This is a genomic window from Alloyangia pacifica (assembly GCF_900116195.1).
Taxonomy (GTDB): domain Bacteria; phylum Pseudomonadota; class Alphaproteobacteria; order Rhodobacterales; family Rhodobacteraceae; genus Salipiger; species Salipiger pacificus.
Genome location: NZ_FOZW01000001.1, coordinates 1 through 112,031 on the forward strand (window position 1 = coordinate 1; position 112,031 = coordinate 112,031).

The window sequence follows — 112,031 nt, forward strand, 5'->3', positions numbered from 1 at the left end:
GCGGTTGGCCAGCGCGTCCGGCGAGAAGCCGGCGAAGACGATGGAATGGATGGCGCCGATGCGCGCGCAGGCGAGCATGGCATAGGCCGCCTCGGGGATCATCGGCAGGTAGATCACCACGCGGTCGCCGCGCATGACGCCCTGGCTGAGCAGGACGTTGGCCATGCGGTTCACCTTGTCGTAGAGCTCGGCATAGGTGATGTGCTGGGCGGGATCCTCGGGGTTGTCGGGCTCGAAGATGATCGCGGTCTGGTTTGCGCGGGCGGGCAGGTGGCGGTCGATGCAGTTGTGGGCGACATTGAGCACGCCGTCCTCGAACCACTTGATCGAGACATTGCCGAAGTCGAAGTTGGTATCCTTGATCTTCGTCGGCCGCGCCATCCAGTCGAGCCGCTGCGCCTGCTCGCCCCAGAAACCGTCGGGGTCGGCGACCGAGCGCGCGTACATCTCCTCGTAGCGCGCCGCGTCTACAAGCGCCTTGGCCACAAAATCCTCGGACGGGGGGTGAAGGACGGGTTGCGTCATGATGTCTCCTCCTGTGTTGCGGAGCAGGATGCGTCCACACGCGGCGAATGCAAGAGCACATCGCGGGAAAACTGGTCACGGACGCGCGCGGGGGCGGGCGGAGAGCGCAATGCGCGGAACCGGGGGCGTGACGCGTACTGGCGCGCGGACCGCTCCCCAATGCGGCCCGCGCGCGTCCTGGCGGGGGTCCCCGACCCACCGGGAATTCCAAGGGGGAGTTCGGGTGCGGGTCAGATCGCGAGGTATTCCGCGCGCAGCTCCTCGTTCCCCAGAACCTCGGCTGCGGTGCCGTCGAAGACGATGGAGCCGGTGTCGAGGATGATCGCCCGGTCCGCCAGTTGCAGCGCGCGCACGGCGTTCTGCTCGACGAGGATGGTGGTCATCCCCTGTTCCTTGATGTGGCGCAGGGTCTTCTCGATCTCGTCGACGATGACCGGCGCCAGCCCCTCGTAGGGTTCGTCGAGCAGCAGCACCTTGATGTCGCGCGCCAGCGCCCGGGCGATGGCCAGCATCTGCTGCTCGCCGCCCGAAAGGGTCACCCCCTCCTGCTTTCGCCGCTCGCCGAGGCGTGGGAAGAGATCGTAGAGCCGTTCGATCGACCAGCCGATCGGCGGGGCGATCTGCGCCAGCTGCAGGTTCTCCTCGACCGTGAGGCCGGGAATGATCCGCCGGTCCTCGGGCACGAGGCCGAGCCCCGCCGTCGCCGCCTCGTAGGAGGACATCGTGTGCAGCGGCTTGTGGTCGAGCCAGATCTCGCCGCGCTGGACCTGTGGCGAATTCAGCCGGGCGATGGAGCGTAGCGTGGTTGTCTTGCCCGCGCCATTGCGACCGAGCAGGGCGACGATCTCGCCCTCATGGACGTTGAAGTTGATGCCCTGCACGATGTAGCTCTCGCCGTAGTAGGAGTGCATGTCCCACACCGACAGGAAAGCCGGGGCCGTTTCGGCCATATTTGCGTTCTTGGAAAAATCCGGTCTGACGTTCATCTGGTTCTCTCCTTACGCCGCTTCGCCGAGGTAGGCTTCGCGCACCTTGGGGTGGCCCTTGATGTTTTCGGGGCTGTCCTCGACCAGCGGCGTGCCCTGGGCGAGCACGGTGATCCGGTCCGCGAGGCTGAAGACCACGTGCATGTCGTGCTCGATGATCGCCATGGTGATGTCGCGCTTCTCCTTGATCTCCTTGAGCAGGTCGATCGTGTTGTTGGTGTCGGCGCGGGCCATGCCGGCGGTGGGCTCGTCGAGCAGCAAGAGGCGCGGATCCTGCACCAGGCACATGGCCATCTCGAGCCGCCGCTTGTCGCCGCGCGACATGGAGGCCGAATGCATGTGCCGTTTGTCGAGCATCTTCACGTCCTCGAGCATGGCCTCGGCGCGGCTGCGCAGTTCCCCCTCGCTTTCGACGGAGCGGAAGGCGTGCAGCCGGTAGGCCCCGTCGCGGCGGGCGAAGAGCGGGATCATCATGTTCTCCATCACCGTCAGGTCGCCGAAGATCTCGGGGGTCTGGAACACTCGCGAAATGCCCATCTGGTTGATCTCGAAGGGCTTGCGGCCGAGCACCGACTGGCCGTCAAACAGCACCGATCCGGTGTCGGGGATCAGCTTGCCGACGAGGCAGTTGAGCAGGGTCGACTTGCCCGCACCATTGGGGCCGATGATCGCATGCACGGTGTTCTCGGCGACGCTGAGGTTCACCTCCGACAGGGCCTTGAGCCCGCCGAAGCGCTTGTTGACGTCTTTCACTTCAAGAATGCCCATCTGCGCCTCCTCATTCCGCAGGTTCATGGCTGGCCTTGTTGGCCGCGCCGTTGTCTTCGGACTTGCCGCGCCGCAGCGCCCTGGCGATGCGCTGGCCGCCTTCGACCAGTCCGCCGGGCAGGAAGATCACCACCAGCATGAACATCAGGCCCAGCGTCAGGTGCCAGCCCTTGCCGACGAAGGGGTGGACAAGCGTGACGATGAAGTTCTCGAGCCCGTCGGGCAGGAAGGCGAACCAGCTATGCAGCACGCCATCGTTGATCTTCGAGAAGATGTTCTCGAAGTACTTGATGAAGCCCGCGCCGAGCACCGGGCCGATCAGCGTGCCGGCACCGCCGAGGATGGTCATCAGCACCACCTCGCCGCTCGCGGTCCACTGCATCCGTTCGGGGCCCGCCAGCGGGTCCATCGACGCCAGAAGCCCGCCTGCGAGACCCGCGTACATGCCCGAGATCACGAAGACGGCGAGCGTGTAGGGGCGGGCGTTGAGGCCGGTGTAATAGAGCCGCTGCTGGTTCGACTTGATCGCCCGCAGCATCATGCCGAAGGGCGAGCGGAAGATGCGCACCGCCACGTAGAAGGCGAGGATCATGATCGCGGCGCAGAGGTAGTAGCCGACCGAGAAGTTGAAGCTCCAGGCGCCGATGTCGACGGTGGTGAAGTGGCGCATCTCCAGCCCGAAGAGGTTGGTCACCGGGATGCCGCCGTCGGCGGTGGCCGAGCTGCCGAGGATGCGCGGATCGTCGAGGGTGATCTGCAGCCCGGTCTCGCCGTTGGTGATCGGGGTGAGCACCGAGTAGGCGAGGTTGTAGCTCATCTGTGCGAAGGCCAGCGTCAGGATCGAGAAGTAGATGCCCGAGCGGCGCAGGCTGACGTAGCCGATCACCACGGCAAAGAGCCCGGCCACGATCATCGACAGCAGGATCGCCGGAATGACGTTCATGCTCAGCAGCTTGAACATCCAGACCGCGGCGTAGCTGCCGGCTCCCAGAAAGGCCGCGTGGCCGAAGCTCAGGTAGCCGGTCAGGCCGAACAGCAGGTTGAAGCCGATGGCGAAGATGCCGAAGATCACGAAGCGCTGCATCAGGTCGGGATAGCCCGCGTTGAACTGCGCCAGCGAGCTGTTGCCGGGGAAGGGGTTGAGGATGAACGGCGCGCAGAGCGCCAGGATGATCACGACCACGAAGACGGTGGTATCTTTCTTGCCAAGTCCGAACATGGTCTTAGTCCTCCATCACGCCCTTGCGGCCCATGAGGCCCCTCGGACGGGTCAGCAGAATGATGATGGCGACGAGGTAGATGATGATCTGGTCGATGCCGGGAAGGATGGTCTTGATCTCGTTCATCGACGCGAAGCTCTCGAGCACGCCCAGAACGAAGCCCGCCAGAACCGCGCCTGGCAGCGAGCCCATTCCGCCGACGACGACCACCACGAAGCTTAGCACGAGGAAGTCCATTCCCATGTGGTAGTTCGGCGAATTGATCGGTGCGTACATCACGCCCGCCAAACCTGCCACCGCGGCGGCGAGGCCGAACATGATGGTGAAGCGGCGGTCGATATTGATGCCCAGCAGGCCCACGGTCTCGCGGTCGGCCATGCCCGCGCGCACCACCATGCCGAAGGTGGTGAACTGCAGGAAGGCGAAGACGGCACCGACGATCAGTGCGGCGAAGGCGAAGTAGACGAGGCGCCAGTAGGGGTAGATGATCACGTTGGGATCGAAGCCCAGCAGCACGCCGAAATCGAAGGAGCCGCGGAACACGTCGGGCGCGGGCGTCGGGATCGGGTTGGCGCCGTAGAAATACTTGATGATCTCCTGCAGCACGATGGCGAGGCCGAAGGTCACGAGGATCTGGTCGGCGTGCGGGCGGCGGTAGAAATGCTTGATCAGCCCGCGCTCCATGATCACGCCGATGGCGATCATCACCGGGATCGAGAAGAGGATCGCCAGCGGCACCGACCAGTCGATGATCGTGGCGCCCGCAGCCTCTCCGAACCAGTCGTTCACGTAGGGCACGTCGACCTTCAGCGGGTTGCCGAGAAAGTCCTTGCGGCTCTCGTCGACCACCTGGTGCGACAGGGTCAGGATGCGGTTGAGCGTGACGGCGCAGAAGGCGCCGATCATGAACAGCGCGCCATGGGCGAAGTTGACCACCCCGAGCGTGCCGAAGATGAGGGTGAGCCCCAGCGCGATCAGCGCATAGGCCGAGCCCTTGTCGAGCCCGTTCAGGATTTGAAGAATGATTGCGTCCATGTCCCGGCCTTCAGGTCAAAGCAAGTGCGGACGTTCCCGGCACGGGGCCGGGAACGCGGGGATGCGGCCAGGCAAACGCGACCTGGCCGGCTCCGGTGAAGGGCTCAGGCGCCCGGGTTGCAGGACCCGAGGTTGCCGCCCGAGAACATCGGGTGATCCGGGGCATATTCCACCTGCGCACGCGGGGTGACCTCGACCACTTCCAGCAGGTCGAACTCGGATTCCGGGTTCTCCTTGCCGCGCACCACCAGCACGTCCTTGAAGCACTGGTGATCGTCGGCGCGGTAGAGCGTCGGGCCGTTGCCCAGGCCGTCGAACTCGAAGCCCTCGAGCGCGGCGCCCACCTCGCAGGGGTTGAAGCTGCCGGCGCGCTGCACGGCGTCTGCATAGAGCAGGGTCTGCACGTAGCAGGTGTGCGCGGCCTGGCTCGGCGGGAAGCCGTACTTGGTGCCGAAGCTCTTCACGAAGGCCTTGGATCCCTCGTCCTGCAGCGACCAGTGCCAGTTGGTCGAGCCGAAGATGCCCTTGACGTTCTCACCGGCGCCGCGCGCCATCAGGCGCGAGTAGAGCGGCACGACGATCTCGAAGTTCTTGCCGTTCACCTGCTTGTCGCGCAGGCCGAACTGCACGGCGTTGGTGAGCGAGTTCACCATGTTCCCGCCGTAGTGGTTGAGCACCAGAACGTCGGCGCCGGAATTCAGCACCGGCGCGATGTAGGACGAGAAATCGGTCTGGGCGAGCGGCGTCAGAACGTTGTTGACGGTCTCCCAGCCAAGCGCCTCGGTGGCGGCCTGGATCGACTCCTGCTGGGTCCAGCCCCAGGTGTAGTCGGCGGTCAGGTGATAGGCCTTGCGGTCGTTGCCATACATCTTCGACAGCACCGGGGCGAGCGCCGCGGCGGACATGTAGGCGTTGAAGAAGTGACGGAAACCGTTCGCCTTCTTGTCCTTGCCGGTGGTGTCGTTGGAGTGCGTCAGGCCGGCCATGAAGATCACGCCCGCCTCCTGGCAGAGGCCCTGCACGGCCACGGCGACGCCCGAGGACGAGCCGCCGGAAATCATCACCGCGCCGTCCTTCTCGATCATCGACTTGGCGCTGGCGCGGGCGGCGTCGGACTTGGTCTGCGTGTCGCCGGTGACATATTCGACCTTCTTGCCGAGGATGCCGGTGCCATCCAGCGTCTTCGAGCTGAAGGTGTTGATCATGCCGCCATCGCCGCCACCGTTCAGGTGCTCGACCGCCAGCTCGAAGGCGCGCAGCTCGTCGGCGCCCTCGTCGGCGTAGGGGCCGGTCTGCGGCACGTTGAAGCCGAGGGTCACTGTGCCGCCGGTGGGTTCGTTGGTGAAGGCGGATGCGGCCGAGCTGGTGAAGATCGTCGGCAGGGCGACGCCGGCTCCCGCGACGGCACCCGTTCTCAGCACGCCGCGGCGTGTCAGAGTCGATTTGGACATTGATTTCCTCCCGTTTGAAATTTGCACCGCCGGGCTCCTCTTCCCGAGAGTGCAAAAACACGTTTCCGTGCAAAATCAGTATCGGACCACGAAAGAAAATCACGCAACAACTGCTTTTAGGTTAACAATTTTTTTGTCAACAAATGCACAAAGCAATAGGCTAAGCTGTAAAGAAATTTATCTTGCGCCGCAGAAAGGCCTTGAAAGGGTTCAAAAACCATCATGCCCCGCGATACGCTCACCGGTAGCCGGATCCGCGAAAGACGCACGATTCTAGGGCTTAAGCAGGCCGACCTTGCACGGCAGGCGGGAATATCCGCATCCTACCTCAACCTGATAGAGCACAATCGCCGCAGAATCGGTGGCAAATTGCTGCTCGATCTCGCCGGAATTCTCAAGGTCGAACCGTCAATGCTGACGGAGGGGGCCGAGGCGGCGCTGATTGCCTCGCTTCGCGAAGCGGCGAGCACAACCCGCGGCAGCACCGCGGAATTGGACCGGGTCGATGAATTCGCCGGCAGATTTCCCGGATGGGCGCGGCTACTGGCCGAGGCGCGGCTGCGGATCGAGACGCTGGAGCGCAGCGTCGAGACGCTCAGCGACCGGCTGGCGCATGACCCGCAACTGGCCGAGGCGCTGCACGAGATGCTATCGACCGTCACCGCGATCCGATCTGCCGCATCGATCCTCAACGAGCCCGAGGAGATCGATCCCGACTGGCAACGCCGCTTCCACCGCAACATCCACGAGGACAGCGCCCGGCTCGCCGAAAGTAGCCGCAGCCTTGTCAGCTACCTCGAGGCCGAGGGCAAGGCGGCGAGTGAGAGCGGCACCCCGCAGGAGGAAGTGACGGCGATCTTCGAGGGCGAGGGCTATCATTTCCCCGCGCTCGAAGCCGGGCAGGCCCCGGAGGCGCTCGCGGCAGATCTGGACACCGACCTTTCCGACAGCGCGCGGGCGCTGCTGGCGCGTGCCCTTCGCACCTACGCCGAGGACGCGGCCATGCTGCCGCTGGAACCGCTGCTGGCCGCGGTCTCCGAGGTTGGCGCCGACCCGCTGGCGCTGGTGCGCCGCTTCGGGTGCGATCCGGCCCGCGCCATGCGGCGGCTGGCGGCGCTTCCGGCGGGGGCACCCTGCGGGCCGGTGGGGCTGGCGATCTGCGACGCCTCGGGCGCGCTGACCTTCCGCAAGCCGCTGCCCGAGTTCCCGATCCCGCGCTTCGGCGCCGACTGCCCGCTCTGGCCGCTGTTCCCGGCGCTCAGCCGTCCCATGGCCGTGCTGTCGCGCCGTGTGCAGTTCGCCGGTCGGCAGGGCGGTGCGGTGCGGGCCTTTGCCGTGGCGCAACCCGCCAGCCTGCCGGAGCCCAACCGCGACCCGATCTTCGAGGCGCACATGATGTTCACCCCGGAGGGTCCGGGGCAGGGCGGCGAGGACACCGAGCTGGTCGGCGTCACCTGCCGCATCTGCGCGCGCCGGGGCTGCCCGGCGCGGCGCGAGCCGTCGCTGCTGGGTGACGCGGCGGAGCAGGGCGTCTGACGGTGGTCTTATTTTGACAGGACGGTAAACATTGGCGATAACGGAAAAACACGGGGGAGTTAGCCTCGGCACCGGAAAGGGGAGAGTCCGGGGCCTTGGGGAGAGGGGTGCATGTCCAAACACGTGCTGCTGATCGAGGATGAGCCGAATATCATCGAGGCGATCAGCTTCATCCTGTCGCGCGAAGGGCTGTCGGTGGAAACCCACTCCGACGGCACCACGGCCAATGACAAGCTGCGCGGTGCCAATCCCGATCTGCTGATCCTCGACGTCATGTTGCCCGGCAAGAGCGGCTACGACATCCTGCGGGAGCTGCGTGCCGATCCGCTGACCGCCGAGCTGCCGGTGCTGATGCTGACCGCCCGCGGCCAGACCCGCGACCGCGAGATGGCCGAGCGCGAGGGAGTCAGCGCCTTCATGTCGAAACCCTTCGCCAACAGCGAGATGCTGGACATGGTGCGGAGCCTGCTGAACGGCGCGCCGAAAGAGGCATGAGCGAGGACGCCCCCCGCCGCGGCACGCCGCCGCTGTTCCTCGAACGCCAGTCCTACCGGCGTCGGCGGGTGATGGACGGCGCGCGGGTGCTGCCCTTTCTCGGTGCGCTGCTCTGGCTGGTGCCGCTGCTCTGGCAGGAGGACCCGGCCGAGGGGGTGCGCAGCTCGGCGGTGATCGTCTACCTCTTCGGGGTCTGGCTGCTGCTGGTCCTGCTGGCGGGTTTCATCGCCTGGGCGCTGGGGCGGCCCGCGCCGGGAGAACGGCTCGGCGACGGGGGCGAGTGAGATGCTCAACACGCTGGTCGCCGTCTGTATCGCCTACGCGCTGTTCCTCTTTGCCATCGCCTTCGCTGCCGAACGCATCGCTGCCCATGGACAGGCGCGCTGGCTGCGTTCGCCGGCGGTCTACACCTTGTCGCTGTCGATCTACTGTACCGCCTGGACCTTCTACGGCGCGGTCGGCTCGGCGGTGCGCACCGGCTTCGAGTACCTGGCGATATACCTCGGCCCTTCGCTGGTGCTGATCGGCTGGTGGTGGATCCTGCGCAAGCTGGTGCGCATCGGCCGCTCGCAGCGCATCACATCGGTCGCCGATCTCGTCTCGTCGCGTTATGGCAAGTCCAACCTGCTGGCGGTGGGGGTGACCATCCTCGCGGTGATCGGCACCACCCCCTATATCGCGCTGCAACTGCAGTCGGTGACGCTGAGCTTCGAGGCCTTCTCGGCCGGGCAGGTGATCCTCGGCGAGGAAAAGGGCCACACCGCGCTCTGGGTCGCTGCCGGTCTGGCGCTCTTCACGGTGATCTTCGGCACCCGCAACCTCGACGCCAATGAACGGCACAACGGCGTTGTCATGGCGATCGCGGTCGAGGCGGTGGTGAAGCTCTTCGCGCTGCTCGCCGTCGGGGTCTTCGTGGTCTGGGGGCTGGGCGGAGGACTGAGCGAGACGCTGGCGCGGATCGACGCCTCGGACCTCGGGCACTGGCGCATCGACGGCGGCCGCTGGGCCGGGGTGATGCTGCTCTCGGCGGCCGCCTTCCTCTGCCTGCCGCGCATCTTCCAGGTGCTGGTGGTGGAGAACGACAACGAGACCCACCTGCGCACCGCCAGCTGGGCTTTCCCGCTTTATCTCGGCCTGATGAGCCTCTTCGTGGTGCCGATCGCGGTGATCGGCCTCGACCTGCTGCCTGCGGGGTCGAACCCCGACCTTTTCGTGCTGACGCTGCCGCTGTCGCAGGGGCAGGGCGAACTGGCGGTGCTGTCCTTCCTCGGTGGCTTCAGCTCGGCGACCTCGATGGTCATCGTCGCGGCCATTGCGCTCTCGACCATGGTGTCGAACCACGTGGTGATGCCGCTCTGGCTGCGCTTCGCCGAGCCCGGCGCGACCGTCTCGGGCGACGTGCGCGGCGTGGTGCTGCTGGCCCGCCGCCTGTCGATCATCGGCGTGGTGATGCTGGGCTATCTCTACTACCGCCTTTCGGGCGGCGGCGAGGCGCTGGCGACCATCGGCTTCGTCTCATTCGCTGGCGTGGCGCAGGTGCTGCCGGCGATGCTGGGCGGCATTTTCTGGCGCGGTGCGTCCAAGGCGGGCGCCTTCACCGGGCTGATCCTCGGCTTCGTCGTCTGGAATTACACGCTCTTTCTGCCGTCCTTCGGGCCGGGCGTGCTGATGCCCGAGAGCTGGTTCCTGGGCGGCCCGCTCGGCATCGGCTTCCTGCGGCCGCAGGCGATGTTCGGCCTGACGGACATGGACCCGCTGCTGCACGCCTTCTTCTGGTCGATGAGCGTCAACACCGGCGGCTTCATCATCGTCTCCCTTCTCAGTTTCCCGCAGCCGCTGGAGCGCCTGCAGGGCGCGCAGTTCGTCAATGTCTTCGAGCATTCCACCGGCCCGCGCAGCTGGACCGGCAACGTGGCGCAATCCGAGGACCTGATGATCATGGCGCAGCGCATCCTCGGGGCGCGCGACGCGCAGGACCTATTCGAGCGCGAGGCCGAGAGGCAGGGCGGGCGCGGCCCGCTGCCCGATGTGACGCCGCAGTTCCTCGAGACGCTGGAGCGCGAGCTGGCGGGCTCTGTCGGCGCGGCCACTGCGCATGCCATGGTCGGGCAGATCGTCGGCGGCATGTCGGTCTCGGTCGAGGACCTGATGGCCGTGGCCGACGAGACCGCGCAGATGATGGAATACTCGGCCCGGCTCGAGGCGCAGTCGCAGGAACTGGCGCGCACCGCGGCGCAGCTGCGCGAGGCCAATACCAAGCTGACCCGCCTGTCGGTGCAGAAGGACGCCTTCCTCAGCCAGATCAGCCACGAGCTGCGCACGCCGATGACCTCGATCCGGGCCTTTTCCGAGATCCTCCGCGACACCGCGGGGTTGAGCGCCGAGGAAAAGACCAAATACGCCTCGATCATCCATGACGAGGCGATCCGCCTGACCCGGCTGCTCGATGATCTGCTGGATCTGTCGGTGCTGGAGAACGGGCAAGTGAACCTCAATCTGCGGCAGGGGCTGCTGTCGGACGTGCTCGACCGCGCCGTGGCGGCGGCGGCGGCGGACGAGGCCGGGCGTCGGCTCGACATCCGTCGCGACCGGGCGGCAGAGCAGATCGTGCTGCATACCGATCTCGACCGGCTCAGCCAGGTGTTCATCAACCTCATCGCCAATGCCCGCAAGTATTGCGACGCGCCGCAGCCGCGGCTGGAGATCCGCGTGCGTGCTGGCACCCGGCTGGCCATCGATTTCACCGACAACGGCTCTGGTGTCGCGGCGGAGGCGCAGGATGTGATCTTCGAGAAATTCAGCCGCGTCAGCGACCAGAAGGCCGGGGGGGCGGGGCTCGGTCTGGCGATCTGCCGACAGATCGTCACCCGGCTCGGCGGCGACATCACCTACGTGCCGGGGCGCGGCGGGGCCTCCTTCCGGGTGAGCCTGCCCGCCGAACTGGCCATCGCCGCACAATAAGTCCACGGTGATCGGCTCATTCTAAAGTTGATGGTAACCAAATCTCGGCAAGGATCGTCAGCGCCACTCTTCGGAAGATTGGGCCGACAGGGACGATGCCAGAAGCAGCCGGACAAAGTATGAGACAGGCAGCCGCACAGGCCGCCGGACAGAGCGCCAGGCAGGATGTGCTGAGCCGCAAGGCCGACGCCGCGCGCCGCGTGTTCGAGGCGCGTGCCATGTCGCCGGCCAAGGCGCTGCGCCGGGCACTGTCGCGCAGCGCCGACGTGCTGTGGGATCTGGCGCTGGTGGCCAAGGCAGTCGATCAGGAACACCTCGATCAGGATGGCGTGGTGGCGCAGCTTCCGCCCGAGGCGCTGCTGCTGCTGCTCGACGGACCCGAGGGGGTGGTGGGTTTCGTGACGCTAGAGCGCGACCTCGTCGTGGGGCTGACCGAGGTGCAGACCATGCTGCAAGTCACCCAGATGCCCGCCGATCCGCGCCCGTTCACCGCAACCGACGCGGCCATGGCGGCGCCGCTGCTCGACGCCACGCTCGAACGCTTCGCCCGCTTTCTCGAGGACCATCCGCTTCGCGCGCAGATCGAGGGGTTCCGCTTCGGCGCCATGCTCGAGGATGCGCGCGCCGCGGGGATGCTGCTCGATGCACCGGGTTACATGATGTTCCGCACCACGCTCGACCTCGCGCTGGGCCGCCGCCGGGGCGAGCTGCGGCTGTTCCTGCCTGAGCGGCCCGGCGCGCGCCGGGCCGCGCCGCCGGGGCAACCCGGCGCGCACGAACAGAAGATGGAGCTGCTGCCGGCGCAGATGCAGGCGGTGCTGGGCGCGCTGCGCCTGCCGCTCGGCAGGGTCCAGGCGCTGCAGCCGGGCGATCTGTTGCCGCTGGCGCCCGAAGTGCTGGAGCGCGTGACATTCTACACTGGCCCCGGCACGCCGGTCGCTGGCGGACGGCTCGGGCAGATGAACGGCATGCGCGCGGTGCGCCTCACCTGGCCACGCGGCGCGGGCAGCGGCGAAGGGCGTGGCCCGGTGGGTACGCTGCGGCCCTCGCCCGCCGAACCGCGCGCCGTCACCGACGCGATGGCTGAGCCGCAGGAGGTCGAATTCGATGAGATGGCCTCAGGCCTTCCGGATCTCCCTGACCTGCCAGATCCCGGCTCCGGCGATTTCGATTTCAGCACGCAGTTCGGCGGCACCACCGAGGGGGAGGCCGGCTCCGAGGACGCGGAGGGGGCCATGGCGGACTTCGACTTCGATTTCTCCGCCGCGCCTCTCGATAACGAGCAATAGCAGGACGCCGGAGGCCGTGCTCCGGCGCGCGCTGTCCGCCTGATGCGCGCCCTTGTCTTTTTCGCTGTCATGTCGTGTTACTCTGGCCAGAAATCACGCTGCCTGTTCAGCTGCCGGAGCTGCCCCCATGTCCCTTCCGACCGACCGCAAGACCCGCGTCACCACCAGCCACTGGGGGGCCTTCGAGGTCACCACCGAGGGCGGGCGCATTACTGGCACCGCGCCTTTTGCCGAAGATCCCGATCCCTCGGCGATCCCCGAGATCCTGCCGCAGGCGGTGCATCATCGCAGCCGGGTCGCGCGCCCCTCGATCCGCCGCGGCTGGCTCGAACGCCGTGACCGCAGCGGGCGGGGCAGCGACGACTTTGTCGAGCTGCCCTGGGACGAGGCACTGGACATCGCCGCCGCCGAGATCGACCGCATCCGCAAGGCGCACGGCAACGCGGCCATCTTCGGCGGCTCCTACGGTTGGTCCTCCGCCGGGCGCTTCCACCACGCGCAGAGCCAGGTGCACCGCTTTCTCAACAGCATCGGCGGTTATGTCGCCTCCTTCGGCAGCTATTCCACCGGCTGCGCGCAGGCGATCATGCCGCATGTCTTTGGCGTGACCTTCCTGCGCTACCTCTACAACGAACAGGACAGCTGGCAGACCATCGCCGAGAACACCGAGACACTGGTGATGTTCGGCGGCATCAACAAGAAGAACGCGCAGGTTAGCATGGGCGGCATCACCCGCCACGACACCGGCAGCTGGTTCGACCGCTTCCAGGCCAAGGGCATGCGCTGCGTCAACATCGGCCCGCAGCGCCGCGATGCCCCCGAGGGATGTGAGTGGCTGCCGGTCCGTCCCGGCTCGGACACCGCGCTGATGCTGGCGCTGGCTTTCGTGCTGGAACAGGAGGGGCTGACGGATCACGCCTTCCTCGACCGCTATACCGTCGGTTTTGAGCGCTTCCGCCCCTACCTCATGGGCGAAAGCGACGGGATGCCCAAGACCCCGGAATGGGCCAGCCCGATCTGCGGCGTCGATCCCGACACCATCCGCGCGCTGGCCCGCCGCATGGCGAGCACCCGCACGCTGATCACAGTCGCCTGGTCGCTGCAGCGCGCCGAGCATGGTGAGCAGCCCTACTGGATGTCGGCGGTGCTGGCGGCGATGCTCGGGCAGATCGGCCTGCCGGGCGGCGGCGTCGGCTACGGATACGGCGCGATCGGCGGCATCGGCAAGTCGATGAAATCGCTGCGTGGCATGACCCTCGACCAGTTGCAGAACCCGGTCGGCACCTTCATCCCCGTCGCGCGCATCGCCGACATGCTGGCCCACCCTGGCGAACTTTATGACTTCAACGGCCGCCGCGAGCCTTACCCGGACATTCGCCTCGTCTACTGGGCGGGCGGCAACCCCTTCCACCACCATCAGGACCTCAATCGGCTCTCCGAGGCGTGGAAATGCCCCGAGACGGTGATCGTCAACGAGCCGTGGTGGACCGCCACCGCCAAACGCGCCGACATCGTCTTCCCGGCCACCACCAGCTACGAGCGCGAGGACATCGGCCGCACCGACCTCGACGAGTATCTGTTCAACATGCCCGCGATGATCGAGCCGGTGGGCGAGGCGCGCGACGACTATGATATTTTCGCCGGGCTCGCCGAGCGCATGGGAGACGGGGCACGCTTCACCGAGGGGCGGAGCAGCGGGGAGTGGTTGCGGCATCTCTACGACGGCTACCGTGAAAGCGGCGCGGCCGCGGGTATCGAGGTGCCCTCCTTCGACGAGTTGCGCGAGAAGAACTGGGTCAAGCTGCCCATCGTGCAGGAACCGCCGCTGCCGTCCTTCCTCGCCCGCTTCCGCGCCGATCCCGAGGGCAAGGCGCTGAACACGCCGTCCGGGCGGATCGAGATCTTTTCCGAGACGATCGACAGCTTCGGCTATGCCGACTGCCCCGGCCATCCGGCCTGGCTCGAGCCGAGCGAATGGCTCGGCAAGGCCACGGCGCAGACGCCGCTGCACATGGTTTCGCCGCAGCCCGGCGACAAGCTGCACAGCCAGCTCGAGAGCGCGCTGGCCGATCAGCCCGACGCCCGGCCCGAGCGGCTGCTGATCCATCCCGAGGACGCCCGCCCGCGCGGTATCGCCTCGGGCGATCTGGTGCTGGTGCGCAACGCCCGCGGCGCGGCCCGGGCGCGGGCCGTGGTGACCGAGGACATCCGGCTCGGCGTCGTCGCTTTGCCCACCGGCGCCTGGTATGGCGATGCGTCCGAGAACATCGACCCGCATGGCAACCCCAACGTGCTGACGCGCGACAAAGGCACCTCGTCGCTGGGGCAGGGGTCGTCGGCGCATACCACGCTGGTCGAGGTCGGCCCGCTGGGCTGACCGGGGCCGGGTTAGTTCGGCATCGCCGATTTGCGAAAGTGCCGCTTCGGGTTACCTTTCTGTCCAACGCCCCGCAGGCCGGGGCGGCAGACAGGGAGGACCCGATGCGCGCGATTATCCTGACCAACCTCTTCGCTGCGGTGCTTGCCGCGCCGCTCATGGCGCAGCAGGCCGCCGACGCCGTCGCTCCGGAGGCCGCGACCGGGGCCGAAGCCTTCGCCGGGCTCTCCGAAGCCGCGCAGGCGGCGCGTGATGCCAAGAGCGCCGGCGTGCCCACCGAGGCGCAGGACTGGATGGTCGCCGCGGCCAACCCGCTGGCGGTGGAAGCGGGCGCACGGGTGCTGCGCGAGGGCGGCAGCGCCGCCGACGCGATGGTGGCGGTGCAGGCGGTGCTGGGTCTGGTCGAGCCGCAGAGTTCGGGCCTCGGGGGCGGGGCCTTTCTCGTCTGGTTCGACGCAAAGACCCAGGCGCTGACCACGCTCGACGGCCGCGAAACCGCGCCGCTGGACGCGAAACCCACATATTTCCAGGACGAGAACGGCGAGCCGCTCGGCTTCTTCGATGCGGTGGTCGGCGGGCTGTCGGTCGGCACCCCCGGCACGCCGCGCCTGATGGAAGAGGCGCACCGGCGCTGGGGGAGCTCCAACTGGGCCGGGCTTTTCGACGAGGCCATCGCGCTGGCCGAGCAGGGCTTCACCGTCTCGCCGCGCCTTGCCGAACTGGTTGCGGGCGATGACGAGCGGCTGCGGCGCTTCGCGGAGACCGAGAGCTATTTCTACCCCGGCGGCACCGCATTGCAGGCGGGAGATATCGTCCAGAACCAGCCCTATGCCGACACGCTGCGGGCCATCGCCGCGGAGGGCAGCCGCGCCTTCTACACCGGCGAGATCGCCGAGGACATCGTGCGCACGGTGCGCGAGGCCGAGGGCAACCCGGGCCTGCTGAGCACCGCCGACCTCGCGCTTTACGACGTGATCGAGCGCGCGCCGGTCTGCGTCGCGTATCGTGCGCATGATGTCTGCGGCATGGGGCCGCCCTCGTCCGGCGCGCTGACCGTCGGGCAGATCCTCGGCACGCTGGAGCCCTATGATCTCGCCGCGCTCGGCCCGGACAGTGCCGAGGCCTGGCGGCTGATCGGCGACGCCTCGCGGCTCGCCTTCGCCGACCGCGGCCGCTACATGGCCGACAGCGATTTCGTCCCCATGCCGACCGAGGGGCTGGTCGATCCGACCTACCTGCAGGGCCGCGCAGAGCTGCTCGGCGGCGAGACGGCACTGACCGAGGTGGCCCCGGGCGATCCCGAATGGGATCACGCGCAGCTCTGGGCGGATGATGCCTCGATCGAGTTCCCCTCGACCTCGCATATCTCCATCGTCGATGCGCAGGGCAACGCCCTGTCGATGACCACCACGATCGAGAACGGCTTCGGCTCGCGGCTCTTCGTGCGGGGCTTCCTGCTCAACAACGAGCTGACCGATTTCAGCTTCAAGACCCATGACGGCGGCGCGCCCATCGCCAACCGGATCGAGCCCGGCAAGCGCCCGCGCTCGTCGATGGCACCGACCATCGTGATGAAGGATGGCGCCCCGGCGATGGTGGTCGGCTCGCCCGGCGGCAGCCGGATCATCGGCTACGTGGCGCAGGCGGTGATCGCGCATCTGGACTGGGGCCTGGACGTGCAGCAGGCGGTGGGGCTGCCGCATGTGCTCAACCGTTTCGGGACCATGGACCTCGAGGCGGGCACCGAGGCCGAGGCGCTGGCCGGTCCGCTGGCGGAGATCGGCTTCGAGACCGAGATCCGCGATCTCAACTCGGGGCTGCATGCCATCGCGGTGGGCGAGACGCTTACGGGCGGCGCGGACCCCCGCCGTGAGGGCATCGCGCTGGGAGAGTAGGGGCCGCCCGGATTGATCCTGCGCAAGGACGATTTATCCCGCGCGGGGTAATGAAACTTGCGTGACCCGGGGAACTTCGCGCAGAGTTTCCGGGTTGGTCGCCAAAGGCAATCGCAGACGGAGGACGTCATCATGGCCCAGACTGCAACCAAATCGAACGACGCGGCGAAAGCTCCGCTGCCCAGCGACAGCGAAGCGCTGAGCGATCAGATCAAGACCCTGCGCGCCGACGTTGCCTCGCTCGCCGAACTGGTGGGCGACATCGGCAAGCGCCGCGGCGCCGAATACAAGGCTGCCGGCGAAGCCAAGGCACATGAGATGCGCGACCGCGGCGAGCAGGCGATGCGTGATGCAGGCGCCCGCGTGGCCGAACTGGAAGAAAATGCCCGCGGCCAGATCCAGGCCAATCCCTTCCAGGCCATTGGTCTCGCGGCGGCCGTCGGCTTTCTCATCGGATATGTCGGCAGCCGGAGGTAAGTACGCTTGTTCGCCCTGTTCGAGGCAAGACTGAGAGCCGGCCTGACACGGGTCGGCCGCACCATCGCCGGGGCGGTCTGCATGACCGTCGCGGCGATCTTTTTTACCATTGCCGGATGGATCGCTCTGGTCGAGGCACAGGGCGAACTTGTCGCCGCGCTGATCGTTGGCGGGGTCTATTTCGTGCTCGCACTGCTGCTCTTCTACCTGCCCGTGCGCCCGCGTCTGCCTGCCACTCCGGCGACCACGGCGGCGCCGGTGACCTCGCTTGTCGAGGCCTTCCTGGCGGGGCGCGCAGCCGGGCAGGCCATGCGCAAGGACTGAGCCAGCCGGGAGCCGATCACGTTGTCGAGGGTCGGATTTTCGCGAAAATCCGTCAAAAACATGTTGATTTCGAAGCGCCCGCGCCACAGTCTGGTGCGGGTTTATTCTTTTGTAGACAGCCGGACATTGCCCCGGGACGACAACTGTGCCAGAAGTTTTTGTAAGGATATCTGAACGGAAGTGTTTAGCGGATGACCGATTTCGTCACCCTCCGCCGTATGATGGTTGATACGCAGGTCCGTCCCTCGGACGTGACCAAGTTCCCTATCATCGATGCCATGCTGCGGGTCCCGCGCGAGGTTTTCGTGCCGGACGAAGCCGCCGACGCCGCCTATGCCGGGCGCAATATCGACCTTGGTGATGGGCGTGTGGTGCTCGACCCGCGCACCTTTGCCAAGATGCTCGATGCGCTCAACGTCGATGGCGACGATCTTGTTCTCGATATCGGCTCGGGCCTCGGCTACAGCGCCGCGGTCATCGCCCGCATCGCCGAAGCGGTGGTCGCGGTCGAGGATGACGCGGAGCGCGCCGATGAAGCGCAGCCGCTGCTGATGGAGCATGCGGACAACGTGATCCAGCACACCGGCCCGCTGGCCGAGGGCGCGCCGCAGCACGGCCCCTATGACGCGATCGTCATCGAGGGTGGAATTGAAGAGCTTCCCGAGACGATTGCCGGGCAGCTCAAGGACGGTGGGCGGATCGCCTGCATTTTCATGGATGGGGCGTTGGGAACGGTGAAGGTCGGCTGGAAGATCGACGGCACCATCACCTGGCGTTTTTCTTTCAACGCCACCGCGCCGGTGCTTACCGGCTTCGAAAAAGAGGTGGCCTTCGCGCTTTGACCCACAACGGGCGGGTGCGTAGTCAATGGAACGAGAGGGCAGGAAGATGGCGCGTAAAACGCTGACAAGATGGATGACGGGTGTCTGCCTCGCGGCAGGGCTCGCAATGCCTGCGGCGGCGGAAACGCTGGCCGACGCTCTGGCCGGAGCCTACAACACCAGCGGTCTGCTCGAGCAGAACCGCGCGGTGCTGCGGGCAGCCGACGAAGACGTGGCGCAGGCGGTTGCAGCGCTGCGCCCCGTGCTGAGCTGGAGCGGGGACATTTCGCGCAACTACGGTGAAACCCGCAGCGCGATCACCGGCAACTACACCGGCTCCGCGACCGACACCGCCTCGATCGGCCTCGTCGCCTCGCTGGTGCTGTTCGACGGTGGCAACAACCGTCTGTCGATCGACGCCGCCAAGGAAGCCGTGCTCGCCACGCGTTCGGGTCTCGTTTCGGTCGAGCAGGACGTGCTGCTGCGCGGCGTCTCGGCCTTCATGGAGGTCCGTCGCGCCATCGAGACCCTCGCCCTGCGCCAGAACAACGTTCGCGTGATCGGCGAGGAACTCCGCGCCGCGGAGGATCGCTTCGAGGTGGGTGAAGTCACCCGCACCGACGTCGCCTCCGCCGAGGCTCGCCTTGCTGCCGCCCGCTCGCTGCTTGCCGCGGCCGAAGGGGCGCTGGCCCAGGCCCGCGAGGAATACCGTGCCTCCGTCGGCCGCCTGCCGGGCAGCCTCCAGTCGCCGAGCAGCCTGCCGCGCATTCCGGCCACCGCCGACCAGGCCAAGGCCATCGCGCTGCGCGACCACCCGGACATCATCCAGGTGCAGCACCAGGTGGCCGCTGCCGAGATCGGCATCGCCATCGCCCAGACCAACATGAGCCCGACCGTGTCGCTTCGGGGCACTTACGGCTATGACGAGAGCTTCGACAGCGAAGCGGGCACCCGTGGCGGCACCGTCGGTCTGAACTTCTCGGGGCCGATCTACCAGGGCGGCCAGCTCAGCTCGATCAAGCGTCAGGCCCACGCGAGCCGTGACCAGAGCCGCGCCGCGCTGCTGCAGCTGACCAAGTCGATCCCGCAGGCGGTGGGCAACGCCTACGCCAACCTGCGCGTGGCGCAGGCGGCCCGCGCCGCCTCGGACGAGCAGGTCCGCGCCGCAACCGTGGCCTTCCGCGGCACTCGCGAAGAGGCGACGCTTGGCGCGCGTACCACTCTGGACGTGCTTGACGCCGAGCAGGAACTGCTCGACGCGCGCAACACCCAGATCTCGGCAGTGGTGGACGAGACCATCGCGGCTTACAGCGTGCTCTACACCATGGGCCAGCTGACCACCGAGGACCTGGCGCTCAACGTGCCGCGCTACGATCCGGCGGAGTACTACAACCTGGTGAAGTCCGCTCCGGTCCAGTCCCGTCAGGGCGAAGATCTGAACCGCATCCTGAAGGCAATGGGGAAGCAGTAAGCTTCCCCTAGTCCTTGTTGTCTGACGGCCCCCGAGACGCTACACTCGGGGGACAGGCAAGAGTGGTACATAAATGTCCGATCCCGTGACCAATGTGGAAATCGAGGACGTTCTCTCCTCTATCCGGAGGTTGGTCTCCGAAGATTCCCGTGAAGACCCCGCGTCGGATGCGCGCGAGGCAGCACGTTCCGCGCCGACCGGGCGACTGGTTCTGACCCCGGCGCTGCGCGTGCAGGATGCCGCGCCGCGGAGCCAGGAACCGGCGACCCCGGAGCATGACGCACCCGCAGCGCATGCCGCGCCCTTCCCGACGCGCCTCGTGCCGTCCGAGGAAGAGCGTGCCGAGGCCGAGCGCAATCATCCGGCTGCCGGGCGTGCCGCGGAGGTCGAAGAGGTCGAAGAGGCGCCCTTCATCGAGGTCGATGACAGCGCCGAGGAGCAGGTCACCGAGGCGACGATCGCCGACTTCTTCTCCCTCAAGCTGCGCGAGGTGCCTCCGGCCTCTCCGCCGACCGCCCGCAACGCGCAGGACGAGTCCGAGCCCAAAGAGGGCAGCCTGGCGCAGAAGATCGCCGAGCTCGAGGAAATGATCGCGCGCAGCACGCATGAGTTCGAGTCGGAAACCGGCGAGGAGGCCCCCGCCGCGATCTTCCGTCACCAGCCCATCGCGAAGGACGCCGAGGACCTCGACGTGCCTGCAGCAGATGCCAGTGGCGCAGAGCCCGCCGCCGCAGAGGCCCCGGTCACTGTGACTTCAGCCCCTGCGCCGGCTGACGAGGCTGCGCTCGACGAAGCTCCGAGCGCCGCGACGCCTGTGGTATTGCCTGAGGACGAGGATCCCGAGCTTGCGGGCCGTCCGATGCCGGAGCCTGAACTCGTCGACGAACCCTTCATCTTCGGGTCCTCCCCGGACCGGGTGCAGGATGAGGTCGCGGCGGAAACAGACGCAAGTGCGCCGCTTGCCGACCTGAACGAGCCTGAGGCTGCCGCCCAGGAGACTCTGGAAGCGGTCGATCCCGAGCCTGCGCCTGCGCGACGCCCGGTCAAGATCCTGCGCAACCCGGTCTGGCAGCGTAGCCAGAGCAACCTGCGCAACGATACGCCCGAGGAGCGGCGGCCCTTGCGCGACGCGCCCGTCGCTGACGAACAGGCGCCGAATGACGCGGTGTTGGGTGATGCGCTGCCGACGGGTCTCGACGAGGCGCGGCTGCGCCAGCTGGTCGCAGAGGTCGTGCGCGAGGAACTTCAGGGTGCGCTCGGTGAGCGGGTGACCCGTAACGTTCGCAAGCTGGTGCGGCGCGAGCTTCAGCGCATTCTGGCGAGCGAAGAGCTGGACTGACCCCAACTTTCCGAGAGTTTTGACCCGAGCCCCGGTGCCCCAGGTATCCGGGGTTTGGTTTCTTTGGGGGGGTGTTTTAGGGGTGGCTGTTTTTGGCTCAACCCTTCGCGTTTCGGCGGAAATCAGCCTGCCGGGCCGCGGAAACGCCGAAGGCGCGCCCTGTGTGGGGCGCGCCTTCGACTGTCTGGGGTTGGCCCCCCGATACCGGGATCAAGCGGCTTCGGCTTGTTCCGCGGCTGCAGCTGCGTGACGACGCTCGCTCTCTTCGCGCGACAGCGCGACAGAGGTGCGGACACCTTTCGACACGAATTCCATCAGACCGGAGACAACCCGCTCGTTCGGGTCGATACCGGCACAGCTCAGAACTTCACGGCCGTCGCGCGAGCGTGCCCAGCGGGCGATCTGCTCGGGACCATTGCCGTATTTCTTGTCATCGGCGATTGCATCGTCGAGCGCAGCCAGAACAACAGCGGCGAAAAGTTTCCGCGCGCGGTTGCCTTGTTCAGCATGGTAGGCTGTGCTGTCCACGAAATCCTTCATCTTTCGACCTTTTTGATTATTGCTCTTGTGTTTTCTGGCGTGTGCGGCGTTATGGACCATTCCGTTCGATTCGGATACGGCACAAACGCATAACGTCGTTGCATCTGGTGCATATCTCCGCTTGTACGGAACGCGAGATATCGTTGTCTTGCACGGGGCGAACCGGCCATATATAGGAGGCCGGAAAATCCCTTCAACCTTACTGTGAAGTTTTCTGACCATGCCCAAGATCAACGGTAACGAGATCCGCCCCGGCAACGTGCTCGAGCATGAAGGCGGCCTGTGGGCGGCGGTTAAGGTCGACCACGTGAAGCCCGGCAAGGGCGGTGCCTTTGCCCAGGTCGAGATGAAGAACCTGCGCAACGGCTCCAAGCTGAACGAGCGCTTCCGCTCGGCGGACAAGGTTGAGCGCGTGCGTCTCGAGCAGAAGGACATGCAGTTCCTCTACGAAGACGCCGGCCAGCTGATCTTCATGGACACCGAGACCTACGAGCAGGTGCAGCTCGACGCCGACATCCTCGGCGAGCGTCGCCCCTTCCTGCAGGACGGCATGACCATCGTGGTCGAATTCCACGAGGAAGAGGCGCTGAACGCGACCCTGCCGCAGAAGGTCACCTGCAAGGTCGTCGAGACCGAGCCGGTCGTCAAAGGCCAGACCGCGGCCAACAGCTTCAAGCCCGCCGTTCTGGACAATGGTGTGCGCGTTCTGGTTCCGCCCTTCGTCGGACAGGACGAGGCGATCATCGTGAACACTGAAACCATGGAATATTCGGAACGCGCATAACCCGCGCGCCGACCACTTACGTCCCCGTGCGATCCGGGGGCGCAGAGTGACAGACAGCAAGAGGGCCTCCGGCGCCAAGCCAAGGAGGCCCTTTTCATGTTTACCCCCTGCGATACCGATGACATTCCCGCGCTGGCCACGATGCTGCGCGGGCTTAACGCGCTTCACGTCGCGCATGTGCCGCACCGTTTCCACGGCGAGGCGGGCGCGCCGGAGCTGGAGGCCTTCTTCGCCGAGGCCATGGCCGGTGGCGCACAGCTGCGGGCCTACCGCCTGCAGGGCGTGCCGCGCGGCTACCTGATGTGGCGCTGGCGGCACGGCGAGGGCACGGCGCTGGAACATCCGCAGCGGCGGGCCATGCTCGAGCACATCTGGGTAGAGCCATCATGGCGGCGGCGCGGCGTGGCACGGCGACTGATCGCGGGCTTCGAGGCGGAGATCGCGGGGCAGGGGGCGAGCGGCTGGACCACCATGGTGCACGCCTTCAACGCACCGTCCCGGGCACTGATGACGGGTGCCGGGGCCGTCGGGGCGGTGGAGGTGCTGGAGAAACGCTTTCAGACGTCGGCCTGAGCGAGAAGCCCGCTGACCATCCCGGCATAGCCGCCGCCGAAGAGCCGCAGATGCACCAGAGCGGGGAAGAGCTGGTAGACGGGCCGCCTTGCTGCTCGCCCCGGCTCCTGCCTGCCATAGCCTTGCCAGAAGGCCTCGGGCGGGCTGCCGAAGAGCTCCAGCATGGCAAGGTCCACCTCGGCGTGGCCGTGGTAACAGGCCGGGTCGATGAGCGCAGCCCCGCCGCGCATGAAGAGCGCGTTGCCGGTCCAGAGGTCGCCGTGCAGCAGCGCTGCGGGCGGGGTTTCAGGCAGCGACTCGTGCAGGCGGAGACAGAGGGTCTCGACGCGCCCCGCGAGGTTCCTTGGAAGGTGGGGAAGAAAAGGTCGCAGCCGTGCCTCGGCCCAGAAGGTGGGCCAGTCCGGGCGCGGCGCATTGTCGAGATCGAGCGGGCCGAAGCCGTATGTCTCGCTCCAGCCGTAGCCGCGCCCGGTACTTTCATGCACTCTGCGCAACGCTTTTCCCAGCGCCTGCCAGCCGTCCGGGCTGGCGGCGGTCTCCGGCAGAGCCTCGAGCGCCAGCCAGTCGCCGGCCTGCGCCAGCACCTGCGGCGCGCGGGCGCCGCTGGCGGCGACGGCTAGCAGCATCCGCGCTTCGGTTGCGACGCGGGCTCCGCGCTTGAGGACCACCTCGCGGCCATCGTCCAGCGTCGCGAGCATGACCTCCGACAGATCGCCGCCGTGCAGCGCCCGGCTGGCAATGATGCGCGCGCCGAGCGCTGTCTCCAGCGCGGCCCGGCTCAAGACGTCCGGCGCAGCCTGGCCTCGCCGGCGGTCATCTCGCCCTCCGCCCGGTCGAAGCGCAGGAAGGCAAGGCCGCGTCCGCCCGACTGGGTGTAGAGCGTGCCCGCGGGCTTGCCGCCGGTCTCGACAGGGGTGCCGACGGGGGCGCTGCCGGTCACTTCCACGGGCACCAACCCCTTGCGCAGCTCGGTCTTGTGCTTCATCCGCGCGACCACTTCCTGGCCGATGAAACAACCTTTCCGGAAGTCGACGCCGTTGAGGCGGTCGAAGCCGGCCTCGAGGATGAAGGTGTCGGGGGTCAGCTCGATGCCGGTCTCGGGCACGCAGGCGGCGACGCGCAGGGCGTCCCAGTCCGCCTCGTCCCCCGGCTGGCCGTCATAGCCGCGCCAGCCCAGCGAAGCATCGCGCGGATCGACAAAGGCGCCCTCGGGGGCCGGGCCGGTGCCGCGGGTGACGGTGATCTCGGTCGGCTCGAGCTCGACCTTGGCGCGCAGCTTGTAGAGCGTCAGCGCGCGGGTCAGGTCGGCGGCCAGCGGTTCGGCAACGTCGATCAGGATCGAGCCGTCCGCCCGCGGCACGAGAAAGAAGTCGGCCCGGTACTTGCCCTGCGGGGTCAGCAGCGCGGCATAGACCAGCCCGTCCTTCAGCTTGCCCAGGTCATTGGTGACGAGGTTCTGCAGGAAGTCGCTGGCCTCGGGGCCGCTGACCCGCAGCACGCTGCGCGGGGTGGCTGTGGTGGCGGTCATGGTGACTCCGTCCGTTGTGCGTTGCCCGGAGTATAGGCCCGCCGCGAGGCGGGTTACAGGGGGGTGCGGCTCAGACGGTCTGTTCATCCTCGAACTGCATGGCATGCAGCCGCGCATAGGCCCCGCCAAGCGCGATCAGCTCGTCATGCGTACCTTCCTCGACCACGTGGCCGGCATCCATCACGACGATCTTGTCGGCGTTTCGGATGGTCGACAGGCGGTGCGCGATGACCAGCGTGGTCCGGCCGACCGAGAGCTTGTCGAGCGCCGCCTGCACCACCTGTTCGGAGGCAGCGTCGAGCGCCGAGGTGGCCTCGTCGAGCAGCAGGATCGGCGTGTCGCGCAGCAGCGCACGGGCGATGGCGACGCGCTGGCGCTGTCCGCCCGAGAGGTTGCTGCCCCGGCTGCCGGCGCGGCTGTCGAGCCCGTCGGGAAGGCGCGGCACGAAGTCCGACACATGCGCCGCCTCGAGCACCTCGTCGAGCCGTTCGTCAGGCACGTCCTCGCGCCCCAGCAGGATGTTCTCGCGCAGGCTGTCCTCGAACAGCAGCGCGTCCTGGCTGACCACCGAGAAGAGTCCGCGCAGGTCGGCAAGGCGCATGGCATCGGTGCGCACGCCGCCGATGGTGACCTCGCCGGCATCCGGATCGACCAGCCGGGTGAGCACGTTGAACACCGTGGATTTGCCCGCGCCGGAGGCCCCGACCAGCGCCGTGGTCTTGCCGGCCTCGGCGGTGAAGCTGGTGCCGCGCAGCACGGCGGACTCGGAGTAGTTCAGTTCGACGTCCCTGAGCACGATCTCGGGGCAGCCCTTCGGTGCCGGGACCGGATGCGGCGGATCGCGCAGTTCCGGCTCCAGTTCGAGCAGTTCCTTGATCCGCTCGATGGAGGCCGCGGCGATCTGCCAGGTGCCGCTGACCGCGCCGAGCCGGCGCAGCGGCTCGAAGGCGAGTCCGATGGCGGTGAAGAAGGCCATGAAGTCGCCGACACTTTTTTCGCCGGAGATGATCTGGCCGCCGCCGAGCAGCAGCACGGCGAGGATGCCGATGCCGGACATCACGTCGATCAGCCCGGGGATGGCCGACTGGCCGAGGCTCGAGGCCACCGAGGTGCGGATGCGTTCCTTGGTCAGGGCCTTGTAGCGGTTGGCCTCGTATATCTCGAGCCGGTTGAGCTTGATCGGCACGATGCCATGGAAAACCTCGTTGAGACGAGTCGAGAGCCCGGCGGAAATATCGCGCGCGCGGCGGGCATATTTCCGGACGTAGCGCTGCAGCAGCACCGTCGGCGCGATCATCAGCGGCACGCCGACCAGCGCGAGCAGGGTCCAGCGCCAGTCCATGCCGATCGCGACGCCAAAGAGCGAGACCAGCGCGATCACGTCGCGCCCGGTGCCGGTGATCAGGATGCTCCACACCTTGCTGACGGCGCCGACGTCGCCCTCGATGCGCTGCATCAGGTAGCCGGGGCCGTGCTTCTGGTGAAAGCTGCCGTCGAGCTGCATCAGGTGGGCCAGCAGGTCGTTGCGGATGTCGGCCACGGTCTTCTGCGACACCCGCGTCAGCACCACCTTCTGGATGATGCTGGACAGGGCGCGGATCATGAAGATGGTGAAGATCGCCATGCCGACCCAGGTCAGCGCGGCGCGACTGCCGCCAACCAGCACGTCGTCGAACATCGGCTTCATCATGTAGCTCAGGAAGCCGAACATCGACCCTTCGAGCATCATGAAGATGAAGGCAATCACGATCTGCCAGCGATAGCGCCAGAGATACCGGCGGCCGAGCCAGAAGAGCAGACTGCCTTCCTGCTTCATGCCAGAGCTCATGCCACCTCTTCTACCGGGCGTTTGGCGTCGAACCCGGCCTGCAGGGTCTTCGAGTCGTACTCGTCGCGCACCCAGTCCTCGAAGGCAATCGGTGCACGGCGATTGCGCGCCGCATAGGTGTCGAGGATGTAGCCCTGGATGCCGGTCTTGGTGAATTCGAGGTGGGCGTATTTCAGGCCCATCTGCTTGCGCGCCTTTTCGACCGGCACGCCCTCGAATACCATCAGGTAGACAGCGGAGGCAAAGCCGGCGCGGTCGGCACCCGACTTGCAGTGGAACATCATCGGCTTCTCGGCCGCGCGCATCGTGTCGATGAGATGCGTGATGCGCTCGGCACTCGGTGCCATGCGCGCCCAGAGCTTGGCGTGCTCCAGCGTCAGGCCGAGCTGTTCGCAGCTCTCCTTCTCGAAGAGATAGTGCGAGTATTTCTCTTCGCCGCGCAGGGTGATCACCGTCTTGATGCCCATCTTGGCATATTTCTCGAACCGCGCGTGGGTCGGCTGGTTCGAGCGCCAGACGCCGGGGGCGATCTGCCAGAAGTTGTGCCAGAAGAGTCGCAGGAAGGCGTGGTCGAAGACATTGTAATGCAGCTTCGACAGCATCCGGGTGCCGGGCGTCGAGATGTCCTTGCCGAAGGATCGGCGGAACCGCCGCTCCGCGGTCTCGATCTTGTCCCAGAGCTTGATCAGCATGCGTCACTTCCTGTGCCTGTCGCGCGGCGGTTTACGGGCTGTGGCGCGTGCTGGCAAGCGCCGTGCCCTCCGCGCGTCAAAGACCGGCCCTGCACGCATGGCATGGCCCGCCGCTGGCCGAGGGAGATTGACCTCGACGCAACCGCGGTTAGGTTGGCCCTCGCCCCGGAATTTCAAGGGGTGCTTTCGGAGTTTTCGCATGTCTCTCGCCCATGGTCGCCCCTATTTGGCCATTCCCGGTCCTTCCGTCATGCCCGACGCGGTGCTGCGTGCCATGCACCGCGCCTCGCCCAATATCTACGAAGGGGCGATCGTCGAGATGGTGGCCGGGCTGATCCCCGACCTGCGCTACGTGGCGCAGACGGCGGCGGCCAAGGTGGCGATCTACATCGCCAACGGGCATGGCGCATGGGAGGCGGCACTGGTCAACGTGGTGGGCGAGGGCGACAAGGTGCTGGTGCCGGCGACCGGGCGTTTCGCGCATGGCTGGGCCGAGATGGCGCGGGGTCTCGGTGCCGAGGTCGAGCTGATCGAGTTCGGCACGAAATCCACCTACGATCCGGCGCTGGTGGCCGAGGCGCTGCGCAACGACAAGGACCGCAAGATCAAGGCGGTTCTGGCCAGCCACGTCGACACTGCCACCTCGATCCGCAACGATCTCGCGAGCCTGCGCGCCGCCATGGACAGCACCGGCCACCCGGCGCTGCTGATGGCCGATTGCGTCGCCTCGCTGGGCGTCGAGGAATTCCGCATGGACGACTGGGGCGTGGACATCATGGTGACCGGCTCGCAGAAGGGCCTGATGGTGCCGCCGGGGCTGGGCTTCGTCTTCTTCAACGAGAAGGCCGAGGCGCGCCGCGCCGAGATGACCCGCGTCTCGCGCTACTGGGACTGGGTGCCGCGCGGCAAGCCCGACTTCTTCTACGAGTACTTCGGCGGCACCGCCCCGACGCATCACCTCTACGGGCTGCGCGCCGCGCTCGACATGATCCGCGAAGAAGGCATCGAGCAGATCTGGCACCGCCACGCGGTGCTTGCCCGCACCATCTGGGCCGCTGCCGAGGCCTGGGGGCAGGGCGGTCCGCTGACGCTCAACGTCGCCGACCGCGGCCTGCGCAGCCACGCGGTGACCGCGCTGCGGCTCGGCGCACCCTATGGCGCGCAGCTGCGCAAGTGGTGCGAGACCGAGGCGGGCGTGACGCTCGGCATCGGGCTCGGGATGGCCGAACCGGACGATCCCATGGGCACCGGCTTCTTCCGCATCGGACACATGGGCCACGTGAACACCCATATGATCCTCGGCCTGCTCGGCGTGCTCGAAGCCGGCTTCCTGTCGCTGGGCATCCCGCATGGTCAGGGTGCGCTCAGCGCCGCGGCGGCGGAGATCGCCAAGGGCTGAACTTCCTGCAGTCCAGTGCCCGGCCACGCGCCGGGCGCTTGCCGCGGGTCAGCCCCGTGGCGGGCTTTCGCGCGGACCGTTGCGGCGATGGTCGATGACGGTGATCACGTGGTTGATCGCCACCGCGGCGATCACCACCGGACCGAGCCCGTAGCCGATCCAGAGCAGCAGGAAGACGAAGAAGATCACCACGAAAAGCAGCACGAGATTGGCGCTGAAGAAATCCGGCCGTGGCGGTTCGGAAGGGTATGCCATGATGCGATCCTCAGACGGGCTGAAAGACGGACTGAAACAGACGGCGGGCTCAGTGGGCAAGCTCACTGGGTAAGCTCAGTGGGCAAGCGCCGCCATGGGTCTTGAAATGACTCAAGGATAGCGCTCCCCGGCCCGGGGTCACGCATCAGGCTGATCAAAACTGATTTCCAAAACCTTTCCCGCCGGTCTACCTGCGCAGGCCCGCGGAAAATTTGTGCATCTGACCGAAGCGCGGGCTCAACCGGCGTTTTCGCGGGCCTCTGCCAGCGCTCCGGGCAGCGCCTCTTCCAGCGCGTCGAGATCGGCCTCGGTGCCCGCGCCGATGCGGATGCAGCGGTTCTGCGGCGCCACGAAGGGCATGCGCACGAAGACGCCGCGCTTGCTCAGCCCCTCCAGCACCGCCTTGGCCAGCGCACCGTCGCCGCCGCAGTCCACCGCGACGAAATTGGTCGCCGAGGGCAGGGCGGAAAGTCCGTTCGCCTGCGCGATGGCGGCGATGCGGCCCCGCGCGGCGGCAACCTTCTCGATGGTCTGCTCGAGCCACTCGCGATCCTGCAGCCCGGCCAAGGCCCCGGCCTGCGCCGTGCGGTTCATGCCGAAATGGTTGCGGATCTTGTCGAACGCGCGAATGAGCGGCGCCGCGGCCAGCGCGTAGCCGACGCGCGCGCCTGCCATGCCATAGGCCTTCGAGAAGGTGCGGAAGCGGATCACCCGCGGATCCTCGATGTCGATCTCCGACCCGATTTCCGGCGCAGTGCCGTCGGGGGCAAACTCCACATAGGCCTCGTCGAGCACCAGCAGCGTGCCCTCGGGCACGTTGTCGAGCTGCGCCGCGATCTCGGCGCCCTGCTTCCACGAGCCCATCGGGTTGTCGGGATTGGCGAAATAGACGAGCTTGGCATCCACTTCGGCGGCCTTGGCCAGCAGCGCGGGCAAATCCTCGGCATCCTGCGCGTAAGGCACCTTGTGCAGCACCCCGCCGAAACCCGCGACGTGGTAGTTGAAGGTGGGGTAGGCGCCGTCGGAGGTCACCACCGCATCGCCCTGCGCCACGACAAGCCGCACCAGATAGCCCAGCAGCCCGTCAATGCCTTCGCCGACCATCACGTTCTCGGGCGAGATGCCGTGATGCGCGGCAATGGCGTTGCGCAGGTCGTAGCTGGTCGAGTCGCCGTATTTCCAGATCTCGGCGGCCTCGCGCTGCATGGCCTCGATCGCGCGGGGCGAGGGGCCGAAGACATTCTCGTTGGCGCCGATGCGGGCGCGGAAGGGCGCGCCACGCTCGCGCTCCTGCGTCTCCGGGCCGACGAAGGGCACGGTCTCGGGGAGGGAGGCGACAAGCGGGGTGTAACGAGGTCCAGTCATGGCGGAGATATGCCGCAGCGGTAAAGCTCTGGCAATAGGGCGATAGCAGCAGCGAGGCGACGTCGGTCGAGGGGTCGGTCCCGCCGTTTCGCGCCCTATTGACGCTGGGGCAACGGCGCGATCACGCGGCTCTGTCACAAGGGGGCACCCCGCAGCCCAGCTGCAGCATCATCAGCCCCGGAGGACATCATGCCCCGCCCGATTGCCATGCGAAGCCCCCTGTCCCTGCGCCCGCCGCGCCTGCCGTTCTGGCGCTGGCTCAAGGACTTCCTGATCCGCGAGGACCGCAAGTACCGCGAGGCGCGCCGCTACGACGCGCTCGACGCCGCCGCGCGCCGCGACATGGGGCTGCCGCCCCGGGTCGAGCCGCCGCGCCTGCCGGGAGCCCGGTGGTGAGCCTCGGTCATGCATGGGTGGTCGCGTGGCGGGTCGGGCAGTTCGGACGCCCTGCGGCCCCGCCGCGCCCCGAGCGGCGGCGCGGTAACAGCCCCGTAGGGCAGGGCGGCGAGGGATTGACCCCGCCGGGGCTTGCGGTCAGGTTCGCGCGCGACAAGCTGACCCGGAAAGAGTGCCCATGGCCCGTACCCCGCCACCTTTTGCCCCCTTCGAATGGATGATCGCCTGGCGCTACCTGCGCGCCCGGCGCGCGGAGGGCGGCGTCAGCGTGATGACCTGGATCAGCCTCATCGGCATCACCCTCGCGGTCTTCGCGCTGATCGCCACGCTGTCGGTGCGCTCGGGCTTCCGGGCCGAGTTTGTCGATACCATTCTAGGCTCAAACGCCCATGTGACCGTCTATTCCTCCGCCCGCGTCGATGAGCAGGGGCGCACCCAGCGCACCTTCGAGGATTACACCGAGCGCGCGCAGGCGGTGGCAGAGCTGCCCGGCGTCGAGCGCGCCGCGCCGCTGGTCAAGGGTCAGGTCATGGCCAACGCCAACGGCCGCAATGCCGGGGTCGAGGTCTTCGGCATCTCGGCAGAAGACCTGCAGGGCATCCGTCGCGTCGTCGACCCCGAAACCGGTTACGGCGATCTGGCGCGCTTCGGCGAGGGCATCGCGCTCGGCTCGGGCGTGGCGCGCGAGCTGGGGGTCGACGTTGGCGATCAGGTGAAACTCATCTCTCCCGACGGGGTGAAGACCGCCTTCGGCGTCTCGCCGCGGGTCAAGGCCTACGAGGTGGTCTGGGTGTTCACCGCCGGGCGCTACGACATCGACCGCACCCGCGCCTACATGCCCTTCGACGAAGCGCAGCTCTACTTCAACCGCGAGGGCGCGGCGGACGAGCTGGAGGTGATGGTGGACGACCCCGAAACCGTCGACGCCATGGCCCCCGCCATCCAGCAGGCCGCCGGGCAGGGCGCGCTGGTCTGGACCTGGCAGGATGCGTCGGGCGGCTTCCTGCGCGCGCTCGAGGTCGAGGACAACGTGATGTTCGTGATCCTCTCGGTGCTGGTGCTGATCGCTACGATGAACATCGTCTCGGGGCTCATCATGCTGGTCAAGAACAAGGGCCGCGACATCGGCATCCTGCGCACCATGGGGCTCACCGAGGGTTCGGTACTGCGGGTCTTCTTCATCTGCGGCGCCTTCACCGGGGTGATCGGCACGCTGCTCGGGGTGATCCTCGGCTGCCTCTTCGCCATCTACATCGACCCGATCTTCTCCTTCGTGAACTACGTCGCCGGCGGCGGCGTCTGGGACCCGGCGGTGCGCGGCATCTACGCGCTGCCCGCCAAGCTGCAATGGGGCGACGTCTTTGCCGCCATGGCCCTGTCGCTCGGCCTCAGCTTTATCGTGACCATCTTCCCCGCGCGCCGCGCCGCGCGCATGAACCCCGTGGAGGCGCTGCGCTATGAGTGACCCCGTCCTGCGCCTGTCGGGCATCGAGAAATTCTACAACCGCGGCAAGCCGAACGAGGTGCAGGTGCTGCGCGGCGCCGAGCTGGACGTGAAGCGCGGCGAGGTGGTGGCACTGGTCGCCCCCTCGGGCGCGGGCAAGTCCACGCTGCTGCACATCGCCGGGCTGCTCGACACCGCCGATGCGGGCGAGGTGGCGATCGCCGGCGAAGTGCTGGGCGGCAAGTCCGACCGCCGCCGCACCATCGTGCGCCGGCAGGAGGTGGGCTTTGTCTACCAGTTCCACCACCTGCTGCCCGAGTTCACCGCGCTCGAGAACATCACCTTGCCGCAGCTCGCCAACGGCGTGCCGCCGAAAGAGGCCACGGCACGGGCGCGCGATCTGCTTGCCTCTGTCGAGCTCGAGGGGCGCGCGGCGCACCGTCCGGCGGCCATGTCCGGCGGCGAGCAGCAACGCGTCGCCTTCTGCCGCGCCATGGCCAATGCGCCGAAGCTGCTGCTGGCGGATGAACCCACGGGTAACCTCGACCCGACGACCTCCGACCGGGTGTTCGGCGCGCTGATGACGCTGGTGCGCGAGACCGGGCTCTCGGCGCTCATTGCCACGCACAACCTCGAACTGGCGGGTCGCATGGACCGGCAGGTGGAACTGCGCGAGGGACAGCTGGTTCCGCTCTGAGCGGGGCTTCCTCAATGCGAGGGCAAGACCCCGGCGGGGTCGCGCCCTTGCCCGATTTTCGTCAAACTCCGGGGGCAGGGTCCGGCTGAACCACCCGCCGACCCTCCCTCCCGGAGCCTTCCATGCCGCTCGAACTTCTCGTCGCCCTGACGGCGCTCCTGCCCTTTGCCGTGGCCGCCTTTCCCTTCGACAGGGGCGCCGGCGATGACGAGGCAGACGACGGGGAGGGGCATGAGGACGAGGAGACGGGTGGCAGCGAGGACGTGATCCTGCCGGTGGAGGGCAGGGGCCCGGATGAGGGCACCATTGGCACCGGAGAGGATACAACCGCCGGCACCGATGGCGATGACACGATCACCGGCAGCGAGATCGGAGACACGCTCGTCGGCGGCGCCGGCGATGACGTGCTCTCGGGGCTCGGCGAGTCCGACAGAATCGAGGGCGGCTCCGGCGCGGATTACGCCGAGGGCGGCAGCGGCAACGACACGATCACCGGCGGCAGCGGCGAGGACACGCTGATGGGCGGCTCCGGGAACGACCTGCTCTGGGGCTCCGACGAGACCGGCGACGATGGCGAGAGCGATCTTCTGGTCGGCGGCACCGGCGACGACACGCTGATGCTGGGGCACGGCGATCTGGGGCTTGGCGGCGAGGGGGCGGACCGCTTCGTTCTCGCCGATGGCGCGGTGATCGAGGATTTCGACGAGGCCGAGGACATGGTCGTCTTTACTTACGGCGGCGAGGTGCCGCCGGAGATCGCCTCGCAGGTGGCCGGCCCCTCCGGCCTCGTGGTGACGCTGGACAATGGCGCCTCGGTCACGCTGGTCGGGCGCAGCGATCCGATCACCTCGTCCAGCTACGCCTTCGTTCGCGACTCCGCCACCTGAGGCGTCGCAGCTGACCCGCGGGCCGGCCCATCGGCTCAGCGCTGCGCGAGGAAGACGCCCGCCGCCATCATCGCGAGGCCCAGCCCGCGCTGCGCGCTGATTGGCGCGGCGCGCACACCGAACAGCCCGAAGTGGTCGATCGCCGCGGCGCTGATCAGCTGGCCCAGAAGCACGAAGAACACCGCCCGCCCGACGCCGAAGGTCGGCGCGACATAGGTGATGCTCAGCACGTAGAAGGCGACGAAGAGCCCCGCGAGAAACAGGTGTTTCGGCGCGTCCACCGCCCGCGCGATGGGGCGGGCGTCGAGCGAGAAGAGCACGATCAGGCTGGCGCTGAGCGCCACGCAGAAGAGGATCACCGCGGCAGCGGCGGGCGAGCCCAGCCAGCCCCCGAGCCGCGAATTGAGCGCGGCGAGCACCGGGATGCCGATCCCGGCGGCGAGCATGATCAGGGCTTGGCTTGGCATCTGCGGACTCCGTCTTCGCTGTCGCGCGGACACTGGCCCGTGTCGCGCCGATTGTCACTCGCTGAAAACGTCGCGCCGATCCGGTCTTGATCCATAGGCTTCGGCGGGCCACACAAGAGAAAACGGAAACGGAGAACCGCGCAGGAAAGCCGGCTCCGGGTCCAAGGGACAAGTCGAGGGAAGACAGGCGATGAACGGAACGATGAAGGGCGGCATCTGGGGAATCTCCGCGGCGGGCCTGCTGGCCCTCGGGGCCTGCATGGAGGCGGCGATGCCGGAACCGGCGGACGGGCGGGCGCTCTTCATGGAGTATTGCGCCTCCTGCCATGGCACCACGGCGGTCGGCAACGGACCGATGGCCGCGGACCTCGGGGTCACCCCCGCCGATCTCACGCATATCGCCGCGCGCCGGGGCGGGGCGTTCCCGCGCGCCGAGGTGCTGTCGATGATCGACGGCTACGCGCGCTCGGACATGTCGGGGCCGGGCATGCCGGAATTCGGCGAGCTGCTGAAGGGCGACGAGGTGCCGCTCGATACCGGTGACGGCATCCTGACGCCGACCCCCCGCAAGATGGTGGCGCTGCTGGAATACCTTGAATCGATCCAGGTAACCGAGTGAGGCCAACGTCCTTCGAAGGACGTTGCAAAAGCCTTCGAAGGCTTTTGGTGCCCGCCATGGCGGCTCTGTGATCCTCGGCCTGCACCATCTGCAGCTCGCCATGCCCGAGGGCGGCGAGGCGGCGGCGCGGGCCTTCTACAGCGGCGTGCTGGGCCTGCGCGAGCTGGACAAGCCCGAGTCATTGCGTGGGCGTGGCGGCTGCTGGTTCGCCGGGCCGGGGGTCGAACTGCACCTCGGCATAGAGACGCCCTTCGCCCCGGCGCTCAAGGCGCATCCGGCCTTCCGGGTCGCCAGCCTCGCGCAGAGCGTCGCGCATCTGGAAGCGCAGGGCATCACGTGTCGCCGCGACGTCGACCTGCCGGCCTTCCGCCGGGTCTTCGTAAAGGATCCTTTCGGCAACCGCATCGAGCTGCTGGAGCTGCGTCAGCCCGCGCCCACCGCCTTGCGCGCCATGTCCCAGTAGAGCGCGGCGACCTCCTCCTCGGACAGCCGCCCGCCCTCGCGGTACCAGGTGTTCACCCCGGTCAGCATGCCGATGAGCGCGAAGGCGGCGATCCGCGTGTCGGGCACCGACAGCTGTCCCGCCGCCTGGCCGTCGCGCAGGATTTGCTCGAGCATGCCCTCGTAGCGACCGCGCAGCGCCTCGATCTGCACGAAGTTCTCCGGCTCGAGGTTGCGCAGCTCCATGTAGGAGATAAAGATCGATTCCGCGCGCCGCAGGGTGAAGCGGATGTGGAAGCGCACGAAGGCTTCGAGCCGCGCCAGCGGATCGGCGGGCTGCGGCGTGGCCTCCCAGGTCTCCAGCAGCTCGTCCATGTGCCCCTTGAGCAGCGAGAAGAGCAGCGCCTGCTTGTCGGGAATGTAGTTGTAGAGCGCCCCGGCCTGCACGCCGACCTCCGACGCGATGCGGCGCATCGAGACGGCGGCATAGCCGTGCTTGGCAAAGAGCCGCAGCGCCGCCTCGCGGATCCGCGGCCCGGTGATGTCGGAATGCGATCCTGCGGTACGGGCCATCTTTCCTCTTTATCTGAACACACGTTCAGATCAAGCCGGGATGCGCGCCGCCCTTGCCCTGACGCGGCGCTTGCGGCAAGACAGGCACAGTCTGCCGCGCAAGCGGCGCGTCACAGCGATCCGAAAGTCCCCATGCGCCTCGTGCTCCTGACACTCTTCGCCCTGACCGCGGGCTGCACGAACTTCCCGGAGTTCGACGGCGCGCAGAGCCCGGGCGTGTCCACCGCGCCCTGGCCGAGGATGGTGCCGATGGACGGGTTGGTCCGGGCCGGCACGCCGGTGCGCACCCAGCCGGAGATGGGCGAGGATCTCGACAGCCGCGCCGAGGCGTTGCGCCGCCGCGCCGAGGCCCTGCAGGGATCGGTGGTCGACAGCACGGCGCGCGACCGGATGGATGGCGGCGTCGCCTTTCCCGAGATCCCGGACGCGTAAAGCCCGCCGGCAACAGCGCCGGGTCAGGGCCCCTTGAGCGCCTTTGCGCGACGTTGCACCCGCCCGTCGATACGGCTAAGGCAACACCGACCAAATCACATGAAGACACCGGAAAAGAAGGAACCCGCATATGTCTGAACCTCTGCGCCTGGGGATTGCGGGCCTTGGCACTGTCGGTGCCGGCGTCGTCAAGATCGTGCAGCAGAAGGCGGAGCTGCTCGAGGCCCGCTCCGGCCGCAGGATCGTCATCTCGGCGGTCTCGGCGCGCAATCGCGACAAGGACCGTGGCGTCTCGCTGGCGGATTATGCCTGGGAGGACGATCCCGTGGCACTGGCCAAGCGCGACGACGTCGATGTGCTGGTCGAGCTGATGGGCGGCTCCGATGGCCCCGCCAAGGCCGCGACCGAGGCCGCGCTGAGGGCCGGCAAGGACGTGGTCACCGCCAACAAGGCGCTGCTCGCCCACCATGGTCAGGCGCTGGCCGAACTGGCCGAGAGCACCGGCGCGGTGCTGCGCTTCGAGGCGGCGGTGGCCGGCGGCATCCCGGTCATCAAGGCGCTGACCGAGGGGCTTTCCGCCAACCGCATCACCCGTGTCATGGGCGTGATGAACGGCACCTGCAACTACATCCTGACGCGCATGGAAACCGGTGGCCTGTCCTACCAGGAGGCCTTTGCCGAGGCCGACGGGCTCGGCTATCTCGAGGCCGATCCCGAGCTCGACGTGGGCGGCATCGACGCCGGCCACAAGCTCTCACTGCTCTCGTCCATCGCTTATGGCACGCAGGTGGCCTTCGACGAGGTCGAGCTGGAAGGCATCGGTCGTGTGTCGATCGAGGACATCCGCCAGGCCGCCGACATGGGCTACCGCATCAAGCTGCTGGGTGTCTGCCGGATGACCGAGCGCGGCCTCGAGCAGTCGATGGCACCGAGCCTCGTGCCCGCCTCCTCGCCGCTCGGCCAGCTCGAGGGCGGCACGAACATGGTGGTGATCGAGGGCGACGAGGTCGGCCAGATCGTGCTGCGCGGCGCCGGTGCCGGCGAGGGCCCCACCGCTTCGGCGGTGATGGGCGACGTCATGGACGTGGCGCGCGGCACCCGGCTGTCGACCTTCGGCGCCCCGGCGTCGAGCCTGATCAAACCGGTGGCGACCAAGGCCACGACCCCGGCCCCCTACTACCTGCGCATGGCGCTGGCCGACCGGCCCGGCGCTCTGGCCAAGGTGGCTGCCGCGCTCGGCGAGGCGGGGGTCTCGATCAACCGTCTGCGGCAATACGGTCAGAGCCCGACGGCGGACACCGCCCCGGTGCTGATCGTCACCCACAAGACCACCCGCGACGCGCTCGATTCGGCGCTGGCGGCGATGGCGGACACCGGCGTGGTGCATGGCACCCCCGTCGCGCTGCGGATCGAGGCGGTCTGAGCCCGCTTTGACATCCTGCTGACATCTGACCGTCTCCGCGCTGTCATGCGCGGAGCGGTTAGCGCGAGCGGCCTTGCCCTCCTCGGACCGGGCGCGGTACACCCTTCCTAAGCGTAAATTTTTTCAAGGAAGACCTCATGTCTGCTCCCGTCGATTTCAATGACCGCATGCTTTCGCTCGGGCTTGCCCGTGTTGCCGAACAGGCCGCCATCGCCTCAGCCAGCCTCATCGGTCGCGGCGACGAGAAAGCCGCGGACCAGGCGGCGGTCAACGCCATGCGCGAGCAGCTGAACCTGCTGGACATCGCCGGTGTGGTGGTGATCGGCGAGGGCGAGCGCGACGAGGCACCGATGCTCTACATCGGCGAAGAGGTCGGCACCGGCAACGGCCCGGGCGTGGACATCGCGCTCGACCCGCTGGAAGGCACCACGCTGACCGCCAAGGACATGCCCAACGCCCTGACCGTGATCGCGATGGGCCCGCGCGGCTCGATGCTGCACGCGCCCGACGTCTACATGGACAAGCTGGCGATCGGCCCGGGCTTCGAGGAGGGCGTGGTGACGCTCGACATGACCCCCTCCGAGCGGGTCGCGGCGCTGGCGGCGGCCAAGGGCTGCGCGATGACCGACATCACCGTCTGCATCCTCGAGCGCCCGCGCCACGAGGAGCTGATCGCCGAGGTCCGCGCCACCGGCGCCGGCATCCGGCTGATCACCGACGGCGACGTCGCCGGCGTGATGCACTGCGCCGAGCCCGAGATCACCGGCATTGACATGTACATGGGCTCGGGCGGCGCGCCCGAGGGTGTGCTCGCCGCGGCGGCGCTCAAGTGCATGGGCGGCCAGATGTACGGCCGGCTGCTGTTCCGCAACGACGACGAGCGCGGCCGCGCCGCCAAGGCGGGCATCACCGATCTCGACAAGATCTACGCCCGCGACGAGCTGGTCACCGCCGACGTGATCTTTGCCGCCACCGGCGTGACCAACGGCTCGATCCTCTCGGGCATCAAGCGCTCGCCGGGCTGGATCGAGACCGAGACCATCCTGATGCGCTCGAAGACCGGCTCGGTGCGCCGCGTGCAGTACCGCAACCCCTTCGAGGGCTGAGCGCGGGCCGGCGTGCGCCGGATCTGCGTATTTGGAAAGAGAAGAAGGGGCTCGCGATCGCGGGCCCCTTTCGCTTTCGAGGCGCACTGTCGGCGCGGTCCTGTCGCGCATCGGTCAAGTGCCGGACCGCCAACCGGGCCCGTCGCCCCTGTTTGCAGCGGCGCTCGTGGGCCCCGAAAACGATGGCGTTCCCATAAACGACCGCCGGTCGGAGGGACGACGCACCCGCCCGGTAGGCCTGATCCCGCCGCTTCTTCTCTTTAAAAGTACGCAAATCCGACCCTCACCACCCGCGCGGCGCCGGTCCGGCGTGCCCCGTTCCGTTCCGCGCCGTTTCGCGCTAGGAGGAAGCGGAATTCGGGCACAAAGAAGAAACGCGAGGGGCGCATGAGCTATCTGGGTGTGGAGCGGTCGCTGAGCGGGCGGCGCTGGGTCGGGCCGGCGGTCGAGGTCGAGCGGCAGGCCGAGGCGCTGGCGCAGGCCACGCACCTGCCACGGCCGCTCTGCGCGGTGCTGGCGCGGCTCGGCGTGCCGGGCGAAGAGGTGCCGGGCTTTCTCGACCCCAAGCTGCGCGACCTGATGCCCGACCCGCGCTCCATGCGCGACATGGAGAAGGCCTCGGGGCGAATCCTGCAGGCGGTGCAGCGGCGCGAGCGCATCGCCATCTTTGCCGATTACGACGTCGACGGCGGCAGCTCGGCGGCGCTGCTCATCGACTGGCTGCGGCAGCTCGGGCTGGAGGCGACACTTTACGTGCCCGACCGCATCGACGAGGGCTACGGCCCGAACGTGCCGGCGATGCAGCAGCTGGCAAGTGCGCACGACCTGATCATCTGCGTCGACTGCGGCACGCTCTCGCATGAGCCCATCGCCGCGGCAAAGGGCGCCGACGTCGTGGTGCTCGATCACCACCTCGGGGGCGAGACGCTGCCCGACTGCGTGGCGGTGGTGAACCCCAACCGGCAGGACGAGGACGGCGCGCTGGCGCATCTCTGCGCCGCCGCGGTGGTCTTCATGGTGTTGGTCGATTGCGGCCGGCTGATGCGCGAGGTCGGGGCGCGGGGCCCGGACCTCATGTCGCTGCTCGATCTGGTGGCGCTGGCCACCGTCGCCGACGTGGCGCCGCTGCGCGGGGTCAACCGCGCCTTTGTCCGCTCCGGCCTGCAGGTCATGGCGCGGCGCGAGCGGCCCGGTCTCGTGGCGCTTTCGGACGTGGCGCGGCTCGACACGGCGCCCTCGGCCTATCATCTTGGCTACGTGCTGGGGCCCCGGATCAACGCCGGCGGGCGGATCGGCCAGGCCGACCTTGGCGCTCGGCTGCTCGCTACCCGCGACCGTCACGAGGCCGAGGCGCTGGCCGAGCGGCTCGACAAGCTCAACTCCGAGCGCCGCGAGGTCGAGGAGGCGGTGCGCGCCTCGGCCATCGCGCAGGCGGAGGAGCGCGGCCTCGACGCGCCGCTGGTCTGGGCGGCGGGCGAGGGCTGGCATCCGGGCGTGGTCGGCATCGTTGCCTCGCGCCTCAAGGAGATGACCAACCGCCCCTCCATCGTCATCGGCTTCGACGGCGGCGAGGGCAAGGGCTCGGGCCGTTCGGTCTCGGGCGTCGATCTGGGCGCGAGCATCCAGAAGCTCGCGGCCGAGGGGCTGCTGATCAAGGGTGGCGGCCACAAGATGGCGGCGGGGCTTACCGTTGCCGAGGACAAGCTCGAGCCCGCCATGGTGCGGCTGGCGGAGCTTCTCGCCAAGCAGGGCGCGGGGCAGGGCGGCGCGGCGGACCTGCGGCTCGACGGGCTGATGATGCCGGGGGTCGCCAGCACCGAGCTGTGCGACCGCATGGAGCAGGCCGGGCCCTTTGGGGCAGGCGCGCCGGGCCCGCGCTTTGCCATGCCCGATGCGCAGATCCTTTTTGCCAAGGAGGTCGGCACCGGGCACCTGAAGATCACCGCCGGGGACGGGCTGGGTGCGAAGATCGACGCCATCTGCTTCGGCGCTTTCGACACACCGATGGGGCAGGCGTTGAGCCAGCACAAGGGCGCTCGATTCCACCTCGCCGGGCGCTTCGAGATCAACGAGTGGAACGGGCGGCGCTCGGTGCAGATGCGGCTGGAGGATGCTGCGCCTGCCGCCGGGTAAGCAATTTTCCGCGGGAATTATCCATCATTATCAGTGATTTGCGAAAAAGTCACGGATGGGTGAAAAAACCGCAAAATTCCGCTTGCAAGGGGTCTGAGCTTTGACTAGAACGCCCCTCACCAGCCGGCACGGCCCGTTCGTCTATCGGTTAGGACGCCAGGTTTTCAACCTGGAAAGAGGGGTTCGATTCCCCTACGGGCTGCCACTGGTTTTGTTTTTGTCCCCGCGGGGACGGGCAAAATCGGGGTCAGAGACCGGGTCAGCTGGGGTTCATGAGGTTCGCAACAGCCTCTCCATCGGGTCGAAAGTTTCGGTGGTCGCGTTGCAATGGCCCGTTCGTCTATCGGTTAGGACGCCAGGTTTTCAACCTGGAAAGAGGGGTTCGATTCCCCTACGGGCTGCCATTTATCCCAGCATAGCATGAACCAGACCGCCAAGGGCGCGCGACGATCGCGGGCCTTTTTCGCGTTTCCGGCGCAGTTTTCGCGCGCACGAAAGCCGCTGTCCCCGCAGGGACAACGGGTCCTTTCTTGTGTGCTCAGGACGGCACCTTGTGCCGGCGCCGCACGCTGCCGGGGCGGCCGGGCAGGGCGAGGCGCGCGTCGTTGCGGGCCTGTTTCGAGACCATCTTGCCCTTGGAGATGACGCAGAGCCGGTCGGGCCGCAGGCGCAGCGCCTCGATCGGATCGCCGGCGTCGAGCACCACCAGCGAGGCCATGTTGCCGACCGAGAGCCCGTAGCCGTCGAGATGCAGGATCCGGGCGTTCTCTTCGGTCACCATGGTGAAGCAGCGGGCCATTTCCTGCGGCGAGGTCATCTGCGCCACGTGCAGCCCCATGAAGGCCACGTCGAGCATGTCGCCGGTGCCGAGCGAGTACCACGGGTCGCGCACGCAGTCCTGCCCCCAACCGACGCGGATGCCCATGGCCTGCATCTCCTTGACGCGGGTCAGGCCCCGGCGCTTGGGGTAGCTGTCGTGCCGCCCCTGCAGGGTGATGTTGATCAGCGGATTGGGGATCGCGGAGATCTCCGCCTCCGCGATCAGAGGGAGCAATTTGGACACGTAATAGTTGTCCATCGAATGCATCGAGGTCAGGTGGCTGCCCGCCACGCGCCCCTGCAATCCGAGCCGCTGGGTCTCGTAAGCGAGAGCCTCGATGTGGCGCGATAGGGGATCGTCGGTCTCGTCACAGTGGATGTCGACCAGCAGGCCCCGGTCTGCGGCGATCTCGCAGAGCTCCTTCAGCGAGGCCGCGCCGTCACCCATGGTGCGCTCGAAATGGGGGATGCCGCCGACCACCTCGACGCCCATGTCCAGCGCGCGGATCAGGTTCTCGCGCCCCGTGGGGCTGCGCAGGAAGCCGTCCTGCGGAAAGGCGACGAGCTGCAGGTCGAGATAGGGTTTCACCTTCTCCTGCACCTCCAGCATCGCGGTGACGGTATTGAGGTGATCGGGGGTTGTGTCGACGTGGCTGCGGATCGCCAGAAGGCCCAGTGAGACGGCCCAGTCGCAGTAGTCGAGCGCCCGGGCGACCATCTCGTCGACCGTCGCCTGCTCGCGCAGCTCGCCCCAGAGGTCGATGCCCTCAAGCAGCGTGCCAGAGGCGTTGATCCGCGGTGTGCCGTAGCTGAGCGTGGCATCCATGTGGAAATGCGGATCGACGAAGGGCGGGGAGACGAGGTCGCCCGCGGCGTCGATGGTCTCGCCTGCCTCGGAGCCCGTCAGGTCGCCGATGGCGGCGATATGCGTGCCTGTGATACCGATGTCGGCAATGGTCCCGTCCGGCAGGGTGCCGCCGGTGACGAGGATGTCGAAGCTGGCCATTCAGCGCTCTCCGCGGTTGAAGGGGGTCATCAGCGCCGCGGGCACCTCGGCCCGGCGCGACATGAGGATAAGGGCGAGGATCGACAGCACGTAGGGGATCATCAGGAAGACCTGATAGGGCACGAGCTGTCCCATGGGGGTCTGCTGCAGGCGGATCTGCAGCGCGTCGAAGCCGGCGAAGAGCAGCGCTCCGAGCAGCGCCTTTCCGGGCTTCCACGCACCGAAGACCACCAGCGCGATACAGATCCAGCCGCGGCCGTTGACCATCTCGAAGAAGAAGGACGAGAAGGCCGACATGGTGAGGAAGGCGCCGCCGACGGCCATCAGGCCGGAGCCCACTATGACGGCGCCCATGCGGATCGCGGCCACGGAAAGCCCCTGCGCCTCGACCGCCTGCGGGTTCTCCCCGGCGGCGCGCACGGCAAGGCCCAGCGGCGTGCGGTAGAGCACCAGCGCCACCAGCGCGGCGCAGCCGAAGGCGGCCCATGTGAGCGCGGTCTGCGAGAACAGCGCCTGCCCGAGCCAGGGGATGTCCGACAGCCCCGGGATGTGCAGCGGCTGGAAGGGGTCGATGCGCGGCGGGCTGGTGACCTCGGGCAGAGCGAGGCGGTAGGCGTAATAGGCCGACGAGGTGGCGAGCATGGTGATGCCAAGCCCCACCACATGCTGCGACAGGCCAAAGGGCACGGTGAGCAGCGCATGGAGCGCACCGAAGGCCATGCCGGCCAGCAGCGCGACCAGAACGCCCGGCCAGAGGCCGAGCCCGGCGTAGACCGCCATCCAGCCCGCGAAGGCGCCAAAGACCATGATGCCCTCGATGCCGAGATTGAGCACGCCCGCACGCTCGCAGATCAGCTCTCCGAGGGTGGCGAAGATCAGCGGCGAGGCGATGCGCAACACCGCGGCCCAGAAGCTGGCGGAGATGAGGATATCGATGATCTCGGTCATCCGCGCACCACCCGGACTTTGGTAAGCAGGATCGCCAGCACCATGAACAGGAGCGCCGTGGCGAGCAGGATGTCGGCGATATAGGTCGGCACGCCCGCGGCGCGCGACATGCTGTCGGCGCCGACAAAGACCCCGGCCACGAAGAGCGCCGAGACGACGACCCCCAGCGGATGCAGCAGCGCCAGCATGGCAACGACGATGCCGGTATAGCCGAAACCGGGCGAGAGATCGGCGGTGAGGTTGCCCTTCAGCCCCGCGACCTCGGAGAAGCCGGCCAGCGCGGCGAGCCCGCCGGAGATCAGCGCGGTCTTGACCAGCACCCGGCCCACCGGAATGCCGGCAAATCGCGCCGCCTCTGCGTTGAGGCCGGTGGCGCGGATCTCGTAGCCGAGGGTGGTGCGGGTCTGCATGACCCACACGGCCAGCGCCGAGAGCAGCGCCAGCCCGAAGCCCCAGTGAAGCCGCAGCCCCTCGACGATCCGCGGCAGGCGGGCATCGCGCGGCAGCGCCGGGGACTTGGGCCAGCCCATGCCCATCGGGTCCTTCAGCGGTCCCTCGAGCAGGTAGGAGATGAAAAGCGCCATGATGAAGTTGAGCAGCAAGGTGGTGACCACCTCGTCCACGCCGAGCCGGGTCTTCAGCAGCACCGGGCCGAGCAGCACCAGCGCGCCGGCAAGCACCGCGCCGAGCGCCATCAGAGGCAGGGCGAGCGGGCCGGGCAGGCCGAGTTGCGTGCCGATGACCACGGTGACCAGAGCCCCCGCGTAGAGCTGCGCCTCGGCGCCGATGTTCCAGAGCCGGGCGCGGAAGGCGACCGAGATGGCGAGACCGGTGAAAATGAGTGGCGTGGCGCGGTTGAGCGTCTCCAGCAGCGCGAACTTCGAGCCCGCAGCACCGCGGGCGATCAGGCCCAGCGTGGCGAGCGGATCGGCCCCGGCGATGAGGGCGAGCCCCATGGCGACCAGCACCGTGGCGCCAAGCGCCAGCGCGGGCAGGCCGAGGGTTCGGGCCGGCGAGGGGGCGGCGATGGGATCAAGGCGCATGGCGGCCTCTGGTCAGCTGTGACTCTGCCCCGTCGGCGGTGGCGGTGGAGAGTGTGGGGATTGCGTATTTGGAAAGAGAAGAAGGGCGGAGGGGGCGCGGTGTGCCGACGCCGGGCTGCGGGGGGGACGCCGGGAGGCGCGCCGGAAGATTTTCGTGAAGCACGTCAGGCAGCATCGTCGAACCCCTGTCCGGCCATCCATTGGCCCAGCTCGGCGGGGGTCTTGCTGCCGCGCGGGAATTCCGGCGAGAGGCGGCCCTCGCAGATCACCCGCACCACGTCCGACAGCGTCAGCACCTCGTCGAGATCCTCGGAAATCAGCAGCACCGCGGCACCGGCGTCGCGGGCGGCGATGAGCCGCTCCTGCACGTAGGTGACCGCGCCGATGTCGAGGCCGCGGACGGGCTGGTTGGCGAGGATGATCATCGGCTGCGCCTCGAGCACCCGACCGAGGATCAGCTTTTGCATGTTGCCGCCCGAAAGCAGGCGGATGCGGGTCTCTGGGCCGGGGCAGCGGACATCGTAGGTCTCGATGACCTGCTCGGCGGCGCGGCGCGCGGCGGACCAGTCCATCCAGCCCGATGTCGCGATGGGGGGCTGCGCGTAGCGCTCGAGCACGGCGTTCTCGGTGAGGGTGAAATCGGCGATGGTGCCGGTCGTGTGACGGTCCTCCGGGATGCGTCCGATGCGGGCCTTGAGGGCGTCGCGCGGGGACCAGCTGGTGACCGTTTCGCCGGTCAGTTCCATGGTGCCCGCGCTGGGGGTCTCGAGCCCCGACAGCAGGTCGGCGAGCGCGCCCTGACCATTGCCGGAGACGCCGGCGAGGCCGAGGATCTGCCCGGCCTTCAGTTCGAGGTCGATGCCGCGGAGCCCGGTGCGGTTGCCGCGCGCTGGGGTCGAGACCTTCTCGAGTTTCAGCAATGTGGCGCCGGGGCGGGCTTCGGCGGGGGCAGGGGGCGTGATCTCGGCGCCGACCATCAGCTCCGCGAGTTGGTGGCGGTCGGTTTCGGCGGTGGCGACCTCGCCCACGAGCCTGCCGTGGCGCAGCACCAGCACGCGCGACGAGACCGCCGTCACCTCGTGCAGCTTGTGCGAGATGAAGATCACCGAGAGCCCCTGCGCCACCGCCTTGCGCAAGGTCTCGAAGAGCGCGTCGCTTTCCTGCGGGGTAAGCACCGCCGTGGGCTCGTCGAGGATCAGGATGCGGGCCTCGCGGTAGAGCGCTTTCAGGATCTCGACCCGCTGCCGCTCGCCCACCGAGAGCGTCGCGACGCGGGCATCGGGATGCACGGCGAGCCCGAAATCTCGCGAGAGTTGCTGCACGCGCTGCCGGGCGCCGCCGCGCCCGAGGCCGGGGCGCCAGAGCGGCGCGGTGCCGAGAAGGATGTTCTCGAGCACGGTCATGTTGTCGGCGAGAGTGAAATGCTGGTGCACCATGCCCACGCCCGCCGCCAGCGCCGCGCCGGGAAGGCCGGGCGGCAGCGGCTGGCCGAAGACCTCCACCGTGCCCTCGTCGGCGGTGTAGTGGCCGAAGAGGATGTTCATCAGGGTGGTCTTGCCGGCGCCGTTCTCGCCCAAGAGCGCCACGACCTCGCCGCGCGCCAGCGAGAAGCTGATGGCGTCATTGGCGGTCAGCGCGCCGAAGCGCTTGGTGATGCCGGAAAGGCGCAGGACCACGTCCTGCGCCTCCTTGGTCTCGGTCATTGCCGGTTCCTCACCCGAGTCCTCACGAGGACTTGGGCTCTTCGTCGTTGATCTCGACGGTGAAGGAGCCGTCCTTGATCGCCGCTTCCTTCGCCGCCACCATGTCGAGCGCCTCTTGCGGGACCTTGCCCTCGAAGGTGCCGAGCGGGGCGAGCGAGCAGCCGCCTTCCTTCATGAAGCTGTAGGTGCCGTAGTTCTCTGCCGAGAAGCTGCCATCGCCGACCTTGGCCAGCGCCGCTGCCAGCGTCGGGCCGAAGTCCCAGAGTGCCGAGGCGACCACGGTTTCGGGGTAGTCGGCCTGCGTGTCGATGACGTTGCCGATCGCCAGAACGCCCTTTTCCTGCGCCGCGTCGGAGACGCCGAAGCGTTCGGCGTAGAGCATGTCGGCGCCGCTTTCGATCATTGCGAAGGCGGTTTCCTTGGCCTTGGGCGGATCGAACCAGGAGCCGATGAAGCTGACCTGGAAGGTGGCCTCGGGTTTGCTCTCCTTCACGCCCGCCATGAAGGCGTGCATCAGGCGGTTCACCTCGGGGATCGGGAAGCCGCCGACCATGCCGATATTGCCGGTCTCGCTCATCGCGCCGGCGATGATGCCCGAGAGGTACGAGGCGTCCTGGATGTAATTGTCGAAGACGCCGAGGTTCGGATAGGCCTCGTCGGGCATGAAGCTCGAGCCCATGAGGAAGGCGGTCTCGGGGTAGTCGAGCACCACCTCGCGGGCTTCCTGCTCGACGCCGAAGATCTCGCCGACGATCAGCTGTGCGCCGCTCTCGGCATATTCGCGCATGACGCGCGGATAGTCGGTGTTGGCGGTGTTCTCGGAGTAGGTGTAGGTGATCAGCCCCGCGGCCCTGGCGGCCTCGGCGGCGACGTGGATACGGCTCACCCATTGCTGTTCGACCGGCACCGTGTAGATGCCCGCCACGCTGATCGGCTCCTGCGCCGTCAGCTTGCCCGCGAGGCCGGTGCTCGCAAGCGCCGTGAGCGCGCCGGTGCTCTTCAGCAGTCCGCGCCGGGTCAGTATCCCGGCCGATTTGTCGATTGCCATCCGTCTGTCCTTTTCCATCCCTGTGGGTGTTTTGTGAATTTTTTACCAAGCGGTAAGGAATGCGGCGATTCGAGGCAATTGCCGTCGCGGGAGGGGCGGAAATTTTCGCCTATCCGCTGTGCGCTGCGCATAGGTTTGCCCAGCGAGTGAGCAGCTGTGCCGGGCGGCGTTTGGTGCGCAATTTTTGCGGGAAATTGTTTGAGAGGGATCGCTTTGGTTGGTCGTGGGGTTCGTTGCGGGGCGCAGGGGGCTCTGCCCCCGTCCGCCGGGGCGGACTCCCCCGGGATATTTGTGACATGCGGAAGAGGGGATCGTCGCGCTTCGGGCGGCGTTGGCGCGAACAGGCTTGTCACCGGGCGGGGCGGCGGCGCACCCTAGGATCGGGGGGAGACCGCAGGGCGCCGGAGGGGTGCCGGAAAGGAGTGCGCATGAGTCTCTTTGCCGATCTTCTCAGCACCATCTTCGACCGCCGTGCCGATGCGGCGCCGCGGCTGCGGCGCGACCCGCGGGCGCTGCCGGCACTCGTGCGAGAGCTGCTGGAGGTGCGCAGCGAAAGCGTCGCGACCATGCTGGCCCGGCACGTTCTGCAGCGCTACGACGGCATGTCCGTGTCCGAGAAGCTCGAGGCCTTTCGCGGGCTGGCGGCGCTGAATGTCGATGCAGAGGCGGTGCGCGCGGCGCTGGACGCCTACGAGGACGCGCCTTCGGGCGGCAGCTACCGCGCCTTCATGGCGGCGGCAGAGCCGCCGCGCGCCGAGTTGCTGCGCCGGCTCAACATGGTGCCCGGCGCGACCGAGCGGCTGGTGCGGATGCGTGCCGACCTCTTGCGCCAGGGGCGGGGCGAGCCCGAGCTGGAAGCGCTCGACGAGGATTTCCGGCACCTGTTCAAGAGCTGGTTCAACCGCGGCTTCCTGGTGCTGCGGCCGATCAGCTGGGAGAGCCCGGCGCATGTGCTGGAGAAGATCATCGCCTACGAGGCGGTGCATGCGATCCGCAGCTGGGACGACCTGCGCCGCCGGCTCGCGCCGCCCGACCGGCGCTGCTTTGCCTTCTTCCATCCGGCGATGCCCGACGAGCCGCTGATCTTCGTCGAGGTGGCGCTGACCCGCGGGGTGCCCGGCTCGATCCAGGCGCTGCTGGAGGAGGAGCGCGCGCCGCTGGAGGTCGGCAGCGCCGACACCGCGGTGTTCTACTCGATCTCCAACTGCCAGCCGGGGCTGGCGGGGATTTCCTTCGGCAACTCGCTGATCAAGCAGGTGGCCTCGGATCTCGCGAGCGCGCTGCCGGGGCTGAAGACCTTCGTGACGCTCTCGCCGATCCCGGGGCTGGTGCGCTGGCTGGAGGAGCAGGGGGTGGCCTATGATCCGCAGGACGCCAAGCGGATGAGCCAGCTGGCGGCGCATTACCTGCTCACTGCCAAGCGCAGCGACGGGCGGCCGCGCGACGCGGTGGCGCGCTTTCACCTCGGCAACGGCGCGATGGTGCACGCGGTGCACGCCGGGGCCGATACCTCGGAGAACGGCCAGCGGCAGTCGGGCGGGGTGATGGTCAACTACCTCTACGACCTCGGGCGGGTCGAACAGTATCACGATCGGTTTGCCGCGAGCGGCGAAGTGGTGGCGGCCTCCGCGGTCAGGTCGCTGTCGGCGGGGAGGGAGAAGGCGCAGGCCTAATCAGGCTTGCGGGAATGGTCAAAATCGGGAATATTTCTCATTATTGAGATAATCCCGGAGGCTTCGCGATGGCCGACCCCTTGCCCCAGACCCTTCCCACGCCCGCCGACGATGCCGGTGGGCTGACCGCACGGCTCGCCCGGCGACTTGCATCGCTGCGCGCCGAGGCCGGGCTGACACTGGACCAGCTGGCCGAGCGCAGCGGCATCTCGCGCGCCGCATTGTCGCGCTTCGAAAAGGCCGAGACCAGCCCCACCGCCGAGGTTCTGGGCAAGCTCTGCATCGCCTACGGGCTGAGCATGTCGCGGCTGATGGCGATGGTCGAGGAGGGGTTCACCGCCTATGTGCCCGCCGCCGATCAGCCCGAATGGGTGGACGAGGCGACCGGCTTCACCCGCCGCGTCGTCTCGCCCGCCGCCAGCGGCCTGGCCGCCGAGGTGCTGCAGTGCACGCTGCAGCCGGGGGCCGAGATTTCCTATGATGCCTCGCCCGTGCCGGGGCTGGAGCACCACCTGCACCTGCTTGCGGGCAAGCTGCGGGTCGAGGTCGAGGGGGTGCCGCACGAAATGGCCGCTGGCGACACGCTGCGCTATCGGCTGGAGGGGGCGACGCGCTTCACGGCGCTCAGCAAGAAGAAACCGGCGCTCTACGTGCTGGTGCTGGTGACGCCATGATCCGCGAGGTTCCCGCATCCGGGATCCGCGATCACCTGCGGGATTTGGCGGACATCCTGGCCGCCTGCGTGGCGGATGGGGCGAGCGTCGGCTTCGTGATGCCTTTCGGAGCGGCAGAGGCGCTGCGCTTCTGGGAGGGGCTGGTTCCCGAAATCGAGAGCGGCGACCGCATTCTCTTCGGTGCCTTCGAGGGAAAGCGCATGGTGGGCACGGTGTCGTTGGCTCTGGCGGGCATGCCGAACCAGACGCACCGGGCGGAGATCTCGAAGATGCTGGTGCACCCGGAGTTCCGCCGCCGCGGTCTGGCGCGGGGATTGGTCGAGGCGCTGCTGATCCGGGCCGAGCAACAGGGGCGGGATTTGATCACGCTGGATACGCGCACCGGCGATGCGGCGCAGCACCTATATGCGTCCTGCGGGTTCCTGCCTGCCGGGGAAATCCCGGAGTATGCGCTGGCGCCGGAAGGCACGGCGCGGCGGGATGCGACGCTGTTCATGTACCGGCTTGGGGCGCGCGCGGCGTGAACGACGCTGGGCGCTGCTTCGCCCGGAATCAAGGCGAAGCCGCCGGGAGAGCGCCGGCCCGTCCCGGCGGGCTGGCGCTCTGTCACCCTCGTTCGGCGCTCGGATGTCGCGCGGACTTGGCCGGGGCAGAGCAAAGACTGCAGGTGTTGTAGCGCCACCCAACGGGCCGGCACTCGCCCGGCTATCGTTGCATTGCCCTCAGCAGTTCGGCACGTTGACCGCGAGGCCGCCGAGCGAGGTTTCCTTGTATTCATGCCCCATGTCGCGGCCGGTCTGTCGCATGGTCTCGATGCAGGCATCGAGCGACACGAGGTGCGTGCCGTCGCCGCGCATCGACAGCGAGGCGGCGGAGACCGCCTTGATCGCGCCGAGGCCGTTGCGCTCGATGCAGGGCACCTGCACGAGGCCCTTCACCGGATCGCAGGTCATGCCGAGGTGATGCTCGAGCGCGATCTCGGCGGCGTTCTCGATCTGCGCCGGGGTGCCGCCCATGACGGCGCAGAGCCCGGCGGCGGCCATCGCCGAAGCGCTGCCGACCTCGGCCTGGCAGCCGGCCTCGGCGCCGGAGATCGAGGCGTTGTACTTCACCAGCCCGCCGATTGCGGCGGCGGTGAGCAGGAAGTCGGGGATGCGGGCAGAGGTCGCGCCGGGCACGAAGTCGAGCCAGTAGCGCATGACCGCCGGCACGACGCCCGCCGCGCCATTGGTCGGCGCGGTGACGACCTGACCACCGGCGGCGTTCTCCTCGTTCACCGCCATGGCGTAGCAGCTCATCCAGTCGTTGATCACATGCGGTGCGGTGAGGTTGCGGCCGCGCTCGGCCTGCAGCTGTTCGTGGATATTGCCGGCGCGACGCTTGACGTTGAGCCCGCCGGGCAGGATGCCGCCGCCCTCTAGGCCGCGGTCGAGGCAATTCATCATCACCTCGGAAATGCGCAGCAGCCCGGCGTCGAGCTCGGCGGCCGGGCGGCGCGACAGCTCGTTGCGGCGTTTCATCTCGGCAATGGTCAGCCCCGATTTCTCGGCCATCTCCAGCATCTCGGCGGCGCTCTTGAAGGGGTAGGGCACGGCGGGGCCGTGGTCCTTGTCCTCGCCCGAGGTCAGCTCGTCCTCGGTCAGCACGAAGCCACCGCCAACGGAGTAATAGGTCTCCTGCAGGATCACGTCGCCCTGTGCGTCGGTGGCCATCAGGATCATGCCGTTGGCATGGCCGGGCAGATTGCGGTCGTAGTCGAAGCGCAGGTCGGTCTTCGGCGAGAACTTCAGCGGGGCAAGGCCCTCGGGGTGGACCATGCCGGTGGCGTCGATCTCGGACAGCGCGGCCTCGGCGGCCTCGGCGTCATAGCTTTCGGGCTCGAATCCGGCGAGGCCGAGGATGGTGGCGCGGTCGGTGGCATGGCCGACGCCGGTGAAGGCCAGCGAGCCATGCAGCGAGCCGCGCAGCCCGGCGGCGGCAAAGGGCGCAGCGCGCAGCCGGTCGAGGAAGCGCGCCGCGGCAACCATGGGGCCCATGGTATGCGAGGACGACGGTCCGATGCCGACCTTGAACATCTCGAACACGGAAAGAAACATTGCGGCCTCGACTCTGCGCTGCGGTTGCGCCGGACCCTAGCCCGGGCGGCGGTCGGATCACATGAAGAATTGCGGCATTTCATCGAAGGAAAACGCTGCGGCGGCGCGGGACTTTTGCCTATCGCTGTCGCGTGCGAAGATCCTATAAGCGCCGCGACATCCGAAAAAGGGGAATCGCAGCGATGACCGCAGAGCTCTCGCCGACCGATATTGCAAAATTCGTGGCCTCCCGCCGCGCCGCCGATTTCGTCGAGGACGGCATGCGTGTCGGTCTCGGCACCGGCTCCACCGCCGCTTGGCTGGTGAAATACCTCGGCCGCCGGGTGCGCGACGAAGGTCTGAAGATCCGCGCCGTGCCGACCTCGACCCGCACCGCGGAGCTGGCGCGGCAGGTGGGTATCGAGGTGATCAGCCTCGACGAGGCGGGCTGGCTTGACCTGACCATCGACGGCGCCGACGAGTTCGATCCCAAGCTCAACCTGATCAAGGGCGGCGGCGGCGCGCACCTGCAGGAGAAGATCGTGGCCTCCGCCTCGGACCAGATGATCGTCATCGCCGATGCGGCCAAGGACGTGGCGACGCTGGGGGCTTTCCCGCTGCCGCTGGAAGTGCTGCGTTTCGGCGGTGCTTCGACCCGCACGCTGGTCGAGCGCGTGCTGGCGGAGATGGACGTGGACGGCCGCGAAACCTCGCTGCGCATGGCCGGCGACGCGCCCTTCATCACCGATGAGGGCAATCACGTGCTGGACCTGCACCTGAAGCGCATCGGCGACGCGAAGGCGCTGTCGCTGGCGCTGAACCAAATTCCCGGCGTGGTGGAGAACGGGCTGTTCCTCGGCATCTGCGACAAGGTGGTGATCGGCTTCGAAGACGGCCGGGCCGAGCTGCGCGACGGTGCAAGCGGCGAGGTCAGCGTGACCGAAGTCGATCTGACGGAAGCGGCGGGGCTGTAACGGCGCTGCTGGCCGGGAGAGATCAGAGGCCGCCCGTTCGGGCGGCCTTTCTCGTTGAAGACCAGTGCAACACTCCCGCTGGCAATCCAGGCCGCAGGCTGCCGGGCGAGTGCCGGGCGAGTGCCGGGGCACGATGTTCCACTGCCCGGCGGACTTGGTCAGGATAAAGCGCGCACCTCGGGCGTCGCAGCGCCACCCCACGGGCCGGCACTCGACCGGCGGCCTGCTCACCTCTCGCGCCTCTCCCGATGCCATCCCGGCCCGCCGCCTCTGGCCTTCCGTAGCGGCCTGTGGTCTACCTCTCGCCCGACAGACTATGAGGCGAGCCATGAGCGATTTTGACTACGATCTTTTTGTCATCGGCGGCGGGTCCGGTGGCGTCCGGGCGGCGCGCGTGGCCGCCGGCGAGGCCGGGGCAAAGGTGGCGCTGGCCGAGGAAGACCGCTACGGCGGCACCTGCGTCATCCGCGGCTGCGTGCCCAAGAAGCTGATGGTTTTCGCGTCCGAATACGGCACCGTTGCCGAGGACGCCAAGGGCTACGGCTGGGACATCGAGGCGGGCAGCTTCGACTGGGGCAACTTCCAGCAGCGGCTGAATGCCGAGCTCGACCGGCTCGAAGGCATCTACCGCAACCTGCTGAAGAACTCCGGCGTGACCTCCTATGACGCCCGGGCCAAGGTGAAGGACGCGCATACGGTCGAGCTGTCGACCGGCGAGACGATCACCGCCAAGCACATCCTGATCGCCACCGGCGGACGGCCGGTGCGCCCGGAGATCCCCAACGCCGAGCTGGGTCTGGTGTCGGATGACATCTTCCACCTCGAGACCCTGCCGAAGTCGGTGCTGATCGTCGGCGGCGGCTATATTGCCTGCGAGTTCGCCTGCATTCTCAACGGCCTCGGCGTCGAGGTGACGCAATATTACCGCGGCGCGCAGGTCCTGCGCGGCTTCGACGAGCAGGCCCGCGGGCTCATCGCCGAGAGCATGATCGAGAACGGCGTGCAGCTGCATTGCGGCACCGACATCGTCGAGATGCGCCGCGCGACCGCCGAGGATCTCGAGGGCAAGGCCGCGACGGGCGTCTCCATGGGGGCCTCGATGCAGGAGATGCTGGCCGACCACAGCGGCGGCAAGCCGGGCGAAGGGCCGATCTTCGTCAAGGGCACCAATGGCGACGTGAAGGTCTACGATCAGGTCTTCTTTGCCACCGGCCGTGCGCCGAACACCGACGACATGGGCCTCGAGGGGGCCGGCGTGAAGCTCGGCCGCAAGGGCGAGATCGTGGTGGATGAATACAGCGCGACCGAAGTGCCCTCGATCTACGCCATCGGCGACGTCACCGACCGCGTGAACCTCACCCCGGTGGCGATCCGCGAGGGCATGGCCTTCGTCGAGACGGTGTTCAAGGATAACCCCACCAAGGTCGATCACGAGCTGATCCCCTCGGCGGTCTTCACCCAGCCCGAGTTCGGCACCATCGGCCTGTCGGAGGAAGAGGCGGCCGAGCAGGAGCCGATCGAGGTCTACGCGACCTCATTCCGGCCGATGCAGACCGCCTTTGCCGGGCGTCCCGACCGTGTGATGATGAAGCTCGTGGTCTCCAAGGAGACCCGCAAGGTGCTGGGCTGCCACATCGTCGCACCGAATGCCGGAGAGATGATCCAGCTGGCCGGGATTGCGGTAAAGATGGGCGCGACCAAGGAAGATTTCGATCGCACCGTGGCGGTGCACCCCACCATGGCCGAAGAGATGGTCACCATGCGGAACCCTGTGCGCAGCGCTTGAATCTGCGGGCTTAATGCACAGGTAGGGGAGACACGGACAAGTGAGTGAGAGGGAAGGAACCTAATGGCAGGACACGGCGGCGGCCCCTGGGGCGGCGGTGGCAATCAAGGCGGAGGCCGGCCCCCGAGCGGTGGCGGCGGCGGAAACGGGGGCAAGCGCCCCGAGGATCCGCAGATCCCCGAGATTGACGAGCTGATGAAGAAGGGTCAGGAGCGTCTGCGCGTGCTTATGGGCGGACGCGGCGGGTCTGGTGGCAACACCGGCGGCACCGGCGGCGGCTCGGGCGGGCCGAAGTTCAACCGCGGCACCGTGGCGATCGCCGCGCTGGCGGCGATCGGCGTCTGGGCGTGGATGAGCTTCTACACCGTGCGCCCCGAGGAACAGTCGGTGGAGCTCTTCCTCGGCAAGTATTCCTCGACCGGCAATCCCGGTCTGAACTTCGCGCCCTGGCCCTTCGTGACGCATGAGGTTGTCAACGTGACCTCCGAGCGCACCGAGACCATCGGCAATGGCCGCGACCCGGCGGACAGCCTGATGCTGACCACCGACGCGAACATCGTCGACATCGAGTTCCAGGTGGTCTGGAACATCAACGATCCGGCGAAGCTGCTGTTCAACATCCGCGACCCGCAGCTGACCGTGCAGGCGGTGTCGGAAGCGGTGATGCGCGAGATCATCGCGGCGAGCAACCTTGCGCCGATCCTCAACCGCGATCGCGGCATCATCGCCGACACCGCGCGCGAGCAGATCCAGGCAACGCTCGACGAGTACGAGAGCGGCATCAACATCGTGCGGATCAACCTCGACACGGCCGACCCGCCCCGCGAGGTGATCGACGCCTTCCGCGAGGTGCAGGCCGCCGAGCAGGAGCGCGACCGCCTCGAACGCCAGGCCGACGCCTACGCCAACCGCGTGGTCGCCGAGGCCCGTGGTAGCGCCGCGCAGATTCGCGAGCAGGCCGAAGGCTACCGCGCCCGCGTGGTCAACGAGGCGCTGGGTGAAGCCAGCCGCTTCTCGGCCGTGCGCGAGGAATATGCCAAGGCCCCCGAGGTCACCCGCCGCCGTCTCTACCTCGAGACGATGGAAAAGGTCCTGGGCAACGTCGACAAGACCATCCTCGACGAGGGTCTGACCGGCGAGGGCGGAGTCGTGCCCTACCTGCCGCTGAACGAGCTGAACCGCAGCCGAACCACCACCGAGGGAGGCAACTGACATGCGCAAATCGACCTATTTGCTGCCCGTCGTCGTCGTCCTGGCGGTCATCGCGCTTTCGTCGATCTTCGTCGTCGACGAACGCGAGAAGGCGCTGGTGATGCAGTTCGGCCAGATCAAGTCCGTCAAGGAAGAGCCGGGCCTCGCGTTCAAGATCCCGCTGATCCAGGAAGTGGTGAAATACGACGACCGCATCCTGTCGCTGGACACCGAGACCATCGAGGTCACGCCGTCGGATGACCGCCGCCTCGTGGTGGATGCCTTCGCCCGCTATCGCATCTCCGATGTGGTGCGGTTCCGCCAGGCCGTCGGCGTGGGCGGGCTGCGTACCGCCGAGGACCGCCTGTCGGGCATCCTCAACGCGCAGATCCGCGAAGTGCTGGGTGCCGATCAGGTCACCTCGGACGTGATCCTCTCGACGGATCGCCGCGGGCTGACCAACCGCATCCGTGACCAGTCCCGCCAGCAAGCGCTGTCGCTGGGTCTCGACGTGGTGGACGTGCGCCTCAAGCAGACCAACCTGCCGTCGCAGAACCTCGAGGCGACCTTCGCCCGGATGCGCGCCGAGCGTGAACGCGAAGCCGCCGACGAGATCGCCCGCGGTAACGAGGCCGCGCAGCGCGTGCGCGCGCTGGCCGACCGGACCGTGGTCGAGACGCAGTCGGAAGCCAACCGCGATGGCGACATCATCCGCGGTGAGGCCGACGCCGAGCGCAACGGCATCTTCGCCGAGGCCTATGGCGCGGACCCGGAGTTCTTCGCCTTCTACCGGTCGCTGCAGGCCTATGAGAAATCGCTCGCGACGGGCAATTCCTCGATGGTCATGACGCCCCAGGGCGAGTTCTTCGAGTACTTCAAGTCGCAGGGCGAAATCGGCACCCCGGTGCCGCCCGCCGCGACCCAGAGTGCAGAGCCTGCTGCCACCGGCACCGCGACCGAGTGAGCGGGAGCGACATACTGACGGGGATCGCTCTGGTCCTCGTGATCGAGGGGCTGGTGTACGCACTGGCCCCTTCGCTTGTCGAGCGGATGCTCGAGGCGCTGCGGCAGATGCCGCTGGAGACGCGGCGGACGCTGGGATTGGTGACCATTGTTACAGGCGTTGTGCTGCTCTGGATCGCCAAGCGGTTCGCCGGCTGAGCGGGCATTCCGGGCGGTGCGGCGGCGCGCGCTGCCGCTGCCTTGCATTTCTGCATGAGTGATCTTTCACTGGCATGTCACATGCGCTTGAAAGCTTGAAACCTTTTCTTTCGTGGCCCCGGTTAGGTCCTATGTTACGCTTGTTCATGAGGAGGCGGCCTTGCCGCGCGGGGGGCCGCGCGCCAGCCGCCGAACAGAAGGAGTTCCCTGTGAAACCAGAAAAACGTTCAATGACGGAAGGGGCGAACCCGGCGCGGCTGTTCTGGCTGGCCACGGTTTCGGCGTTCATGATCGTCTCGCAGTCGGTCATGGCGCAGGCGCAGAGCGCGCCGTCCAGCTTCTCGTCGCTCGCCGAGCGCGTGAGCCCCTCGGTGGTGAACATCACCACCTCGACCATGGTCGCCGGCCGCACCGGTCCGCAGGGGATCGTGCCCGAAGGCTCGCCCTTCGAAGATTTCTTCCGCGAATTCCAGGGCCCGAACGGCGGCCCCGAGGGGGATCGTCCACGCCGCTCCTCGGCGCTCGGCTCGGGCTTCGTTGTGTCGGAGGACGGCTATATCGTCACCAACAACCACGTCATCGAGGGCGCCGACGAGATCACCATCGAGTTCTTCTCCGGCAAGGAGCTGGACGCGGAACTGGTGGGCACCGATCCCAACACCGACATTGCGCTGCTGAAGGTCGAGGCCGAAGAGCCGCTGCCCTTCGTGAAGTTCGGCAACTCGGACGACTCCAAGGTCGGCGATTGGGTGATGGCGATGGGCAACCCGCTCGGCCAGGGCTTCTCGGTCTCGGCGGGCATCGTCTCGGCGCGCAACCGGGCGCTCTCGGGCACCTATGACGATTACATCCAGACCGACGCGGCGATCAACCGCGGCAACTCGGGCGGCCCGCTGTTCAACATGAACGGCGACGTCATCGGGGTGAACACCGCGATCCTTTCGCCCAATGGCGGCTCGATCGGCATCGGCTTCTCGATGGCCTCCAACGTGGTGACCAAGGTTGTCGACCAGCTCAAGCAGTACGGCGAGACCCGCCGCGGCTGGCTTGGCGTGCGCATCCAGGACGTGACCCCGGACATGGCCGAGGCGCTGGGTCTGGACGTCGCCGAGGGTGCCATGGTTTCGGACGTGCCGGAGGGTCCGGCGATGGATGCCGGCATGAAGTCGGGTGACGTGATCGTCTCCTTCGACGGCAAGCCGGTCACCGACACGCGCCAGCTGGTCCGCATCGTCGGCAACACCGAGGTCGGCAAGTCGGTCCGCGTGGTGGTCAACCGCAACGGCAACACCGAGACGTTGCTCGTGACGCTCGGCCGCCGCGAGGAAACCGCCCAGACCGTGCCCGCCTCGCAGGAGCAGGGCACGCCCGAAGCGCCGGCGACCCGCGACCTGATGGGCCTCACGCTCTCGCCGCTCACCGCCGAGCTGCGCGCCGAGCTGGGCCTCGCGGATACCGCCAAAGGTCTTGCCGTCACCGACGTCGATCCCGCCGCCGAAGCCTACGAGAAGGGCCTGCGCAGCGGTGACGTGATCACCGAGGCCGGTCAGGCGGAAGTGCTCAGCATCGAGGATCTCGAGGACAAGATCGCCGAGGCAAAGGACGCCGGCCGCAAGTCGCTGCTGCTGCTGGTGCGCCGTGGCGGTGATCCGCGCTTCGTGGCTCTGACCATCGAGGACAACTGACCCAAGCGGTTCCACAGGACCGACTCATGAAATCGGGGCGGGGAAAACCCTCGCCCCTTTTTCGTGGCCGGACCGGACTGCGCGCTGTCCCTTGGCTTTCATCTTTCTCCAAATACTCGGGTCGCACGGGCGGGGCAGGCGCGGCATGAGTATTTGGAGAAAGATGAAAGCGCCTAGGGCAGCACGCGGCGCAGCCCTGCCTGGACCTTGAGCAACGCCGGCAGGTAGTCCCGCGCCAACTCCTCGGGCTCGGCCTGCATCGCCGGCAGCCCGGTGTTCAGCGCGGCGACGACCCGGCCATGTGCGTTGTAGAGCGGCACGGCGATTGAACGCAGGCTCATCTCCACTTCCTGGTCGATGATCGCATAGCCCTGATCGCGGGTCTGCGCGATGCGCGCGGCGATCTCCACCGGATCGGTCAGCGCGAGCGGCGTGCGCGGGGTGAGATCGGAGCGCTCGAGCAAGGCGCGCATTTCCGGTTCGGGCAGGGCAGCGAGCAGCACCCGGCCCATCGAAGTGCAATGGGCGGGCAGGCGCGAGCCGGGCATCAGGCCGATGCTCATCACCTTCCGCTGCGCGGCGCGGGCGAGGTAGACGATCTCGGTCTCGTCGAGGATCGACACCGAGCTCGACTGGTGGATCTGTTCCGAAAGCTGGTCGAGCCAGGGCTGCACCAGCTGCGGCAGGGGCAGGGCGGCCAGCGCGCCCATGCCGAGCCGCAGGACGCGCGGGGTGAGCTGGAAGAACTTGCCGTCGTAATCGGCATAGCCGAGCCGGTGCAGGGTCAGCAGGCAGCGCCGCGCGGTGGCGCGGTCGAGGCCGGTGGCCTCGGAAACCTGGGCGATCGACAGGCGCGGCGTCTCTGCGCGGAAGCACTCGATCACCTGCAGGCCCTTCGCCAGAGAGGCGATGTAATCGGTCGGTTTGTTCAACATGCGCACGATCTGCGTCAGAGTATGAACAAATGTCAACATGCGCACGAAAACCATGGCTCCTATCACTGCCGGGTCATATTTCCCGTTCCAAGGGCGATCCGCGCCCACAGGAGGATTTTCATGGACAAGACCATCGCCAGCGCCGCGGAGGCCGTTTCGGCCATTCCCGACGGCGCCACCGTGATGATCGGAGGCTTCGGCGGCTCCGGCGCGCCGATCGAGCTGATCCACGCGCTGATCGACCACGGCGCCAAGGACCTGACCGTCGTCAACAACAACGCCGGTAACGGCCATGTCGGCCTTGCGGCGCTGATCGAGCAGAAACGGGTGAAGAAGCTGATCTGCTCCTTCCCGCGTTCGGCCGACCCGCGGGTCTTCACCGAGGCCTACCTCGCCGGAGAGATCGAGCTTGAGATCGTGCCGCAGGGCACGCTCGCCGAGCGCATCCGGGCAGGCGGCGCGGGCATCCCCGCCTTTTACACCGCGACGAGCTATGGCACCGAGCTGGCCGAGGGCAAGCCGACCGAGGAGTTCGACAGCAAGCACTACGTCCGCGAGCGCTGGCTCAAGGCCGACTATGCGCTGATCAAGGCCGAGCTGGCCGATCCGCATGGCAACCTGACCTACCGGATGGCGGCGCGCAACTTCAATCCGGTGATGGCCATGGCCGCGACCCACACCATCGCGCAGGCCTCGAAGATCGTCCCGCTGGGCGGCATCGATCCCGAGCATGTCATCACTCCGGGCATCTTCGTCGGCTCGGTGGTCGAGGTGGCAAAGCCCGCACAGGAAGAAGAGCTGAACCGGGCGGAGGCCGTCTACCCATGAGCGATACTGCAAGCGATACCATGATCGACATTTCCGCCATCAAGCTGAGCAACGCCCAGATCGCCTGGCGCGCGGCGCAGGACATCGAGGATGGCGCCTACGTCAACCTCGGCATCGGCTTCCCCGAGATGGTCGCCAAGTTCCAGCCCGAGGGCAAGCAGGCGATCTTCCACACCGAGAACGGCGTGCTGGACTTCGGCGAGGCGCCGAAGCCGGGCGAGGAAGACTGGGACTGCATCAACGCCGGCAAGAAGGCGATCACCATCAAGCCCGGCACCGCCTTCTTCCACCACGCCGACAGCTTCGCCATGGTGCGCGGCGGCCATCTCGACGTGGCCATCCTCGGCGCCTACGAGATCGCGCAGAACGGTGACCTCGCCAACTGGTCCACCGGCAAGGGCGGCGTGCCCGCGGTCGGCGGCGCGATGGACCTGGTGCAGAGCGCCAAGCGCGTGGCGGTGCTGACCGACCATGTCACCAAGAAGGGCGATCCCAAGCTCGTGGCCAGCTGCTCGTTGCCGTTGACCGGCGTGGGCTGCGTGACCCGCATCTACACCTCGCTGGCGGTGGTCGACGTGGAGGGCGGCAAGTTCGTCCTGCGCGAGAAAATCCCCGCCATCTCCTTCGACGACCTGCAGGCCCTCACCGGTGCCCCGCTGCATGTCGAAGGCGAGGTGGCCGACCTTGTCTGCCCGGAGCTCTGAGATGCTTGACGCCTATATCTGTTCCTACATCCGCACCCCCATCGGCCGCTTCGGCGGCGCGCTGTCCTCGGTGCGCGCCGACGATCTCGGGGCCATCCCGCTGAAGGCGCTCATGGCCAAGCACGACATCGACTGGTCGGCGGTGGACGAGGTCTACTTCGGCTGCGCCAATCAGGCCGGCGAAGACAACCGCAACGTCGCGCGCATGTCGGCGCTGCTGGCCGGTCTGCCGGTGACGGTGCCGGGCACCACGCTCAACCGCCTCTGCGGGTCGGGCATGGATGCGATCATCGCGGCGGCGCGCGCCATCAAGGCGGGCGAAATCGAGCTGGCCATCGCGGGCGGCGTCGAGAGCATGTCGCGCGCGCCCTTCGTGATGCCGAAGGCCAGCTCGGCCTTCTCGCGCTCTGCCGAGATCTACGACACCACCATCGGCTGGCGTTTCGTCAACAAGCTGATGAAGGCGCAATACGGCGTGGATAGCATGCCCGAGACTGGCGAGAACGTGGCCGAGCAGTTCGGCATCTCGCGCGAGGACCAGGACGCCTTCGCGATGCGGTCGCAGGAGAAGGCGGCGGCTGCGCAGGCCAATGGCCGCCTCGCGCAGGAGATCACCTCGGTGACCATCCCGCAGCGCAAGGGCGATCCGCTGGTGGTGGATGCCGACGAGCACCCGCGCCAGACCTCGCTGGAGAAGCTCGCCAAGCTGCCGACGCCGTTCCGCGAGGGCGGCTCGGTGACGGCGGGCAACGCCTCGGGGGTGAACGATGGGGCCGCGGCGCTGATCGTCGCCTCGGAAGCGGCGGTGAAGGCGCACGGGCTGACCCCGATCGCGCGCATCGTCGGCGGGGCCACGGCTGGCGTCGAGCCGCGCATCATGGGCTTCGGCCCGGCGCCGGCGTCGAAGAAGCTGATGGCCCGTCTCGGACTGACGCAGGACGCTTTCGACGTGATCGAGCTGAACGAGGCCTTTGCCTCGCAGGGCCTCGCGACGCTGCGCGATCTGGGTATCGCCGACGACGACCCCCGGGTGAACCCGAACGGCGGCGCCATCGCGCTTGGCCACCCGCTGGGCATGTCGGGCGCGCGCATCACCGGCACCGCCGCGCTGGAGCTGAAGCCCGGCCAGAAGGCGCTGGCCACCATGTGCATCGGCGTCGGCCAGGGCATCGCGATCGCGCTCGAGGGCGCGTAACGAAGGCCGCGCTCGAAGGCGCGTGAGACGCGCGACCTTCGGTCGAGAGGTTTGGCGAGGGGCGGGGGGAAACCTCCGCCCCTCGTGTGTCATGCGCGGGCTTTCGTCGGCGGCGTGTCCCGGCTCTTGCATCGCCGGGCTTGCATTGCGAAGCTCGGTAAAAGCCGGGCACAGATCCGGAGAGCAGTTTCAGAAAACGGACCCAGCCATGAACATCACCGGGAAACTCATCGGGACACTCACCGGCACCTTCGGCGGGGCGGCGCTTGTCCTGAGCGCGGTGCCCGCGCTTGCGGACGGCACCTTCGTGCAGATCGAGCAGGCGAAGAGCACCTCCGGTGCGGTGCTGGCGGTGAACCGGGACCGGCTGACCTATGGCGGCGTCGTCAGCCACTGGGACGGGGGCGCTTCGGTCGTCGGCAGCGCGCTTTACGGGTTCGACACGCCTTTCGGCGCCAGCTTCAAGGTTGGCCCGGCATTCGGCGGGGTCTTCAAGGATGGTGAGGAAGACGATTACGAGCTGGGCCTGCGGGCCTCGCTCGATCGCTGGATGCCGACTTCCTGGGGCTCGTTCTACTATCTTGCCGAGGTCAACAGCATCGACAACAGCTGGTTCCTGCTGGCGTCCACCGGTTGGGGCAACTCGGGCTTCGGCACCGAGCTCTCGACCGGCGGAAGCGACAGCTACAGCGACACCACTCTGGCGGTGAACAAGCGTTACGACGGGCCGGTAAGCCTGCGTGCCGGCTATCGCTTCGAGTCCGAGGAGTTCTTCATCGGCTTCTCGATCAACACCTTCTGAGCCGCGTCGCGCGATGCCGGGCGCTCAGCCCGGCAGGCCGAAGCTGATACGCCGGGCGATGTCGGCGATCACCGCCGATGTGCGCGTGGAGACAACGCCGGGGGCATCGCCCTCGGCGTAGAAGCGCACGAAGAGCGCCTCGCGCTGCGCGTCGGTCGGCACCAGCTGCAGGCGCGCGCCGTCGGTGGTCGGGGCGATGACATAGGCCTCGATATCGCCGACGTCGGGCAGGTGTAGGATGCCCTGGGTCTGCTGCGGGTAGCGGTTGCCGCGCAGTCGCGCAGTGTCGAGCGTCAGCGAAGACAGCCAGAGTTCGTCGGTCTTGCCGTCCGCGCTGAAGGTGATCCGCTCGGGCTTGTCGGCCATATGCGATTCCGAGCGGGGCAGCTCGACGCAGGTGAAGCAGGTCACCGAGAGCACCATCATGTTGTAGAGCGTCCAGAACAAGATCACCCACTTGCCGTCGCCGGCATCATTCATCGCGAAGTTGTCGTTGAAGATGCCGATGCAAAGTCCGACCACGCTGAGGATGAGCGCCGTCGCGAAGGGGGCCATCAGCCGCCATTGCACCACCACCCGCGAGCGGTCGCCGCCCTTGGCGGTGACCGAGAACTTGTGCCCCTTGGGGCGGAACAGCCCGGCGTAGGCGGCGCGGGTGATCGGGATCGCGCCGATCAGCTGGCTGACGTCGTGGAACACCGGGATCATCAGGCCGCGCGACAGCAGGTTCATCACCATGGTGACCCAGACGTAATAGGGGCCGAAGTAGATCAGAACATCTGCGAGCCGCGCGTCGACGACGGTGATCCCGAAGAACCAGTAGAGCAGCGGGAAGACGATCGCGGCGATGCGGAAGGGAAAACTGGTGGCCCAGAAGAACACCGAGTCGATCACGCTCCAGCGGTCGCGCAGGCGCAGGTTGGTCTTGCTGAACGGGCCCACGGAGGAGCGGGCGATCTGCATCAGCCCGAGGCACCAGCGCGCGCGCTGGGTGATGTATTCCTTGAGCCCCTCGGGGGCGAGCCCCTCGGTCAGCGGCTCGTTGAGGTAGACCGTGCGCCAGCCGATGTTCTGCAGCGCGATGGTGAGCATGAAGTCCTCGGTGACGCTCTCGGTCGGGAAGCCGCCCAGCTCGCGCACCGCGTCCCAGCGGCAGATCGACGAGGTGCCGCAGCAGATCGCGATGCCCCAGGCATCGCGCGAGGCCTGCATGTGGTCGAAGAAGAAGCGCTGCTCGTCGGGGTAGGAGGCGCTGAGCCCGAGGTTGTGCTGGATCGGGTCGGCGTTGAAGAAGTGCTGCGGGGTCTGCACGAGGCCGACGCTGGGATCATGGAACAGCGCAAGACTGCGTGACAGGAACCCCCGGTGCGGCACGAAGTCGGCGTCGAGCACGGCAAAGAAGTCTGGCGGCTCGGCGTCCTCGGCCAACCGGTCGAGCGCGTGGTTGATGTTGCCCGCCTTCGAACCCTTGTTGTCGGGGCGCCGCATGTAGCGCACGTTCTGCTCGGCGCAGTAGTCGCGCAGCCAGTCGCGGCGGCTGTCGTCGAGAACGAGGATTTCCTTGTTCTTGTGACGCAGCGACTTGGCGCCGACGATGGTGCGCTCGAGGATGTCGCGGTCCTCGTTGTAGGTGGCGATCATCACCGCGACCTTCGGCTCCTTCTCGCCCCACCAATGCGCATGCTCCTCGACCTCGTCGCTGCGCTGTTTGAAGCGTGCCAGGAGGACGAAGGCGCTGAGCGAGCCGATCAGCGTCAGCAGCTCCAGCGCGTAGAGCATGTAGCTCAGCGCCGCGTCGACGGTCAGGCCGAAAGGGGCGAGCGTCTCAGTGCCGCGCCACCAGGCGTAGCGCGCGGCAAAGATGAAGGCGGCGGCGAAGAGGATCGCGCGGTCGCGGGTGCGGGTCGGGTCGACAACGAAGGGCAGCACCAGCCCGATGCCAGCCACCAGCAGCAGGTAGGCGCCGCTCGAACCCAGCTCTCCGAGGTGGGGAAAGGGGGCCACGTCAGTCGAACCAGCCGCGGAACAGATCCAGCGGGCGGCCGTCGAAGAAGGCGCGCCCGGTGCGGCCGACGGCGCAGCCGATCTCGGCATCGGCGTTCAGATCCGGCACCAGCAGTGTGACGTCGTAACGTTCCAGGTGCTTCTCGCTCGGCGCGATGGCGAGGTTGGCGTAGACCGTGCGCGCGCCGCTGCCGGCCAGCCGGCCGACGGTGGCCGGGTAGAGCTTGGACTGGCCGGTGAAACGGAAGCTGGCATCCTGGCCGACGCGCAGCGTGTTGAAGACCCGTTCGGTGACCGACAGGGTGACGATGCTCTGGCCGCAATCGACCAGCCGCAGCACGGGGTCGCCGCGCTGCACATCGACCGTATCGGCCTGCAGAACCTCCCAGTAGAGCATCTCCCGCGACGGGGCGCGCAATTCCACGCGCGAGTTGAGGCCGATCGTCTGGCGTGCGCGGGCGATGCGGCGCTCGAGCGCCGCCCGGCGGGCGCTGGCCTCCGAACGTGCCGAGCCAAGCTGGGCGATCTCTGCATCGAGCTGGATGCGACGCTGCTCGGAGAAGGGAGCATCGTTGTAGCCGTCGCCGAGGAAGACGCCGCTTTGCAGTGCATCGAGCGCGATTTGCAGCGTCTGCACCCTCTCGCGGGCATGCGACAGGGCGAGGTCGCGGGTGTTCGGCTCGCCGGGGCGGCGGCTTTGCTCAACCTGCACGGCATCCGCCAGGGCGGTCGCGGCGGTGTCGGCTTCGCCGCTTTCCAGCAGTTCGACCCGGACCTTCGCCTCGGCAAGTTCGGCCTCCAACTCCTCGCTGCGTGCGCTGGTGAAGGCGGCAGTGCGCTGCGCCAGCGCGTCCCGCGACTTGCTGAGCGCCGAGATTTCGCCCTGCAGGCGCGTGTTCTCTGCATCGACGCTGTCGAGCTCGAATTGGAGGTCATTGAGGCGGGTGGAGTCGGCACGCGGGTCGCTGATCGTCGCGAGCAGCTCGTCCTGCGCGAGCCGGCCGCCGAGCGCATGGCCCTGCAGCTCGATCTCGCCGGCTATCGGGCTGCGCAGGGTCACCACGGGAGCATTGACGACTGCATTGGCGCTGGCCGCGGTCATCTGTTCGCCGACGATCACCCAGAGCGTCAGGAGAATGGCGGCTATCCCGATGATAAGACGGGTGTATTTCATATCCTGCTCGCCTTTTTATGCCTGTTTCTCAGGGCATTACATCGCAGGCCCCCGCGAGGTGCAAGCCGATGGTCGGCACCGATTACGCAAGGGCGGTTCCGCAGGGTCTATCACGTGCCATTGTGGCCAGATCAGGGCCTTTCGCAGTACCCCTGTTCACGTTTTGCCAGACCGGCGAGAAGTTGCAGCGTGGCGGGATAGTAGCTCTGCGCGGAATCGCGGGCCTGCACGGCCGGGATGGTGTCACAGCGAGCCAGCGAGGCGATTGCCCGGTAGCCGGCGTAGTCCGATACGTCGCGGACACGGCCGGTGGCATCGGCGCTCACCACGACCTTGCCGGGTGCGCCGCTGCTGTCGAACTGGGCGAGCATCTTGGTCACCGCCGGATTCCGGCTGCGGCGGGACCACGCAAGATAGAGCGGCACCCGCAGGGCATCGTAGCTCGATCGCAGCGCGTGCTCCTGCGGCGGCGCGAAGCCCTCGGCGGTCACGTCGATCCAATCCGGGATGACCGGCTCACGCGACAACTCGGCAAGGACCGTCTCGCCATGGTCGGCGGCACGGATCAGCCGTTCGTCCTCGGCGGCGATGCCCAGCTCGCGCAGCGCGCGCGGCATGATGTAGGAGGGGTTGAACAGCACCCGTTCGGGCGTTGCGCGGGATTCCGCGCCGGGTTTGAGCAGAAGCTCCTCGGGCGCGCGCGGATCGGGCGCGAGGCAGAGATCGGCGATGTCCCGCGCGATGGCGATGGCCTTGTCCCGATAGTGCCACCAGCCGCTGTCGCGGGCGGCGCGCAACAGGGCCCAGGCGCGGAAGAGGTCGCCATCGGTGGCATTGTGCCAGTCTTCGATGTTGTCGCGGCGGCGCGGCACCCATTGCCAGGCCATGAGCGAGTCCTGCCGGATCGCCAGGTTGTGGTCGGTCCACTCCTCGATGTGACGGAAGGTCCGTTCGTCGCCATAGGCCTGCGCGAGAAGCAAGCCGTAGCCCTGGCCTTCGGAATGACTTGTGGCGTTCTGCAGATCGTCGACGACACGCCCGTCCGGCTGCACGAAGCGTGCGCGCCAGAAGCGCCAGCACTGCCCGCCGTCCAGCGTCGCGGCTTGGGCGGAAAGGGGCGTCGCGGCCATCGCGGCAACACCAGCGAGCATGTGGCGTCTTGTGAACACTCGATAATCGCCTTTCGTCTTATGTCGGCTCTCGGTTCGCGTTTGCAGGATAATTACGTACCCCGGTGGACCTTTCCAAAGGTTACGCGAGCGTCATCTGAAATTTTCTACTCACGCGTGAGGCTAATCCGCAACGGCTGAACTGGCGCGATTGGATCTCCTTTTGTTCGTACAAATATGATTTCAGAGCGCCTGATTGCTAGGCGTGCGGGCTCGAAGTGAGAGTTTTTTGCGCAGAATTCGACGATTTCCGCGTCCAAGATTTCAGCCGCCCGGTGACCGGCTGCACAAGCCCGGGAGGTCACGTCAAATTGTTTGAGGACCGGCTGAACGGAATGGCCGGCCGAACAACAGGGAAAACTCGGAGGTTCCAATGCTTCGTCTGAAAGCAGGCATCGCGGCGCTCGCCGTTGCTGCCACCATGGCCAGTGCGGCGATGGCGCAGGGCACGCTGCGTATCGGCATGACCGCGGCCGACATTCCCCTCACCACCGGTCAGACCGACCAGGGCGGCGAGGGCATGCGTTTCATGGGCTACACGGTTTACGATTCGCTGATTGAATGGGATCTGACCAGCGCCGACAAGCCGTCGGTCCTGATCCCGGGTCTGGCCACCGAATGGTCGGTAGACCCTGAAGACAACACCAAGTGGACCTTCAAGCTGCGCGAGGGTGTCACCTTCCATGACGGCGCGCCCTTCACCGCCGAGGACGTGGTCTGGAACCTCGACAAGATCCTCGACGAGAGCGCCGAGCAGTACGATCCGCGCCAGTCGGCGCAGGGCAAGTCGCGCATTCCGGCGGTGGCGTCCTATACCGCGGTGGATGACTACACGCTCGAGATTGTCACCAAGGAACCCGACGCCACGCTGCCCTACCAGATGACCTGGATCCTGATGTCGTCCAAGGCGAACTGGGAAGCCATGGACAAGGACTGGGAAAAGGTCGCGGGCAGCCCCTCGGGCACCGGCCCTTGGAAGCTGGAGACCTTCGTGCCGCGCGAGCGCGCCGAACTGGTGCCCTTCGATGCCTATTGGGACGAGACCCGGGTGCCGCAGCTCGACAAGATGGTGCTGATCCCGCTGCCCGAGCCCAACGCCCGTTCGGCGGCGCTGCTCTCCGGTCAGGTGGACTGGATCGAGGCCCCGGCGCCCGACACCATCCCGGCGATGGAAGGCAACGGCTTCGTCATCTCCTCGAACGCCTATCCGCATAACTGGACCTGGCACCTGTCGCGCCTCGAGGGCTCGCCCTGGAACGACATCCGCGTGCGCAAGGCGGCCAACCTCGCCATCGACCGCGAAGGCATGGCACCGCTGCTTGGCGGGCTGATGGTTCCGGCCAAGGGCTTCCTGCCGCCGAGCTCGCAATGGTTCGGTGAGCCCTCGTTCGACATCTCCTATGACCTCGACGCCGCCAAGGCGCTGATGGAAGAGGCCGGTTACGGCCCCGATAACCACCTTGCGGTCAAGGCGCTGATCTCGCCGTCGGGTTCGGGCCAGATGCTGCCCCTGCCGATGAACGAATACGTCCAGCAGAGCCTTGCGGAGATCTGGATTGACGTCGAGTTCTCGGTCGTCGAGTGGAACCAGATGATCAACCTGTGGCGCGCCGGCGCGGCCGACCCTTCGGTCGATGGCGCGATGTCGGTGAACTTCACCTACTTCCTGCAGGACCCGTTCACCGGCCTGATCCGTCACCTCGACTGCAACCTGATCGCGCCCAACGGCACCAACTGGGGCCACTATTGCGACGACGAGATGCAGGCGCTGTTCTCGGAGATCAAGAACACCTTCGATCCCGAGGCGCAGGACGCGGTGATGCGCAAGACGCATGAGAAATACGTCGATGACGCGCTGTTCCTCATGGTCACCCACGACGTCGCACCGCGCGCCATGGCGCCGAAGGTGAAGGGCTTCGTTCAGGCGCAGAACTGGTACCAGAACTTCTCGTCGATCACCATCGAAGAGTAAGCCCCGCAAGGGTTTCTCCCCGCCGCGCGCGTCGCGGCGGGGATCACTTCAAGCCAGGGACCGCAACCCGTGCTCAGCTACTTCTTCCGTCGCCTCATCCTCGTGCTGCCCGTGGCCTTCGGGGTGTCGGTCATCTGTTTCATGCTGGTGCAGATCGCCCCGGGCGATCCGCTCACCGCGATCATGCCCATCGACGCCACCGCCGAAGAGCAGGCCGCCATGCGCGCCGCCTATGGCCTCGACAAGCCGCTGCCCGTTCAATACGCGATCTGGGTCGGCAACCTGGTGCAGGGCGACATGGGCAAGTCCATCGCCACCGGTCGCCCGGTCGCGCAGGAAGTCTTCGGCGCGGTTCAGAACTCGCTGCTGCTGGCCGCGAGCGCCGCGGTCATCGCCTTTCCGATCGGCATCTTCCTCGGCTTCCTCGCTGGCTATTTCCGCGACACGCTTCTGGATCGCGCGGTCACCGCGCTGTCGATCACCGGTGTGTCGGTGCCCAATTACTGGCTCGGCATCGTGCTGGTCATCATCTTTTCCGTGAACCTCGGCTGGCTGCCCTCGATGGGGGCGGGGCCGGGCGGCTCGCAGAGCTGGGCCTGGGACTGGCTGCACATCCGTCACCTGATTCTGCCCGCCGTGACTCTGGCCGTGGTGCCCATCGGCATCGTCGCGCGCACCGTGCGGGCGCTGGCCGGGGACATCCTCACGCAGGACTTCGTGCAGGCGCTCTATGCCAAGGGCATGAGCCGCGGCGACGTGCTGCGCCACGTGGCGCGCAACGCCGCCGCCACCGCACTGTCGGTCATGGGTCTGCAGCTGGGCTACCTGCTCGGCGGCTCGATCCTGATCGAGACCGTGTTCAACTGGCCGGGCTCGGGTTTCCTGCTGTCCAACGCCATCTTCCAGCGCGACCTTCCGCTCTTGCAGGGCACGATCCTGATCCTCGCCCTGTTCTTCGTGGCGATGAACCTCATCGTCGACGTGGCGCAGGCCGCGATCGATCCGCGCATCAAGAGGACCTGACCCATGGCACTTGCTGAATCCGACACCATGCAGGGCGCCAAGGTCGAGAAGCCGCAGGGCTACTGGTCCGGCGTGGGATCGCGCGTGGTGCGCGACCCGGTCTCGATGATCTGCCTTGGCGTGGTGCTGCTGCTGATCCTCTCGGCGCTCTTCGCGCCCTACCTGGGCCTGCCCGATCCCTACAAGGGCTCGATGATCGCCCGTCTGAAGCCGCTCGGCACCGAGGGGCATCTGCTGGGCACCGACGAGCAGGGGCGGGACATGCTGGCACGCCTGATCTACGGCGGCCGCCTGACGCTGTTCATCGGCCTGATGCCGGTGGTCTTTGCCTTCTTCATCGGCTCGGCGCTCGGCATCGTCGCCGGCTACGTCGGCGGCATGACCAACACCATCATCATGCGGATCGTGGATGTCTTCTTCGCCTTCCCCTCGGTGCTTCTGGCCATCGCCATCTCGGGCGCGCTGGGGGCGGGGATCGTCAACAGCCTCGTGTCGCTAACCATCGTCTTCATCCCGCCGATCACCCGCGTCGCCGAAGCGGTCACCTCGGGCGTGCGCGCGCTCGACTATATCGACGCGGCTCGGGCCACCGGGGCGAACGCCTGGACGGTGATCCGCGTGCATGTGATCGGCAACGTGCTCTCGCCGATCTTCGTCTATGCCACCTCGCTGACCTCGGTGTGCATGATCCTTGCCGCGGGCCTGTCGTTCCTCGGCATCGGCGTGCGCCCGCCCGAGCCCGAGTGGGGCCTGATGCTGAACACGCTGCGCTCGGCCATCTACATCAACCCGTGGCTCTCGGCGCTGCCGGGGGTGATGATCTTTATCACTTCGCTCTGCCTCAACCTGCTGAGCGACGGACTGAGGAGCGCGATGAATGTCCGCGACTGACCTGTCACCGAGCCAAGATCAGGCGATCAAACCGAAAACCGCCGCCCCCGAGAGCCGCGACAAGGGCGGCCCGGGGCAGCCGCTGGTCATCGTCCGCGACCTGCAGAAGCACTTCCCCGTCCGCGGCGGCGTGCTTGGCCGCACGCAGGCGGTGGTGCAGGCGGTGGACGGCGTGTCCTTCGAGGTGAAGAAGGGCGAGACGCTGGGCATCGTCGGCGAATCCGGCTGCGGCAAGTCCACCACCGCGCGGCTGCTCATCGGGCTCATCGAGCGGGACAAGGGCGAGATCATCTTCGACGGGCAGGGGCTTGGCGAGCGGCTGTCACTGAAGGACCTGCGCAAGGATGTGCAGATGGTCTTTCAGGACAGCTACGCCTCGCTCAACCCGCGCCTGACCATCGAGGACTCGGTGGCTTTCGGCGCCAAGGTGCAGGGGCTCGACGATCCCAATGGCCGGGCGCGCAGCCTGATGGCGCGCGTCGGGCTCGACCCCGACCGATTTGCCCACCGCTACCCGCACGAGCTTTCGGGCGGCCAGCGCCAGCGGGTGAACATCGCCCGCGCGCTGGCCATGTCGCCGCGGCTGGTGGTGCTCGACGAGGCGGTCTCGGCGCTCGACAAGTCGGTCGAGGCGCAGGTGCTGAACCTGCTGTCCGACCTGCGCAAGGAGTTCGGCCTTACCTACATCTTCATCAGCCACGACCTGAACGTGGTGCGCTACATCTCTGACCGCATCCTTGTCATGTATCTCGGCGAGGTGGTCGAGGTCGCCCCGGTGGACAGCATCTGGCGCGAGCAGGCGCACCCCTACACGCGCTCGCTGTTCTCGGCGATGCCGTCGATGGATCCCGACAACCGCACGCAGGAGCCGCCGCTGGCGGGCGATCCGCCGAACCCGATCGACCCGCCCAAGGGCTGCCGCTTCCATACCCGCTGCCGCTTCGCCTCTGAGGTCTGCAAGACCAAGGTGCCGAAGCTGATGGGGCTTTCGGGCAACGCCGATCACCTTGCGGCCTGCCACCTTCACGATGCGACCTCGGGTCATCCAAAAGCCGGGCAGGGGGTGCCGCAATGATCTTCACCGGACGCTGCACGCAAACCAAGCGCGAGGTCTTCTGGACCGCCGCGCGCACCACCCCCACGGCCGCACCGAATGCGGAGGAGGGCAAATGACCAAGCTGCTCGACATCCAGAACCTCACGCTGCGCTTCAAGGGCAAGCGCACGGTCCACGCGATCAACGACGTCTCGCTCAGCATGGAACAGGGCGAGACGCTGGCGCTCTTGGGCGAGTCCGGCTCGGGCAAATCGGTGACGCTGAAGGCGTTGCTGGGCCTGCTGCCGCCGAAACGCACCGAGATCGAGGGCAAGATCGAGGTCAACGGCACCGACGTTCTGAGCCTTTCTGGCAAGAAGCTGCAGAAGTACCGCGGCGGCGAGGTTTCGATGGTCTTCCAGGAACCGGCGCTGGCGCTCGACCCGGTCTATACCGTGGGCCACCAGATCGCCGAGTCGGTGATGCGCCACAAGGGCGTCAGCAAAGCCGACGCCATGTCGACCGCGCTCGACATGCTCGACCGGGTGCGCATCCCTTCGGCCAACCGGCGTTTGCACAACTACCCGCACGAGCTGTCTGGCGGCATGCGCCAGCGGGTGATGATCGCCCTCGCGCTGGCCTGCCGGCCGCGGCTGCTGCTCGCGGACGAGCCGACCACGGCGCTCGACGCGACGGTGCAGATCCAGATCCTTCTGCTGCTGCGCGAATTGCAGAAGGAGTTCGGCATGGGGGTGATCTTCGTCACCCATGACATTGGCGTGGCGGTGGAAATCTCGGAACGTGTGGCGGTGATGTATGCGGGGCAGATCGTCGAGGAGGGAACAACCTCCGAGATCATCAAGTCGGCCAAACATCCCTACACCCAAGGCCTGCTGGCCGCGAACCTTCACGACGTCGAGCGCGGCGCGCGGCTCAACGCCATTCCCGGCGCGCCGCCCTCGCTGGAGACCAAGCCCGACAGCTGCTCCTTCGCGCCGCGCTGCGCCCATGCGACCGCGGAGTGCCGGGCCGCGCTGCCTCCTGTCTTCACACCATCTCCGCGCCGTCGTGTCGCCTGCGTGAAGGCCGAGCCCGCCGTTGCGGCGGAGTAACGGGAACGCCATGCTGATCGAGCACGACCCCTACCGCTGCTTCATGCCCTATGAGCCGGAGCCTGTGGACAGCGCCGCGGAGGGCCCGCTGGCGGGGCTCACGCTGGCGGTGAAGGACATCTTCGACGTCGCGGGCTACCGCACCAGCTCGGGCTGCCCGCTGCGGCTGGCGGCAAGCCCCATCCACGGCAGGACCGCCCCCGCCGCGCAGAAGCTGCTCGACGCGGGGGCGCGGTTCGTCGGCAAGACCCATACCGACGAACTGGCCTGGTCGATGTACGGGATGAACGTGCATTTCGGCACGCCGGTGAATCCGGCTGCGCCGGACCGGATGCCCGGCGGCTCCTCCTCGGGGTCGGCGGTGGCGGTGGCCGGCGGGCTGGCGGATATCGCCATCGGCTCGGACACCGGCGGCTCGGTGCGTGCCCCGGCGAGCTATTGTGGCATCTGGGGTATCCGTCCGACCCACGGGCGCATCTCGCTCGACGGCGCGCAGCCATTGGCGGCAAGCTACGACACCTGCGGGCTTTTCGCCCGCGACGGCGAAACGCTGTTGCGCGCCATGGCGGTGCTGCTGGACGGCGAAACCGCGCCTCTGCCCGACGCGCCCGAGTTCCTGCGCCCGTTGGACATGCTGGCGCAGCTCGGACCCGAGGCGCTCTCGGTCTGGGAGGCCCGCTTCGGCGATCTGCCGGCGCGGGATGTCAGCATCTACCCGGAGGGGGTGGAGGCTGCCTACGACGCCTTCCTGCGCACCATCGGCGCTGACGCCCGCGACTGGGTGCTGCCCTATATCCGCCAAAGCGGCATGCCGCTGGCGCGGGGCATCGGCCAGCGCGCCGCGGCCGCCGAGGCGCTGACCGGGGCCGAGATAGCCGGGGGGCAGGCGGCGCGCCGCGCCTTCACCGCGCATGTCGAGGCGCTGTTGGGGCCATCCGGGGTGATCCTCGCGCCGGTGGTGCATGACGCGCCCTTCAAGCTCGACCCGCCGCTCGAGGTCTTCGACCGCTTCCGCCACGACTGCTCGCGGCTGCTTTGCGTCGCCGGGCTCGCGGGGCTGCCGCAGGTGGTCTTTCCTGCCGGGACGGTGGACGGTGCGCCCTTCGGACTGTCGCTGATCGGGCCGCGGGGCTCGGACCTCTCGTTGCTGGCGCTGGCCTGCCGGATCGTTGCGGACAGCCCGGTTCCGGCCTGAGGCGGCGACCTGACGGAGGACGAATGGACAAGATCGAAAGAAAACTCGCCGAGATGGGGCTGGCGCTGCCGCCCTCGGCGCCCTCGCGGGCGCTGTTCCTGCCGGGCAAGATCAGCGGCAACCTGCTGTTCCTCTCGGGGCAGATCTGCGAGTGGGAAGGGGTGCCCAAGTACTTCGGCCCGGTGCCCCACGGCTTCGACGTGAAGACCGGGCAGGATGCCGCGCGCATGTGCGCGCTCAATCTGCTCTATTCGATCAAGGCGGTGGCCGGCTCGCTCGAGCGGGTGTCCAGCGTCGTGCGGCTCGGCGGCTTCGTCGCGGCGCCGCCGGGCTATGGCGACGGGCCGATGATCGTGAACGGCGCCTCGCAGCTCTTCATCGACCTCTGGGGCGATGCCGGACGCCACGCGCGCACCGCGGTCAACGTCGCTTCGCTGCCTGCCAACGCGCTGGTCGAGATCGAGGCGACGGTCGAGCTTGGCTGACAGCGACACCGCCCCCCGCGTCCTGCTGATGAACCCCAACAGCAACGCCGACACGACCCGCGTCATGTGCGCGATCGCCGGGCGCGTGCTGCCACGGGTGAGCGGCTGGACCGCGCCTGCGGGCCCGCCGCTGCTCACCACGCCCGAGGCGCTGGCAAAGGCGGCCGAGCACGTGGCTGACGCGGACGTAGGGCCGGAGTTCGCGGGGGTCATCGTCTCGGCTTTCGGCGATCCGGGGCGGGAGGCGCTGGCGGCGCGCTTGCGGGTTCCCGTAGTCGGGATCGGCGCTGCGGCGGCGCGCGCCGCGGGTCACGGGGGGCGCGCTTTTGCGGTGGTGACCCACACGCCTGCCTTGGAAACAAGCATCGACAGATTGATGAACAATTCCGGTGCGCAGGGGCGATACATTGGAACTTACCTCGCCGCGGGCGATCCGGTTGCCCTGTCAGCCGATCCGGAAAAGCTCGACGCTGCCTTGCTTTGCGCGGCGAAGCTCGCGCACCGGGACGGCGCCGAAGCGGTGATTGTCGGGGGCGGGCCGCTGGGTGAAGCGGCAGATCGACTCACCGATCACGCGCCCTGCATTCTTATTTCGCCTATTTTACTGGCGGCAGTTGAAATGCGAGCGAAACTCCGCTTGCCAAGCGTCTGAAACTGCGGCAATCCGCCAGTGGATTGCCTTCGAAAGCGCAGCATGCGCGGAGATTCGGCAGAGTTTCGCCGCTGCGCAGCAAAAGCCCGCTTTTGAAGGGAACCCCTTAGAGTACAGGGTGTTGTCTTTCCTGTACTCGATATCACATTTCCGGCCAGTACCACCCCTTGGAGCAGACATTTGCGGAAGTTTCCGACCCATAGTCCTGTTGTGTCCGGACGCGCGTTCGTGGCGCGTCAAAATCGACGCCAGTTTCTGGCTCAGCTCGCCGGCTCCGCCGCAGTTCCGGCGTTGCTGAGTGCAGCGCCTCTTGCCGCGCAGGAGGCGACCGAAGAAGCCGTGGGCGCGGCGGCAGAGGACTCGATCCAGACCCAGACCACGCCCTTTTCCTTCGACATCCTGTCGGCGCAGATGGCCGAGGCGGCCAAGACCGCGCCAAAGGAGCCGGAGCAGGTCGAGGGGTTCCTCGCCGAGCTCGACTACGACGGCTATCAGCGCATCCGTTTCGATCCCGACAAGGCCCGATGGGCGGACCTGCCGGACGACACCTTCAAGCTGCATGCCTTCCACCTCGGCTGGCTGTTCAAGCAGCCCGTGCGCCTGCACGAGGTGGTCAATGGCGAGTCGCGGCAGATGCATTTCTCGACCGCGGACTTCGACTATTCGTCGGTCGAGACCCCGATCCCCGAGAACACCGAGATGCCCGGCGTCGCCGGCTTCCGGCTGCACAACCCGCTGAACCGCGCCGACACCTTCGACGAGCTGGTGGCCTTCCTCGGCGCGAGCTACTTTCGCGCGCTTGGACGCGACAACACCTACGGGCTCAGCGCCCGCGGGCTGGCGGTGAACACCGGCCTCTCCGGGGCCGAGGAATTCCCGCGCTTCAACGAGTTCTGGCTCGAACGTCCGGGGCCGGGCGCCGAGCACATGACCGTTTACGCCGCGCTTGGCAGCGCCTCGGTGACCGGGGCCTACCGCTTCGTGATCCGCCCCGGCGAGGACACGCAGATCGAGGTGACCGCGCGGCTCTTCCTGCGCAACGACATCCAGCAGCTCGGCATCGCGCCGCTGACTTCGATGTTCCTCTTCGGCGGGCCCGACATGGGCGATTTTGACGATTTCCGCCCGGCGGTGCACGACAGCGAGGCGCTGGTGCTGACCACCCAGGGTGGCGAGACCTTCTTCCGCCCGCTGAACAATCCGCCGCGGCTGGCCAGCTCGTATTTCGGTGCGCTCAGCCCGGTGCGCTTTGGCCTCGTGCAGCGCACCCGCGAGTTCGAGCACTACCTCGATGCGCAGGCCCATTACGAGAAGCGTCCGACGCTCATGGTCGAGCCGATCGGCGACTGGGGCGAGGGTTCGGTGCGGCTGGTCGAGATCCCCTCTGATCTCGAGGCCAACGACAATATCGTGGCATTCTGGATTCCCAAGGCCGAGACCAAGGCCGGGGATGCGCTGGAGTATTCCTATCGCCTGCACTGGGGCATGACCCCGCAGGGCGACGGGGCCGTCGACCGGGCCCGCGTGGTGCGCACGCGGGTGGGCCGGGGCGGCGTATCGGGGGTCGAGCAGGACACCGATCGGCGGAAATTCGTCATCGATTTCGAAGGCGGCACTTTGGGGGAACTTCCCGCGGGCGCCGAAGTTGAACCACAAGTGAGTGCCGCAAACGGCGAGATTGCCGAAGCGGTTGTGAGCCGGATCTCGGGAACCGAGACATGGCGCCTCGTGCTCGAAGTCTCCGCGCCGAACGGTGCCGTGGCCGAGCTCAAGGCCGGGCTCAAAGGGTATGGTCGTATGCTTACCGAAACCTGGACTTATCAATGGGTGAAGGAATGAATGCTGAACCGATGAAGGAACAGGACGTGGCCACTGCGCGCGCAATCGAGATGCCGCATTGGGCCCCGCCCGAAGCACCGATGGACATGCCGCGTCAGGAAGTCGAGGCACCGCGCGCAGCGCGCGTGTCGCTCGGCGATCTTGTCATGCGCATCCTTATGCCGGGCCAGCGCGCCTGAGGACTGACCTGAGGACCTGAAAATGCCCGTTCTGCCTCGTCCCGACCGCAAGACGGTCGCCACCCGCGTTTTCGCGGCCATCTTTGCGCTTATCGCAGCCGGCACTGCCACGGGGCTCTTGCTCGAAGTGGCGCTGCAGGATGGGGTCGAGCCCTTCGACTTCGTTCGGGCGGGGCTCATCCTGGTCACCACGGCCTGGCTGGCCTGGGGGGCGGCTCTGGCGCTTTCCGGGCTTGCGCCGATGCGCCGCCGCCGGGAGATCGAGATGCAGATGCCCCAGCCCCGCACGGTGGTTCTGGTGCCGATCTGCAACGAGGACCCGGTTGCGACCTTCGCGCGCATCGCGGCGATGGATCGGTCGATCATCGCCGCCGGGGTGACGGCGGATGTTGCGATCCTGTCGGACACGCGCGACGAGGCCAATGCCGAGCAGGAGCGCCGGACCTTTGCCCGGCTGCTCGAGGAGACCGGGGGGCAGGGCCGCATCTTCTACCGCCGCCGCGAGGACAACCGCGGTCGCAAGGCCGGCAATATCGAGGATTTCTTCCGCCGTTCCGGCGGAGCCTACGAGCTTGCTGTGATCCTCGACGCCGATAGCCTGATGGAGGGCGCGGCGATCCGGCAGATGATCGCGCGGATGCAGGACGACACCCAGATCGGCCTGCTTCAGACCCTGCCGCGCATCGTCGGCGGGCGCAGCTTCTTTGGCCGCGCCATGCAGTTCGCGGCAGCCTTCCACGGGCCGGTCTTTACCCGGGGTCTTGCCCGCATGCAGGGCGCGACCGGGCCGTTCTGGGGGCACAACGCCATCGTCCGCGTGAGCGCCTTCGCCGAGAGCTGCGGCCTGCCGGAGCTGCAGGGCAAGCCGCCCTTTGGCGGGCACATTCTCAGCCATGACTACGTCGAGGCGGCGCTGCTTGCGCGCGCGGGATGGAAGGTCGAAGTCGATGCCAGCATCGACGGCTCCTTCGAGGAGGGCCCGGAGAACCTGCTGTCCTTCGCCAAGCGCGACCGCCGCTGGTGCCAGGGCAACCTGCAGCACATCCGCCTGCTGTTCGCGCCCGGCCTCGCGCCCTGGAGCCGCTTCGTCTTCGTGCTGGGGATCTTCTCCTACCTCGTGTCGCTGCTCTGGTTCGGCTTCCTCGTGGCCTCGGTGATCGCCGCGGTCACCGCGCCACCGCCGGACTATTTCCCCGAGCCCCACCTGCTGTTCCCGGTCTTCCCGAGCGACCGGACCAAGGAGATGATCGCGCTGATGATCGGCATCTTCGGCCTGCTCATCATGCCCAAGTTCGCCATCCTGCTGGAGAGTGTGCTGACCGGCCGGGTCGGGGGCTTCGGCGGCGCGGCGCGCGCCTTCTGGTCGGTGATCACCGAGGTGCTGCTGACCTCGCTCATTGCGCCGCTGATGCTGATGTACCAGACCAAGGCGGTGTTGCAGGTTCTGTCGGGCCGCGACGGCGGCTGGCCGTCGAGCCAGCGCGGCGAGGGGCAGCTGAGCCTCGTGCAGGGCGTCCGTGCGGGTCTGTGGATCACCGCCACCGGTGCCGTGGCGCTGGCGGTCACCGCCTGGCTGTCGCCCGATCTCGTGCCCTGGCTGTTGCCGGTCTGCCTGCCGATGCTGTTTGCGCCGGTGCTGATCTCCTGGAGTTCGCGTCCCCTGACCCACAAGCTTTTCATCACCCCCGACGAGCTGGCACCGTCGCCCGTCGTCAGCGCCTATCGTGACATCCACACCCGCTGGAGCGGCGTGCCGCTGGCACCGCTGCCGGAGCCCGGCGCTGGACGGGGGGCACAGCATGCAGCAGCCTGAACACAAGCTCGTCTCTTTCCCGGGCACCAAGACGCCCTCCAAGCCGCCGGCGGTGAAGCGTCCGCGCGACCCGCGTATCGATGCCTTCCGCGGGCTGGCGCTGATCATGATCTTCATCGATCACGTACCGGGCAACCCCTACGAGTATTTGACGATCCGCAACTTCACCCACTCGGATGCGGCGGAAGCGTTCTTCATCATGTCCGGCCTCGCCGCCGCGCTGGCCTATTCCGGTCGGCTGACCCCAGAGGCCCGGGCCGAGCACGGGCTGATGAACGGCGTGCTGCCCATGTGGAAGCGGAGCTGGACGCTCTATCTCGCGCATATCTTCATGACGGTCTGGGCGATCGCCATCTTCTCGGCGGCGGCGGGGATCTACAACCTCCCCGAACTGCTGGAGACGATCAATCTGCGGCAGGTCTTCGGCAACCCCGAGGAGTCGCTCTTCGGGATCGCCGCGCTGACCCACCAGCTGGGCTACGTGAACATCCTGCCGGCCTATTCGGTGCTGCTGTTCTTTGCGCCCGCCATGCTGCTGCTGGGGCTGTGGAAGCCCAAGGCGCTGCTGTGGACCGCGCTGGCGATCTGGATGGCGGCGGGCCTGTGGCGGCTCAACCTGCCGAACTTCCCCAACCCGGGCGGCTGGTTCTTCAACCCGATCAGCTGGGAGCTGCTCTTTGCCATCGGCATGCTCACCGGGCTTGCCATGCGCCGGGGCGAGCGTTTCGTGCCGGTCTCGCGGCCGCTGTTCTGGGCTTGCCTCGGCTTCTGCGTGCTGGTGCTGGCGTGGAAGTTCATCCCCGAGTTCGGTGCGGTGATCAACCACCAGATGGCGCGGCTCTACCAGGCGGGCATCCCGTTCCACCTGACCACCCATGACAAGACCTTCGTGGCGCTGCCGCGGTTGCTGAACATTCTCGCGCTGGCCTATGTGCTGTCGTGCCTGCCTTCGGTGACGCGGTTCTGCGCCGGCAAATACGCCGCGCCGCTGCGGCTGCTGGGGCAGCAGGGACTGCTCGTGTTCTGCACCGGCACCGTCGTGGCGCTGGCCTTCCAGGTGATCATGGCGGGCAACCCGCTGTCGGTCTGGATGGGCTGGGGCCTGCCGCCGCTGGGCATCGTGATCATGCTGGTGATCGCCTGGATGGCGCAGACGCGCAAACCGGCGCGCCGCGAGGCACAGGCGCAGGGCGGCGTGGTGGCCAAGCCGGAAAAGCGCCGGGTCAGCTGATATAGCTTGAGAAATCGGGGAGAGGGTGCGCGCGCGTGCCCTCTTTTCGTGCGCAGTCAGGCCTATTTCGGCCATCTCACGAAAAGGTCAGAGAAATTTCAAGGATTGCTGCGGCGGAACGTCACCTTTGCTGCGTATCAAGTGCTCGCGCGGGCGCTGTTTGTCCGGGCGTCCGACCTAAGGAGAAATACATGGCGTCTCGCCGAACAGCCCGGACCGTCCGTGTCCTTGCCGCAGCCGTTGCGCTGACCCTTTCACAGACGCCGATGCTCCTTGCGCAGCAGCAAGGCGCCGGTGCCGCGCGCGAGGTCGGGGTGGTGACGCTCGAAGCCAGCGACGTGCCCTATTCGGTGACCCTCCCGGGGCGCTCGACGGCCTTCGAGGAGGTGGCGATCCGTCCGCGCGTCGCGGGGGTGATTTCGGAAATCCTCTACGAGCCGGGCAGCGACGTGCAGAAAGGTGACGTGCTGTTCCGCATCGACGGCGACACCTACCAGGCGGACGTCGATGCCGCCGAGGCGGATGTGGCGGGGGCCGAGGCGGCGCTGCGCAGCGCCGAGACCACCTTGTCGCGCTACGAGAAGCTGGTGGGCACCGGGGTGACGGCCGCCGACGTGGACACCGCGACGGTCGACGTGATGCAGGCCAAGGCGACGCTGAGCGCCGCGAAAGCGGCGCTGGAACTGGCCAAGCTCGACCTCGAGCGCACCGAGATCACCAGCCCGATCGACGGCATCGCCCTGCTGCCCGAGGTCTCGGTCGGTGACCTGGTCACCGCCAACCAAAGCGATGAACTGACCACCGTCACCCGTATCGATCCGATCTACGTCGACGTGCAGGAATCCATCACCCGCATCCAGCAGACCCGTGATCGGCTCGACCAGGGATCGCTCACCCGCGGCGACCGGATCGAGGCCGAGCTCGAGCTGGAAACCGGCAGGATGTTCGAGGGGCAGGGCACCTTCGTCTCGCCGCCGGTCAGCGTGTCCACCACGACCGGCACCTCGGTTGTCCGGTTGCGCTTCGATAACCCCCGTCGCGGCATCCTGCCCGGGCAGTTCCTGCGGGTGAAGCTGACCTTCGGCACCACCCCGTCGATCCTGGTGCCCCAGGGGGCCACCTCGCGCGCCTCGGACGGCACGCTGACCGCCTTTGTCTACGCCGGCGGCAAGGCCGAGAAGCGCACGCTCTCGTCGCAGGGAAGCTACGACAATGCCTGGATCGTGACCGAGGGCGTGGAGGCCGGCGAGCAACTCATCGTCGACGGGCTGCGCAACCTGCAAAGCGGTGCGGCGGTGAGCCCGGTCGAGGTGACGATCTCTGAGACCGGCGTGGTGACCCGCGCCGACGGCACGCCCGAGAGCTTTGGCGGGGCTCCCTCATCCGGGGACTCGACTGGGAACGAGGGCTGACGTCATGGGAAATTTCTTTATTGCGCGCCCGGTCTTCGCCTGGGTGCTGGCGATCCTCACCATGCTCGCCGGGGCGATGGCCGTGGTCACCCTGCCGGTCAGCCAGTATCCCGATATCGCACCAACCACCGTGCGCGTCTCGGCGACCTACACCGGCGCCACCGCCGAGGCGGTACAGAACTCGGTGACGCGCGAGATCGAGGACGCGATGACCGGCCTCGATGGCATGCTCTACATGACCTCCAGTTCCTCGCAGGGGCGGTCCTCCATCGAGATCACCTTTGACGAGAGCGTAGACCCGGTCGATGCGCAGAACGAAGTGCAGTCCAAGGTCAGCCAGATCGAACGGCGTCTGCCGTCGGCGGTGCAGAGCCAGGGGGTCAGCGTCTCGCGCTCGTCCTCGTCTATCCTGATGGTCGGGGCGCTGGTCGACACGACCGGCACCTACAGCACGCTCGAACTGGGGGATATCATGTCCACCACCGTCGAGGGGCCGATCGAGCGCACCGAGGGCGTTGGCGGCGTGCAGAGCTTCGGCTCGGGCTACGCCATGCGCATCTGGCTCGATCCCTTGTCTCTGGCGCGCTACCAGCTCACCGCTTCGGACGTGGTGAGCGCGGTGTCGGCGCAGAACTCCACCGTCTCTGTCGGCTCGCTGGGCGAGCAGCCGACCACGCAAGGCCAGCAGTTCACCGCGACGATCACCGCGCAGAGCCAGCTGACGACTGTTGAGGAATTTGACTCCATTCTGCTGCGCTCGTCCGAAGAGGGCGGCGTGGTCCGTCTGGGCGACGTGGCGCGGGTCGAGATCGGGCAGGAAAGTTACGGCTCCGACTCGCGGTTCAATGGGCTCAATTCATCGGGCTTCGGGGTCAACCTCGAGACAGGGGCCAACGCCGTCGACACAGCTGCGGCGGTGCGTGCGCAGCTCGACAAGCTGAGTGCCGCGCTGCCCGACGGGGTCGAGTTCCGCACCGCCTATGACACCTCGCCCTTCGTCGAGCTGTCGATCGAGCAGGTCTACCACACGCTCTTCGAGGCTGTGGTGCTGGTGCTCGCCGTTCTGCTGATCTTCCTGCAGAGCTGGCGCGCGACGCTGGTGCCGCTGATGGCCGTGCCGGTGGTGCTGCTCGGCACCTTCGGCGTGCTGATGGTGGCAGGCTATTCGATCAACACGCTGACCATGTTCGCCATGGTTCTGGCGATCGGCCTGCTGGTCGATGACGCCATCGTGGTGGTCGAGAACGTCGAGCGCCTGATGGAGGAAGAGAGGCTTTCGGCGCTGGAGGCGACGAAACGCTCGATGGGCCAGATCACCAGCGCGCTGGTCGGCATCAACGTGGTGCTGGCGGCGGTGTTCCTGCCGATGGCCTTCTTCGGCGGTTCCACCGGGGTGATCTACCGGCAGTTCTCGATCACCATGGTTGCGGCGATGGCGATTTCGCTGGTCATGGCGATCATCCTCTCGCCGCCGATGTCGGCGCGGCTGCTGAAACCCGCGCACGGTCCGGCGAAATTCGCTCCGGCGCGCTGGTTCAACAGCGGGCTCGCCAAGGTCACCGAGGGCTATGGCCGCGCGGTGGACTGGTCACTGAAGATGCCGGCGCTGGTGCTGCTGGTGCTGGCGGGCGCGCTCGGCGGGGCGTGGATGGTCAACGAGCGGCTGACCTCTTCGTTCATCCCTGCCGAGGACCAGGGCGTTTTGATGACCATCATCAACCTCACCGAGGGCGCGACGACACAGCAGACGAAAGCCACGCTTGAGCAGGTCGAGGACTACCTGCTGAACGAGGAGGGCGACGCGGTTGAAAGCACCTTCGCCTCGCTCGGTTTCGGCTTCGGCGGCACGGGCCAGAACCGCGCCATGGTCTTCGTCAAGCTGCGCGATTTCGAGGTGCGTGAGGGTCATCCCGATCTTTCGGCGAGCGCCGTCGCGGCGCGGGCCACTGCCGCCTTTGCCTCCAGCCGCGCCGGGCAGATCATGGTGATGCAGCCGCCCGCCATTCGCGGTCTCGGCAACACCGGCGGCTTTTCCTTCTACCTCGTCGATCAGGCCGGCAACGGCATCGAGGCGCTGCAGGACGCGGCGGACGCGCTCGAGGCCGAGGCGGCCAGCCGCCCCGAGATCGCCAACGTCCGCGTCTCGGGCACCGAGGACGAGAGCGCGCTGCGCATCTCCATCGACCGCGAGAAGGCGGAAAGCTTCGGCCTCACCCTGTCGGAGATCAACTCGATGCTCTCGGTGATCTTCTCGGGCAGCGAGGTGAACGACTTCATCCTCGGCTCCGAGCTGCGGCCGGTGATCGTGCAGGCCGATGCCGCGCATCGCATGCAGCCCGAGAACATCATGGACTGGTACGCCAAGAACTCGGACGGCGAAATGGTGCCCTTCTCGGCCTTCATGAAGACCGAATGGGAGCCTGTCGCGCCGCGGCTGCAACGCTATTCGGCGACGCAGGCGATCGAGGTCTCGGGCTCGCCGAGCTCCGATGTCAGCTCGGGCGTGGCGATGGACGTCATGCAGGAGCTGGTCGAGGGCATGGACGGGGGCTACGGGCTGGCCTGGACCGGGCTCTCGTACCAAGAGCAGCAATCGGGCGCGCAGGCACCGCTGCTCTATGCGATCTCGGGCCTCGTGGTCTTCCTCGCGCTGGCGGCGCTCTACGAGAGCTGGGCGATCCCCTTCTCGGTGATGCTGGCGGCGCCGGTGGGCCTCTTTGGCGCGCTGCTGGCGGCCTATTGGTTCGGCCAGTCGAACGACGTCTATTTCAAGGTCGGCATCCTGACGACCATCGGCCTCGCGGCGCGCAACGCGATCCTGATCGTCGAGTTTGCCGAGGACCTGCGGCGGCAGGGGCGGAGCATCGCGCAGGCGGCCAAGGAGGCGGCGCAGCTGCGGCTGCGGCCGATCCTGATGACCGCGCTGACCTTCATCCTCGGGGTGGTGCCGCTGGCCACCGCCAGCGGTGCGGGGGCAGCGGCGCAGAACGCCATCGGTACCGGGGTGATCGGCGGGATGCTCGCCTCGACCGTCATCGGCATCTTCCTCGTGCCGGGCTTCTACGTGCTGGTCATGCGGCTGGTCCGCCGGGTGAAGGGCGGCAAGGCCACGGCCTGACGTTTCCCCGAGCGATCATATCCGCTAGCAAGACCCCGGGGCGTTCCGCGTCCCGGGGTTTCTCTTTGGAGGGCGCGCCTTGCGGATCATGTCACTCAATGCCTGGGGCGGAACGCTGCATGGCCCGTTGCTGCGATATCTGGCGCAGGAAGCGCCCGAGGTGCTCTGCCTGCAGGAGGTGATCCACAGCCCCGAGACATCAAAGCTCGACCTCACCTACCGCGATGGCGACCACGTGCTGGCGCAGCGTGCCAACCTGTTCTCCGAGGTGGCGGCGGTGCTGCCCGAGCATGCGGCGATCTTCTGCCCGGCGGCGCAGGGGATGCTCTGGGACGGTGAGCTGCCTGTGCCCTCGCGCTGGGGGCTGGCCAGCTTCGTTCACCGGTCGCTGCCGATCATCGGACAGGCGCAGGGCTTCGTGCACAAGGGCTACGAGCCGGACGGCTTCGGCGAGCACCCCCGTTCACGCAGCGCCCATGCCCTGCGGGTCTTCGACCACGCGCAGGGTAGCGCAGTGAGCATCGCGCAGATGCACGGCTTGCGCGATCTGCGCGGCAAGATGGACACGCACGAGCGCGCGGCGCAGGCGCGGCGCTTCCTTGCGCTGCTCGAACAGGTGGCCGAGCCGGGTGACCTGCGCGTCGTCTGTGGCGATTTCAACGTCGAGCCGGGCAGCGAGACGCTGCGCCTGATGACAGAGGCCGGAATGACCGAATTGGTGACCGCGGGCAATTTCGAAGGCACCCGCAGCGCGCATTACGCCAAGCCGGGCAAGTTCGCGGACTACATGGCGGTCAGCAATGCGGCGGCGGTGCGCGGCTTCACCGTGGTGCGCGCGCCCGAGGTGTCGGATCACTGTCCGCTGCTTCTGGACCTCTAGCCCTCAGGCGATCTTGCCGAGCAGCCTGATCAGGGTCTGCTGTTCGCGCTTGTTCAGCGGGTCGAGCACGTCGGCGCTGACCTCTATGGCTGCATCTGTCGCGCTGTCGACCAGCGCCACTCCCTCGGAGGTGAGCGAGACGAGGTGCCGACGCCGGTCGGTGGGATCGCGCTCGGTGCGCAGCAGCCCGCGGGCGCTGAGCCGGTCGACCACGCCCTTGGTCGTTGCCCCGTCCATCGCCACCGAGCGTCCGAGCATGTTCTGCGACATCGGCCCGTCCTCGGCCAGTCGGTGCAGGATGGAAAACTGCATCGGTGTCAGGGCCCCATCGATCTTGTCCGAGAAGATCGTGCAATTGCGCTGGTAGGCCTTGCGCAGCAGGAAGCCGACCTGCTCGTGCAGCAGGTAGCCATGGTCTTCGCTGGTGCGGGCTTTGGGCGTCTCGTCCAAGATGGGCGCTCCTTTCTCCCCACAGGTAGGGCGCGGAGCGGCACATCGCAACGAGGATGTGGCGCTACTTGGCGTCAATCCTAGACAGAGAGATAGGCATCCCGGATCTCCGGCTGTTTTTCGAGCAGGGCAAAACTGCCGTCGAACTTCTTCTGCCCGCTCTCGAGGATGATCGCCCGGTCGGCGACGGCGCGGGCGAAATGCAGGTTCTGCTCCGAAATCAGCACGGTCAGCCCCTCGGCCTTGAGCGTCAGGATGCTGCGCGCCATCTGCTCTACGATAACCGGTGCGATACCCTCGGAGGGCTCGTCGAGCAGCAGCAGCGCCGGATTTCCCATCAGCGTGCGGGCAATGCTGAGCATCTGCTGCTCGCCGCCCGACATGTGCTTGCCGCGGTTGTGGCGCCGCTCGGCGAGGTTGGGGAACAGCTCGAAGAGCTGCGCAACGGTCCAATGCGGCGCGCCCTCGCGCGGCGGCTGGCGGCCGACCTCGAGGTTCTCCAGCACCGTCAGGTCGGAAAAGATGCGTCGGTCCTCGGGCACGTAGCCGAGACCCGCCTTGGCGGTGCGATAGGCGGGCAGGCCGACCAGCTCGCGGCCCTCGAAGCTCACCGATCCCGCCCGGGGCGGTACCAGCTGCATCACCGATTTCATCGTCGTCGACTTGCCCGCGCCGTTGCGCCCGAGCAGGGCGACCACCTCGCCGCGCGCCACGGAAAAACTCAGCCCGTCCAGGATATGCGCCTTGCCGTAGAAGCTGTGGATCGCCGAAACCTCAAGCATCGCCCGCCTCCTTGAAGAGTGTCCCGCCGCCCAGGTAGACTTCCTGCACGCGGGGATCGCGGCGCACCTCGTCGGCGCTGCCGTCGGCGATCAGCGCGCCGCGGTTCAGCACCATGATGTGATGCGCATGGGCAAAGACCACGTCCATGTCGTGCTCGGTGAACAGCACCGAAAGCCCCTGTTCGCGCACGATGTCCGCCACCAGTTGCATCAGCTCGATCCGCGCCGCGGGGGCCATGCCCGCCGTCGGCTCGTCCATCAGCAGCAGGCGTGGGCGGTGGCAGAGCGCGATGGCCAGCTCGAGCCGCTTGAGATCGCCGTAGGCCAGAACCGAACAGGGGCGGTCGGCCTGATCCTCGAGGGAGACGGTGCGCAGGAACTCCAGCGCCTGATCGCGGTAGAGCTTCCACGCGCGCGGCCCGAAGGTGAAGATGCGCCGGTGGTGACTGATCAGCGCCATCTGCACGTTCTCGATCACGCTCATCGAGCGGTAGGTGCCGGTGATCTGGAACGTGCGCCCGACACCCATGCGCCAGATCTCGCGCGGCGGCCTGCCGGTGATCCGCGTGCCTTCGAGGTGGACCTCGCCGCCGCTGGGCTTCAGCTGCCCGGTCAGCATGTTGAAGCAGGTGGACTTGCCGGCGCCGTTCGGACCGATGAGGGCCTTCAGCTCTCCCTGCCGGACGGAGAAGCTGACGCCGTCCACGGCCAGGAAGCCGTCGTAGCTCTTGCGCAGATTGTCGGCGCGGAGGATCTCGGTCATCGCGCGGTGTCCTCCGATGCCGGGCGCCAGCGCTGCCAGAGGCGGTGCAGCGTGCCGACGATGCCCTCGGGCATCAGGATCACCACGGCGATGATCACCAGCCCCAGCAACAGGCGCCAGTACTCCAGCCGGGTCAGCCAATGCTCGACCGAGGTCATGAAGCTGGCACCGACCACGCCGCCGGCCAGTGTCTTCACCCCGCCGAGGAAGACCACGATCAGCGCGTCGAAGCTCTTGGCGATCTCCAGCTCGGTGGGAAAGACCGACCCCTTGGAGAAGACGAAGAGCCCGCCCGCCAGCCCGGCCATGGCCCCGGCCAGCGCAAAGGCGACGAGCTGCACGCGCTTGACGTCAATGCCCATGGCCTCGGCCTGCCGCGGGCTGTCGCGCCCGGCGCGCAGGGCGTAGCCGAAGGGCGAATGGATCACATGCCGCAGGGTGAGTATGCCGCCGACGCCGAGCGCCAGCGTGAAGTAGTAGTAGGGAACCGTGGCGTTGAGCCAGTCCGCGGGCCAGATGTTGATCAGCCCATCATCGCCGCGCGTCACGCTGCGCCACTGGAAAGCGAGCGACCAGACGAGCTGGCTGAAGGCCAGCGTCAGCATGGCAAAATAGACCCCCGAAAGGCGGATGCAGAACCAGCCGATCCCCAGCGCCAGCAGCCCCGCGGCAAGCGGCGCAAAGAGAAAGGCGAGCTCCATCGGCGTCTGCGTGTGAAAGACCAGCAATGCCGCCGCATAGGCGCCGCCGCCGAAGAAGGCGGCATGGCCGAAGCTCACCAGCCCGCCCGTGCCGAGGATGAAGTGCAGCGAGGCGGCGAAAAGGGCGAAGACAACGATGTCGATCACCAGCACCATCAGGAAGGTGTCGGCAAAGGCCGGAAGCGCGGCGAGCAGCGCCAGCAGCGCGGCGGTCAGCGCCACGCCGAGCGGGCCGTAGGGACGGATCGGCGTCTCGGGGGCACCGACCTGCCCGTGCTCGCCCGCCACCTCTTCGCGGCCCAGCAGGCCGTAGGGCCGGACGATCAGCACAAGGGCCATTACCACGAACATCAGCACCAGCGTCGATTGCGGCAGGTAGGTCACGCCGAAGACGTTCAGCACTGAGATCAGCACGGATGCAACGAAGGCGCCGGGCAGCGAGCCCATGCCGCCGATTACCACCACGACGAAGACCGCGCCGATGATGTTGAAATCCATCAGCAGGTCCGCGCCTCCCGTCGGCAGCTGCAGCGCGCCGCCCCAGCCCGCCAGCGCCGAGCCGAGCGCGAAGACCCCGGTGAAGAGCCAGGCCTGATTGACTCCGAGCGCCCCGACCATCTCGCGGTCCTGCGTCGCGGCGCGCACGAGGATGCCGAGCCGGGTGCGGGTGATCAGGTACCACAGGGCCAACAGGATGAAGGGGGTGATGGCAATCAGCACGATGTCGTACTTGGGCACCGGCTCGCCGAAGATGCGCCAGACGCCGCGCAGCCCCGGCGCGCGCGGCCCCAGCCGGTCCTCGGCGCCCCAGATCATCAGTGCCAGGTCCTGGATCACCAGGATCACCCCGAAGGTGGCCACCAGCTGGAACAGCTCGGGGGCGCGGTAGATGCGCCGCAGCACCACCACCTCGACCAGCGCGCCGATGAGGCCCACCGCCAGCCCGGTCAGCACGATCGCGCCCCAGAACCCGAGATGTCCGGGCAGCACCTCCATCAGCGTGACGCCGATGAAGGCGCCGAGCATGTAGAAAGAGCCATGAGCGAAGTTGACGATCCGCGTGACGCCAAAGATCAGCGACAGCCCCGAGGCGACGAGAAACAGCGCCGCGGCATTGGCAAGGCCGGTGAGGAACTGGGCGAAGAGGAAGGCCATGGCGGGGGCTCGGCTGGCCGGGGAAACAGGGGCTCTGCCCCTCTTGGCCTTGCGGCCAATTCACCCCGGAGTATTTGCGGAAAGATGAAAGGGAGAGGCTGCGCGGCCTCCCCCGGGGCGACGCTTACTCGGCGGGGCGCATCTCGCGGATCTCGTCGTCCGAGGGCATGTAGGGCATGGGGTCCTTGTACTCCCAGTCCACCATCACGCCTTCGCCCGCGTCGTTGAGCGCGGTGGTGCCGACGAAGGCGCCCAGCGTCGACTGGTTGTCGAGCGCGCGGTAGCGCAGCGGGCCGACGGGGGTGCCCGGGATCTCTAGATCCTCGAAGGCGGCGCGGATCGCCTCGGTCTCGGTGCTGCCCGCCTTCTCGATGGCGGCGGCGACCGACAGGCCGGTCAGGTAGCCGACGTTGCTGCCGTTCTTCGGGGTCTCGCCGAACATCTCCTCGTAGGCCGTGACGAAGGCGCCGCCGGGGGTGCCCTCGGCGAAGTCGTACCAGGGGTAGCCGGTGACGAACCAGCCCTCGGGTGCCTCGTCGCCGAGCGGCTCGAAATACTCCGGCTCGCCGGTCAGCAGCCCGTAGACGTCACGCCCGTCGAAGAGGCCGCGGTCGGTGCCCTGTCGCACGAGCTTGGCCAGGTCGGTGCCGAAGGTGACGTTGTAGATCGCGTCGGGTTTGGCGCGCTCCAGCGCCTGCGCTTCGGCGCCGGCGTCGATGTTGAACAGCGGCGGCCATTGCTCGGCGACGAATTCGACCTCGGGCTTGAGCCGCTTGAGGTTGGCCTTGAAGGCCTCGACTGCCTCGGTGCCATAAGCGTAATTCGGCGCGATGGTGGCATAGCGGATGGCGTCGGTGGTGGCGGCCTTCTCGGCCAGCATCGCCGCCTGCACCCAGGTCGAGGTGCGCAGGCGGAAGGTATAGGGGTTGCCCGAGCCCCAGACGAGCGTGTCGGCCAGCGGCTCGGAGGCGAGATAGACATAGTGCTTCTCGGCGGCGAAGGAGCTGATCGCGAGGCCGACGTTGCTGAGGATCGTGCCGGTCAGCATGACCGCTCCGTCCCGGGTCATCAGCTCCTCGGCGATGCGTACCGCCTCGGCGGGATCGCCCTGGTCGTCGCGGAAGATGAACTCCAGCGGACGGCCCAGCACGCCGCCGGCCTCGTTGATCTCGGAGACGGCTAGCTCGATGCCCTTGCGATAGGGCTCGGCGAAGGCGGCCATTCGTTTGAAATGGTTGATCTCTCCGATCAGGATCGGCGCCTTTCCGGCGTCTTGGGCAAATACGGTAGCCGGGGTCAGGGCGGTGGCCGCGGCAAATGCCAGGACGGTACGTCTAAGCAGGGTCATTGCGGTCGGGTCTCCTCGTTGGCGGGGGCACGCGTCCCCACGCGCCCCTCTTACGTCGATATCGGCGGGCTGATAAAGGTGGCTTTGACTTCGGGGTAGGCATTTGTTGCATCGGCCCCGGCGCGATAGGCGCCCGCGGCAGGGCCTGCCGGGTGCGGCGCCGGAAAGACAGGCTGTTGGCACCGGGCGTTGCGCGGGGGGGCGCTTGGCGCTAGGACTGCGCGCCAAAGCGCGCCAAAACGCGGCGGCGCGAGCCTTAGGAGAGACGATCATGACGCGAGCCTTCATTTTCCCCGGCCAGGGGGCGCAGACCATCGGCATGGGCAAGGCACTGGCCGAGGCCTACCCCGCGGCGAAAGCCGTCTTCGACGAGGTGGACGCGGCGCTGGGCGAGAGCCTCTCGTCGCTGATCTGGGAGGGTGACATCGAGACGCTCACCCTCACCGAGAACGCCCAGCCGGCGCTGATGGCGACCTCGCTTGCCGCCATGCGCGCGCTCGAGGCGGAGGGTATCGAGATCGGCGCCGCCAGCTTCGTCGCTGGCCACTCGCTCGGCGAGTATTCGGCGCTGACTGCCGCCGGTGCGCTGAGCGTCGGCGATGCCGCCAAGCTGCTGCGCACCCGCGGCAAGGCCATGCAGCAGGCGGTGCCCGTGGGGATGGGGGCCATGGCGGCGCTGCTCGGCCTCGACCTCGCCACCGCCCGCGCCGTGGCCGAAGAAGCCGCGCAGGGCGAGGTCTGCGCCGCGGCCAACGACAACGACCCGTCGCAGGTGGTGATCTCGGGCAACAAGGCCGCGGTCGAGCGGGCGCTCGACATCGCCAAGGAGAAGGGCGCCAAACGCGCGCTGCTGCTGCCGGTGAGCGCGCCCTTCCACTGCGCGCTGATGGCCCCCGCCGCGGAGGTCATGGCTGGCGCGTTGTCCGAGGTCGAGATCAAGGCCCCGAGCGTGCCGCTGGTCGCCAACGTCATCGCCGAGGCGGTCACCGATCCCGCCCGCATCCGCGAGCTGTTGGTCGAGCAGGTGACCGGCTCGGTGCGCTGGCGCGAGTCGGTGGAATACATGGTGGCGCAAGGTGTCACCGAGTTCTGGGAAATCGGCGCTGGCAAGGCGCTGTCTGGCATGGTCAAGCGCATCGAGCGCAGTGCCGCCCTGCGCAACGTCGGCGCCCCCGATGACGTGAAGGCCGCACTGGAAGCGGTCTGAGGCGCGCCTCAACTCTGACAAAAGAAAACAGGGGCGGTGCCATGCGGCGCCGCCTTTCTTTTCTGGTGAAGCCGGCCCGGCATCGCTTTCATCTTTCCAAAAATACTCAACAACGCCGTGCCGCCCGCGCTCCGCCGGGTAGAGGCCGCACCTTGACGCCCGCCCCGACTCGCCGCAGTGTGCCCGAACTCACCCGGGGGGTCCCGACAAGGGGCTGAGATTCTGCTGGCGTCCGCGCAGCGCAGTGACCCGACGAACCTGATCCAGTTCATACTGGCGTAGGGATGGTGCACTGGCGTTGCCGGGGGCTCTGGGCCCCGTGTTTGCGGATAGGAGATGCGGGGCGCACCCGCGCCTTGCCCGCAGCAGCGTCACCCCATTCACGCACCGGAACTGGGTCTCCACCGCTTCGAGCTTGGAGGCTCCGACCGATGAAAGACCTTACTCCAACAGTCACCTGCGGGCCGCTGCCCGCGTCGCGCCGCGTCTGGCATGAAGGCACGCTCCACCCGCAGATCCGCGTTCCCATGCGCGAGATCGACCTGCACCCGTCCGCCGGCGAGCCGCCGGTGACCGTCTACGACAGCTCCGGCCCCTATACCGATCCCGCCGCCGAGATCGCGATCGACCACGGACTGCCGCGCCTGCGCGAGGGCTGGATCGACGCCCGTGCCGACACCGAGAGCTACGATGGCCGGCATGTGAAGCCCGAGGACAACGGTTTTGCCGAGGGCGCGCGGCTGGTGCCCGAGTTCCCGGTGCGCCACGCGCCGCGCCGGGGCAGCGACGGCAAGGCAGTCACCCAGCTGGCCTATGCCCGCGCCGGCATCGTCACGCCCGAGATGGAATTCGTCGCCATCCGCGAGAACCTCGGGCGCAAGGCCGCCATGGCCAAGCTCGAGCGGGACGGGCAGGACTGGGGGGCTTCGATCCCCGACCATGTGACGCCGGAATTCGTGCGCGACGAGATCGCCCGGGGCCGCGCCATCATCCCCGCCAACATCAACCACCCCGAGCTCGAGCCGATGATCATCGGCCGCAACTTCCTGGTGAAGATCAACGCCAATATCGGCAACTCGGCGGTGACCTCCTCGATGGCCGAAGAGGTGGAGAAGATGGTCTGGGCGACGCGCTGGGGCGCCGACACGGTCATGGACCTGTCGACCGGGCGCAACATCCACAACATTCGCGACTGGATCCTGCGCAACTCCCCGGTGCCCATCGGCACGGTGCCGCTCTACCAGGCGCTGGAAAAGGTCGGCGGCATCGCCGAGGATCTGACGTGGGAGGTGTTCCGCGACACGCTGATCGAGCAGGCCGAGCAGGGGGTGGATTACTTCACCATCCACGCGGGCGTGCGGCTGCACATGATCCCGATGACCGTGAACCGGGTGACGGGGATCGTCAGCCGGGGCGGTTCGATCATGGCCAAATGGTGCCTGCACCACCACCGCGAGAGTTTCCTCTACGAGCACTTCGAGGAGATCTGCGAGATCGCACGGGCCTATGACGTGTCCTTCTCGCTGGGTGACGGTCTGCGCCCCGGCTCCATCGCCGACGCAAACGACGAGGCGCAGTTCGCCGAGCTCGAGACGCTGGGCGAGCTGACGCAGGTGGCGTGGAAGCACGACTGCCAGGTGATGATCGAGGGGCCGGGCCATGTGGCCATGCACAAGATCAAGGCGAACATGGACAAGCAGCTCGAGACCTGCGGCGAGGCGCCCTTCTACACGCTCGGGCCGCTCACCACGGACATCGCGCCGGGCTACGATCACATCACCTCCGGCATCGGCGCGGCGATGATCGGCTGGTTCGGCACGGCGATGCTCTGCTACGTGACGCCGAAGGAGCACCTTGGCCTGCCTGACCGCGACGACGTGAAGGTCGGGGTGATTACCTATAAGATCGCCGCCCATGCCGCCGATCTCGCCAAGGGACACCCGGCGGCGCAGATCCGCGACGACGCGCTCTCCCGCGCCCGTTTCGAGTTCCGCTGGGAGGATCAGTTCAACCTCGCGCTCGATCCCGACACCGCCCGCTCGATGCACGACGAGACCCTGCCCAAGGAGGCGCATAAGGTGGCGCATTTCTGCTCTATGTGCGGGCCGAAGTTCTGCTCGATGCGGATCAGCCACGACATCCGCGCCGAGGCCCAGAAGGAGGGCATGGCGAAGATGGCCGAGAAGTTCCGCGAAGGGGGCGCGCTTTACCTGCCGCTGAAGGAGGACGAGACATGACCTCTGGCGCCCTGCTGAAGGAACTGCGCCAGACCAATCCGCTGGTGCAATGCATCACCAACTACGTGGCGATGAACATCGCCGCCAACGTGCTTCTGGCGGCGGGGGCCTCCCCGGCCATGGTCTCTGACGCCGAGGAGGCCGGCGAGTTCGCCGGCCTCGCCCATGCGCTGACAGTGAATATCGGCACATTGTCCGGTCCCTTCGTCGAGGGGATGCGGGCCGCCATCGCCGGGGCGCAGGCGGCGGGCAAGCCCTGGGTGCTCGACCCGGTGGCCTGTCAGGCGACCGGGCTGCGGCGGCGGGTGTCGGCGGAGTTGCTGGCGCGGCAGCCGACGGTGGTTCGCGGCAATGCCTCGGAGATCCTGTCGCTGGCGGGCGAGACCAGCCGTGGGCAGGGCGTCGACGGGCGCGACGGGGTGGAAGTCGCCGAGGCAGCTGCCCGCGCGCTGGCCCGCCAGACCGGCGGCGTGGTGGCGGTTACCGGCGCGGTGGATTTCGTCACCGACGGCAGCCGAGCCGTGCGGATCGGTGGTGGCTCGCCGTGGATGCCGCTGAACACCGCGCTTGGCTGTTCGCTCACCTGTCTTTGTGGCGCTTACGTGGGGCTGGGCGGCGATCCCTTCGAGGCCACGGTCGCAGCGCTCTCGCATTACGCCGTGGCGGGCAGCCACGCACATGAGGGGGCAACCGGGCCGGGCAGCTTCGCGCCGCGCTTCCTCGACGCGTTGCACAATCTGGCGCCCGAGGCGCTGGATGCCGGGGCCGAGCTGCGCGTGCTGGAAGATGCGGCATGAGGCGCTTTGACCTGTCGGTCTACCTGGTGCTCGATCCCGGCCTTTGCGCCGGGATCGGCATGGTCGAGACGGCGCGGCTGGCGGTGCGCGGCGGCGCCACCATGGTGCAACTCCGCGACAAGCAGGGCGGCACCGCACAGAGGATCGCGACCGGGCGGGCGCTGAAGGCGGCGCTGGCGGGGTCGGGCGCGCTGCTGATCGTCAACGATGACGTGGAGGCGGCACGGCAGATCGCTGCCGACGGGCTGCACGTGGGGCAGGGCGACATGTCCCCCGCCGAGGCGCGGGCGCTGGTCGGGCCGGAGATGCTGCTGGGCCTCTCGGTGGAAAGCCCCGAACTTGCGCGGGCGGTCGACCCCGGCGTCGTCGACTACATCGGGGCGGGGCCGGTCTTTGCCACGCCGACCAAGCCCGACCACAGGCAGCCCGTGGGCTGGGAGGGCCTCGCGGCGCAGGTGGCGGTGAGCCCGGTGCCGGCGGTGGCGATCGGCGGGCTGAAGGCCCCTCACGCGGCACAGGCAAAGGCGGCGGGCGCGCAGGGCGTGGCGGTGGTCTCGGCGATCTGCGGCCAGTCCGACCCCGAGGCGGCAGCGCGGCAGATCGCCCGCGCCTGGGGGGAAGCCTAGCTCCATATCGCGTGATCATGGCGCGGCGGGGCCGGCGTTCGCTGCCCTCAGCGCGCCCTGCAGGGCGCGCTCGTTTCGCCCAATGCCGCTGGCTGCGCCGTCACGGCACGGGGGGGCGGGCGCAGGTCACTACCGTACCACCACCACCGGATCAGAGTCGCTGCCCCGCAGACCGTCGAAGCGCCCCGTATCTCTGTCGGCAGTATCCGATTCCCTTGCTGGCCGCTGAGGCGACGGGGACCGCAGAGACGGTGCGGGCGGACAGGGGTGCCCGATGCGCAGGAGCGCACTGCCCGGACAGGAGAGAGCCGGGGGCGCTGCCCCCGGACCCCCGGGATATTTGGAACATATGGAAGGCGGGCGGAGGCGCGGTGATCCGCGCCTCTCAAGCCGCCTTCAGGCGCCCCAGGTCTTGCGCAGAACGCGCAGCCAGTTGCCGTGGCACAGCTTTTCCATCAGCGGTGCGTCGATTCCATGGGCGGTCATTGCCGCGCGCAGGTTGGGCAGCCCGGCGATGTCGGTGATCCCCTCGGGCACCGTCGCACCGTCGAAATCCGAGCCGAAGCCGACGCGGTCCTCGCCCAGCTTCCCGATCAGGTGGTCGAGGTGGCGCAGTACCTCGTCGAGGCTGCACGACGGGTCCATCCGCCCGTCCGGGCGCAGGAAGGCCGTGGCGAAATTGATCCCGACCATGCCGTCGCTCTCGGCGATCATCGCCAGCTGGCGGTCGGTGAGATTGCGGGCGTGGGTGGTCACCGCATGGGCGTTGGAGTGGGTGGCGACCAGCGGCGCGTCCGAAAGCGCGGCGACATCGTCCACGCCCTTCTCGTTGAGGTGCGACAGGTCGATCATCACCTTGAGCGCATTGCATTCCCTGACCAGCCTTTTGCCGGCCTCCGTCAGGCCCTCACCGATGTCCGGGGTCGCCGGGTAACGGAAGGGCACGCCGTTCCCGAAGATCGTCGGGCGCGACCAGACCGGTCCCAGCGAGCGCAGCCCGCGGGCGTGCAGCGCGTGCAGTTCCTCGAGGTCGGGGCCGATCGCCTCGGCGCCCTCGAGGTGCAGCACGGCGGCCATCTTCGGTCCGCCGAGCGCGGCTTCGATCTCGGCTGCGGTGGTGCAGGGGGTGATGGCGCCAGCGGCGGCCAGCGCTTCGAAGGCCTCGACGCCGCGCCAGGTGGTGTCCAGCGCCTCGGGCTGGGGGATCATCTCGGGCAGCGGCAGGTCGTACTGCGGCAGGCTCATCGCCGCCATGCTGTCGCCCGACGTGGCAGGGCTCGGCACGAAGATCGCGAAGAAACCGCCGCCGAAGCCGCCCGCCTGCGCGCGCGGCAGGTCGATGTGGCCGCTGCCGAGACCGTTGGTCACGCCGCGCGCGGTGACCGCGCCGCCCAGCAGACGCAGCAGCAGATCGTTGTGGCCGTCGAAGATGGGCGGGGTGGTCGCAAGCGTCATGAGAGGTCTTTCGATGGGGAAACGGGCGGGGGTCAATTGAGCAGGTAGCCGAGCACGAGCACCCAGGCCGACAGCAGCAGGAGCATGCACAGCATGTAGCTGCCGTTCCAGCGCAGACCGACATGGCGGGCGCTGACGTTGCCGAAACTGCCGATCAGCAGCGTCGTGGCGGTGAAGGGCGAGCTGATGCCTCCGAGCGCCCAGCCGGCGGTGATCGAAACCACGATGACCTCGGGCGGCACGCCCAGCTGGTCGGCATGGGGCACCAGCGGTGCAATCAGCGTGACCGCGAGAATGGGGTTCATGCCAAGCTGGCCCAGCAGCGGGATGATCCAGACGAAGCTGACGAGGACCAGCGCCGGCGGCAGGTCCTCCGGGTGGAAGCCCGAGGCCTTGACCAGGGGTGCCAGCAACGGCGCACCGACGGTGCCGATGAAGCCCGCCATCATCAGCAGCGTGACCTCGCCGCGGTAGGCAGGGAGCTCGCGGAAGACGAAGCCCGCGGCGCGCTCGCCCAGGGGGGCGCCGCCCTTGCGGCGTTGCAGCAGCGCCCAGACGGTGGCCATGATCGGCACAACCAGCAGGACGATCGCGATGATCCGCAGCCCGGTGAGCGATTGCAGGATCAGCACCGACACCACGAGCAGGCCGAGCAGCACCAGCAGCGGAGTCATCAACGCCCAGCTGCCCTCGGGTGCGGCGCGCGGGGCGGGCGGATGCGAGAGTTTCGGCTTGAAGAGCGTGTCGAGCGCCCAGCCGGTGAGGGTGATCAGCGCCGAGGTGCCGAGCGCCGGCAGAACCACCGAGCCCCAGCTGGTGCCGGGGATCAGCGCGGTGGTGATCGCCACGGAGAAGGACATAGGCGACCAGGGCAGCGAGGCGACGAAACCGCGCTGGATCGCCAGCAGCATGCGGCGGGTGCGGTGGCTGCGGATCTCGGCATCCGGCTCGTCCTGCGCCGCGGCGGTGGCGAGGCTGCCGAGCAGTGCGATGGCGCCGTAGTTGAGCAGCAGCGCAAAGGCCTGCCCGCCGAGGGTCAGCGCAAGGTAGCGCCGGCCGGGCGGCTGCAGCGCCAGGAAGTTGCCCGCGGCACGGATCGAGGCGGCCTGCTGCGCGGCGCTGCGCAACGTGGCGAGCGCGGCGAAGAAGGCGGCGATGAAGGCGGCGGAATGGAAGGCATCGAGCAGCACGCTTTGCCAGTCGGCAACCCGCCAGACCAGCGCGAGGCCGAGCAGCACCGCCGTGGCCACGAAGAGCCGCCGCCCGGGGGCGACCTGCAGCGTCAGCAGGCCCACCAGCAGGGTGACCGCCGGCACCACCAGCCCGTCGAGCGGACCGGTGAGATGCCATTCCTGGACGATCACCAGGCAGGTGATGAGCACCATCAGCAGGCCGGTCAGGCGGGTGATCGGGGTGGGGGCCACGGGAGGTGTCGTTGGCACGGTGCGGGTTCCAGTCTCGTGCGGGCTTTTGTACGGACATAGACCATCCTTGATGGCCAAGGGCAATGCCCCAAGGGCAGCCGTTGCGCGCGACCTCAGCGCAGACGCAGCGCGATGGCTGCGGCCAAATGCGCGAAATTCGGGCGTAATGCGCGACCAAACCTGGAGATTTCGCCCTCCGAACCGCCTGTCACCAAAGCTTCACCCAAATGACACCGAACCGAATCCTGTGCGTCACAGCGTCGATACGGTCGGGGGTGACAAGCCGCCTCGGACAGTCTGGGGGAACCATGCTTACCGTCGAACATCTGACGAAGCGCTTCGGCGCGAACACCGCCGTGGACAATGCGAGCTTCACGGTCGACCGCCCGATGATGATCGGGATCATCGGCCGCTCCGGCGCCGGCAAGTCGACCTTCCTGCGGATGATGAACCGGCTCACCGATGCGACCGAGGGCAGGCTGATCTTCGAAGGCCGCGACGTGCTGCAGCTCAAGGGCGCGGAAAAGCGTGGCTGGCAGTCCGATTGCGCGATGATCTTCCAGCAGTTCAACCTGGTGCCGCGCATGGACGTGGTGTCGAACGTGCTGCACGGCACGCTTGCCCGGCGGGGCACGCTGGCGACGATGTTCAACCTCTACCCGCGCGAGGACATCCACCGCGCCATCGACATTCTCGAGCGGCTCGGCATCGCGGCCCATGCGGCCAAGCGCGCCGAGGCGCTCTCCGGCGGCCAGCAGCAGCGCGTCGCCATTGCCCGGGCGCTGATGCAGGATCCCAAGGTGGTGCTCGCCGACGAGCCCATCGCCTCGCTCGATCCGATGAACGCCCAGCTGGTCATGGACGACCTGCGGCGCATCCACGACGAGGATGGGCGCATGGTCATCGCCAACCTGCACACGCTGGATACCGCGCGGCGCTACTGCGACCGGGTCATCGGCATGCGCGACGGGCGCATCGTCTTCGACGGCACCCCGGCGCAGCTGACCACCGGCGTGGCGCGCGACATCTACGGGGCGGGTGCCGATTTTTCGGAGAACGCCACCTCCACCGAGATCCGCGACCCCGTGGTCGCGGCGGAAATCCGGGCTGCGGAAGTCGCGGTCTGATCACCCGGGCCCATCGGGACGGGCCCAATTCCTGAGATGCCAAATTCTTGAAATGAGGGACAGAAGATGAAGAAACTGATCGCAGCCGCTCTGGCCAGCACCGTGCTCGTGGGCGCCGCCCAGGCACAGGAGATCACCGAGTTCCGCCTCGGCATCCTCGGCGGCGAGAACGCCCAGGACCGCATGACCTCGAACCAGTGCTTCGCCGACAAGATCGCCGAAGCACTCGGCGTCGAGGTGAAGGTTTTCACCCCCGCCGACTACAACGGCGTGATGCAGGGCCTGCTCGGCGGCACCATCGACGCGGCCTGGATGGGCGCCTCCTCCTACGCCGGCACCTATATCGCCGATCCCGAGGCGGTCGAGCCGGTGCTGGTCAAGCAGAACCTCGACGGCTCGATCGGCTACTACTCGATCGGTTTCGCCCGTGCCGACAGCGGCATCACCTCGCTCGAGGACCTGAAGGGCAAAAACTTCGGCTTCGGTGACCCGAACTCGACCTCGGGCTACCTGATCCCCTCGATCGAGATCGCGGCAGCTGGCTACGACATGACCCCGGGCACCTACTTCGGCGATGTCGTCTTCACCGGCGGCCACGAGCAGACCATCGTCGCGGTCAACAACGGCGACGTCGACGGCGGCGTGACCTGGGCCGACGGCCAGGGCAACTGGGAAGACGGCTACAACTCGGGCGCGTTGCGCAAGGCCGTGGATGCGGGCCTCGTCGACATGAACGACCTGGTGCAAATCTGGCAGTCGAACATCATCCCCGAGGGCCCCTTCGTGATCCGCAAGGCGCTGCCGCAGGACGTCAAGGACGCCGTCACCGAGCTGACCGCCAACCTCTGGGAAGAAGATGCCGACTGCGCCTATGGCGTGGCAGCGGGCGACGCCAAGGACTTCATCCCGGTGACCCACGCCGAGTACGAGTCGATCGTCGCGGCACGCCGCTCGAAGATCAACTGATCGCACGATCCGAGGGGACCCTGCCGATGCGCGGGGTCCCTTTTCGTTTACCGGAAGGCCGGGGTCCGATGAGGCTGCCGCAGATCGCGGCGATGCGCATCGGCCGGCCTGCCGCCCGCAGGACGTTTCGATGACCCAGACCCCCGACGCCCCCCACGATCCGCGCGGCCACTACATGGCCCTGATGGCGCAGAGGCGCCTCTACGGCGGGTTGACCCTCGCGCTGTTCGCGCTGCTGATGATCTCCGGCTTCATGCTGGCCGACGAGCGCAACGCGGGCGGCTTCTGGAGCGGACTGCCGCAGATATTCGACTTTCCCGCCGACGTGATCGCCGACACGCTGCCCAAGCTCGACCGGCTGCCCGGCCACCTGGTGCGCTACTTCCCGGCGCTGGTCGAGACGATCAACATCGCCGCGGTCTCGACGCTGCTCGGCGCCGCCGGGGCCATCGTGCTGTCGCTGCTCTCGACCCGCGGGCTGGCGCGCTGGCCGCGGCTGATCCCGGTCTTCCGCCGGTTCATGGACATCCTGCGCGCCGTGCCCGAGATCGTCGTGGCGCTGGTGCTGATCTTCGTGCTGGGTGGCGGGCCGGTGCCCGCCATGCTGGCGATCGCGCTGCACACCGCAGGCGCGCTCGGCAAGCTCTTCTCAGAGGTCAACGAGAACGCCGACCTCAAGCCGGTCGAGGGGCTCTCCTCGGTCGGGGCCACCTGGCTGCAGCGCATGTGGCTGGGCGTGGTGCCGCAGGTCTCGCCCAACTACTTCAGCTACGCGCTGCTGCGTTTCGAGATCAACATCCGCGCCTCCGCCATCCTCGGCTTCGTCGGGGCCGGGGGTATCGGCTACGAGCTGCGCAACGCCATGGCCTGGGGCAAGGGCCGCTTCGACGAGGCGGCGGCGATCTTCCTGCTGCTCTTCCTGACCATCGTCGTCTTCGACCAGCTTTCGAGCCATGTGCGCAATGCCATGATCTCCTCCAAGAAAGGAGGCCACTGAGATGGCCGACGCCGCGCTCTATGCCTCTGCCGACCGGGTCTTCCGCCGCAAGAAGATCCTCGCCTTCGGCCTGCCTGCCGTGATCCTCGCCTACCTGGCCTACATCTTCTTTGCCTTCGACCTTCCGGGGTTGGCCGAGCGGGCGCGCTGGGACAACGCCCGCACGCTGCTCGCCGACACCTGGAGCTACAAGACCCATGTCACCCGCGACAACCGCGGCGGCGGTATCACGGTGGCCATCGAGGGCGAGCGCAAGGGCGAATACCCCGAGGGCATCACACCCGACTGGGTGGCGCCGCAGGATGATGGCGCAGTCCGCGTTGCGCTGAAGGGCGGGCAGGAAGTCATGCTGCTGCCCGGCAACGGGTTCCGCTGGGAGGTGCCGGGCTACGGTCTCATCGAGGCCCGTCTCGAGGGCCGCGACATCGTCAGCAACCTGCCCGAAGACGGTCTGCCGGAGTGGATTTCCGCCTCCTCCTCGCGCTTGCAAGTTACGACCGACGGCGCGCGTGTGTCGCTGACTCGCTCGAAGACCGAGCTCTTCCGCTATTTCCCCGGCTGGGAGCTGTTCTTCTTCACCCTCGACAGCCCCTATCACGGCCACGGGCTGGGAGAGATCCTCCTCGGGGCGCAGATCGACCCCGCGCGCGGCAATCTCGCGGGGGCCTGGCGGGACTTCTGGGGCAATGCGATGTGGCGCCACAGCGACGTCGCCTGGGCCCTCTTCGAGACCCTGCTCATGGCCTTCCTCGGCACCATGGGCGCGGCGCTGGTCGCGCTGCCGCTGGCGTTCCTCTCGGCCAGGAATTTCGCGCCGCTCATGGCGCTGCGCTTCGGGGTGCGCCGGGTCTTCGACTTCCTGCGCGGGGTGGACGGGCTGATCTGGACCATCGTGCTCAGCCGCGCCTTCGGCCCGGGGCCGATGACCGGCGCGCTGGCGATCCTGCTCACCGACACCGGCTCCTTCGGCAAGCTGTTTTCCGAGGCGCTGGAGAACGTCGACGGCAAGCAGATCGAGGGCGTGGCCTCGACCGGGGCAAAGCCGCTGCAGCGCTACCGCTTCGGGGTGATCCCGCAGGTGGTGCCGGTGCTGGTCAGCCAGGTGCTCTACTTCCTGGAATCCAACACCCGCTCGGCGACCATCATCGGCGCGATCACCGGCGGCGGCATCGGCCTGCTGCTGACACAGGCGATGATCACCCAGAAGGACTGGGAAGAGGTGACATACTACATCATCCTGGTGATCCTGATGGTCATGGCGATGGACAGCGCCTCGGGCTGGCTGCGCCGCAAGCTGATCAAGGGGAACTGACATGCCGCGTCTCGGACAGGAGCCCTTTTTGCACCCCGACTGCGAGATCACCGGCTCGGAGCTCGGCGCCTTTGTCGAGATCGGCCGCGGCTCGCGGCTGAACCGGGTGGAGATGGGCGACTATTCCTACTGTGACCGCTACGCCGATCTGGCCAATGTCTCGGTGGGCAAATTCGCCAATATCGCCAGCTTCACCCGCATCGGGCCGACCGATCACCCGATGGGAAGCGCCTCGCTGCACCACTTCCTCTACCGGTCCGAGGACTACTGGGACGATGCAGGTCGCGATGAGGACTTCTTCGCCGCGCGCCACGCGCGCCGCGCTTTTGTCGGCCATGACACCTGGATCGGCCACGGAGCGGTGGTGCGCCCGGAGGTGACCATTGGCCATGGCGCGGTCGTCGCCTCCTCGGCGGTGGTGACCAAGGATGTGGCGCCTTACACGGTCGTCGCCGGGGTGCCGGCGCAGCCGCTGCGCCTGCGTTTCGCGCCGGAGCTGGCCGAGCGGATGATGGCGCTTGCCTGGTGGGACTGGCCGCATGAGTTGCTGCGGGCCCGGCTGGCCGATTTCCGGTCGATGTCGGCGGAGGCCTTCCTCGAGAAATACGAGGGCGCTCTGGCGGAAGCGGTCCCGGCTGAGCGGGCCTGACCACCCCGTCTGACCGTCTCCTGTCCAACCACGACCTATCTGACCACCACCTATCTGATCACCACCTATCTGACCGCCTCCTGTCTGGGCCTGCCTCCTGTCTCACAGTCTCCGCCCGAGCGGGTTTGTGTTTGGAAGCAGGGGCAAAAAGCGGTGCGTGTCGCGGCAGGTAAGCGGCGCAACACGTGCCGGATCGCTCTCACGCCGAGGCGGCGCGCCGGGCCGTGTCGGGCGCGGCCTCCTCTGTGCCGGCCCAGGTCTCGGTGCGGCTGCCGAGGGTGAAACGGCCGACGTTCTGCCGCAGCCCCTGCGCGGCGGTGCGCAGGTCCGAGCTGGCGGCGGAGGTCTGCTCGAACATGGCGGCGTTCTTTTGCGTGGTCATGTCCAGTTCGCTCACCGCGCTGTTAAGCTCCGACAGGCCGGTTGATTGCTCGCGCGCCGACTCGGCGATGGCGGTCACCCGGTCGGCGATCGTGCGGATCGCCTCGATGATCTCCTTAAGCGCGCCTCCGGTGCGGCCGACCAGTCGCACGCCGTTCTGTACATGATCGGACGAGGCGGTGATCTGCCCGTTGATCTCGCTCGCCGCCTCGGAACAGCGCTGCGCCAGGAGCCGAACCTCGGAGGCCACGACGGCGAAGCCCAGCCCGGCATCCCCGGCGCGCGCCGCCTCGACGCCGGCATTCAGCGCCAAGAGGTTGGTCTGGAAGGCGATGTCGTCGATCACCTTGATATTGCCGGAGATCTGCTGGAACGACGCTTCGATGACGCCGATCGCCTCGATCGTCTCGCGCACCACTTCACCGCTGGCCTGCGCGTCTTCGCGGGCCTTGCCGACAAGCCCGTCCACATCCGCCGCGTTCCTGGCGGCCTCTGAGACCGAGGCGGTGAGCTGATCGAGCGCGGCAGCGGTCTCTTCGACCGTCGCGGCCTGCCGCTCGGTGCGCTGTCCCAGCTCTTCGGAGGCCTGGGCGATGTGATCGACGTCATGGTTGATCGACGCTGCGCTTTGCGACACGTCGATCATCGCCTGCTGCAGCCGGTCGGTGGCGCGGTTGAAATCGCTGCGAAGTTGCGCGTAATCCTCGGGAAATTCCTGCGCGATGGTGCTGCCGAGATCGCCCTCGGCAAGCCGGGAGAGCGCGGTTTGCAGTGCCTCGACCACCTCTGTCTGCGCGCGCTGCATGGCGGCCCGGGCGCTGGCGCCGGACTGCAGTTCATCGCGGCTCTGCAGCAGGTCGCGGCGCAGCGCGTCGAGCGCGCGGGAGATGCGGCCGATCTCGTCACCTCGCTTCTGGGCCGGGATTTCGCTTTCGTAGTTCCCGGCAGCCACCTCGCCAACAGCGGCAGCGATGCGGCCCAGGGGGCGGGCCATGTTGCGGGCGGACAGTCCGGCGACCAGGAACGCGACCACGAGGGCCGGAATGGCGGCCCGGGCGAGCTTGGCCAGCAGGGCGCGCGGACCGGCGGCGATCACCTCGGAGGGTTCCGCCGCGAGCAGCGCCCAGGTGGTGCCACCCGCCGCGTCGGGGCCGCCGAGGCGCACCGGCTGGTAGGCGGCGGTGACGCTTTCGCCGCTGGGGAGAGTGAGCTCGGTGACGCCCTCTTCGCCGCCAAGGGCGGCGGTGAACGCTGGGTTCTCGGGCGCGGTTGTCGCGAGCGCACCGCTTTGCCCGGCAAGTCCGCTTGTGCTGCGGCGGGTGAAGTCGGGCCCGACCAGCGCCAGCCGGGTGGTGGGGGTCAGTGCAGAGGGCATAGCAAGAATGGCCGCGACCTCCGCCTCGTCGAGTTCGAAGGCAAGGGCGGCGACGGTATCTCCCCACTCGTTGGCCAGCGGCAGGGCCAGGAAACCCGCAACCGCGCCGTCGAGCGCGGCGTCCTCGGCAAAATCGCCGAAACCGAAGCTGGCGCCATCGGCGAGGGCGCCCCGGATCGCCCGACCGAGGGCGCCGCCGCCCTCGTCCAGGTTCGTCGCGAAATTGCCCTGCTTGCGGACGGAATAGATCACCTCGCCTTCGGCGGACACGATCAGCAGGTCGGCGATGTCGACCGCCTCGACCTGGCTGCGCATCGCCGCGTGGAACTTCTTGTGAAAGAGCGAGTAGGCGGTGGTTTCGCTGGCCTCGTCGAGGGCCTCGCGGGCATCGGGGGGATTGGGGTTTTCGTCGATGTAGCTCCGACGGAGCTGGGCATTGGCCTCTAGGCCGAGACCGCGATAGGCGCTGAGGAAGCTCGTGGTCGCCTCGACCGTCTGAGGTTCGTCGGCGAACTCGCCGAGCGCCTCGAGCTTTTCATCGAACCAATCCTCGAGCAGCGCGGCGCGGGTGTCGGCCACGGCTGAGAGGCGGAAGGAAACTTCCTGCATCAGTTGGGCGAAGGAGACATTGTAGGCGATGGCGCCAGCGACGCCGAGGCAGCCGAGCGCGATGGCAATCATCAGGGCGGGCAGCTTGATGGCGACAGAGAGGCTGCGCAGGCGGGGCATGGCGAGTTCCTGTAACTGCTGGCGGGGATGGGACGATCGGCCCATGGTCGGTTCCAGTTCAAACACGAAAGGCTGAACAAGCGCCTAATTGGGGCAGGGCGACCGCGGGTCGGGGAAGGTCAGTTCCCCAGCATGAAGGGGCCGGACATGCGCGCGGCGTTGCTGCTGTCGATGAGCAGGCAGTCGAAAAACTGTACCTCGCGGCTCTCGCGCGGTGCTCCGGTCCGGATGTAGTGATCGGCCTGCCGCACGGCTTCGGCGGCGAAGATGGCCACCGGCTGCAGCACCGTGTAGGCGAGCTCGCCGGAGAGCACCGCGGCCACCGCGTCGGGCGAGCCGTCGAAGCCGCCGACGGTGACCGAATCCAGCCGCCCTGCTTCCTTGAGCGCGGCCACTGCACCAAGCGCCATCTCGTCGTTGCCGGCGAGGATGCCGGTGATCAGCGGGCGCTCCGCGAGCAGCCTGCGGGTCTGTTCGTAGCCTAGGTCGCGGCTCCAGTCGGCGGCGACGGCGCCCACCCGGCTGAGCCCCTGTTCGGCACCGACAACCGCCGCGTAGCCGCGGGAGCGGATCTCGGCGTTCGGGTCCGTGGTAGCGCCGAGCAGCTCGATGTAGGAGCCCTGGTCGCCCATGTCATCGAGCCAGCGCCGGGCCCCGAGTTCCGCCCCCTGTGCGTTGTTCGATAGCAGCTGTGCGATGGCGAGGCCGGGCTGCGCCAGCCCGGCGTTGACGATGAAGGCGGGAACCCCCGCCGCCTTGGCCCGCTGGATCGCGACGGCGGAGTCCGTGGCATCTGCCGGATCGAGGATGATCGCATCGACCCCGGCGGCAATGGCGCTGTCGACATGGGTGCCTTCGATCAGCGGATCGCCGCCATGCGCAGCGATGACGGCCTTGTAGCCAAGCTCGGTCGCGGTCGCCTTGGCGACCTCGCCCTCGGCGGCCCAATAGGGGTTCTCGGGATCGTTGACGATGATGCTGATCCGGCCCTCGGCCCCGGCCTGCGCGGCCCCGAGCAGCAGCACCAGACAGAGCGCCGCCGCGAGCAGGGCGACCAAGCGGCGGGCAGGCATCCGTGACGGGCTGGCTTGGGTGTGCATGGGCATCTCTCCTCTGGCCATTGCGGTCCGCGGACCGGGTGGCGGGGTCTTACGACAGGAGAGTTGAACATCCGCTTAAGCTGCGCCGACGCCGCGGTGCCTGGAGCCGAGACGCCCCGGCGTGAGCTACTCTGCGGCCATGCGCTGGCCCTGCATTGCCGAGACCAGCCGGGCTCCGGCCTTGCCGGCGAGATAGGTCAGCCGGCCAGCGCAGACCGTCGCCTCGATGGCGCGGGTCTCGGCATCGATCACCACGAAGTCCGCACGCTTGCCGTGATCGAGGCTGCCGCGGTCGACCAGCCCCATGATCTCGGCCGGGGTGGTGGAGATCATCGCCCAGGCCTCGGGCAGGCTGCGCAGCCCCTTGTCGACCAAGGTCCAGGCCGCTTCCGCGAGGCAGGGGTAGTGGTAGTCCGAGACCAGCGCGTCGCAGAGCCCGGCAGCAATCAGGTGCTGGGCCGAGATATTGCCCGCCTGGCTGCGGCCGCGCACCACGTTGGGCGCGCCCATGAGCACGGGATCGTTGAAGGCGCGGGCCAGCTTTGCGGCGCTGACCGTGGTCGGGAACTCGGCGATGCGGGCCCCGATCAGCCGGTAGTACTCGCGGGTGTCGCCGTCGGGGTCGTCATGGCTGCCGTAGCGGATATCGTGGCTGTCAAAGCTCTCGGCCAGCGCGCAGAGATGGCGCGGCACGTCGCGTGAGCGGGCGCGCGCCTCGCGCAGCCGGGCGACGAAGGCGGTGGGGGTCTCGCCGGCGCGCTCGGCCCAGAGCGCAAGCCGGTGCGGGTCGCGATCGGCGACGTCGAGCGCCTCGGGCAGGTGATCGTTGAACACCACGTAATCGATCCCGTGCCTGAGCACCGCCGCCAGCATCCGTTCGCGGGTCTCGGGCATGTGGGTCTCGCAGCGGATCTGCAGGCGCAGGTCGGTGTGGGCGCGGGGCCGGTAGGCGGCGAGGGCGGCCATCACCTCCTCGGCGAAGTCGGGGCTGCGCATGCCGCCCTCCCAGCTCCAGCACTGCGCCAGCCAGGCGGTGGTGACACCGTGGGCGGCGGCCTCGCGGTCGGTCCAGCGCAGCCCCGCCAAGATCGGGAAGGGCGCAGAGGGGCGCGGTGCGATATGGCGCTCGAAGGCATCGCCGTGCAGGTCAATGATGCCGGGCAGCACGAGGTAGCCCGAGAGGTCGACCTCGGGCAGCGGCCCCTTGCTGATCAGACCCTCCTCGATCACCAGCGAACGCTGCTGAAGCGCGCCGTCGCGCAGGAGGGTCGCGCCGGTGAGGCGCAGGGGAGGAAGTAGCGCAGTCATGTTCGTCACCCGCCGTGGCTGCTCTGGGGTTTCGGGCGGTCCTACCCCGGGTCTGTGTCATGGGCATGACGCGGAGCATGACAGAGGCGTTACTCCGCGGGACCATTCTCTTCATGGTTGATCGTGAGAGCAACGCGATCGCCTGCGAACCAGGTATGCCCTTGCTCCACCGGGGCACCGTCCGGCCCGAGGTTCAGCGACGACGATCGCAGCAGCGGCTCGCCCTCGCGCAGGTTGAGGTGCAGCGCCTGGGTCGCCGAGGCGGGCTCGGCGGTGAGGCGGGTCTGGGCGCGGGTGTAGTCCGCGACCCCGTGGCGGCGCAGCGCCTCTGTGACCGAGTTGACCTCGCGCAGGGTCACGTCGAGCCCGGGTAGCCGGGTGATCGGAAAGATCGAGACGAAATGCGCCATGGGCACGCCGCCAGCCAGCGAGATGCCCTCGAGCACCAGCACCGGTTCGCCGGGCGCGAGGTGCAGCGCCTCGGCTTCAACCTCGTCGGCGGGGCGGGTCTCCATGCGCAATTGGCGGCGATCGGGCAGGCGGCCCGAGGCGCGGACGTTCTGGCTGAAGCGGGTGCGGCCGCCGATCGGGTAGTCCATCGGGGCCATGCGCACGAATACCCCGGCGCCGCGCCGCGAGTGGGTGAGGCCGCGGTCGCCCAGATCCTTCAGCGCGTGGCGCACCGTGTGGCGGTTGACGCCGAAGCGGGTGGCCAGCTCGGCCTCGGTCGGGAGCTTGTCGCCGGGGCGGTAGTGGCCGCGCGAGATCTCGCCCTCGAGCGTGGTGGCGATGGCATGCCAGACCGGAGAGCGGACGGGAGAACGGGGCATGTTGGAACCTCTGTCACCGAAACTTCATGCAATGAGCCCTTGCCCGACTCGGGGCCTGCGAGCTATTACATGTCTAGTTGTATAGTTATCTAGACAAATCGGCAAGGTGTCCAGATGGAAACTCCTGAACAGGAAATCGCCCTACGGCAGGGCTGGATGGGCCTCTTGGCGCGCGCCCCGGCCGAGCGGCTTGCGGCACTGATGGAGGGGGCGGATATGCCCGACTTCGACTTCGACTGGCTGCGCGTGCCCGAGACCGGCGGCGTCATGGTGCGGGGACGCATGGGCGGTACCGGTGCGCCCTTCAATCTCGGAGAGATGACCGTCACACGCTGCGCGCTGCGGCTGCAGAGCGGCGAGGTGGGGCATGCCCATGTGAAGGGTCGCAACCGCGCCCATGCCGAGCGCGCGGCGCTGGTGGATGCGCTGATGCAGGGGCCGCGGGCGGCGGAGGTGCAGGCGTCTGTGCTGGCGCCGCTGGCTTCGGAAGAAGCGGCGCAGCGCGATGCGCGGGCCGCCAAGGCAGCTGCGACGAAGGTGGACTTCTTCACCATGGTGCGGGGGGAATGATGCGGGACGATAGACTGAACGGCGACGTGCTGACGGGCGGTTTTGCCGACGCCCCGGTGCAGGCGGCGCGGGCCTTCCGCGCGGCGCTGGAGGCCATGGCGCGGCCGGGCAAGATCGAGACCGTCGAAGGCGCCGAGGGACCGGGAATTTCCACAGCGGCGGCGGTGCTGCTGCTGACGCTCTGCGACCGCGAGACGCCGATCCACCTGGCCCCGGGCTGCAACAGTGATGCGCTGCGGCACTGGATCGCCTTCCACATCGGTGCGCCGGTCGTGGCCGCCGACGAGGCGATGTTCGCCCTCGGCAGCTGGCAGGCGCTGAAGCCGCTGGACCGCTACCGGATCGGCACCGCCGAATACCCCGACCGCTCGGTGACGTTGATCGTCGAGGTGGCGGCGCTGGAGAGTGCGGGCATGAAGCTCACCGGCCCCGGCATCGAGACCGAGGCGGCGCTGAGCCTGCCCGAGGTCGAGGCCTTCGCGCGGAACGGTCTGCTCTTCCCGCTGGGATGGGATTGCTATTTCACCGCGCAGGACCGGCTGGCAGCGGTGCCGCGCACAACCAAAGTGGAGGCGCTCTGATGTATGTGGCTGTGAAAGGCGGCGAGCGAGCGATCGACGCGGCGCATGAGTGGCTGGCCGAGGAACGGCGCGGCGACGCCGCCGTGCCCGAGCTGACCGTGCCGCAGATCCGCGAGCAGATGGCGCTGGCGGTGAACCGGGTGATGGCCGAGGGCTCGCTCTACGATCCCGATCTCGCGGCGCTGGCGATCAAGCAGGCGCGCGGTGACCTGATCGAGGCGATCTTCCTGATCCGTGCCTACCGCACGACCCTGCCGCGGCTCGGCCATTCCGCGCCGGTGGACACCGGGGCGATGCGCTGCGACCGCCGCATCAGCGCGACCTTCAAGGACGTGCCGGGCGGGCAGGTGCTGGGGCCGACCTTCGACTACACGCACCGCTTGCTGGATTTCGCGCTTGAAGCCGAGGGCGAGGCGCCGCGTGCCCGAGAGGCAGAGCCGCGCCGCGAGCCGACGCCGCGGGTGACGGAATTTCTCAACAAGGACGGTCTGATCCAGGACGAGCCGCGCACTGACGCGACGCCGCCCGATATGACCCGCGAGCCGATGGAATACCCCGCGGGTCGCCCGCTGCGGCTGCAGGCACTGACCCGTGGCGACGAGGGCTTCGTTCTCGGCATGGCCTATTCCACCCAGCGCGGCTACGGCCGCAACCATCCCTTTGTCGGCGAGCTGCGCATCGGTGCGGTCGAGGTCGAGATGGAGGTGCCGGAGCTGGGGTTCCCGGTCTGCATCGGAGAGCTGACGCTCACCGAATGCGAGACGGTCAACCAGTTCGCCGGGTCCAAGCTTGAGCCAGCGCAGTTCACCCGCGGCTACGGGCTGGTGTTCGGCCAGACCGAGCGCAAGGCGATCTCCATGGCGCTGGTCGATCGGGCGCTGCGCTGGGAGGAGCTGGGCGAGGAGAACATCGGCGCCCCGGCGCAGGACGAGGAATTCGTTCTGGCCCATTCCGACAATATTCAGGGGACAGGCTTCCTCGAACATATCAAGCTTCCGCACTACGTGGATTTCCAGTCCGAGCTGGAACTGGTTCGCAAGATGCGGGCAGAGGCTCTGGGCACAGCAAAATTCAAGGAGGCTGCGGAATGAGCAAGGGCTATCACGGGGCGAAACTGCCCGAACTGGGCAAGGGTCAGGACTGGTACTGCGCATTGGTCGAGGTGGTCCGCATGC

102 protein-coding genes, 2 tRNA genes and 1 riboswitch (1 of these 105 running past the window's edge) are annotated in these 112,031 nt (G+C 67.8%); of the genes, 68 read left to right on the plus strand and 36 right to left on the minus strand.

The window, feature by feature from the left end; all coding sequences use genetic code 11:
• The 6 genes from BM397_RS00005 to BM397_RS00030 all read right to left on the minus strand — a co-directional run.
• On the minus strand, positions 1-525 hold a 525-nt coding region (locus BM397_RS00005; protein ID WP_143015389.1), incomplete at its 3' end, for an AMP-binding protein.
• Positions 526-755: 230 nt separating this feature from the next.
• Positions 756-1,511, minus strand: coding sequence for an ABC transporter ATP-binding protein (locus BM397_RS00010; RefSeq protein WP_092426790.1), 756 nt, complete (start codon positions 1,509-1,511; stop codon positions 756-758).
• A gap of 12 nt (positions 1,512-1,523) precedes the next feature.
• Positions 1,524-2,279, minus strand: coding sequence for an ABC transporter ATP-binding protein (locus BM397_RS00015; protein ID WP_092426788.1), 756 nt, complete (start codon positions 2,277-2,279; stop codon positions 1,524-1,526).
• Positions 2,280-2,289: 10 nt separating this feature from the next.
• On the minus strand, positions 2,290-3,498 hold the full coding sequence (locus tag BM397_RS00020; RefSeq protein ID WP_092426786.1) for a branched-chain amino acid ABC transporter permease: 1,209 nt from the start codon (positions 3,496-3,498) through the stop codon (positions 2,290-2,292).
• A 4-nt stretch (positions 3,499-3,502) separates the two neighbouring features.
• Entirely contained in the window at positions 3,503-4,534 is a 1,032-nt protein-coding gene (locus BM397_RS00025) for a branched-chain amino acid ABC transporter permease (protein WP_092426785.1), read from the minus strand.
• Between the two features lie 104 nt (positions 4,535-4,638).
• The gene (locus tag BM397_RS00030) at positions 4,639-5,985 is read right to left on the minus strand and encodes a substrate-binding protein (protein WP_092426783.1); all 1,347 of its coding nucleotides are present in this window, start codon (positions 5,983-5,985) and stop codon (positions 4,639-4,641) included.
• A 222-nt stretch (positions 5,986-6,207) separates the two neighbouring features.
• Between BM397_RS00030 and BM397_RS00035 the strand changes: the two genes are divergently transcribed.
• The 12 genes from BM397_RS00035 (at position 6,208) to BM397_RS00090 (ending at position 20,970) form a co-directional block, all read left to right on the plus strand.
• Positions 6,208-7,521, plus strand: a complete 1,314-nt coding sequence (locus BM397_RS00035) for a helix-turn-helix domain-containing protein (RefSeq protein WP_092426781.1) — start codon at positions 6,208-6,210, stop codon at positions 7,519-7,521.
• A 111-nt stretch (positions 7,522-7,632) separates the two neighbouring features.
• On the plus strand, positions 7,633-8,016 hold the full coding sequence (locus tag BM397_RS00040) for a response regulator transcription factor (RefSeq protein ID WP_092426779.1): 384 nt from the start codon (positions 7,633-7,635) through the stop codon (positions 8,014-8,016).
• Complete coding sequence (locus BM397_RS00045) at positions 8,013-8,300, plus strand: hypothetical protein (protein ID WP_092426777.1); 288 nt, start codon at positions 8,013-8,015, stop codon at positions 8,298-8,300. The genes BM397_RS00040 and BM397_RS00045 overlap by 4 nt, the downstream gene beginning before the upstream one ends.
• A gap of 1 nt (position 8,301) precedes the next feature.
• Positions 8,302-10,977: an ATP-binding protein gene (locus tag BM397_RS00050; RefSeq protein ID WP_092426775.1), complete on the plus strand. Its 2,676-nt coding sequence runs from the start codon at positions 8,302-8,304 to the stop codon at positions 10,975-10,977.
• Between the two features lie 119 nt (positions 10,978-11,096).
• Positions 11,097-12,266 carry a FliM/FliN family flagellar motor switch protein gene (locus BM397_RS00055; protein ID WP_245696127.1) on the plus strand — a complete coding sequence of 390 codons (1,170 nt, stop codon included), beginning with the start codon at positions 11,097-11,099 and terminating at the stop codon, positions 12,264-12,266.
• Positions 12,267-12,393: 127 nt separating this feature from the next.
• The gene (locus tag BM397_RS00060) at positions 12,394-14,643 is read left to right on the plus strand and encodes a molybdopterin-dependent oxidoreductase (protein WP_092426773.1); all 2,250 of its coding nucleotides are present in this window, start codon (positions 12,394-12,396) and stop codon (positions 14,641-14,643) included.
• Between the two features lie 104 nt (positions 14,644-14,747).
• Complete coding sequence (ggt, locus tag BM397_RS00065; protein ID WP_092426772.1) at positions 14,748-16,538, plus strand: gamma-glutamyltransferase; 1,791 nt, start codon at positions 14,748-14,750, stop codon at positions 16,536-16,538.
• A gap of 132 nt (positions 16,539-16,670) precedes the next feature.
• Entirely contained in the window at positions 16,671-17,015 is a 345-nt protein-coding gene (locus BM397_RS00070; RefSeq protein WP_092426770.1) for an ElaB/YgaM/YqjD family protein, read from the plus strand.
• A 6-nt stretch (positions 17,016-17,021) separates the two neighbouring features.
• Positions 17,022-17,339, plus strand: coding sequence for a hypothetical protein (locus BM397_RS00075; RefSeq protein WP_092426768.1), 318 nt, complete (start codon positions 17,022-17,024; stop codon positions 17,337-17,339).
• Positions 17,340-17,530: 191 nt separating this feature from the next.
• Positions 17,531-18,181 carry a protein-L-isoaspartate O-methyltransferase family protein gene (locus BM397_RS00080; protein ID WP_092426767.1) on the plus strand — a complete coding sequence of 217 codons (651 nt, stop codon included), beginning with the start codon at positions 17,531-17,533 and terminating at the stop codon, positions 18,179-18,181.
• Positions 18,182-18,227: 46 nt separating this feature from the next.
• Positions 18,228-19,631: a TolC family outer membrane protein gene (locus BM397_RS00085; RefSeq protein ID WP_092426765.1), complete on the plus strand. Its 1,404-nt coding sequence runs from the start codon at positions 18,228-18,230 to the stop codon at positions 19,629-19,631.
• Positions 19,632-19,704: 73 nt separating this feature from the next.
• Complete coding sequence (locus BM397_RS00090; protein ID WP_092567343.1) at positions 19,705-20,970, plus strand: hypothetical protein; 1,266 nt, start codon at positions 19,705-19,707, stop codon at positions 20,968-20,970.
• A gap of 210 nt (positions 20,971-21,180) precedes the next feature.
• Here the strand turns inward: BM397_RS00090 and BM397_RS00095 are convergent, their stop codons facing one another.
• Positions 21,181-21,510, minus strand: coding sequence for a DUF6280 family protein (locus BM397_RS00095; protein ID WP_066101377.1), 330 nt, complete (start codon positions 21,508-21,510; stop codon positions 21,181-21,183).
• 220 nt (positions 21,511-21,730) lie between these two features.
• Between BM397_RS00095 and efp the strand changes: the two genes are divergently transcribed.
• Positions 21,731-22,294 (plus strand): elongation factor P, encoded by a 564-nt coding sequence (efp, locus tag BM397_RS00100; protein ID WP_092426761.1) that lies wholly within the window; start codon positions 21,731-21,733, stop codon positions 22,292-22,294.
• Positions 22,295-22,390: 96 nt separating this feature from the next.
• Positions 22,391-22,867: a GNAT family N-acetyltransferase gene (locus BM397_RS00105; protein ID WP_092426759.1), complete on the plus strand. Its 477-nt coding sequence runs from the start codon at positions 22,391-22,393 to the stop codon at positions 22,865-22,867.
• Here the strand turns inward: BM397_RS00105 and BM397_RS00110 are convergent.
• From BM397_RS00110 to BM397_RS00125, 4 genes are all read right to left on the minus strand, one after another.
• Positions 22,852-23,649, minus strand: coding sequence for a fructosamine kinase family protein (locus BM397_RS00110; protein ID WP_092426757.1), 798 nt, complete (start codon positions 23,647-23,649; stop codon positions 22,852-22,854). The genes BM397_RS00105 and BM397_RS00110 overlap by 16 nt on opposite strands.
• Positions 23,646-24,395: a CAF17-like 4Fe-4S cluster assembly/insertion protein YgfZ gene (gene ygfZ / locus BM397_RS00115; RefSeq protein ID WP_092426755.1), complete on the minus strand. Its 750-nt coding sequence runs from the start codon at positions 24,393-24,395 to the stop codon at positions 23,646-23,648. The genes BM397_RS00110 and ygfZ overlap by 4 nt, the downstream gene beginning before the upstream one ends.
• A 70-nt stretch (positions 24,396-24,465) precedes the next feature.
• Positions 24,466-26,223, minus strand: a complete 1,758-nt coding sequence (locus tag BM397_RS00120; protein ID WP_092426753.1) for an ABC transporter ATP-binding protein — start codon at positions 26,221-26,223, stop codon at positions 24,466-24,468.
• Positions 26,220-26,915 (minus strand): phosphatase domain-containing protein, encoded by a 696-nt coding sequence (locus BM397_RS00125; RefSeq protein ID WP_092426751.1) that lies wholly within the window; start codon positions 26,913-26,915, stop codon positions 26,220-26,222. Before BM397_RS00125 ends, BM397_RS00120 begins: the two co-directional genes overlap by 4 nt.
• Positions 26,916-27,114: 199 nt before the next feature.
• Between BM397_RS00125 and BM397_RS00130 the strand changes: the two genes are divergently transcribed.
• Positions 27,115-28,314, plus strand: a complete 1,200-nt coding sequence (locus tag BM397_RS00130; protein ID WP_092426749.1) for a pyridoxal-phosphate-dependent aminotransferase family protein — start codon at positions 27,115-27,117, stop codon at positions 28,312-28,314.
• Between the two features lie 48 nt (positions 28,315-28,362).
• Here BM397_RS00130 and BM397_RS00135 read toward each other — a convergent pair whose 3' ends face one another.
• Both BM397_RS00135 and BM397_RS00140 read right to left on the minus strand, forming a co-directional pair.
• Positions 28,363-28,569: a hypothetical protein gene (locus tag BM397_RS00135; protein WP_092426747.1), complete on the minus strand. Its 207-nt coding sequence runs from the start codon at positions 28,567-28,569 to the stop codon at positions 28,363-28,365.
• 237 nt (positions 28,570-28,806) lie between these two features.
• The gene (locus BM397_RS00140) at positions 28,807-29,934 is read right to left on the minus strand and encodes a pyridoxal phosphate-dependent aminotransferase (RefSeq protein WP_092426745.1); all 1,128 of its coding nucleotides are present in this window, start codon (positions 29,932-29,934) and stop codon (positions 28,807-28,809) included.
• A 189-nt stretch (positions 29,935-30,123) separates the two neighbouring features.
• Between BM397_RS00140 and BM397_RS00145 the strand changes: the two genes are divergently transcribed.
• From BM397_RS00145 to BM397_RS00160, 4 genes are all read left to right on the plus strand, one after another.
• Complete coding sequence (locus BM397_RS00145; RefSeq protein ID WP_092426743.1) at positions 30,124-30,330, plus strand: hypothetical protein; 207 nt, start codon at positions 30,124-30,126, stop codon at positions 30,328-30,330.
• Between the two features lie 178 nt (positions 30,331-30,508).
• Positions 30,509-31,795 carry a lipoprotein-releasing ABC transporter permease subunit gene (locus BM397_RS00150; RefSeq protein WP_092426741.1) on the plus strand — a complete coding sequence of 429 codons (1,287 nt, stop codon included), beginning with the start codon at positions 30,509-30,511 and terminating at the stop codon, positions 31,793-31,795.
• On the plus strand, positions 31,788-32,471 hold the full coding sequence (locus BM397_RS00155; protein ID WP_092426739.1) for an ABC transporter ATP-binding protein: 684 nt from the start codon (positions 31,788-31,790) through the stop codon (positions 32,469-32,471). Before BM397_RS00150 ends, BM397_RS00155 begins: the two co-directional genes overlap by 8 nt.
• Before the next feature lie 122 nt (positions 32,472-32,593).
• Positions 32,594-33,358, plus strand: coding sequence for a calcium-binding protein (locus BM397_RS00160; protein ID WP_092426737.1), 765 nt, complete (start codon positions 32,594-32,596; stop codon positions 33,356-33,358).
• A 35-nt stretch (positions 33,359-33,393) separates the two neighbouring features.
• On the opposite strand, the gene BM397_RS00165 is transcribed toward BM397_RS00160, so the two are convergent.
• Positions 33,394-33,825: a DMT family transporter gene (locus tag BM397_RS00165; protein WP_092426735.1), complete on the minus strand. Its 432-nt coding sequence runs from the start codon at positions 33,823-33,825 to the stop codon at positions 33,394-33,396.
• A 190-nt stretch (positions 33,826-34,015) separates the two neighbouring features.
• On the opposite strand from BM397_RS00165, the gene BM397_RS00170 reads away from it, so the two are divergent.
• Both BM397_RS00170 and BM397_RS00175 read left to right on the plus strand, forming a co-directional pair.
• The gene (locus BM397_RS00170; protein WP_092426733.1) at positions 34,016-34,444 is read left to right on the plus strand and encodes a c-type cytochrome; all 429 of its coding nucleotides are present in this window, start codon (positions 34,016-34,018) and stop codon (positions 34,442-34,444) included.
• A 22-nt stretch (positions 34,445-34,466) separates the two neighbouring features.
• Positions 34,467-34,907: a VOC family protein gene (locus tag BM397_RS00175; protein WP_245696126.1), complete on the plus strand. Its 441-nt coding sequence runs from the start codon at positions 34,467-34,469 to the stop codon at positions 34,905-34,907.
• Here BM397_RS00175 and BM397_RS00180 read toward each other — a convergent pair.
• Positions 34,868-35,458: a TetR/AcrR family transcriptional regulator gene (locus BM397_RS00180; protein ID WP_092426731.1), complete on the minus strand. Its 591-nt coding sequence runs from the start codon at positions 35,456-35,458 to the stop codon at positions 34,868-34,870. The two genes, BM397_RS00175 and BM397_RS00180, sit on opposite strands and share 40 nt — an antisense overlap.
• Positions 35,459-35,590: 132 nt before the next feature.
• Between BM397_RS00180 and BM397_RS00185 the strand changes: the two genes are divergently transcribed.
• The 6 genes from BM397_RS00185 to BM397_RS00210 all read left to right on the plus strand — a co-directional run bounded on the left by BM397_RS00185 (position 35,591) and on the right by BM397_RS00210 (position 40,956).
• Entirely contained in the window at positions 35,591-35,890 is a 300-nt protein-coding gene (locus BM397_RS00185) for a hypothetical protein (RefSeq protein WP_092426729.1), read from the plus strand.
• 130 nt (positions 35,891-36,020) lie between these two features.
• A complete protein-coding gene (locus tag BM397_RS00190; RefSeq protein ID WP_092426727.1) occupies positions 36,021-37,313 on the plus strand; it encodes a homoserine dehydrogenase in 1,293 nt (430 codons plus the stop codon).
• A 137-nt stretch (positions 37,314-37,450) separates the two neighbouring features.
• Positions 37,451-38,419, plus strand: coding sequence for a class II fructose-bisphosphatase (gene glpX / locus BM397_RS00195; protein WP_092426725.1), 969 nt, complete (start codon positions 37,451-37,453; stop codon positions 38,417-38,419).
• A 387-nt stretch (positions 38,420-38,806) separates the two neighbouring features.
• Positions 38,807-40,552, plus strand: a complete 1,746-nt coding sequence (gene recJ / locus BM397_RS00200) for a single-stranded-DNA-specific exonuclease RecJ (RefSeq protein WP_092426723.1) — start codon at positions 38,807-38,809, stop codon at positions 40,550-40,552.
• A 130-nt stretch (positions 40,553-40,682) separates the two neighbouring features.
• Positions 40,683-40,757 (plus strand) — tRNA-Glu (locus tag BM397_RS00205).
• Positions 40,758-40,881: 124 nt separating this feature from the next.
• Positions 40,882-40,956 (plus strand) — tRNA-Glu (locus BM397_RS00210).
• A 134-nt stretch (positions 40,957-41,090) separates the two neighbouring features.
• Here the strand turns inward: BM397_RS00210 and BM397_RS00215 are convergent.
• The 5 genes from BM397_RS00215 to BM397_RS00235 form a co-directional block, all read right to left on the minus strand.
• A complete protein-coding gene (locus tag BM397_RS00215; RefSeq protein WP_092426722.1) occupies positions 41,091-42,377 on the minus strand; it encodes an amidohydrolase family protein in 1,287 nt (428 codons plus the stop codon).
• Positions 42,378-43,325, minus strand: a complete 948-nt coding sequence (locus tag BM397_RS00220) for an ABC transporter permease (protein ID WP_092426720.1) — start codon at positions 43,323-43,325, stop codon at positions 42,378-42,380. It lies immediately after the preceding gene.
• Positions 43,322-44,368 carry an ABC transporter permease gene (locus BM397_RS00225; protein WP_092426718.1) on the minus strand — a complete coding sequence of 349 codons (1,047 nt, stop codon included), beginning with the start codon at positions 44,366-44,368 and terminating at the stop codon, positions 43,322-43,324. Before BM397_RS00225 ends, BM397_RS00220 begins: the two co-directional genes overlap by 4 nt.
• Before the next feature lie 164 nt (positions 44,369-44,532).
• Positions 44,533-46,071, minus strand: coding sequence for an ABC transporter ATP-binding protein (locus BM397_RS00230; protein ID WP_092426716.1), 1,539 nt, complete (start codon positions 46,069-46,071; stop codon positions 44,533-44,535).
• Between the two features lie 22 nt (positions 46,072-46,093).
• Positions 46,094-47,119 carry a BMP family protein gene (locus BM397_RS00235; RefSeq protein ID WP_092426715.1) on the minus strand — a complete coding sequence of 342 codons (1,026 nt, stop codon included), beginning with the start codon at positions 47,117-47,119 and terminating at the stop codon, positions 46,094-46,096.
• Positions 47,120-47,547: 428 nt separating this feature from the next.
• On the opposite strand from BM397_RS00235, the gene BM397_RS00240 reads away from it, so the two are divergent.
• The 3 genes from BM397_RS00240 (at position 47,548) to BM397_RS00250 (ending at position 49,990) form a co-directional block, all read left to right on the plus strand.
• Positions 47,548-48,792 (plus strand): malonyl-CoA decarboxylase, encoded by a 1,245-nt coding sequence (locus tag BM397_RS00240; RefSeq protein ID WP_092426713.1) that lies wholly within the window; start codon positions 47,548-47,550, stop codon positions 48,790-48,792.
• 68 nt (positions 48,793-48,860) lie between these two features.
• Positions 48,861-49,466 carry a helix-turn-helix domain-containing protein gene (locus tag BM397_RS00245; RefSeq protein ID WP_092426711.1) on the plus strand — a complete coding sequence of 202 codons (606 nt, stop codon included), beginning with the start codon at positions 48,861-48,863 and terminating at the stop codon, positions 49,464-49,466.
• Entirely contained in the window at positions 49,463-49,990 is a 528-nt protein-coding gene (locus tag BM397_RS00250; RefSeq protein WP_092426709.1) for a GNAT family N-acetyltransferase, read from the plus strand. The genes BM397_RS00245 and BM397_RS00250 overlap by 4 nt, the downstream gene beginning before the upstream one ends.
• A gap of 198 nt (positions 49,991-50,188) precedes the next feature.
• Here the strand turns inward: BM397_RS00250 and BM397_RS00255 are convergent, their stop codons facing one another.
• Positions 50,189-51,562 carry an L-serine ammonia-lyase gene (locus tag BM397_RS00255; RefSeq protein ID WP_092426707.1) on the minus strand — a complete coding sequence of 458 codons (1,374 nt, stop codon included), beginning with the start codon at positions 51,560-51,562 and terminating at the stop codon, positions 50,189-50,191.
• 182 nt (positions 51,563-51,744) lie between these two features.
• Here BM397_RS00255 and rpiA point away from each other — a divergent pair, with 182 nt between their 5' ends.
• From rpiA to BM397_RS00285, 6 genes are all read left to right on the plus strand, one after another.
• Entirely contained in the window at positions 51,745-52,515 is a 771-nt protein-coding gene (gene rpiA, locus BM397_RS00260) for a ribose-5-phosphate isomerase RpiA (protein WP_092426705.1), read from the plus strand.
• Positions 52,516-52,843: 328 nt separating this feature from the next.
• On the plus strand, positions 52,844-54,301 hold the full coding sequence (locus BM397_RS00265; RefSeq protein WP_092426703.1) for an FAD-dependent oxidoreductase: 1,458 nt from the start codon (positions 52,844-52,846) through the stop codon (positions 54,299-54,301).
• A gap of 63 nt (positions 54,302-54,364) precedes the next feature.
• Positions 54,365-55,513: an FtsH protease activity modulator HflK gene (hflK, locus tag BM397_RS00270; RefSeq protein WP_092426701.1), complete on the plus strand. Its 1,149-nt coding sequence runs from the start codon at positions 54,365-54,367 to the stop codon at positions 55,511-55,513.
• 1 nt (position 55,514) lies between these two features.
• Positions 55,515-56,456 (plus strand): protease modulator HflC, encoded by a 942-nt coding sequence (gene hflC, locus BM397_RS00275; RefSeq protein ID WP_092426698.1) that lies wholly within the window; start codon positions 55,515-55,517, stop codon positions 56,454-56,456.
• Entirely contained in the window at positions 56,453-56,653 is a 201-nt protein-coding gene (locus BM397_RS00280; RefSeq protein ID WP_092426696.1) for a DUF2065 domain-containing protein, read from the plus strand. The genes hflC and BM397_RS00280 overlap by 4 nt, the downstream gene beginning before the upstream one ends.
• A gap of 230 nt (positions 56,654-56,883) precedes the next feature.
• Positions 56,884-58,338 carry a DegQ family serine endoprotease gene (locus tag BM397_RS00285; RefSeq protein WP_092426694.1) on the plus strand — a complete coding sequence of 485 codons (1,455 nt, stop codon included), beginning with the start codon at positions 56,884-56,886 and terminating at the stop codon, positions 58,336-58,338.
• Between the two features lie 173 nt (positions 58,339-58,511).
• On the opposite strand, the gene BM397_RS00290 is transcribed toward BM397_RS00285, so the two are convergent.
• Positions 58,512-59,273 (minus strand): IclR family transcriptional regulator domain-containing protein, encoded by a 762-nt coding sequence (locus tag BM397_RS00290; protein WP_092426841.1) that lies wholly within the window; start codon positions 59,271-59,273, stop codon positions 58,512-58,514.
• 120 nt (positions 59,274-59,393) lie between these two features.
• Between BM397_RS00290 and BM397_RS00295 the strand changes: the two genes are divergently transcribed.
• The 4 genes from BM397_RS00295 to BM397_RS00310 all read left to right on the plus strand — a co-directional run bounded on the left by BM397_RS00295 (position 59,394) and on the right by BM397_RS00310 (position 62,802).
• Positions 59,394-60,101, plus strand: coding sequence for a 3-oxoacid CoA-transferase subunit A (locus BM397_RS00295; protein ID WP_092426693.1), 708 nt, complete (start codon positions 59,394-59,396; stop codon positions 60,099-60,101).
• Positions 60,102-60,121: 20 nt separating this feature from the next.
• On the plus strand, positions 60,122-60,805 hold the full coding sequence (locus BM397_RS00300; protein ID WP_092426839.1) for a 3-oxoacid CoA-transferase subunit B: 684 nt from the start codon (positions 60,122-60,124) through the stop codon (positions 60,803-60,805).
• Position 60,806: 1 nt separating this feature from the next.
• Positions 60,807-62,000 carry a 3-oxoadipyl-CoA thiolase gene (gene pcaF, locus BM397_RS00305; RefSeq protein WP_092426691.1) on the plus strand — a complete coding sequence of 398 codons (1,194 nt, stop codon included), beginning with the start codon at positions 60,807-60,809 and terminating at the stop codon, positions 61,998-62,000.
• A 208-nt stretch (positions 62,001-62,208) separates the two neighbouring features.
• Positions 62,209-62,802 carry a hypothetical protein gene (locus BM397_RS00310; RefSeq protein WP_092426689.1) on the plus strand — a complete coding sequence of 198 codons (594 nt, stop codon included), beginning with the start codon at positions 62,209-62,211 and terminating at the stop codon, positions 62,800-62,802.
• A gap of 24 nt (positions 62,803-62,826) precedes the next feature.
• On the opposite strand, the gene BM397_RS00315 is transcribed toward BM397_RS00310, so the two are convergent.
• The 3 genes from BM397_RS00315 to BM397_RS00325 all read right to left on the minus strand — a co-directional run bounded on the left by BM397_RS00315 (position 62,827) and on the right by BM397_RS00325 (position 67,131).
• Complete coding sequence (locus BM397_RS00315) at positions 62,827-64,806, minus strand: glycosyltransferase (protein ID WP_092426688.1); 1,980 nt, start codon at positions 64,804-64,806, stop codon at positions 62,827-62,829.
• A 1-nt stretch (position 64,807) separates the two neighbouring features.
• Positions 64,808-65,980, minus strand: a complete 1,173-nt coding sequence (locus BM397_RS00320) for an HlyD family secretion protein (protein WP_092426686.1) — start codon at positions 65,978-65,980, stop codon at positions 64,808-64,810.
• Positions 65,981-66,111: 131 nt separating this feature from the next.
• Entirely contained in the window at positions 66,112-67,131 is a 1,020-nt protein-coding gene (locus BM397_RS00325; RefSeq protein WP_245696125.1) for a family 8 glycosyl hydrolase, read from the minus strand.
• Between the two features lie 391 nt (positions 67,132-67,522).
• On the opposite strand from BM397_RS00325, the gene BM397_RS00330 reads away from it, so the two are divergent.
• From BM397_RS00330 to BM397_RS00395, 15 genes are all read left to right on the plus strand, one after another.
• A complete protein-coding gene (locus BM397_RS00330; protein ID WP_092426685.1) occupies positions 67,523-69,121 on the plus strand; it encodes an ABC transporter substrate-binding protein in 1,599 nt (532 codons plus the stop codon).
• A gap of 69 nt (positions 69,122-69,190) precedes the next feature.
• The gene (locus BM397_RS00335) at positions 69,191-70,144 is read left to right on the plus strand and encodes an ABC transporter permease (RefSeq protein WP_092426683.1); all 954 of its coding nucleotides are present in this window, start codon (positions 69,191-69,193) and stop codon (positions 70,142-70,144) included.
• Positions 70,145-70,147: 3 nt separating this feature from the next.
• On the plus strand, positions 70,148-71,035 hold the full coding sequence (locus BM397_RS00340; protein WP_092426681.1) for an ABC transporter permease: 888 nt from the start codon (positions 70,148-70,150) through the stop codon (positions 71,033-71,035).
• Positions 71,022-72,110: an ABC transporter ATP-binding protein gene (locus BM397_RS00345; protein ID WP_092426679.1), complete on the plus strand. Its 1,089-nt coding sequence runs from the start codon at positions 71,022-71,024 to the stop codon at positions 72,108-72,110. Before BM397_RS00340 ends, BM397_RS00345 begins: the two co-directional genes overlap by 14 nt.
• A 94-nt stretch (positions 72,111-72,204) precedes the next feature.
• Complete coding sequence (locus BM397_RS00350) at positions 72,205-73,182, plus strand: ABC transporter ATP-binding protein (protein ID WP_092426677.1); 978 nt, start codon at positions 72,205-72,207, stop codon at positions 73,180-73,182.
• Positions 73,183-73,192: 10 nt separating this feature from the next.
• Positions 73,193-74,377 (plus strand): amidase, encoded by a 1,185-nt coding sequence (locus BM397_RS00355; RefSeq protein ID WP_092426676.1) that lies wholly within the window; start codon positions 73,193-73,195, stop codon positions 74,375-74,377.
• Positions 74,378-74,400: 23 nt separating this feature from the next.
• A complete protein-coding gene (locus BM397_RS00360; protein WP_092426674.1) occupies positions 74,401-74,862 on the plus strand; it encodes a RidA family protein in 462 nt (153 codons plus the stop codon).
• A complete protein-coding gene (locus tag BM397_RS00365) occupies positions 74,855-75,514 on the plus strand; it encodes an aspartate/glutamate racemase family protein (protein ID WP_245696124.1) in 660 nt (219 codons plus the stop codon). Before BM397_RS00360 ends, BM397_RS00365 begins: the two co-directional genes overlap by 8 nt.
• 228 nt (positions 75,515-75,742) lie before the next feature.
• On the plus strand, positions 75,743-77,353 hold the full coding sequence (locus BM397_RS00370; RefSeq protein WP_245696123.1) for an OpgD/OpgG family glucan biosynthesis protein: 1,611 nt from the start codon (positions 75,743-75,745) through the stop codon (positions 77,351-77,353).
• A complete protein-coding gene (locus BM397_RS28855) occupies positions 77,350-77,532 on the plus strand; it encodes a hypothetical protein (RefSeq protein WP_143015388.1) in 183 nt (60 codons plus the stop codon). Before BM397_RS00370 ends, BM397_RS28855 begins: the two co-directional genes overlap by 4 nt.
• A 22-nt stretch (positions 77,533-77,554) precedes the next feature.
• Positions 77,555-79,345 (plus strand): glucans biosynthesis glucosyltransferase MdoH, encoded by a 1,791-nt coding sequence (gene mdoH / locus BM397_RS00375; RefSeq protein WP_092426670.1) that lies wholly within the window; start codon positions 77,555-77,557, stop codon positions 79,343-79,345.
• Positions 79,332-80,576, plus strand: coding sequence for an OpgC family protein (locus BM397_RS00380; RefSeq protein ID WP_092426669.1), 1,245 nt, complete (start codon positions 79,332-79,334; stop codon positions 80,574-80,576). The genes mdoH and BM397_RS00380 overlap by 14 nt, the downstream gene beginning before the upstream one ends.
• A gap of 191 nt (positions 80,577-80,767) precedes the next feature.
• Complete coding sequence (locus BM397_RS00385; protein WP_092426667.1) at positions 80,768-81,988, plus strand: efflux RND transporter periplasmic adaptor subunit; 1,221 nt, start codon at positions 80,768-80,770, stop codon at positions 81,986-81,988.
• A 4-nt stretch (positions 81,989-81,992) separates the two neighbouring features.
• Positions 81,993-85,106, plus strand: coding sequence for a multidrug efflux RND transporter permease subunit (locus tag BM397_RS00390; RefSeq protein ID WP_092567344.1), 3,114 nt, complete (start codon positions 81,993-81,995; stop codon positions 85,104-85,106).
• An 88-nt stretch (positions 85,107-85,194) separates the two neighbouring features.
• Positions 85,195-85,986 (plus strand): endonuclease/exonuclease/phosphatase family protein, encoded by a 792-nt coding sequence (locus tag BM397_RS00395; protein ID WP_245696128.1) that lies wholly within the window; start codon positions 85,195-85,197, stop codon positions 85,984-85,986.
• 3 nt (positions 85,987-85,989) lie between these two features.
• On the opposite strand, the gene BM397_RS00400 is transcribed toward BM397_RS00395, so the two are convergent.
• The 5 genes from BM397_RS00400 to BM397_RS00420 form a co-directional block, all read right to left on the minus strand.
• Positions 85,990-86,436, minus strand: coding sequence for a MarR family winged helix-turn-helix transcriptional regulator (locus BM397_RS00400; RefSeq protein WP_092426661.1), 447 nt, complete (start codon positions 86,434-86,436; stop codon positions 85,990-85,992).
• Between the two features lie 80 nt (positions 86,437-86,516).
• Positions 86,517-87,218, minus strand: coding sequence for an ABC transporter ATP-binding protein (locus BM397_RS00405; protein ID WP_092426660.1), 702 nt, complete (start codon positions 87,216-87,218; stop codon positions 86,517-86,519).
• A complete protein-coding gene (locus BM397_RS00410; protein WP_092426658.1) occupies positions 87,211-87,981 on the minus strand; it encodes an ABC transporter ATP-binding protein in 771 nt (256 codons plus the stop codon). The genes BM397_RS00405 and BM397_RS00410 overlap by 8 nt, the downstream gene beginning before the upstream one ends.
• Positions 87,978-89,837: an ABC transporter permease gene (locus BM397_RS00415; protein WP_092426656.1), complete on the minus strand. Its 1,860-nt coding sequence runs from the start codon at positions 89,835-89,837 to the stop codon at positions 87,978-87,980. Before BM397_RS00415 ends, BM397_RS00410 begins: the two co-directional genes overlap by 4 nt.
• 124 nt (positions 89,838-89,961) lie before the next feature.
• Positions 89,962-91,185 (minus strand): ABC transporter substrate-binding protein, encoded by a 1,224-nt coding sequence (locus tag BM397_RS00420; RefSeq protein ID WP_092426654.1) that lies wholly within the window; start codon positions 91,183-91,185, stop codon positions 89,962-89,964.
• Positions 91,186-91,456: 271 nt separating this feature from the next.
• On the opposite strand from BM397_RS00420, the gene fabD reads away from it, so the two are divergent.
• From fabD to thiE, 4 genes are all read left to right on the plus strand, one after another.
• Positions 91,457-92,392, plus strand: a complete 936-nt coding sequence (gene fabD, locus BM397_RS00425; protein ID WP_092426652.1) for an ACP S-malonyltransferase — start codon at positions 91,457-91,459, stop codon at positions 92,390-92,392.
• A gap of 184 nt (positions 92,393-92,576) precedes the next feature.
• Positions 92,577-92,695, plus strand: a riboswitch (TPP riboswitch).
• Positions 92,696-92,823: 128 nt separating this feature from the next.
• A complete protein-coding gene (thiC, locus tag BM397_RS00430) occupies positions 92,824-94,629 on the plus strand; it encodes a phosphomethylpyrimidine synthase ThiC (protein WP_092426649.1) in 1,806 nt (601 codons plus the stop codon).
• The gene (gene thiM / locus BM397_RS00435) at positions 94,626-95,426 is read left to right on the plus strand and encodes a hydroxyethylthiazole kinase (RefSeq protein ID WP_092426646.1); all 801 of its coding nucleotides are present in this window, start codon (positions 94,626-94,628) and stop codon (positions 95,424-95,426) included. Before thiC ends, thiM begins: the two co-directional genes overlap by 4 nt.
• Positions 95,423-96,052, plus strand: coding sequence for a thiamine phosphate synthase (gene thiE / locus BM397_RS00440; protein ID WP_092426644.1), 630 nt, complete (start codon positions 95,423-95,425; stop codon positions 96,050-96,052). Before thiM ends, thiE begins: the two co-directional genes overlap by 4 nt.
• A 396-nt stretch (positions 96,053-96,448) precedes the next feature.
• On the opposite strand, the gene BM397_RS00445 is transcribed toward thiE, so the two are convergent.
• Both BM397_RS00445 and BM397_RS00450 read right to left on the minus strand, forming a co-directional pair.
• Positions 96,449-97,507 carry a dipeptidase gene (locus tag BM397_RS00445; RefSeq protein ID WP_092426642.1) on the minus strand — a complete coding sequence of 353 codons (1,059 nt, stop codon included), beginning with the start codon at positions 97,505-97,507 and terminating at the stop codon, positions 96,449-96,451.
• A gap of 32 nt (positions 97,508-97,539) precedes the next feature.
• A complete protein-coding gene (locus BM397_RS00450; RefSeq protein WP_342707621.1) occupies positions 97,540-98,931 on the minus strand; it encodes a hypothetical protein in 1,392 nt (463 codons plus the stop codon).
• Positions 98,932-99,239: 308 nt separating this feature from the next.
• Between BM397_RS00450 and phnC the strand changes: the two genes are divergently transcribed.
• From phnC to BM397_RS00475, 5 genes are all read left to right on the plus strand, one after another.
• The gene (phnC, locus tag BM397_RS00455) at positions 99,240-100,058 is read left to right on the plus strand and encodes a phosphonate ABC transporter ATP-binding protein (protein ID WP_092426640.1); all 819 of its coding nucleotides are present in this window, start codon (positions 99,240-99,242) and stop codon (positions 100,056-100,058) included.
• A gap of 66 nt (positions 100,059-100,124) precedes the next feature.
• Complete coding sequence (gene phnD / locus BM397_RS00460; RefSeq protein ID WP_092426636.1) at positions 100,125-101,024, plus strand: phosphonate ABC transporter substrate-binding protein; 900 nt, start codon at positions 100,125-100,127, stop codon at positions 101,022-101,024.
• Positions 101,025-101,154: 130 nt separating this feature from the next.
• On the plus strand, positions 101,155-102,021 hold the full coding sequence (phnE, locus tag BM397_RS00465) for a phosphonate ABC transporter, permease protein PhnE (protein WP_092426634.1): 867 nt from the start codon (positions 101,155-101,157) through the stop codon (positions 102,019-102,021).
• 1 nt (position 102,022) lies between these two features.
• Positions 102,023-103,333 (plus strand): phosphonate ABC transporter, permease protein PhnE, encoded by a 1,311-nt coding sequence (gene phnE, locus BM397_RS00470; protein ID WP_092426632.1) that lies wholly within the window; start codon positions 102,023-102,025, stop codon positions 103,331-103,333.
• 1 nt (position 103,334) lies between these two features.
• On the plus strand, positions 103,335-103,982 hold the full coding sequence (locus tag BM397_RS00475; protein WP_092426630.1) for an LbetaH domain-containing protein: 648 nt from the start codon (positions 103,335-103,337) through the stop codon (positions 103,980-103,982).
• 199 nt (positions 103,983-104,181) lie between these two features.
• On the opposite strand, the gene BM397_RS00480 is transcribed toward BM397_RS00475, so the two are convergent.
• The 4 genes from BM397_RS00480 to phnF form a co-directional block, all read right to left on the minus strand.
• Positions 104,182-106,467 (minus strand): methyl-accepting chemotaxis protein, encoded by a 2,286-nt coding sequence (locus BM397_RS00480; protein WP_092426627.1) that lies wholly within the window; start codon positions 106,465-106,467, stop codon positions 104,182-104,184.
• A gap of 119 nt (positions 106,468-106,586) precedes the next feature.
• A complete protein-coding gene (locus BM397_RS00485) occupies positions 106,587-107,567 on the minus strand; it encodes a substrate-binding domain-containing protein (RefSeq protein WP_245696122.1) in 981 nt (326 codons plus the stop codon).
• Between the two features lie 126 nt (positions 107,568-107,693).
• On the minus strand, positions 107,694-108,875 hold the full coding sequence (locus BM397_RS00490; protein ID WP_092426624.1) for an alpha-D-ribose 1-methylphosphonate 5-triphosphate diphosphatase: 1,182 nt from the start codon (positions 108,873-108,875) through the stop codon (positions 107,694-107,696).
• An 89-nt stretch (positions 108,876-108,964) separates the two neighbouring features.
• Positions 108,965-109,705, minus strand: a complete 741-nt coding sequence (phnF, locus tag BM397_RS00495; RefSeq protein WP_092426622.1) for a phosphonate metabolism transcriptional regulator PhnF — start codon at positions 109,703-109,705, stop codon at positions 108,965-108,967.
• Between the two features lie 114 nt (positions 109,706-109,819).
• On the opposite strand from phnF, the gene phnG reads away from it, so the two are divergent.
• The 4 genes in view from phnG to BM397_RS00515 are tightly spaced (each overlapping or abutting the next) and all read left to right on the plus strand, a layout consistent with a single transcriptional unit that may run on beyond the window.
• Entirely contained in the window at positions 109,820-110,275 is a 456-nt protein-coding gene (gene phnG, locus BM397_RS00500; protein WP_092426620.1) for a phosphonate C-P lyase system protein PhnG, read from the plus strand.
• On the plus strand, positions 110,275-110,856 hold the full coding sequence (gene phnH, locus BM397_RS00505; RefSeq protein ID WP_425425949.1) for a phosphonate C-P lyase system protein PhnH: 582 nt from the start codon (positions 110,275-110,277) through the stop codon (positions 110,854-110,856). The genes phnG and phnH overlap by 1 nt, the downstream gene beginning before the upstream one ends.
• Positions 110,856-111,947, plus strand: coding sequence for a carbon-phosphorus lyase complex subunit (locus BM397_RS00510; protein ID WP_092426617.1), 1,092 nt, complete (start codon positions 110,856-110,858; stop codon positions 111,945-111,947). Before phnH ends, BM397_RS00510 begins: the two co-directional genes overlap by 1 nt.
• On the plus strand, positions 111,944-112,031 hold the 5' portion of the coding sequence (locus BM397_RS00515; protein WP_092426615.1) for a hypothetical protein. It continues 317 nt past the right edge of the window; only the first 88 of its 405 coding nucleotides appear in the window; it begins with the start codon at positions 111,944-111,946; its stop codon lies beyond the right edge, outside the window. The genes BM397_RS00510 and BM397_RS00515 overlap by 4 nt, the downstream gene beginning before the upstream one ends.

Bases quoted from the DNA above. Each gene is read 5' to 3' on its own strand.
- BM397_RS00045 (WP_092426777.1), top strand. From the start codon at position 8,013: ATGAGCGAGGACGCCCCCCGCCGCGGCACGCCGCCGCTGTTCCTCGAA.
- BM397_RS00295 (WP_092426693.1), top strand. From the start codon at position 59,394: ATGGACAAGACCATCGCCAGCGCCGCGGAGGCCGTTTCGGCCATTCCC.
- BM397_RS00050 (WP_092426775.1), top strand. From the start codon at position 8,302: ATGCTCAACACGCTGGTCGCCGTCTGTATCGCCTACGCGCTGTTCCTC.
- hflK (WP_092426701.1), top strand. From the start codon at position 54,365: ATGGCAGGACACGGCGGCGGCCCCTGGGGCGGCGGTGGCAATCAAGGC.
- BM397_RS00360 (WP_092426674.1), top strand. From the start codon at position 74,401: ATGGACAAGATCGAAAGAAAACTCGCCGAGATGGGGCTGGCGCTGCCG.
- BM397_RS00320 (WP_092426686.1), bottom strand. From the start codon at position 65,980: ATGAAATACACCCGTCTTATCATCGGGATAGCCGCCATTCTCCTGACG.
- phnE (WP_092426634.1), top strand. From the start codon at position 101,155: ATGACCCAGACCCCCGACGCCCCCCACGATCCGCGCGGCCACTACATG.
- BM397_RS00105 (WP_092426759.1), top strand. From the start codon at position 22,391: ATGTTTACCCCCTGCGATACCGATGACATTCCCGCGCTGGCCACGATG.
- BM397_RS00150 (WP_092426741.1), top strand. From the start codon at position 30,509: ATGGCCCGTACCCCGCCACCTTTTGCCCCCTTCGAATGGATGATCGCC.
- fabD (WP_092426652.1), top strand. From the start codon at position 91,457: ATGACGCGAGCCTTCATTTTCCCCGGCCAGGGGGCGCAGACCATCGGC.
- BM397_RS00155 (WP_092426739.1), top strand. From the start codon at position 31,788: ATGAGTGACCCCGTCCTGCGCCTGTCGGGCATCGAGAAATTCTACAAC.
- BM397_RS00120 (WP_092426753.1), bottom strand. From the start codon at position 26,223: ATGAGCTCTGGCATGAAGCAGGAAGGCAGTCTGCTCTTCTGGCTCGGC.
- BM397_RS00380 (WP_092426669.1), top strand. From the start codon at position 79,332: ATGCAGCAGCCTGAACACAAGCTCGTCTCTTTCCCGGGCACCAAGACG.
- BM397_RS00010 (WP_092426790.1), bottom strand. From the start codon at position 1,511: ATGAACGTCAGACCGGATTTTTCCAAGAACGCAAATATGGCCGAAACG.
- efp (WP_092426761.1), top strand. From the start codon at position 21,731: ATGCCCAAGATCAACGGTAACGAGATCCGCCCCGGCAACGTGCTCGAG.
- BM397_RS00395 (WP_245696128.1), top strand. From the start codon at position 85,195: ATGTCACTCAATGCCTGGGGCGGAACGCTGCATGGCCCGTTGCTGCGA.
- phnC (WP_092426640.1), top strand. From the start codon at position 99,240: ATGCTTACCGTCGAACATCTGACGAAGCGCTTCGGCGCGAACACCGCC.
- BM397_RS00485 (WP_245696122.1), bottom strand. From the start codon at position 107,567: ATGCACACCCAAGCCAGCCCGTCACGGATGCCTGCCCGCCGCTTGGTC.
- phnD (WP_092426636.1), top strand. From the start codon at position 100,125: ATGAAGAAACTGATCGCAGCCGCTCTGGCCAGCACCGTGCTCGTGGGC.
- BM397_RS00135 (WP_092426747.1), bottom strand. From the start codon at position 28,569: ATGGCATACCCTTCCGAACCGCCACGGCCGGATTTCTTCAGCGCCAAT.
- BM397_RS00160 (WP_092426737.1), top strand. From the start codon at position 32,594: ATGCCGCTCGAACTTCTCGTCGCCCTGACGGCGCTCCTGCCCTTTGCC.
- BM397_RS00040 (WP_092426779.1), top strand. From the start codon at position 7,633: ATGTCCAAACACGTGCTGCTGATCGAGGATGAGCCGAATATCATCGAG.
- BM397_RS00140 (WP_092426745.1), bottom strand. From the start codon at position 29,934: ATGACTGGACCTCGTTACACCCCGCTTGTCGCCTCCCTCCCCGAGACC.
- BM397_RS00475 (WP_092426630.1), top strand. From the start codon at position 103,335: ATGCCGCGTCTCGGACAGGAGCCCTTTTTGCACCCCGACTGCGAGATC.
- BM397_RS00490 (WP_092426624.1), bottom strand. From the start codon at position 108,875: ATGACTGCGCTACTTCCTCCCCTGCGCCTCACCGGCGCGACCCTCCTG.
- thiM (WP_092426646.1), top strand. From the start codon at position 94,626: ATGACCTCTGGCGCCCTGCTGAAGGAACTGCGCCAGACCAATCCGCTG.
- BM397_RS00310 (WP_092426689.1), top strand. From the start codon at position 62,209: ATGAACATCACCGGGAAACTCATCGGGACACTCACCGGCACCTTCGGC.
- BM397_RS00015 (WP_092426788.1), bottom strand. From the start codon at position 2,279: ATGGGCATTCTTGAAGTGAAAGACGTCAACAAGCGCTTCGGCGGGCTC.
- BM397_RS00215 (WP_092426722.1), bottom strand. From the start codon at position 42,377: ATGGCCAGCTTCGACATCCTCGTCACCGGCGGCACCCTGCCGGACGGG.
- BM397_RS00090 (WP_092567343.1), top strand. From the start codon at position 19,705: ATGTCCGATCCCGTGACCAATGTGGAAATCGAGGACGTTCTCTCCTCT.
- BM397_RS00185 (WP_092426729.1), top strand. From the start codon at position 35,591: ATGCGCCTCGTGCTCCTGACACTCTTCGCCCTGACCGCGGGCTGCACG.
- BM397_RS00095 (WP_066101377.1), bottom strand. From the start codon at position 21,510: ATGAAGGATTTCGTGGACAGCACAGCCTACCATGCTGAACAAGGCAAC.
- BM397_RS00480 (WP_092426627.1), bottom strand. From the start codon at position 106,467: ATGCCCCGCCTGCGCAGCCTCTCTGTCGCCATCAAGCTGCCCGCCCTG.
- BM397_RS00220 (WP_092426720.1), bottom strand. From the start codon at position 43,325: ATGACCGAGATCATCGATATCCTCATCTCCGCCAGCTTCTGGGCCGCG.
- BM397_RS00180 (WP_092426731.1), bottom strand. From the start codon at position 35,458: ATGGCCCGTACCGCAGGATCGCATTCCGACATCACCGGGCCGCGGATC.
- BM397_RS00230 (WP_092426716.1), bottom strand. From the start codon at position 46,071: ATGACCGAGACCAAGGAGGCGCAGGACGTGGTCCTGCGCCTTTCCGGC.
- BM397_RS00510 (WP_092426617.1), top strand. From the start codon at position 110,856: ATGTATGTGGCTGTGAAAGGCGGCGAGCGAGCGATCGACGCGGCGCAT.
- BM397_RS00330 (WP_092426685.1), top strand. From the start codon at position 67,523: ATGCTTCGTCTGAAAGCAGGCATCGCGGCGCTCGCCGTTGCTGCCACC.
- BM397_RS00145 (WP_092426743.1), top strand. From the start codon at position 30,124: ATGCCCCGCCCGATTGCCATGCGAAGCCCCCTGTCCCTGCGCCCGCCG.
- BM397_RS00080 (WP_092426767.1), top strand. From the start codon at position 17,531: ATGACCGATTTCGTCACCCTCCGCCGTATGATGGTTGATACGCAGGTC.
- BM397_RS00225 (WP_092426718.1), bottom strand. From the start codon at position 44,368: ATGCGCCTTGATCCCATCGCCGCCCCCTCGCCGGCCCGAACCCTCGGC.
- BM397_RS00290 (WP_092426841.1), bottom strand. From the start codon at position 59,273: ATGTTGAACAAACCGACCGATTACATCGCCTCTCTGGCGAAGGGCCTG.
- BM397_RS00300 (WP_092426839.1), top strand. From the start codon at position 60,122: ATGATCGACATTTCCGCCATCAAGCTGAGCAACGCCCAGATCGCCTGG.
- BM397_RS00025 (WP_092426785.1), bottom strand. From the start codon at position 4,534: ATGGACGCAATCATTCTTCAAATCCTGAACGGGCTCGACAAGGGCTCG.
- BM397_RS00250 (WP_092426709.1), top strand. From the start codon at position 49,463: ATGATCCGCGAGGTTCCCGCATCCGGGATCCGCGATCACCTGCGGGAT.
- ggt (WP_092426772.1), top strand. From the start codon at position 14,748: ATGCGCGCGATTATCCTGACCAACCTCTTCGCTGCGGTGCTTGCCGCG.
- BM397_RS00405 (WP_092426660.1), bottom strand. From the start codon at position 87,218: ATGCTTGAGGTTTCGGCGATCCACAGCTTCTACGGCAAGGCGCATATC.
- BM397_RS00020 (WP_092426786.1), bottom strand. From the start codon at position 3,498: ATGTTCGGACTTGGCAAGAAAGATACCACCGTCTTCGTGGTCGTGATC.
- BM397_RS00130 (WP_092426749.1), top strand. From the start codon at position 27,115: ATGTCTCTCGCCCATGGTCGCCCCTATTTGGCCATTCCCGGTCCTTCC.
- BM397_RS00390 (WP_092567344.1), top strand. From the start codon at position 81,993: ATGGGAAATTTCTTTATTGCGCGCCCGGTCTTCGCCTGGGTGCTGGCG.
- recJ (WP_092426723.1), top strand. From the start codon at position 38,807: ATGAGCTATCTGGGTGTGGAGCGGTCGCTGAGCGGGCGGCGCTGGGTC.
- BM397_RS00445 (WP_092426642.1), bottom strand. From the start codon at position 97,507: ATGACGCTTGCGACCACCCCGCCCATCTTCGACGGCCACAACGATCTG.
- BM397_RS00355 (WP_092426676.1), top strand. From the start codon at position 73,193: ATGCTGATCGAGCACGACCCCTACCGCTGCTTCATGCCCTATGAGCCG.
- phnE (WP_092426632.1), top strand. From the start codon at position 102,023: ATGGCCGACGCCGCGCTCTATGCCTCTGCCGACCGGGTCTTCCGCCGC.
- BM397_RS00240 (WP_092426713.1), top strand. From the start codon at position 47,548: ATGAGTCTCTTTGCCGATCTTCTCAGCACCATCTTCGACCGCCGTGCC.
- BM397_RS00410 (WP_092426658.1), bottom strand. From the start codon at position 87,981: ATGACCGAGATCCTCCGCGCCGACAATCTGCGCAAGAGCTACGACGGC.
- BM397_RS00285 (WP_092426694.1), top strand. From the start codon at position 56,884: ATGACGGAAGGGGCGAACCCGGCGCGGCTGTTCTGGCTGGCCACGGTT.
- BM397_RS00235 (WP_092426715.1), bottom strand. From the start codon at position 47,119: ATGGCAATCGACAAATCGGCCGGGATACTGACCCGGCGCGGACTGCTG.
- phnH (WP_425425949.1), top strand. From the start codon at position 110,275: ATGCGGGACGATAGACTGAACGGCGACGTGCTGACGGGCGGTTTTGCC.
- BM397_RS00190 (WP_092426727.1), top strand. From the start codon at position 36,021: ATGTCTGAACCTCTGCGCCTGGGGATTGCGGGCCTTGGCACTGTCGGT.
- BM397_RS00035 (WP_092426781.1), top strand. From the start codon at position 6,208: ATGCCCCGCGATACGCTCACCGGTAGCCGGATCCGCGAAAGACGCACG.
- BM397_RS00030 (WP_092426783.1), bottom strand. From the start codon at position 5,985: ATGTCCAAATCGACTCTGACACGCCGCGGCGTGCTGAGAACGGGTGCC.
- BM397_RS00420 (WP_092426654.1), bottom strand. From the start codon at position 91,185: ATGACCCTGCTTAGACGTACCGTCCTGGCATTTGCCGCGGCCACCGCC.
- BM397_RS00255 (WP_092426707.1), bottom strand. From the start codon at position 51,562: ATGTTTCTTTCCGTGTTCGAGATGTTCAAGGTCGGCATCGGACCGTCG.
- phnG (WP_092426620.1), top strand. From the start codon at position 109,820: ATGGAAACTCCTGAACAGGAAATCGCCCTACGGCAGGGCTGGATGGGC.
- BM397_RS00170 (WP_092426733.1), top strand. From the start codon at position 34,016: ATGAACGGAACGATGAAGGGCGGCATCTGGGGAATCTCCGCGGCGGGC.
- hflC (WP_092426698.1), top strand. From the start codon at position 55,515: ATGCGCAAATCGACCTATTTGCTGCCCGTCGTCGTCGTCCTGGCGGTC.
- BM397_RS00345 (WP_092426679.1), top strand. From the start codon at position 71,022: ATGTCCGCGACTGACCTGTCACCGAGCCAAGATCAGGCGATCAAACCG.
- ygfZ (WP_092426755.1), bottom strand. From the start codon at position 24,395: ATGACCGCCACCACAGCCACCCCGCGCAGCGTGCTGCGGGTCAGCGGC.
- BM397_RS00245 (WP_092426711.1), top strand. From the start codon at position 48,861: ATGGCCGACCCCTTGCCCCAGACCCTTCCCACGCCCGCCGACGATGCC.
- rpiA (WP_092426705.1), top strand. From the start codon at position 51,745: ATGACCGCAGAGCTCTCGCCGACCGATATTGCAAAATTCGTGGCCTCC.
- BM397_RS00265 (WP_092426703.1), top strand. From the start codon at position 52,844: ATGAGCGATTTTGACTACGATCTTTTTGTCATCGGCGGCGGGTCCGGT.
- BM397_RS00325 (WP_245696125.1), bottom strand. From the start codon at position 67,131: ATGCTCGCTGGTGTTGCCGCGATGGCCGCGACGCCCCTTTCCGCCCAA.
- BM397_RS00085 (WP_092426765.1), top strand. From the start codon at position 18,228: ATGGCGCGTAAAACGCTGACAAGATGGATGACGGGTGTCTGCCTCGCG.
- phnF (WP_092426622.1), bottom strand. From the start codon at position 109,705: ATGCCCCGTTCTCCCGTCCGCTCTCCGGTCTGGCATGCCATCGCCACC.
- BM397_RS00125 (WP_092426751.1), bottom strand. From the start codon at position 26,915: ATGCTGATCAAGCTCTGGGACAAGATCGAGACCGCGGAGCGGCGGTTC.
- BM397_RS00350 (WP_092426677.1), top strand. From the start codon at position 72,205: ATGACCAAGCTGCTCGACATCCAGAACCTCACGCTGCGCTTCAAGGGC.
- glpX (WP_092426725.1), top strand. From the start codon at position 37,451: ATGTCTGCTCCCGTCGATTTCAATGACCGCATGCTTTCGCTCGGGCTT.
- thiE (WP_092426644.1), top strand. From the start codon at position 95,423: ATGAGGCGCTTTGACCTGTCGGTCTACCTGGTGCTCGATCCCGGCCTT.
- BM397_RS00060 (WP_092426773.1), top strand. From the start codon at position 12,394: ATGTCCCTTCCGACCGACCGCAAGACCCGCGTCACCACCAGCCACTGG.
- pcaF (WP_092426691.1), top strand. From the start codon at position 60,807: ATGCTTGACGCCTATATCTGTTCCTACATCCGCACCCCCATCGGCCGC.
- BM397_RS00415 (WP_092426656.1), bottom strand. From the start codon at position 89,837: ATGGCCTTCCTCTTCGCCCAGTTCCTCACCGGCCTTGCCAATGCCGCG.
- BM397_RS00340 (WP_092426681.1), top strand. From the start codon at position 70,148: ATGGCACTTGCTGAATCCGACACCATGCAGGGCGCCAAGGTCGAGAAG.
- thiC (WP_092426649.1), top strand. From the start codon at position 92,824: ATGAAAGACCTTACTCCAACAGTCACCTGCGGGCCGCTGCCCGCGTCG.
- BM397_RS00070 (WP_092426770.1), top strand. From the start codon at position 16,671: ATGGCCCAGACTGCAACCAAATCGAACGACGCGGCGAAAGCTCCGCTG.
- BM397_RS28855 (WP_143015388.1), top strand. From the start codon at position 77,350: ATGAATGCTGAACCGATGAAGGAACAGGACGTGGCCACTGCGCGCGCA.
- BM397_RS00055 (WP_245696127.1), top strand. From the start codon at position 11,097: ATGAGACAGGCAGCCGCACAGGCCGCCGGACAGAGCGCCAGGCAGGAT.
- mdoH (WP_092426670.1), top strand. From the start codon at position 77,555: ATGCCCGTTCTGCCTCGTCCCGACCGCAAGACGGTCGCCACCCGCGTT.
- BM397_RS00385 (WP_092426667.1), top strand. From the start codon at position 80,768: ATGGCGTCTCGCCGAACAGCCCGGACCGTCCGTGTCCTTGCCGCAGCC.
- BM397_RS00165 (WP_092426735.1), bottom strand. From the start codon at position 33,825: ATGCCAAGCCAAGCCCTGATCATGCTCGCCGCCGGGATCGGCATCCCG.